Origin of the sequence: uncultured Bradyrhizobium sp. (assembly GCF_947648125.1) — a bacterium.
Lineage (GTDB): Bacteria > Pseudomonadota > Alphaproteobacteria > Rhizobiales > Xanthobacteraceae > Bradyrhizobium.
Window position 1 is genome coordinate 55,875 of sequence record NZ_CANSMR010000002.1, and the last position, 111,255, is coordinate 167,129.

Consider the following 111,255-nt stretch of genomic DNA (forward strand, 5'->3'; position numbering starts at 1 on the left):
GCCCGATCCGGCGGCCCTTGAGCTGGGCCGCGATCACCTTGGTGTCGTTGACGACGATCTGGTCGCCCGCCTCCAGCCAATGCGGCAGGTCGGCAATCGTGGCGTCGCGCAGCACGCCGTCCGGATGCACCACCAGCACCCGCGCGGAATCGCGCGGGCTCGCGGGGCGAAGCGCGATGCTCTCGGGCGGCAGTTCGAAATCGAAGAGATCGGTGCGCATGGTGGCGATAGTCATTGCCGGGCATAGCCGTTCGAAGAACGGCGTCGCTTCCGCTCGCCTATGCCCAGGCAATCCATCACTTGCGGAAGAGCGTTTAAAAAGATGGATGCCCGGGTCAAGCCCGGGCATGACGATCTTGATTTTACGCCGCGTCGGCCGCCATGCGCGCCTTGACGATCTTGTCCGGATCCTTCACCGGCTCGCCGCGCTTGATCTTGTCGACGTTCTCCATGCCCTCGGTGACCTTGCCCCAGACGGTGTACTGGCCATTGAGGAAGGAGGCGTCGTCGAAGCAGATGAAGAACTGGCTGTCGCCGGAATCCGGGCTCGCGGCGCGGGCCATCGAGGCGGTGCCGCGGACATGCGGCTCCTTGTTGAACTCGGCCTTCAGCTTCTTGCCGGAGCCGCCCATGCCGGTGCCCTGCGGGCAGCCGGTCTGCGCCATGAAGCCGTCGATCACGCGATGGAACACGATGCCGTCGTAGAAGCCTTCGCGCACCAGCTCCTTGATCCGCGCGACGTGACCGGGCGCAAGATCCGGGCGCATCTCGATCGTGACCGGGCCCTGCGTGGTTTCGAGGATCAGAGTATTTTCGGTAGCAGCCATGCTCGCTTCTCCTGGCTTCGGGGTGGATATTTCTTGTTCCTGAACGGGATCGCGAATGGGCGGCCCGCAACCGCGCCGCCCAGGCTCTCGGTAAATGGCATCGGCGTGCAGCGTTGCAACGCCTCCATCACGGCGACCCGGTACGCAATTCGGTCGTTGTCGGTCGCCTCCTGCGATTCATAGCTGATCCTGGGATGCCCGAGGATCGCGCCCTCACGGTTGAAGCTGACAATGACGGTAATGTCGATCGGAGCCGCCTTGTCCGCCGGCGGCGGCCGCCAGCAGCGATGGATCGCAAGAACAACGTCCTTGATCGTATTGAGTTGCTCCGGCTCGGCCGCCACCGATCCGGTCAACGCGAGCCACACCACGAGCGGCGCGGCGAACCAGGCAAGTGGTTTGCTGCGCGCCGCCATCGCCGATCACTTGATGTCGGATGCGACCTGCACCTTCACCATCTTGTCGGGATCGGTGACGGCGCCGCCGGGCGAGCCCGCGGGAGCCTTCTTCAGCTTGTCGACCACGTCCATGCCCGACACCACCTCGCCGACCACGGTGTACTGGCCATTGAGGCTCGATCCGTCGGCGAACATGATGAAGAACTGCGAATTGGCGCTGTCGACAGAGTCGCCGCGCCGGGCCATGCCGACGATGCCGCGCTTGAACGGAACCTGCGAGAATTCCTGCTTCAGGTTCGGATATTTCGAGCCGCCGGTGCCGTTGAAGTTCTGGCCGTCGCCGGTCTGCGCCATGAAGCCATCCATCACGCGATGGAACGGCACGCTGTTGTAGAAGCCCTCGCGCGCCAGCTGCTTGATGCGCTCGGCGTGCTGGGGCGCGATGTCGGTGCGCAGCTTGATGACGATGCGGCCCTTGGTGGTGTCGATCACGATCGCATTGGCCTTGTCGAGATTGGCAGGCAGCGGCTGCGCGACCGCAGGCACGACGCAGAGCAGCGCGGCAACGAATGCAAGAATGCGGATCATGGAAACTCCGGACCTCTGGATGTTCTGGGTGTGGCAGGCCGCCGGCATCAGCCGGCGAACTTGGCCTTCAGGCTAGCGGCGACTGATGACGGCACGAATGCAGAGAAGTCGCCGCCCATCTGGGCGATTTGGCGCACCAGTGTGGCGGTGATCGGGCGGACCGCGACCGACGCCGGAACGAACACGGTATGCACCTCGGGCGCCATGGCCTCGTTCATGCCGGCCAGCTGCATCTCGTAGTCGAGATCGGTGCCGTCGCGCAGGCCGCGAATCATGATGGTGGCACTGAGCTTGCGCGCCGCGGTCACCGTCAGATTGTCATAGGTGGTGCAATCGAAGGCGCAGCCCGCCTGCTGGGCGATCGGACCGCACACCTCGCGCAGCATGTCCAGCCGTTCCTCCGTCGAGAACAGCGGCTTTTTGCCGGCATGGATGGCGACGGCGACGACCAGGCGGTCGCACAGGCCGACGGCCTGCCGGACCACGTCCAGATGGCCGTTGGTGACGGGATCGAAGGAGCCGGGATAGAGCGCGATACGGGACATGGTCCCTCCTAACCCGCCCGGCTCTCCCCGGCAAGCCGCCCGGGTTCCACCCGCCGCGCGAAATAAATCTCTCCTCGTCCAATGAACGAGTCCTGGGATGCCAGCGTCTACGTGCGTGAATGTTTCGTCGGCCGTTGGCGGACGAAACAAAAACGGCCCGCGATGAAACCATTTTTCACCCTGGCGAAGACGGCAGGAAACGAGCGGCCGGTAGACATTGGACAACGAAACGACGGGCCCGGGGGGCCCGATCATATGGGGACCGTCATGATCAAGGCACTTTCCGCTATCACCGTTGCCGCGTTCATTGCCGCCGCGCTCACCGTGCTGCCGGGCTTTGCGCCGCAGGTCGAAGCCTCCACCCCGCAGCCACTGGCCAAGAGCGACCGTCTCGACATCCACCCGGTCGGCAAGGACTGCTCGCAGCAGGCCTGGCCGAATTTCGAGGCCTCCTGCCTGCGCAGCGCCGGCAACAAGACGGTGGTTCGCGAAGCCCGCCTCGTCACCGCCGACCGCACCCCGTAGGTGATTTGAGGACACTCGGCACTGGTCCAGATGCAGACGACCAATCCCGACAAGTTGCATGGGCGTCGCCAAAATATCGAAAACAACCCCATGCAAAGTAGCTGCCCATCGCAGCAACCCGAAGCGATCGCCTTGCCGCTCCGGCGCGATCAGAGCGGAAACCGGCCCGTCAGTTCGGTGTAAGCTCAGTCCGTCACACAAAACCCAATGGTAATTTGCGACGTCCCGTCGCAGACTATCGTCTAAAGCGCCCGCCCGGATGATCCGGAGGGCGCAAGCCATCAGGGGATTGCCGTGACCAGTACGCCCGCCATCGTTTCTTCTGGCCATCCTCCCAGCAGTCCGCTCCCGGTCGCGGTCACACTCGGTGCCCTGGGTGTGGTCTATGGCGACATCGGCACCAGCCCCCTCTACGCCCTGAAGGAAGCCGCCAAGGCCGCCGCCCATGGTGGGCCGCTGACGCAAAGTGCCGTGCTCGGCGTGGTCTCGCTGATCCTGTGGGCGCTGATCCTGATCATCTCGGTCAAATACGCGATGCTGATCCTGCGCGCGGACAACCGCGGCGAAGGCGGTATCGTCGCGCTGCTGGCGCTGCTCTCGGCGCGCAATGCGGCACCCGGCACCTGGCGCTCCCATCTGCTGGTGGTCGGCCTGATCGGCGCTGCCCTGCTCTATGGCGACGGCGCGATCACGCCGGCCATTTCCGTGCTGTCGGCGATCGAAGGCCTGAAGGTTGACGCGCCCTCGCTGGCGCCGGCGGTGGTGCCGCTCACCGTCGTGATCCTGATCGGGCTGTTCTTCATGCAGAAGCAGGGCACGGGCTTCATCGGCAAGATCTTCGGCCCGGTGATGCTGTTCTGGTTCGTCGTGCTCGCGGCGCTCGGCGTTCACGGCATCGTCAAGGCGCCCGGCGTGCTGGTTGCGCTGAGCCCGTTCTATGCGTTCGATTTCCTGATCCATCAGGATTTCCACGTCAGCTTTGCCATCCTCGGCGCCGCATTCCTCGCCGTCACCGGCGGCGAGGCGATGTACGCCGACATGGGGCATTTCGGCCGCTTTCCGATCCGGCTCGCCTGGTTCGCCGTCTGCCTGCCCGCGCTGGTGCTGAACTATTTCGGCCAGGCCGGTGAACTGATCAACGACCCGAATTCGATCGACAACCCGTTCTTCCAGCTCGCCCCCGACTGGGCGCATTACCCGCTCGTCCTGCTCGCAACCGTAGCGACCGTGATCGCCTCGCAGGCCATCATCTCCGGCGTGTTCTCGCTGACCCAGCAATCGATCCAACTCGGCTTCCTGCCGCGCATGCATATCCAACACACCACGAGCGACGCGATCGGGCAGATCTATGTGCCTCTGGTGAACTGGCTGCTCGCGGCCGGCACGCTCGGCGCGGTGCTGGCGTTCGGCACCTCCGACGCGCTCGCCGGCGCCTACGGCATCGCAGTGTCGCTGTTGATGGCGATCACCACACTGCTCGCCGCGCTGGTCGCGATCCAGTGGGGCTATTCGCCGATCATCGTGATCGCGGTGAACGGCTTCTTCTTCATCATCGACGCGATCTTCTTTGCGGCGAACACCGAGAAACTCTTTGAAGGCGGCTGGTTCCCGCTGCTGCTCGCGGCTGCCGTGGCGTTCCTGATGATGACCTGGCGCGGCGGCGTCAAGCTGGTCGAGAAGGCGCGCGGCAAGCTGCGCCAGCCCGAAGAGGATCTGATCGAGACCGCTGTCAACAAGTGCAGCGCCCGCCTGCCCGGCACCGCGGTGTTCCTGGCCTCGGCCCCCAACGGCGTGCCGCTCGCGCTGACCCAGTTCGTCAAGCACAATCACGTGCTGCATCAGCGCGTGCTATTGGTCACCGTGCAGATCGAGGAGCGGCCGCGAATTCCCGACGAGGAACGCGCCGACGTCAACGAGATCAGCCCGGGTATCACCCGGATCATCCTGCACTACGGTTTCATGCAGTACCCGACGATCTACGAAGGGCTGCAGCTCGCCTGCCGGCAGGGCAAGCTGCCCGGCATCGATCTCTCCGACGTGACCTACTATATCGGCCGTGAAACCATCATCCCGCGCGAGGACGTTCCGGGCATGTGGGTGTGGCGCGAATCGCTGTTCGCCTTCCTGCAGCGCAACGCCGAGCGCTCCGCAGCCTTCTTCGGCGTGCCGACCGGTCAGGTCGTGGAGTTCGGCACCGAGATCGAGATTTGATCGAGCGGCTCGCGTAGCCCGGATGCAGCGAAGCGCAATCCGGGACCGTTGATGCTGCATCGACGGACCCTCATTGACCCAAATCGGGCAAGGACATCCGAGGGGCTTAAGGTCTATTCGCCCGCGGCGGGGCGACGAACGCCGGATGCGGTCAGGCCGAGTTCTCCGAGCCGTCTGACTGCGTAGCCGAGACCGACAAGGCGCTCCCCGTGCGATTGGGGAATCTCCTGTTGCGCTTCGCCCTTGCCGACCTCGACGAGGGAGGCGAACTCGTCCGAACTGAGGGCTTGGGGATCATGCGTCATGAAGCGGCCTCGTCGGTCCAGACCTTGAACGAAATCAGCGTGTTTGGCCCAAACGTCTGGGTGATCGGAACGTCGGAGGCATCCCGTCCCTGTGCGATCAGAACCCGGCCGATCCTCGGCACGTTGTTGCGCGGATCGAACATATGCCAGCGGCCGCCGATATAGGCCTCGAACCAGCCGGCAAAATCACCAGCCGCCCAGGGCAGCGGGGTGCCGATGTCGCTGAGATAGCCGGTGCAATAGCGCGCCGGAATGTTCATGCAGCGGCAGAAGGCAATAGCGAGATGCGCGTAGTCGCGGCATACGCCCTTGCCTTCGTCGAAGGCCTCCCGCGCCGTCTTGGTGGCGCGGGCGTGCTCGTAGCCGAAAACGATGTGGCGATGGACGAAGTCACAAATGGCCTGGACCCGCGGCCAGCCCGGCGGCGTGCCCTCGAACAACTTCCATGCGATTTCCGAAAGCCGGTCGGTCTCGCAATAGCGGCTCCCCAGCAGATAGACCAGCGTGTCCGCCGGCAAGTCCTCGACCGCGTGCTGACCGGCCGAAGCAAACACCGGATCAGGCTCGCCGCTGTCGCGCACGACGCCATCGGCCGCCAGGCGCATCGGACCGGCCGGCGCGACGATACGGCTGCACCAATTGCCGAATCCATCGCGATACGGCGTGATCGACACCGCGGGGCTGGTGGTCAGGTGGTCGGGGACGATGATATCGGACGCGCGCGTGAAGTGCGTGCCCAGCACCATGATCATGGGCGTCGGCTGCGGGAACTCGTAGTGCATTTCGAATCCGACGCGAAGCTTCATTCGAAATACGTTCCTGTTTGTGCTGCCGACATGGCAACGATGCGGTCGAATACAAGGTGCGATCTGCCTCATCGGACAAATACCCGTATCGCGCGAGAAAGTGCTGGCTATTTGCTGCAATCGCGCGCAGGAACGACGACGCTTGCCGACTGGCGCGGCTTTCCAGCGCGAGGCGAACCCGACGAATGTTCCAGTCGGATGGTTGAAAGCCTCCTCCGTGCGTTCGAGACAGATTCGACGCACTCACCGAAAGAGCTTCATGCAAAATCTCTCGCCTCGTCACGTCAAGACTGAAGAGTCCGTGCGCCTCGGCGTGACGTCCGGTTGGTATTCCACAAAAGTCAGCGGAACATTCGTGACCGGCCCGCATGACACCGAAGCCGATTGCCTGCGCAAGATCGCCGAGATCAACCCTCCGCCGCCGAGGAAGAAGAAATAGCTCCTGTGCGACCAGATTGGGCGCACTCGCACGCGGGCCAACCAGGATGCATGTCGGCAAGATGGCCAAACAAACCCGCGTTCGCCTCCTGGAGGTTATCGTGAGTGCGCAGAAAGAGCCCACTCGCTGGAAATGGCATGTTTCCGAAGGCGGTCTGGAGCTCGTGCACGGCTACGCGACGTCACGCGAAACAGCGCAACGGAACGGCGATAGCGTTCTGTTCACAATGCGATCTGCCGCCCAGGCGCCCTGAGCGGGTCGCCCTTCGACGAACAGAGACGCACGTTCTCGAAGCTCGGCGAAGCGACGCATAGGCGCGGCCCTGCGCGCCCAGCAGGCATCAGTCAACCTGGCGTGGCGCCCCAACCTCGAGCCGCCTGCAACGAACCACGTTCGGGAACGACCCTACTCGCCGTTCCCGTTCGCGCCGTTCTCTTCCTCCGGAATGTGCTCGACCGAGACGACATGCTCGTCCTCGGCGGTGTCGAACACAATCACACCCTGGGTCGAGCGGCCGGCGACGCGGATGTCGGCCACCGGGCAGCGGATGAGCTGGCCCTTGTCGGTGACCAACATGATCTGGTCGGCGTCCTCGACCGGGAATGACGCCACCAGGTTGCCGTTGCGGTTGTTGACGCTCATCGCGACGATGCCTTTGCCGCCGCGGCCGGTGGTGCGGTACTCGTACGACGTGGTCCGCTTGCCGAAGCCATTGACGGAGACGGTGAGCACCACCTGTTCGGCCGCCGACAGTTCGGCATAGCGCTCCTGCGACAGCTGGATCGCGGTCGCCGTCTCCTCGCCCTCGGCATCCGCGGGCTCCTCGGCCGTCGCCTCGCCGGCCACCGCGCGGCGCATCTTCAGGTAGGCCGAGCGCTCGTCCGAGGTGGTCTCGACATGGCGCAGGATCGCCAGCGAGATCAGCTTGTCGGCCTCGGGGAGCGCAATGCCGCGCACGCCCATCGAGGTACGGCCGGTGAAGACGCGCACATCGGTGACCGGGAAGCGGATGCACTGCCCGCCGGCGGCGGTCAGCAGCACGTCGTCGCGCTCGGTGCAGATCTGCACGTCGACGATCGCCTCGCCTTCTCCGAGCTTCATGGCGATGATGCCGGAGCGGCGGACGTCGACGAAATCGGACAGCTTGTTGCGGCGAACGGTGCCGCCTGTCGTCGCGAACATCACGTCGAGATTGCCCCAAGAGGATTCATCCTCCGGCAGCGGCATGATCGTGGTGATGCGCTCGCCCTGCTCCAGCGGCAGGATGTTGATCAGCGCCTTGCCGCGCGCGTTTGGCGCGGCCATCGGCAGCCGCCAGACCTTCTCCTTGTAGACCTGGCCGCGCGACGAGAAGAACAGCACCGGCGTGTGGGTCGAGGCCACGAACAGCCGCGAGACGAAATCCTCGTCGCGGGTCTGCATACCGGCGCGGCCCTTGCCGCCGCGGCGCTGCGCCCGGTAGGTCGACAGCGGCACGCGCTTGACGTAGCCCGCATGCGACACGGTGACGACCATGTCCTCGCGCTGGATCAGGTCCTCGTCCTCGACCTCACCTTCCTGCTCGATGATCACGGTCTTGCGCGGGGTGGCAAACTGCTGCTTCACCTCGGCGAGCTCGGTCTTGACGATGTCCTGCACGCGCGCACGCGAGCGCAGGATGTCGAGATAATCGGCGATCTCGGCCGCGAGCTTGTCGAGCTCCTCGGATATTTCGTCCCGCCCCAGTGCGGTCAGGCGCTGCAGCCGGAGATCGAGGATGGCCCTGGCCTGCTCCATCGACAGCCGGAGCGTGCCGTCATCGTTGATGCGATGCCGGGGATCGTCGATCAGCGTGATCATCGCCTCGACGTCGCGTGCCGGCCAGTCGCGCGACATCAGCGCCTCGCGCGCGGTGTTCGGATCGGGCGAGGTTCGGATGACACGGATGATCTCGTCGATGTTGGCGACCGCGATCGCGAGGCCGACCAAAATGTGGGCGCGATCACGGGCCTTGCCGAGCAGGAACTTGGTCCGCCGGGTCACCACCTGCTCGCGGAACGCGACGAAGATGGTGAGCAGGTCCTTCAGATTCATCGTTTGCGGACGGCCGGAATCCAGCGCCAGCATGTTGGCCGGGAAATTCGTCTGCAGCGGCGTGAACCGGTAGAGCTGGTTCAGCACCACGTCAGGCACCGCTTCGCGCTTCAGCTCGATGACGACGCGATAGCCGTCCCGGTCGGACTCGTCGCGCAAGTCCCCGATGCCCTCGATCTTCTTCTCTTTGACGAGATCGGCGATGCGCTCGACCATCGTCGCCTTGTTCACCTGATAGGGAATCTCGGTGATGATGATCGCTTCGCGATCCTTCCTGATCGTATCGATCGCCACCTTGCCGCGCATCACGATCGAGCCGCGGCCGAGATGGTAGGCCGAGCGGATGCCCTGGCGGCCGAGGATAACGCCGCCGGTCGGGAAGTCCGGTCCGGGAATGATGTCGATCAATTCGTCGATCGTGAGCGCCGGATTATCGATCAGCGCCACGCAGGCGTCGACGACCTCGCCGAGATTATGCGGCGGGATGTTGGTCGCCATGCCGACGGCGATGCCGCCGGCGCCGTTGACCAGCAGGTTCGGGAACCGGGCCGGCAGAACCGACGGCTCTTTCTCGGAGTTGTCGTAGTTCGGCTGGAAATCGACGGTCTCCATGTCGATGTCGGCCAGAACGGCAAGCGCCGCCTTCGTCAGCCGTGCCTCGGTATATCGATAGGCTGCCGGCGGATCGCCGTCGACCGAACCGAAATTGCCCTGGCCGTCGATCAGCGGCACGCGCAGTGAGAAGTCCTGCGCCATGCGGACCATCGCGTCGTAAATCGACTGGTCGCCATGCGGATGATATTTACCGATCACGTCACCGACGACGCGCGCGGACTTGACGTATTTCTTGTCCGGCGTGTGTCCCTGCTCATGCATCGAATAGAGGATGCGCCGGTGCACCGGCTTGAGCCCGTCGCGCGCATCGGGCAGCGCACGCGACACGATCACGCTCATCGCATAATCGAGGTAGGACTTCTTCATCTCGTCGAGAATGGAAACGGGACGAATATCTGAGGGCACCGGCGGCTCGCCGGGCTTGTCGTCTTCGGGTTCGGACAAAGGGGAAATCCGGTCAGTTCTGCTGGGGAATCATATAGACCATCGGGGGCCTGATAACCACCCTTGCGCGGCTCCGGCAAGCCGTTTTTCCCTTCGTTTTTTCATGCACTTACCGGCCGCATTGCAGGCTTGCGACGCCCCCGCTTTGCCCGGCGGTTGCGAGGTCGCGAAGACCTGGTGGAACCGGCCTTCGCAACGCCCTGATCGACCGATTATTGGCCGAAAATCACCGCGTGCATGATCCGCCCGGGCATGAAGGTGAACAGCCCGGCAATGACCAGCGCTCCGAAGAAAATGCCGATCATCGTGAACTTGTGGCGGCTAACGTTGTGGCTCCGCGCGGCCGCCACGCCGAGCACCAGCATGACCAGCGAGAAGATCGACAGCAGGTGGATCGGGCTCCACGGGCCCACCAGCTGGATCTGATGGATCCAGAACGAGCTCCCGGCGACCACCAGCATCAGGATCACCCAGATCCAGCCCAGCGTCCGGTGCGGCAGCGTGCCCTTCGGCGCGGCGAGCTGGATGGAGCCGAGCACGAAGGCGGCCATCGCGGCAAAGGCGTGGAGTGGGATCGCAGGCGCGGCGTCGAGCAGTGGCGCGAGGCTCATGATGGCAGCCCTCGGGTGAAGCTCACGGCTGGGCATCGCTCGCCGCAAGGCCAATGTAAATACCATTCACATTGGCCTGTGTCAAAGTCTGAGGAACTTGCGCTGACCGGCTTCAGTTGAATAAGGCACTGCAGGTGTTTAGAGAGTTATCCTCATAATCCACATGAGGAACCTGCGGCGACAAATCACAACGCCGCTCCGCGAAATGATCTTCACGGAACGGCATCCAGGTGAACGGTGGGAAGCGCCACCCGCGGTCAGAACGGGATGTCGTCGTCCATGTCGCTGTTGCGGCTGCCGCCGCCGGCGGCGACCGCACGGCGCGGCGCCGAGCTGACCGGACCAGACGAGCCGAAATCGCTGCCGCCATCATCGGAGAAGCTGCCGCCTCCGCCGCCCCGCCCGTCGAGCATGGTGAGGTTGGAGTTGAAGCCCTGCAGCACGACCTCGGTCGAGTACTTCTCGACGCCGCTCTGGTCGGTCCATTTGCGGGTCTGCAACTGACCCTCGATGTACACCTTGGCGCCCTTCTTCAGATACTGCTCGGCGACCTTGCAGAGACCTTCGTTGAAGATCACGACACGGTGCCACTCAGTCTTTTCCTTGCGCTCGCCGGTGCCCTTGTCGCGCCAGGTTTCCGAGGTGGCGATGGAAAGGTTCGCAATCGGACGGCCGTCCTGGGTCCGCCGGATTTCCGGATCCTTGCCGAGGTTTCCAACCAGGATCACCTTGTTCACACTTCCCGCCATCGCATCATCTCCGCTCAAAAACCGGGCGCCCGGACATCGGTCGCCACTCTCAACCTTCGCCACTTACTTTGCAGGCGTCGTGGATGACCCTATACGCCGGCGCCGGCTCGCTGCCTTTGCCGTCGCGCGGTTTATCCACGGATATCGAGATATAGCATCGCCGCCAAGAGTGTTCCAGTTTTGTTCGCCACAACCAGCCGTAGAAGCGGTCGACGGCGATGGGGCGAATGCCGATTTCGATCGGCGCCATCAACCGGCCGCGACGCTCCGATAAAATGATAGCTAAATCAACACTTTGGTATGCCAACACTTCTTCCGCGTGTGTTGCATTTGGGAGACGGCGTTTCCGGTTGAATCAGCGTATAGCTACCAGCCATCAGACGGGCGCTCGCGTCTGAGATCGCGCTTCGGGACCTTTTGGAAGCCGGTCGGGGAGCTGGGGGTTTGATTATGAAGAAGTTTTTGCTCGGTACGGTTGCTCTGATTGCGTTTGCCGCACCAGCTGCGGCTGCCGATCTCGCGGCGCGCCCCTACACCAAGGCGCCGCCGATGATCGCCGCCGTCTATGACTGGAGCGGCTTCTACATCGGCGCCAACGGCGGCTGGGGCTCGAGCCACAATTGCTGGGACCAGGTCCCGGGCGGCATCTTCGTTGGATCGGATGGTTGCCATGATGCGACCGGCGGCGTTGCCGGTGGCGAGATCGGCTATCGCTGGCAGGCCGGCACCTGGGTGTTCGGCCTTGAAGCGCAGGGCGACTGGGCTGACCTGAAGGGCAGCAACAACAGCGCGATCTTCCCGGGCTTGTTCACCAACCAGAGCAAGATCGACGCGTTCGGCCTGTTCACCGGCCAGATCGGCTACGCCGTCAATAACGTGCTGCTGTACGCCAAGGGCGGTGCGGCGCTGACGGACAACCGTTTCAGCACCTACTTCACGCCGACCGGCGTGCTCGCCGGCCGCGCGAGCGACACCCGCTGGGGCGGCACCATCGGCGCCGGCATCGAAGTCGGCTTCGCGCCGAACTGGACCGCCGGTGTCGAATACGACCACCTGTTCATGCAGGACAAGACCTACAACCTCACCACCCCGACCGGCGCGCTGTTCAGCAACATCCGCGATCGCCAGGACGTCGACCTCGTGACCGTCCGCGTGAACTACAAGTGGGGCGGCCCGGTGGTTGCGCGCTACTGATCGCGCGACACGGATTTGATCCAGACGAAAGGCCGGCCTCGCGCCGGCCTTTTTGTTGGCGTGGCTCGGCAAGGTCGCGCCGATCCAGTACACGCCCGCGATCAACGATCGCTCGGAGTGGAAGGACACGTTCCACACCGTCAAGCTCGGCATCAATTACCACTTCAACGCGCCGAGCCCGGTCGTATCAGCGAAATACTGAGCTACCGGCGGTCGCTTCGCATCACAGACAAGAGCCGGCCTTGCGCCGGCTTTTTTCTTGCGCGCAAGCGCGCTTCGCCTGGGCCGTTTTCCGTGCATTGTGGTTTCACGGATACACAACTTCCAAGATTTCTATGTAGAAACACGCGAGCGTCACACGACACTGCTGTGACGTTCCCTTCAATGTTTGAAGGGACAACAAGAAAATGGGACTGGGACTTTGAAAATCAGGAATGTTTTGCTGGCATCGGCCGGCATGTTTGCCCTCAGCGCAATTGCACCGGCTATGGCCGCCGACATGGCGGCACGCGCGCCTTACGTGAAGGCTCCGCCGCCGGCCGCGATCTACAACTGGACCGGCTTCTACATCGGCGGCTTCGGTGGCTATGCCAGCGAGGACTCCGGCAACCCGAAGATGGAAGGCGGCTTCGGCGGCGGCACCATCGGCTACAATTGGCAGGCCGGCAACATCGTGTACGGCCTCGAGGCTGACGGCGCCTGGGCTGACGTCAATGCGTCCGCTACCGCTTTCGGCATCACCGCGACGAGCAAGATCGACTCGCTCGGCACCGCGCGCGGCCGCATCGGCTTCGCCGTCGACAAGGTGCTGTTCTACGGCACCGGCGGCTACGCCTGGGCCGACAACAAGCTCACCCTCAGCGCTGGCGGCGTGAGCGTCTCGCAGAGCAACTTCCACTCCGGCTGGACGGTCGGCGCCGGCATCGAGGCGTTCATCGCGCCGCAGTGGTCGATCAAGGGCGAGTACCTGTATCGCAGCCTCGGCGGCGAGACCTACTTCGGCATTCGGTCTGCCGACATCAACCTGCACACCGTGCAGTTCGGCGTGAACTATCACTTCGGCGGCCCGATCGTCGCCAAGTACTAAGCCAAGTCCTGAGATCGATCTGCGATCAGATCAAGCGAAAAGGCCGGCCTCGTGCCGGCCTTTTTTGCGTCCGGGAACCGGGCCCTGCTGACGGCTGCTGCCATCAGGCAAACTATCCGTTGATGGAGACGACTCAGCACTGGAAATTGTCGGCCGTTCTTCCTACGTTCCAGTCTTCTCACCCATCGGCGCAAGGTCCCGGCAGCACCGGCGATGCGCGCCCAAAAAGGCGCCCGATCATGCGCCCGGAAATGTCGCTATGGATGAAGTGCTCAAGGCGAAGCGCCAACAGAACGCCGGCTCCTCATCGCGCGCCATCACGATCCGCGGCGCGCGCGAACACAATCTGAAGAACATCGACGTCGAGATTCCGCGCGACAAGCTCGTGGTGTTCACCGGCCTGTCCGGCTCCGGCAAGTCGTCGCTCGCATTCGACACCATCTATGCCGAGGGCCAGCGCCGCTACGTCGAGTCGCTGTCGGCCTATGCGCGCCAGTTCCTGGAGATGATGCAGAAGCCGGATGTCGACCAGATCGACGGCCTGTCGCCGGCGATCTCGATCGAGCAGAAGACGACGTCGAAGAATCCGCGCTCCACCGTCGGCACCGTCACCGAGATCTACGACTACATGCGCCTGCTCTGGGCGCGCGTCGGCGTGCCCTATTCACCGGCCACGGGGCTGCCGATCGAGAGCCAGATCGTCTCGCAAATGGTCGACCGCGTGCTGGCGCTGCCGGAAGGCACCCGCCTCTATCTGCTGGCGCCGGTCGTGCGCGGCCGCAAGGGCGAGTACAAGAAGGAGCTCGCCGAGTACCTCAAGAAGGGCTTTCAGCGCGTCAAGATCGACGGCACCTTCTACGAGCTGTCGGAGGCGCCCGCGCTCGACAAGAAATTCCCGCACGACATCGACGTCGTGGTCGACCGCATCGTGGTGCGCCCCGACCTCGCCCAGCGCCTCGCGGAAAGTTTCGAGGCCGCGTTGAAGCTCGCCGAGGGCCTCGCCGTGATCGAATACGCCGATGCGCCCGCGGCGGCCGGGCAAGACGAGAAGAAAGAGGACAAGAAGAAGACCGCGAAGATCCACGACAAGAGCGGGCCCGAGCGCATCCTGTTCTCGGAGAAATTCGCCTGCCCGGTCTCCGGCTTCACCATCCCCGAGATCGAGCCGCGCCTGTTCTCGTTCAACAACCCCTATGGCGCGTGTCCGGCGTGCGGCGGCCTCGGCGTCGAGCAGCACATCGACGAGGACCTGGTCATCCCGGACAAGGAGCTGACCTTGCGCAAGGGCGCGATCGCGCCCTGGGCGAAGTCGTCCTCGCCCTATTACATCCAGACCCTGACCGCGCTGGGCAAGCACTACAAGTTCACGCTCGACACCAAGTGGAAGGACCTGACCAAGAAGGTGCAGGCCGCGCTGCTGCACGGCTCGGGCGACGACGAGATCAAGTTCTCCTATGAGGACGGCGTCCGCTCCTACGACACGAAGAAGCCGTTCGAGGGCGTCGTCACCAATATCAACCGCCGCTACCGCGAGACCGAGAGCGAATGGGCGCGCGAGGAGCTCGGCAAGTATTTCTCCGACGTGCCCTGCGCCGGCTGCAACGGCTATCGGCTGAAGCCGGAGGCACTATGCGTCAAGATCGGCGGCAAGCATATCGGCGAGATCTCCGAGCTCTCGGTGAAGCGCGCCGGCGAATGGTTCGAGACCGTGCCGGAAGCGCTGAACGCGCAGCAGAACGAGATCGCGACGCGCATCCTGAAGGAGATCCGTGAGCGCCTGACCTTCCTGCTCGACGTCGGCCTCAACTACCTGACGCTGTCGCGCTCCTCGGGGACGCTGTCCGGCGGCGAGAGCCAGCGCATCCGCCTCGCGTCGCAGATCGGCTCGGGACTGACCGGCGTGCTCTACGTGCTGGACGAGCCGTCGATCGGCCTGCACCAGCGCGACAATGCCCGCCTGCTCGACACGCTGAAGCGGCTCCGCGACCTCGGCAATACCGTGGTCGTGGTCGAGCATGACGAGGACGCCATTCGCCTCGCCGATTATGTGCTCGATATCGGGCCCGGCGCCGGCATGCATGGCGGCCACATCGTCGCCGAAGGCACGCCCGACCAGATCATGCGCAACCCGAAATCGCTGACCGGCAAGTATCTCACCGGCGAGCTCTCGGTCCCCGTGCCCGACCGGCGGCCGCCGAACCACCGGCGCACCATCAAGGTCATCAATGCCCGCGGCAACAATCTGAAGAACGTCTCGGCCGAGATTCCGCTCGGCCTGTTCACCTGCGTGACCGGCGTCTCCGGCGGCGGCAAGTCGACCTTGCTGATCGACACGCTCTACAAGTCGATTGCGCGCAAGCTGAACAACGCCAGCGAAGGCGCCGCCCCGCACGACCGCATCGAGGGCCTCGAGCACATCGACAAGATCATCGACATCGACCAGTCGCCGATCGGCCGCACGCCGCGTTCCAACCCCGCGACCTATACCGGCGCCTTCACACCGATCCGCGAATGGTTCGCAGGCCTGCCCGAGGCGAAGGCGCGCGGCTACGAGCCCGGGCGCTTCTCCTTCAACGTCAAGGGCGGCCGCTGCGAAGCCTGCCAGGGCGACGGCGTCATCAAGATCGAGATGCACTTCCTGCCCGACGTCTACGTCACGTGCGACACCTGCAAGGGCAAGCGCTACAACCGCGAGACGCTTGAGGTGCTGTTCAAGGGCAAAAGCATCGCCGACGTGCTCGACATGACGGTCGAGGAAGCCGCCGAGTTCTTCAAGGCGGTGCCGCGCGTACGCGAGACCTTCCAGACCCTGCATCGTGTGGGCCTCGACTACATCCATGTCGGCCAGCAGGCGACCACGCTGTCCGGCGGCGAAGCGCAGCGCGTCAAGCTGGCGAAGGAATTGTCAAAGCGCGCCACCGGCCGCACGCTCTACATCCTGGACGAGCCGACCACCGGCCTGCACTTCCACGACGTCGCCAAGCTGCTCGAGGTGCTGCACGAGTTGGTCGCCCAGGGCAACACGGTGGTGGTGATCGAGCACAATCTCGAGGTCATCAAGACCGCCGACTGGGTGATCGACCTCGGTCCCGAAGGCGGCGACGGCGGCGGCGAAATCGTCGCCTGGGGCCCGCCGGAGGACATCGTGAAAGCGCCGCGCAGCTACACCGGCAAGTTTTTGGCCCCGGTGCTGAAGAAGGCGAACAGCAAGCCGAGAAAGAGCTCAGCGAGCGAGGCGGCGGAGTAGCTCTCCGCCTGCCTCGTTATCAATCTTGTCTCCGACCGAAATCTGGCGCAAACTTTCAACCTGTAGTTTTTCTGTATCACATTTTGATTGTTCATCGGCCCATGGGGAGGGCAAGTCGAGATGGCCAGGTTCCGCCCGCTTCGCGATCAGGTTGTCATTCGCCGGATCAATGCCGAAGAGAAGACCGCCGGAGGCATCCTCATCCCTGATGCGGCCAAGGAGAAGCCGGCCCAGGGCGAGGTTATTGCAGTTGGACCGGGTGGCCGCGACGAGTTCGGCAAGCTGATCCCCGTCGATATCAAGGTCGGCGATTCAGTGCTGTTTGGAAAATGGTCAGGCACTGAACTCAAGATCGACGGTGAAGAACTCCTGATTATGAAGGAGTCCGACATCATGGGCGTGCTCGGGATGTCCGCGAGCTCGCTGCCAGGCGATCCGCTCATCAAGAAGCCCCGCGGCTTGAAGTAATGCTGTCGAGCCTTCCGAAGCTCGCCGACCGCAACTTCATCATCGGCTTCTTCGTACCTGCGCTGCTCGCAGCGCTCGTGGTGCTGTGGCTGTTTCGGGACAGCGACGGTGTTCAGCAGGTTTATGAAGCCGTCTGGAAAGAGAAGAAGTGGGAGGAAATCACGGTCTTTGCGCTGGGCGTGTGGGTGTTCTCGGTCGTGTTGATGCTCGTCAATCACTTCGTCTACCGGATGGTTGAGGGCTACACGGCTCCAATGGCATGGCTGGGAAACAGCCGCCTCAGCAAGCGAAGGGAAACGTTGTCGCAGGAGCGGCAAAAGCTGATTTCCGAGGTCGACGGCACGACCGTCGAACAGGTCAAGGACCGGCTCAACAAGCGCATTGACGCCATCGACCTGATTCTCGCCAATGACTTCCCTCCCCTGAATTTCCCCGTTCTCCCGACTCGCTTCGGAAATGCAATTCGCGCCTTCGAGGCGTATGCGCTCGTCGTCTATGGCGTTGACTCCATCCCGGCGTGGGGCCGGTTGGCCGCGCTTGCGCCGAAGCAACTCGCGTCGATGACCGCCGATGCGCGCGCCGAGGTCGACTTTTTCCTGAACACGTTCATCTTGAGCATGGTCTTGGCGTTGATCGCGCTCGGCCAGTTTCTGTGCAGCCTCTCGGACATCTATGCCGTCTGGCTTGCCCATTATTCCCGGCCACAATGGGCTCTTCTGTCATGCACGGCGCTTTGCGCAGTGACCAGCTGGCTCGCATACAATGGCGCAGTCTGGCGCGCCGTTGCCTGGGGTGAATGCGTCAAGACGACGTTCGATCTCGGCCTGCCCAAACTCGCGAACAGCCTTGGCTACAAGTTGCCCAAGGCCGGCAAGGAACGCCGCGAATTCTGGACTGCCTTCAGCCTGATGGCGCTCTATCAAGTGCCGATGGAGCCTTCTTCATTCCCGGCAGCATCAAAGGCGCCAGCCACCGGCTCGAGCGGAGGTAACGGAGACGGAGGCGCCGGCAAAGATAGCGACGGTGAGCAGGACGACGGCGATGCGGACTGACTGACCGGTCGATGGATCACGTGGCCCGGTCGGAAACATGCTGCGGATTAGTGAATCAAGTAGCCCGCATGTCGCGGAGCCTGACATCGAGCGCGCGTTCGCGCGACCCGTTGGCTGATACGGGCTACTAGCGCTCAGTTCCCGCGATACGTAGCAATCTGCCAGACGTTTGCCCAGGCATCCCGGACCGTCGCGCGCCTGTCGCCATAGGGCGTATCCGCCGGGGTTTCGATCGATCCAGCGCCAGCCGCAATCGCCCGCCGATAGGTCTCGTCCGCGCTCTCAACATAGACATAGAGAAAGGCCGGCATCGCCTCCCGTACGCCTCCGCCGTCGCTGATCAAGATGATCGAGTCTCCGATCCGGATTTCCGTTGGCGCGCCGGAGCGGACTTCGCCTTCTGCGCCGAAAACGTCTCGGAGGAATCCGGCCAAGCCGGTCAGGTCGCGCGTGACAATTCGCGGTACGACGGAAGGCCAGCCGGCGGGCTTGAATAGGGGCATGTGTGCCTGTCTCGGACTATGCAGGTAGCCCGGACGAGCGAAGCGATATCCGGGCCTTCTCGGAGCCGTCGACGTCTGTCCCGCATGTCGCTTCGCTCATGCGGGCTACAACGCCCCCTCACCTCCGCGTTACACCGCCCAATAATTCGGATGCGTGTACGCTTGCGAGCGGTCGCCCCAGTCGAATTCGTCGCCGTCGAATTCGGACGGCCCGGCGCGCAAATCCTCCAGCGTCACCTCGACCTCGAAGGCGTGGCGCGCGGGATCGAAGTGCAGCGCGGTCCATCTGACGGGATAGTGGTGATGGGTGCTGAGCACGCCGCCGGTCTTGATAATGGCGTAGGCCACCGTGCCGCTCACCTTGTCGAGCATCAGACGCTCAATCGATCCGAGCTTCGTACCGTCACGTCCGAACACGCAGACATGCTCGACGCGGTCGCTGGGCACCAAGGTATGATGCATGGCATCCTCCCTGTGTTTGCCTTGTTCGGAGGGGATTATAGCACCTGAGCGCGCCGGATGTGCAGACATCGTAGGGTGGGTTAGCCGAAGGCGTAACCCACCGTCTTCCACACCTGTACGGCGACAATGGTGGGTTACGCTTCGCTAACCCACCCTACGCACCGCTCCTACTCCGTCCGCCTCAGAAACGCCCCGAACGCCCGCGGGCCGTCGCCGACCTTGACCTCGCCGATCACCCTCAGCTCGGCGGCATCGATCACGCTCAGCGTGTTGCTCTCCCAGTTCGCGACCACGACCTGCTTGCCGTCGGCGGTCGCCTCGATCCCTTCCGGGTAATCGCCGACCGTGATCCGCTTCACCGGCTGCAATGTCGCGAGGTCGAACACGCTGACCTTGCCGTCATACTGGTCGGTGACGAAGCCGCGGCCCTGCGCCAGCGCCACCGCGTAGGGGCGCAGGCCGACATGGACGCGGCCGATCTCGCGGGCGGTTAAGATGTCGATCACCGAGACGTCGTTGGAGCCGACATTGGCGGTGTAGGCGCGCTTGCCCTCGGCATCGACAGTGACGCCGAACGGGCGCGTCCCGACCTTCACGATCGCTCGCCGCTCATGCGCGGAAATGTCTGTGATCGACACGCTGTCGTCATCGCGGTCGGCCGAGAGCAGCAGCCGCCCGTCCGGCGTCACGGCAAGCCCGGACGGCGATGCGCCGACCGCGATGCTGGCAACGACCCGCCGCTCTTTCGCATCGATCACCCGCACCGCGGCGGCGTACCAGTCGGCGACATAGACGGTTGCGGCGTCGGGCGCCACCGCGATGCCGAGCGGCCCGCCACCGACATCGACCCGGCCGACCACCTTTCGCGCCGACGCGTCGACCACCGTGACCGCCTTGGCATCCGGGCTCGTCACATAGGCGAAGCGGCCGTCATGGCTGACGGCAACACCCGCGGGCTTGCCGCCGATCGCGATGGTCGCGACCGGCTTCGAGGTCGCAAGATCGACGACCGTCAGATCGTCGCTGAGCTGGTTGGTGACGAAGGCCTCCTCGGCGCGCGCGGCAGCGATGCCGGCCAGCAGCGCAACGAAAACGACCGTCCGCAGGACGAAAACGCGATGCGTTGGAGTTGAAGCAATCTCGCCGCGACCTCGTTGCACCTCTCCCGCTTGCGAGGGAGGTCGGATCGCATCGATAGATGCGGTCCGGGTGGGGGCTCTCTCCAGGACGCGACTCGCGGAGGGAGCCCCCACCCTAACCCTCCCCCGCAAGCGGGAGAGGGAACGCAGTCCCGATGCAGCGGCTCAAACTTGATCTCATCATGCTCAGCTTCCGCTCTCGATCTTCTTCTTCAGCGCCGCCAGCCCGCCCCGGTACAGCTCGCTCACCGCCTTCACCGCGGCCTCGTCGTTCAGCTCCGGCGGCGGATCGTTGTTCGGAAAGCCGCGATAGAACGCGCCGGCCCATTCCAGCTTCGCTTTGCCGCCGGGCGCCGGCGACACCGACAGCGTCGAGGAGTAATTGGTGACCGGCAGCACCTTCACGTCGACGGCGGTGATCCGGTACGAATAGCTCATCATCTCGGGCTCGTATTTGTAGAGCTCCTCGTCGATGGTAATGCCGGGCGCCAATGTCAGCCGCCGCGTGGCGCCGATCTCGTTGCCCTTCTCGCCCTCGGTCTTGGCGACACCGGCAAGCCAGCTCATGTCCTGGAAATTACCGATCACCGCCCACACCTTGGCCTGCGGCGCATCGATCTCGATGGATTCGCGCACCTTCTGGCGGGTCGGCCCATGGGCCCAGGCGGCCCCCAATACGGCCAATGCCGCCGCCACGACGCCAGCCTTCGCGATCGTCAACCTCATCCCTGGTCTCTCCCGATGTCCGTCGGTCGTGCGCCGCCCGGCGCATGCCGCAGTTTATGGTTCGACATCTAGACTAGATCGGGGATCGACTTCTTGCACCAGAGCGAAGTCGCGGCCGCGGGCTTCTCCGGGAGACAAGCCTGCCGGGATCGGCCTCACTCCGAGATCGCTGCCTCGACGAACCCCTTCGGGTCGTCGCAGAACTCCCGCATCAGCCGGTAGTGATCGGTCTCCCTCAGGCTGACCGGCTCGAGCCCGTATTTGCTCAGCCGCAGCAGCGTCGCGTCGGGATAGGCCATCAGGACCGGCGAATGCGTGGCCATGATCACCTGGCAGTGGCCGGTGCCGTTCATCCGGTGCAGCAGCTTGAGGAATTCGATCTGCCGTGACGGAGATAGCGCGGATTCCGGCTCGTCGAATATGAAGATGCCCTGCCGCTGGCAGCGCTCCTCGAAGAAACGCAGAAAGCCCTCCCCGTGGGAATGCGACAGGAAGTCCGGCGGCAACGCGCCGACGTCCTGCGCTGCCTCGTCCAGATATCGTGCAACCGAGAAGAAGCTTTCGGCCCGGAAGAACCAGCCATTGGTGACCTTGGGCAACCAGCTCGCGCGCAGCGCTGACGCCAGCAAACCGCCCATTTGCTCCAGCGCACGACCATGGTCGACCGCGCGATAGCCCTTGCCGCCGCCGGCGTCGTCATAGCCCGCCATTACGGCGATGCCTTCCAGCAAGGTCGACTTGCCGGTGCCGTTCTCGCCGACGATGATGGTGATCGCCTTGTCGAAGCTGAGTTCGAATTCGTCGCGCAGCAGCGGCAGCACGAACGGATACGCATTGCGATTGGGAATGCGCTCCGGATCGAGCCAGACGCGCTTCAAGTACGGCGCGGGCATGTTGATCGGGCGGTGTCGTCCTCTGGCCATTCGTCCTGCTTCCGGTACTCCGCGGCGGCGCCAACCACGATCCCAGATCGAGGTGAACCCGTCAAGAACACAACGGGAACGCGCGGACTGGTCTGGCGCGTATGTCGGCGCACAATGCTAGGTTCAACGTCCCGCGCATGCGACGCGGAATCATCAATCCTTGTTGGGATCCCCGAAATGACAACCTCGCCTCCAGAAGGGTTCAAGCTCCTGCCGAGCCGCCCAGGGTTCATCGACCATAATGGCCCCTACTACTGGCGCGAGACCGGCGACGCTGCGCCTGAATGGGGGTTTCAGAGCGACGACCGGCACGGCAATCCCTACGGCTACATTCATGGCGGGGCGATCCTCGGCTTTCTCGATACCGCCCTCGGCAGTGCCGTGTTCATGGCAACGAAACGCAAATGCGCGACCGTTTCGCTGGACACCCGCTTCGTCGGCGGCGCCGCGCCGGGTCCATGGATCATTGGCCGCACGACCTTGAAGAAGGTGACGCGGACTTTCGCTTTCGTCGATGCGGAAGCCTTCGCCGACGACAAACTGCTGGTGACAGCCGCCGCCGTCTTCCGCGTCTTCGACGACTGAGCCGATGCCAAGTCGCACCTACATGCGCTTCCGCAAGGCGATCCTCACCGAGCAGCAAGTGGCCTGCATCTATGACGGCCGGCCGCGCGAGCTCTGCCCGCATATCATCGGCCACAACAAGGGCGGCGAAGAGGTCGTGCTGGCCTGGCAGTTCGCCGGCGAGAGTTCGGGCAAGCTGCCGCAATGGCGCTGCCTGCGGCTTGCCCAAGTCACCGCGATCAGCTTGCGCAAGGGCCCCTGGCACGAGGGCGGCTCCCACCGCACCGAGCAGACCTGCGTCAGCGCGATCGACCTCGACATCAACGTCCATGTCCGCAAGCGGCGGTGAGCGGCCCTTACCTCTGAGTTGCCCGACGGCGCAAGCCCTTTGTAAAAACATTTCGGTTCATCGTAATGTATCGCGATAGTGCGGGCGTTTGCCCTCACACGTCGTGCAACAATTTCGATGTCGTCCCGGGCAAGCGTAGCGCGACCCGGGACCCATAACCACCGATGGTCATCATTGCACAGCACCGGGCCGCAGCTCGCTTCAACAACCCGCCCCTGTGGTTATGGGTCCCTGCTTTCGCAGAGACGACAGCGGAGAACGCGGCGTTACCGACTCCAGCGAACACAGGGACGACGCGTTGATAGATCAGAGGACCCCCTACGGCCGCTCCGCCTCCTCCAGCACTTCCAGCACCAGTTCCATCGTCATCAGCACGGGATTGTCACCGCGCACCAGGCGTCCCTCGGCGATACCGCCGAGATAGTCGACCAGCGCGACGTCGAGGCTGGCGCGGACCCGACGATTGGCGTCGGGCGCGATTTGCCCCGCGGTCACCGCAAGCTCGGTCGCAAACGGCACCACGCTGTGGCCATCTCTGAAGACCGCGCCGATGGTCGAGCCGACCCCGCCATGCAGCCGCGCGCGCAAGATGCCATGCTGGCGGCAAAAGCCTTCCAGCGCGCAAGCGAAATCCTGGTTCGGCCGCAGCCGCAATGCGAAGGCATGGCTCGTGGTCTTCGCACCCGCCGGCGCGCTTTCGACCGGACCGAACAGCTTGAAATTGGTCTCGCTGTCGGGCTCGGCCACAAACGTCGCGCCGTCGATGCCGAACGCGCTGACCTCGAACGGCTCGGCGACGATGGTCTCATCCGGCAGCATGTGTCCGCCGTTGAAGCGGCCGTCGGCCTCGGTCCACAAGCCATGGCAATGGAAGAACGGCGCGCCGTCGCGTTCGCCGAAGGTCAGCGCCGCGAGCTTGAGCCGCGTCACGCCGTCGGGACGGAACGTGTCGCTGTAGAACGCGGCGTTGACGCCGTCCTTCGACAGCGCCGGCATCACATAGGCGAACGGCCCGAGCGCGCCACCGGTCGTGCTCAGCACGCCGCCGGAAAATCCTTCCGCCGCAAAGCCGCGGCGCACGGCTTCGAGCAAGGGTATGCCGGCCCCCAGCAGGAATGAAAAGGCGCGGCCGCGCGCGGCGACCCATTGGATGCGCTCGGGTATGGGAGCGCCAGGCTGGGCGATGCTGCGCATCGCCTCACGCGCCCGTCGATTTGGCAATCACCTCGAGCAGCCCGCGCGCCTCGAGCTCGTCGCGGATCAGCCGCTTCGGCACCTTGCCGTAGCCGGACTTCGGCAGCCCCTCCCAGAAGAAGAAGCGTTTTGGCATCTTGTAGCGCGGCACCTTTGGCGCGAGGTACGCCGCAAGCTCCGCCTCCCCGACCGCTTCGGTGCCCTCGCGCGCGACGCAGACGGCGATACCGACCTCGCCCCAGAACGGGTCGGGCACCCCGAGCACCGCGACTTCGCCGACCGCGGGATGCGTCAAGAGCTTCTCCTCGATCTCGCGCGGATAGATGTTGGAGCCGCCGGAGATGTACATGTCGGAGGCGCGGCCGGTGATGTAGACGAAACCCTCCTCGTCCATGTGGCCGAGGTCGCCGGTGCGAAACCAGCCGTCGCGGAAGGCCTTCGCATTGGCCTCGGGATTGTCGTAGTAGCCCGCGAACACGCCGGGGCCGATCACGCAGATCTCGCCGGTCTCGTGCGCCTTCAGCTCGCGTCCGTCCTCGCCCTGGATCGAGACCTGCATGCCGGTGCGCTCGAAGCCGCAGGTGCCGATCCGCGCATGCGGTCCGTCCTCGGGATCATGCAGGCCGGGCGGCAGCACGGTGATGTTACCGGTGACCTCACCGAGGCCGAAATACTGCACCAGCACGCCGCCGAGCTTGTTCAGCGCCGCCTTCTGGTCCTCGCGATACATGGGCGCACCGGCATAGATGATGTAGCGCAGCGAGGAATGGTCGTGCTGGTCGGCGGCGGGATGCTCGACCATCATCTTCAGGATGGTCGGCACCGTGAAGATGTTGCTGACGCGGTGCTTGGCGATCAGTCGGTACGCCTCGGCGATGTCGAACTTCTCCGACGGCAGCAGGATGGTCGGCACACCGCGCGCGGTCTGCACCAGCTGGTGCACGCCGGCGCCATGCGACAGCGGCGCCACCACCAGCGAGGCGTCGTCTTCGGTGGTGCCGGGCATCAGATCGGCGAGATGATTGGTGATCACGAAGGCCATCTGGCCGTGGGTCAGGACCGCGGCCTTGGAGCGGCCGGTGGTGCCGGAGGTGAAAAAGAACCAGCAAGGATCGTCGTACTCGACCGCCGTGTTCTCGACCGCGGCGCAGGCATGTTTGGCGATGACGTCGCCAACGGTCGCCTCGCCGAACGTGCCCTCCTCACCGATCCGCCAGATGAACTCCAGCGCGGGATTGACGGCCGCCTTGGCATGCTCGGGGAAGTCGGCGTGGCACAGAAACGCCTTGGCGCCGGAGGCCGCCGCCAGATAGGCGACCTCGTCCGGCATCAGGCGGAAATTGGTCGGTACCCAGACCGCGCCGAGCCGGAAGGCCGCGAACATCGACCAGAACATCTCGTCGCAGTTCTTGGAATGCACCAGGATGCGGTCGCCCTTGCCGATGCCGCGCGCAGCCAGCGCCGCCGCCAGCGCCGAGACGTTCTGGTCGATATGGCGCCAGGACCACGCCTTCTCGTTCCAGATGAAGCCAGGACGATCGCCATGCCGGCGGGCGTTCTGGGTCAGGATGTAGGCGAGGTTCATCACCCGGCGCGACACCCGCGCGATCCCGCCGCGCGGCGCGGTCCTCTCAGTCCCGCTCATTGCCGCTCCGCCGATACGCACAACAGACAGGGCAAGGTCAGGACGGTCATCGGGTGTTTCCTCGGTCAGAACCGGGCGTCTTCAAGCGCCGCAAGGGGTTGATGCCACCCGGTTTATCGCCAAGCAGCGCACCTCGGCAAGGCCCGCCGGGCCCGGCGCGATGATACCGCGCCGGCGGCTGCCAACCCGACAATGCCTGGCCCGACAATACTCGGCCCGAGACCGCTATTGCGGATACTTGGCCAGGTCCTGCTCGCTCAGGTTCCAGTCCTGCCAGAGCTGCAAGGCGCCGATCATGGCGACCAGCCCTCCGAACAGGATGTGCCAGAGCTGCAGCGCCTGGTCTTCCGAATAGCCGAAGATGTTTGGCGACGCGATCAGCCAGAGGCCGAGCGCGATGCTCGCCACCTCCTCCCAGCGATGCAGCGCGACATATTCGAGCTGGGCCAGGCCCAGCACCAGCATGCCGACCACGAAGCTGTTGAGCACCAGGTGGCTGCGCTCGACATCGACGACGTCGCTGACCTGCATCGGAAACCAGGGCGAAACCATGATCAGCACGCCGAGCAGCATGCCGAGCCAGTCCTCCCAGGGGCGGTGTGTGCCGAAGAAACGATTGTCCGACATGACGAACCTCCTTGCGACAAGGGGCATACGTCAGCGGCCGGCCTCACCACTCGGTACCCAAACGACCATTGGGCCGCATCCGGGGGCGTATGTCTGGACCAAGCCTAATCGAATTGCATCGGCCCGCAAGGCCCGATCGGCGTATGTGCGATGCGGCATCATCGCCGGCGGCGGCTTGCTGAGGATTTGGCAGCGTCAGCGCGGCGCCGAGCAATGCGGCGGTCAGGCCGGCCAAAATGCGCATCTCGTCAATCCACAAATGCCAATTTGCGGGTTGGTCCCGGCTTTGCACCGGTGAGTTCACGGGCTTAGATCAAGGTCTGTGAATCAACCGGGATCTTGCGATGGCTGCCGTCCGCGACAACAAGGCCGAAAGGCGTTTCGAACTCGACACCGAGGGCGGCACAGCCTTTGCGAATTACCGGCAGACGCCCTCGGCCGTCATCATCACCCATACCGAGACACCCCGCGCCCTCCGCGGCCGTGGCATCGCGTCGGAGCTGGTCAAGGGGGCGCTGGAGCTGATCCGCGCCGACGGCCACAAGGTGATCGCCGGCTGCGGCTTCGTGGTGGACTACCTCGACAAGCATCCGGAATTTGCGGACCTTGCCGGATAGCGCCCTGCCCGGCGTCAAACGATCTTGATCGACATGTCGGGCAGGCCCTCAAGCTTGCAGAGCAGCACGTCGCCCTTGACGACCGGGCCGACGTTCTCCGGCGTGCCGGAATAGATGATGTCGCCGGCTTTCAGCTCGAAGGCCTCGGAGAGCTTTGCGATCTGCTCGGCGACGCTCCAGATCATGTTTTTCAGATCCGAGCTCTGCCGCACCGTGCCGTTGACCGCGAGCGAGATCGCGCCTTGCGTGAAATGGCCGGTCTTATCCGCCGGATGGATCGGCCCGAGTACCGCGGCGTGGTCGAAGCTCTTGCCGATCTCCCACGGCTTCTTCTCCGCGGCCATCCCGTTCTGCAAATCGCGCCGCGTCATGTCGAGGCCGAGCGCGTAGCCATAGACGTGATCGAGCGCCTTGTCGGCGGGGATGTTGGCGCCGCCGGACTTCAACGCGGCAACCAGCTCGACCTCATGGTGATAGTTCTTGGTCAGCGACGGATAGGAATGATCGGCGACCGTGCCGATCGCGACATTCTGGATCGCATCGGTCGGCTTCTGGAAGAAGAACGGCGGCTCGCGCGTCGGATCGGAGCCGCGCTCGATCGCATGCGCGGCGTAGTTGCGGCCGATGCAGTAGATGCGGCGGACCTGAAACACCTCGGTGGCGCCGACGATCGGGATCGTCACGGCCGGGACCGGAAACATCGCCTTCGGCGCGGCCTCGGCGTGGGCCGGCGCAGATTGCGCAGCGGCGCCGGCCAGTGCGAGGGCGCCGGTCGCAAGCATCGTGCGGCGATCGAGATCAGTCGTCGGAGTCTTCATGGGAGTTTTCACGGGCGTTCTCCTTCTTGTCCGCCGATCTATAGATGCTCGCCGATCCATGAAAAAGGGCCCGCGCTGGCGCGGGCCCTGGCGGTGTGCGGGATGGTGGTCCCGTCAGTGCTTGATATCCGGGGGCAGCTTGCCGCCATTGGCCGCGAGCTTCGTCATCACCTGCTTGTGCAGCCAGATGTTCATGCTGGCGGAATCGTTGGTGTCGCCGGTGTAGCCAAGCTCCTTGGCGAGCTCCTTGCGCGCCGACAGGCTGGAGTCGATGTCGAGCGCCTTCATCAGGTCGACGATTGAGGTCCGCCACTCGAGATTCTCGCCCTTTGCGGCGACGGCCTTGTCGAGGATCGGGGCGACGTCAACGGACTGCGCCGGCGCTGCGCCGGCGGGCACCGCGGCAGGAGACGGCGATGCGCTACCGGATCCACCGGCGGGAGCTGCGCTCGTGGCCGTTCCGCCGGCGGGCGCGGCGCTGGCGCTGCTGCCGAAAATCGCGCCCATGATTTTTCCGAAAATGCTCATCGTTCGCTCCCAAGAGAGTTGAGATGTGAAGGCCACACGGCAATGCGCCGGCTGACCGAGGTCGCAGTTCAAGTGTATCGCCCCCTCAATACCTTGCCAATGCGACATTCACTCAAGCGTGAGTGCTTTTGGCGCGGTTTGGGAGTACCCTCACTAAACAGTTCGCGACACGGCCAGTTCCCTGCTTTGTCTTTCGCGTCTGGCTTGCTCGTGATCGCTTCGAGAGGCGGTACGTTTGTGCCCGCGCGCCGGGCGCAGAATGCGCCCGCCCAGAGGGAGACAACGACCATGGCCAGTCCATACCAAGGCAATGTCACATCGATGACGCAGAGCGGACAAGGCGCCGCATCTGCGCCGGTTATCCGCACCATCGGCCTGTCCGATTTGCATCAAGCGCTGCGTCTCGGCTGGGAAGACTTCAAGGCAGTACCAAGTCACGCCATCATCCTGTGTCTGATCTATCCCGTGCTCGGCATCGTGCTTGCGCGCACCGTGCACGGTTATTCAGTGCTGCCCCTGCTGTTTCCGCTGGCCGCGGGCTTTGCCCTGCTCGGCCCGTTCGCCGCGATCGGTCTCTACGAGATGAGCCGCCGCCGCGAGGACGGTGGTGAGGCATCCGCATGGGACGCCATGCAGGTATTCCGCTCGCCGTCATTCGGCGCGATGCTCGGGGTCGGAACGTTGCTGTTCGCACTGTTCGTGACCTGGATCGCGACCGCTCAGGCGATCTACACCGCAGTGTTCGGCTATCAGGTCGCGGCCGACATTCCCGATTTTGCCGAGCGCGTGCTGACCACCCCGCAAGGCTGGTGGTTGATCGTGGTCGGCTGCAGCGTCGGCTTTCTGTTCGCGCTCGTCGCGCTTTGCATCAGCGTGGTCGCCTTCCCGATGATGCTCGACCGCCAGGCGACCGCCGGCGAAGCCATGGTGACGTCGATGCGCGCCGTCGCACAAAACCCGGTGCCGATGGCGGCCTGGGGTCTGATCGTCGCGGTGTTGCTGGTGCTCGGCACGATCCCGTTCTTCCTCGGGCTTGCCGTCGTGATCCCCCTGCTCGGTCACGCCACCTGGCACCTCTATCGCGAGGTCATCGTCAAGGATCCGGACGCACGGCCGGTGATCCCCGAGCCGCGCGAACGCAAGCCCGCCGCCGACTTCCCGGCTAACCTGTTTCCGTGGCGGCGTAGCGATCGCGGATAAGCGCCAGTCACCCCGAACTCGTAAACCCCAAAGCAACCGCCGGCCGATTATATTCGGCCGGCGGTTTGTCGTTTCCGGATCGTCAAATGGGTGTGAAGTTGGCGTGGCATTTGCAGCGTTGCCTGAGATAAACGGCTCGATCACGAGCCTTGTTTTGGCCGCTGTTGCCGCGAACATACCCGCCGGGTTTCGCGACCAATCGATGACATCGCAGACTCCGGAGTGCAATTGCCTATGACCTCGCGCTTTTCCTTTCACACGCTCGCCGTCGGGGCGTGGCTCTTGACCTCGACCGCGTCTGCGCTCGCCGCCCAATGCGGCACGGGCACGTTCGAGTCCTGGCTCGACGACTTCAAGAAGGAGGCCGTGACGAAGGGCATTTCGCAGAACGCAATCCAGGCCGGGTTGAATGGCGTCACACAGGACAAGGCTATCCTGGCGCGCGACCATTCGCAGCAGGTGTTCAGCCAGACCTTCGAGCAGTTCTCGGGTCGCATGGTGCCGCCGCGGCTCAATCGTGGCTCCGACATGATGAAGCGCTACGGCTCGGTGCTGTCGCGAATCGAGGAGACATACGGCGTGCCCGGTGAAATCCTGGTCGCGATCTGGGGGCTGGAGACCGATTTCGGCGTCAACACCGGCAAATTTCCGACCATGCGCTCGCTGGCGACGCTGGCCTATGATTGCCGCCGCTCCGACATGTTCAAGGCCGAGTTGATGGATGCGTTGCGCATCGTCGAGCGTGGCGATCTCGCGCCGCAGGAGATGCGCGGCGCCTGGGCCGGCGAGATCGGCCAGACCCAATTCATGCCGTCGTCCTACATCAAGTTCGCGGTCGATTTCGACGGCAACGGCAAACGCGACCTCTTGCACAACGTGCCTGACGTGCTGGCGTCGACGGCGAACTTCCTGAAGAGCTACGGCTGGAAGAAGGGCAAAGGCTGGGAGCCCGGCAGCGAAAACTTCGCGGTCATCCAGCAATGGAACAAGAGCGAGGTGTACGCCAAGACGATCGGCTACTTCGCCACTCAACTCGCGAAGGCTCCGTAGCGCGGTGGAGTTGCGTAGCGGCGAGAAGCCCGCACGTCGGCTCTGCTTCGATCAGCGCTGCTCCTGCTCGGGCTGAATCAAAAAGGGCCGATTGCCCCAGGCAATCGGCCCTTATGCCATGATCAAAAGCTTACTTCGCCATGCTCTCTTCGGCGGCCTTGCTGAGGTGCGCGCCGCATGCGCCCCACTTGTTGTTCAGCATTGCGTCCTGCGCGAGCGAGACTTCCTTCTCCGCCGCGAATTTGACCTCATTGTCGGCCATAGCTTCGACGGCAGCTTCAGTCTTGCCGAAATTGGCACCGCTGCAGCCGACGCCCATATGATGAGGATGAGCGGCCTGCGCGGGAGCAGCGACAGCGTAAGCGACGGCAGCCATGCTGGCTGCGGCGATGAATGTTTTAATCATGGGATGATCCATCTCTTGTTCTTGGACAGATCCCTGCGTGATTGCGGAATCTGCAGCGCAATTATTCGCTGTTCCCAGCGCCGTTCAGAATGAACTTCGCGCGATACGAATGTGATCGGCGCTGCACGCGGATCGCGCATGCGTTGCATAGTGTTTCGATTACATGTCGGTAAGGAAGCGGCGCCGCATTAGCTTTGCTGCAGCGTTCACTTCAATCGAAATGCACTTCCGGTAATCCTCAGCACATTCCGCGCAGCACCACGGACGCGAGGGAAATCCGCACGACGCGTGAGGACCGAACTACCTCTCGCGTCAATGCGACTGATTGACGCTCCGCCGTTCAGAGGGCGCCTGCAACAAAAGATGAATTAATAATCATTTCAATGCCATCTTGTCGCATGCGAATCACGCATGGAACACATCGACGTGATCCGGTGAGCGAGGGTTGGAAAAACTTGATTGGACGGTCTTTAATTACCATATATCCAGCTCGATCCGGCTTACCAAAATTCCGACAACCAATTGATTTCAGAAATATTTTGGCAATATTCGGCGTGTCGACGGAATTTTCGTTTACGGACCTGCTCGGCGAGCGCGAAACGGTTAATCGAAACTTACCGCCGCCATGCGTTTTGTGCTTAGCTGCATCGCACCATTGGAACTACCGCGCCGCACCATATCATCTATATTCACTTCAACGATGAGGCTTTTGAAAAGCTGAATCTGAATTACTAGGAGACTACCATGTTGCTCTCGCTCATCCGCATGATCCAGGCTTTCCGGGATTATCAGCGCAATGTCAGCGAACTGTCCCAGCTCAGCGATCGCGAACTGGCCGATATCGGCCTCGACCGCTCGGACATTCCGCGCGTTGCCGCCGGTACCTACAACGGCTAATCGGCCGCAAGCCATCTGATGAACGGATAACGCCCGCTTCCACAGCGGGCGTTCTCGTTTTCAGAGCCCATCCCGTTCCGACGGCATCGGAACGGGATGGGCTCTGGTCCTAGGTTTGACGCGTTTTCTTCACGCGAACCGGTACCCACTTCGCTTGAAAACGCTCTGCTGCAGTTTCAGATGCATATGATCTCGAAACGCGCTAACGCTGCGCGATGACACCGCATCAATCCTCTTCCCAACCCGTGCACATCGTGGGCGCGGGGCTCGCCGGCTCGGAAGCCGCCTGGCAGGTTGCCAATTCCGGCGTCCGTGCCGTCCTGCATGAAATGCGTCCGCACCGGATGACCGAGGCGCATCGGACCGAGGGCTGCGCCGAACTGGTCTGCTCGAATTCCTTCCGCTCCGACGATGCCGCCAACAACGCGGTCGGGCTGCTGCACGCCGAGATGCGGCGGCTGGGCTCGCTCATCATGCGCTCCGCCGATGCCAACCAGGTGCCCGCCGGCGGCGCGCTCGCGGTCGACCGCGATGGCTTCTCCGCCGCCGTCACCAAAGCCCTGAACGAACATCCGCTGATCGAGATCAGCCGCGAGGAAGTCGCGGGCCTGCCGCCGGCCGACTGGAGCAACGTGATCGTTGCTACCGGTCCCCTCACCTCGGCGCCGCTCGCCGACGCCATCAGGCAGCTCACCGACGAGAATGCGCTGGCCTTCTTCGATGCGATCGCGCCGATCGTGCACAAGGATTCCATCGACATGTCGGTGGCCTGGTTTCAGTCGCGCTACGACAAGGTCGGTCCTGGCGGCACCGGCGCCGATTACATCAACTGCCCGATGACCAAGGAGCAATATGACGCCTTCGTCGCGGCGCTGCTCGACGGCGAGAAGGTCGACTTCAAGGACTGGGAGACCAACACGCCCTATTTCGACGGCTGCCTGCCGGTCGAGGTGATGGCCGAACGCGGCCACGAGACGCTGCGCCACGGGCCGATGAAGCCGGTCGGGTTGACCAATCCGCACAATCCGACCGTCAAGGCCTATGCGATCGTCCAGCTGCGGCAGGACAACAAGCTCGGCACGCTCTACAACATCGTCGGTTTCCAGACCAAGCTGAAGCACGGCGCGCAGCAGCGCGTGTTCCGCACCATCCCGGGCCTCGAGAATGCGGAGTTCGCCCGCCTCGGCGGCCTGCATCGCAACACCTTCCTGAATTCGCCGAAGCTGCTCGATAGCCAGTTGCGCCTGCGCGCGCAGCCGCGGCTGCGTTTCGCCGGCCAGATGACGGGCTGCGAGGGTTACGTCGAATCGGCCAGCGTCGGCCTGATTGCCGGCCTCTGCGCCGCCGCCGACATGCGCGGCACCGCGCTGACGCCACCGCCCGCCACCACCGCGCTCGGCGCGCTGCTCGGCCATATCACCGGTGGCCATATCGAGACGATCGACGCCGGGACGCGTTCGTTCCAGCCGATGAACATCAATTTCGGTCTGTTCCCGCCGCTGGCCAGCGCTCCGACCAAGAAGCCGGACGGCTCGCGGCTGCGCGGCAACGAGAAGACGGTCGCCAAGAAGCAGGCGATCAGCGCGCGGGCACTCACCGACCTCGACCACTGGATCGCAGAACACCTGCGCGTTGCGGCAGCGGCCTGATCGTCATGAGCTTGCCGAAAGACGACGACGCCACCCTGTCGGCGCGATGGAGCCAGGGCGTGCTGCTCAAGCGCGACGTGTTCTCGACCGTCGAGCGCGGCCGTTTCCGCGGCGATGACGGCGAGGTCGACGGCGTGCTGCGCCGGCTCGATCAGGTGCCCGTCTGGTCGTTCGCCGTGGCGCTGCATCTGTTCTCGCGCGAACGCCGCGCGCTGACCCTGGCGCGCGATCTCGACGTCGGCCCGAAGTTGCTGTGGGCAGGCAGGCGCGCGCTGGTGCGCGGCTTCATCGACGGCGCGGCACTGCATCTGGCGAAGCCGCATGGCGACGTCGCCTATTTCCGCTCCGCCAAGGCCGCGTTGCGCAAGCTGCATCGCGCCGGCATCTGCCATAACGACCTCGCCAAGGAGCAGAACTGGCTGGTCGGCCGCGACGGCCGCGCCTACCTCACCGACTTCCAGCTTGCGGCCTGCTTCAAGACCCGGAGCCGGCTGTTCCGCATCGCAGCCTATGAGGATCTGCGGCATCTGTTGAAGCACAAGCGCAGCTACGCGCCGGAGGCACTGACGCCGAAGGAGCGCAAGGTGCTCGCGAAGAAGTCCGCGGTCGCCAGCGTCTGGCTCAAGACCGGCAAGAAGGTCTATCAGGCGATCACGCGCGGCATCTTCAATTTCACCGACCGCGAGGGCGGCGGTCGGCGGCTGGTCAACGACGCACCGGTGCTGGTCGATCTGATCCGCAGGAATCCGGACGTACGCGACACCGCGATCGTCGCCTTTGCCGACCGGCGCGTCGGAGTCGGCCTCTACGCCTTTGTCGAGGCCGACCAGTCCGCGCTGGAAAAGACGCTGCGCAACGAGCTTGCCACAGCCAAAGGCGTCAAGCCGCCCGAACACATCCAGATCGTGCACGCATTGCCGCGCGATGCGGCCGGCAAGCCGCGCACCGAAATCCTGCAACTCGTCGCCATGAACCAGATCGACCTGATCGAGCCGATGATGCGCAGCGACGCCGATCGCGAGTTCCTCAGGGACATCCTCGAGCAACGGAAGAATCTGCGCGACCGCTTCAATTTTGAAGTTGCCGAGATGGATCGACCGGCGGGCCAGGCGCGATGAGAACGGATTTGAACGACGTCGCGCGTTGGGTTCTTGCTTGAGCGCGATCTACGCGTCGACGCTGCGCACTTCCAAGCGCGCAGCTCTCGACAAACGCAGCGCGACGCGCCAATCTTACGAGGGGGTATCGCGCTCAAGGGACTAGCTTATGCCACTGACCCGTGGCCGTATCGGGGGATATGATGCCGAGCGGATGGCGTTCGGATTCACCATGATGCACGGCGACCAGGAAGTTGAATGCCAGATCAGCGACGCTGCAATGGACGAATTGGCCGGCACGCGTGGAACGGCGAGCATCGCTCGCCAAGCTCAGTTCGTTGCACTGCGCGACGCAGTCGAGCGGATCGCATCCGACATCTTTGACAGCGGACCGTTCGTCAAAGGCGCGACGATCCGCATCTTCACCAAGCACATCTCGAAAGAATAGGGCTAGCGACCGAACTCTTCCGTGCGCGCAGCTCGCCACAACGTCCAGAGCGTGCGCAGGCGTGACACCGGCTTCGGCAGGAACGGATCGTAGTCGGCCCGCCTTACCCGGTTCAGTTCGCGCCTGATGTGAGCGAGCGGCAGGAAGATCGGCCTCACGCCGGACGGCACATCCGCAAGCAGCCCGAATGCGGTCTTGAGATGGCCCTGCGCCTCGTCCGCCAGCTGATCGATCGCAGCGCGGATGTTCGGCGTCGGCTTGCCGGCAAACACCTCCTCCTTGCTGCTGCCGTGCCGCTGCAGCAGCTGCAGTGGCAGAAGAAGTTGCTGCCGCGACGCGTCGCGGCCCAGCGCCGCGATGACCTGCGCCATGCCCTGGGCGAGGCCCGCATGACGGGCCAGGTGATCGATCGCCTCCGATGGCCGCGCCACCACGCGTGTGGCTTGCGCGAACAGCGCCGATGCCGTGGCGTCGAGGTAGCCCTCGAGCGCGGCCAGCGATGGCATCGGGTCGTTGTAGAGATCGAACTGATGCTCCTCGACCAGCTGCGAGAATGGCGAAACCGGCAGGCGGTGATTGCGGATGGCATACAGCAGCTCGGCTGCGACCGGATTGCCCTCGACGCCGCCGTGTCCCACCCCGGCCAGCATGTCGGTCCACCATTGCAGCCGCATCTCGCCGGGCAGCGGCTGGCTGACCTGCTCGTGCACGCGCGAGACCTCGATGTTGAAGGCGTAGATCGCGAGCAGCGCCCGGCGCTCCGGACCCGGCATGAACAAGGTCGACGCGTAGCGCACGAAGTCATGGCTCCGCACCAGATCGGCGCAGAACGCCGCGCCGTCCTTCGGCGCCCCCGTCGCGCTCATGGCACCGCGATCAGCGCCGCCGCGACGCGACGCCGCTCGCCCAGCATGATGTTGTAGGTGCGGATCGCAGGGCCCGTCTGCATCGGGTCGAGCACCACCCGCACCGCGCGCAGGGCCTCGCGCAGGCCCCTTGGCGGCACCCAGACCTCGGTGCCGGTGCCGACGATCAGCGTGTCGATCGCATTGGCGGCCGCGAATACCTTTTGCAGCGCGTATTCGTCGATCTCCTGCGGCCGGGTCACCGACCAGGCCCAGATCGAGTCGGGCAGGCACAACAGCGAGCCGCGGTGCGACATATCGGCAAACGCGAAGCCGCCCTTACCGTAGGCCTCGATCGGCGCCGACCTCGGAAGATGGGGAGCGTCCGAGGAATTGCTCATGACCGGCTACTTCTTGGCTGCCGCGTTCGGCTTCTTCTCCGATTCATCGTCGGCGGCGTCGCGCCTCGTGGTGCCGACGCCGAGATAGATCAGGATCGGTGCCGCAATGAAGATCGAGGTGTAGGTGCCGACCAGCACCACGCCGAACATCATCACGGCGGTGAAGCTGTGAATTGCCTGGCCGCCGAACAGCAGCAGCGCGAGCAGCGCCAGGGTCACGGTGACGTGGGTGATGATCGAGCGCGACAGTGTCGAGTTGATCGATTCGTTCAGCAGCTGCGGCATCGGCATCTTCTTGTAGCGCCGCAGCATCTCGCGGATACGGTCATAGATGACGACGGTATCGTTGAGCGAATAGCCGAGAATCGTCAGCAGCGCCGCGATGCTGGTGAGATCGAAATCGACCTGGGTGATCGACATGAAGCCGATCGTCAGCACGATGTCGTGGACGTTGGCGATCATGGCGCCGAGCGCGAACTGCCACTCGAACCGGAACCAGAGATAGATCAGGATGCCGACGATCGCGAGCATCAGGCCGAGCATGCCGTAGGCGAGCAATTCGCCGGAGACGCGCGGTCCCACCACTTCGACGCGGCGGTAGTCGACGGAATCGCCGAGCGCGCCGCGAACCTTCGTCACCGCATCTTGCTGGGCCTGGTCGCCGCCGGGCTGCTCCGCGACGCGGATCAGGACTTCAGCCGGACCTCCGAACTGCTGCAACTGCACCTCGCCGAGGCCAAGGCCGTTCAGGGTCGTGCGCATCGCGGCAATGTCGGCGGTGCCGGACTTGGCCCGTACCTCCAGCAGTGTACCGCCCTTGAAGTCGATGCCGAAATTCAGGCCGTGGGTGAAGAACAGCGTGATCGCAACGATCGAGAGCAGCGCCGAGACCGGAAAGCTGATGCGGCGAAAGCGCGTGAAGTCGAAATGCGTGTCGTCGGGCACGATGCGCAGCGACGGCATCAGCCCGAGCGCCGCGACCACGGTCAGCACGGCAATCAGGATGCCAAGGCCAATGAGAACGGTATGAGTCACAATAGGCCTCTCAGATCGGCACGGTTTGCGGCCGCTTCCACCGCACCCATGCCGCGACGATCAGGCGCGTCAGGGTAAAGGCGGTGAACACCGTGGTGATGATGCCGATGCCGAGCGTCACGGCAAAGCCGCGAACCGGTCCGGTGCCGATGTAGAACAGCACGGCGGCGGCGATGAAGGTGGTGATGTTGGAATCGAGGATGGTCGCCAGCGCCCTCTTGAAGCCGGCGTCGATCGCCGAGATAGCGTTGCGGCCGCCGCGCAATTCCTCGCGGATGCGCTCGTAGATCAGCACGTTGGAGTCGACTGCGATGCCGACCGTCAGCACGATGCCGGCGATGCCGGGCAAGGTCAGCGTGGCGTTGAGCAGCGACAGTAGCCCGAAGATCATGGCGACGTTGATGGCCACCGCGATGTTGGCGAACACCCCGAACAGCCGGTACGTGATCAACATGAACACGATGACCAGGATCGAGCCGACATAGGCCGCAAGCTCGCCCTTTTCGATCGAGTCCTGGCCGAGGCCGGGACCGACAGTGCGCTCCTCGACCACCGTCAGCGGCGCCGGCAGCGCGCCGGCGCGCATGAGGATCGCCAGATCGTTGGCCGACTGCACGGTGAAGCTGCCGGAGATCTGGCCCTGTCCGCCGGTGATCGGTTCGCGAATCACGGGTGCCGAGATCACCTTGTTGTCGAGCACGATCGCAAACGGCTGGCCGACATTATCGGCGGTCGCCTGAGCGAATTTGCGCGCGCCCGAGGTATTGAACTTGAAGCTGACGATCGCCTCGCCGGTACGCTGGTCAAAGCCGGGTTGGGCATCGGAGAGTTCGCTTCCGGAAACCAGGACCTGCTTCTTCACAATGTACGGAACCGGTGGCGGCGACGCGCTCACGAGCCGCTCCGAGTCAGCCGGCACCGTGGCCTGATCGGGCGACGCCGTGGTGTCGACCATGCGGAATTCCATCTTCGCGGTCTTGCCGAGCAGCTCCTTCAGATGGGTCGGGTCCTGCAGGCCGGGCACCTGCACCAGGATGCGGTCGGTACCCTGACGCTGGATCAAGGGCTCAACGGTGCCGAGCTCGTTGACACGGCGCTCGACGATCTGGATCGACTGCTCGATGGTCTTGCGCATCCGCTCGATCATCGCGGGCTGCGACACGCTCAGGCGGATCAAGCCGCCCCCCGCGTCCGTCACATCGACATCGCGCTGGCCGCCGGAGCCGAGCAAGCCGCCGATCGGCTGCGCGATCTCGCGAAGTTTCGCCAACGCCGCCGGAACATCGGTCTCCTTCGCGATCCGGGCCTCGACGGCATCGTTGCGGATCGTGACGCCTCCGGTAAAGCCGATCCGGGCGTCACGCAGCGCCTTTCTTGTGTCGTCGCGAACCTGCTCGAGCTTCTCCTTCTTCACATAGTTGGCGTCGACCTCGAGCAGCAGATACGAGCCGCCCTGCAAATCGAGGCCGAGGACGAGGCGCCGCTGCGCCCAGGCCGGCCAGGTCTTGACCTGCGCCTCGGGGAAGAAATTGGGCACGGCGCACAGGCAGACCACCAGCGCTGTCAGGATAATCGCCAGCGCTCGCCACCGCGTGAAATACAACATCGAATTGACCTGTCAGATTCGGCAAAAGGCTCCGCGGCGATCAGCTCGCGGACGCCTCGTCCTTGGCGTCGCCCTTTGCCGGCTCACCCTTGGTCCGCACGCCCGAAATCATCTGGCGCATCTGGCGCACACGAACCCCGTCCGAAATCTCGAACTCAATCTGGTCGTCGTCGACCACCTTGGTCACCTTGCCGACGAGGCCGCCCGAGGTCACCACGGTGTCGCCGCGGCGGATGTTCTTCACGAGATCCGCATGATCGCGCACCTTCCGCTGCTGCGGGCGCAGAATCAGGAAGTACATGATGACGAAGATCAGCGCGAATGGCAGCAGCGACATCAACATGCTGTTGGTATCAGTGCCAGCTCCAGCCTGAGCAAACGCAGGAGTAATCAGCATTCAGACGATCCTCGGATAAGACGGGAAAGGACCGGCAGCGCCCTCGGGTTCGGGGCGGTATGGCGGTCCGGACAAATTCGCGCGGACTATAGCGGCCGCGGTCCCAATTGCAACGTTACCGGACCTTCATTTAGGGCGCTTGCGGGACCGCCGCCAGCCCGATAAGGCTGCGCCGTCAGGAACTGGACAAATGCCGAAAAAAGCCAAGAAAACTACCAGTAAAACAGCCCGCAAAACCGCCCCTCAAGTTGCCGCCAAGCGTACCGCAAACGCCGCGACAAAACGCCCGGTAATGCCGCTCGACGGCGCCACCGCCGAGCGGATCGCAAATGCCCTGGAGACCATTGCGAGCCGCCTTGCGGCCGCCTCCCCGGCCTCCGATCCGGCCGAGTCGTTCGGCGCCGCCGACGCCTTTGTCTGGCATCCGGACGGGCGCCTCGCCCCGGTGCCGCGCGTCAGCCGGGTCGAGATCGGCCTGCTCAAGGGCGTCGACCGGATGCGCGATATCCTGATGGAGAATACCGAACGCTTCGCCAACGGGCTGCCCGCCAACAACGCGCTGCTGTGGGGCGCCCGCGGCATGGGCAAGTCGTCGCTGGTCAAGGCGACGCATGCCAGCCTCAATGTCGATCGTAAGCCGGCCGACCGGCTCAAGCTGATCGAGATCCACCGCGAGGACATCGAGAGCCTGCCCGGCCTGATGGAGCTTCTGCGCAGCTCTTCCTTCCGCTTCATCGTGTTCTGCGACGACCTCTCCTTCGACGGCAACGACGCCTCCTACAAATCGCTCAAGGCGGTGCTGGAAGGCGGTATCGAGGGACGACCCGAGAACGTCATCCTCTATGCGACCTCGAACCGGCGCCATCTCCTGGCGCGCGAGATGATCGAGAACGAGCGCTCGACCGCAATCAATCCGGGCGAAGCGGTCGAAGAGAAAGTGTCACTGTCGGATCGCTTTGGTCTCTGGCTCGGCTTCCACCGCTGCAGCCAGGACGAGTACCTTGCGATGGTGAAGGGCTATTGCGACCATTACGGCATCAAGATCGCCGAGAACGAGCTCGAGCGCGAGGCGCTCGAATGGTCGACCACCCGCGGCTCGCGCTCCGGCCGCGTCGCCTGGCAGTACACGCAGGAACTCGCTGGCCGGCTCGGCGTGCGGCTGAGCGGGGCATAGCGCGAGCCGGACCTCCGGCAAGTGGGAGGCCTTCTGAATTCGGTGCGGCATGGGTACACTCGACGCATGCCGGCCGAACCCAGCACGACAGCGAGACGATGTGGCGAGTGCACCGCTTGCTGCGATGGCTGGCTGAAAATCCGGATTCGTGGCCACGACGTCCATCCGGGGCAGCCGTGCCCGTTCAGCAGCGCGGGCAAATGCACGATCTACGACGAGCGTCCGGTCGATCCCTGCCGGAATTTCGTCTGCGGCTGGCTTACGCCGACAAGCCCGCTGCCCGACTGGATGCGACCGGATAGATCCGATGTCATCTTTCTTCCGGCAAGCTTTGTCTGGCGCACCATTCCAGTCGACGTTGCGGTTGCCATCGGCGCTCATCCGAAAGCCAAGGCGCGCGCGTGGCTGGAAGCCTTCAGCCGCGACGCGCGCCGTCCCCTGCTGCTGCAATCGGATGGGGACTGGCACGCGTTTGGACCGCCGCAATTCCTGAGCGACATGGTCGAACGTCTCGCAGACGGGCGAGACCCCTGGCAGCCGGTCTAGGCCTCGCGCCAAGCGGGAGTTCGCCTCGAAGCGCGCAGAATTTGGCATCCATTATTCCAAAACGGACCTCAATTTTTGCAATGCAATAATTTACGTCAATAGTACTGTCTCATTTTGACGATTGAATTTCTGATCAGGCATTCAACCACATGTATGTAAGTCAAATTTTATTCCAGAATCCAAGATGCGACAAATTGATGCAGTGCAATAGTATCATAGTACCATTTAAGTCACATCGCGTGTTTATCTCCCTTGCCGTCCCCGCATCCATGTATCTGGTGTGTGGTATACATTAACGTTCCTCCACTTTGTGACCCTCAGCACACCGCTGAGGTGATCTGACAAAGGGGGGATTGGATGAAGAAGGGACTTCTCGCCGGAACCGCACTCGCGGCGATCGGCCTGGCGCTCACACAACAGCCGGTGCAGGCAGCAACGCTCGACGACGTGATGGCGCGTCTGGATGCGCTCGAACGCAACAATGCGAAGCTCGCGAAGGAGAATGCACAGCTCCGGGATCGCGTGAATCACATCTCAAGCCGCAGCGCCGCGCCCCCTGCGGCAGCCTCAACGCCAAAGGGCAACCCGGTGCAGCATGCCGGCGTCGCCCCCTCCCCGGCCCCGGCTCCGGAGCACGCCGTCGTCAGCATCGGAGGCGCGCCGCTCTACAGCAAGGCGCCGGGTGGCAACGCGTTCGTCGACAACACCACCGTCACGCTCTACGGCCACGTGGATTTGTCCGGCGATGTCTTCAACGCCGGCGTGTTCGATCAGGGCACCAAGTTCGGCATTGCGAGCAACCTCACTTATTTCGGCGTTCGCGCGCGGCACAATCTCGAGCCCTACGGCTTTGCCGGATGGGCCGCGGTGGCCCAGTTCGAATCCCTTGTCGAGGTCGCGGCGGTGCCGACCGAGCGCGCTGCGTTCGGTACGCGCGACAGCTACATCGGAATGGAATCGCCATGGGGTAGCATCAAGGCCGGCAAGTCCGACACACCGTACAAGAAGGCGACCGCGAAGTTCGATCCGTTCTCGGCGACGCTCGGCGACTACAACTCGATCATGGGCAATACCGGCGGCGACCTGCGGGCGGAGTTCGATTGGCGCGCAGGGCATGCGCTCTGGTACGAATCGCCGATCTGGAACGGCTTCCAGACCACGCTGATGGTCTCGCCCGGACAGAACACGGCAAAGGACAACAGCGATTTCGCGCTCGGCGACTTCAACTGCCCCGCCACGTCCTCGCGTGGCAGCGGCAGCGGCTTCCCGCTGACGTCGGCTCCTGAAGGCTGTACCGACGGATCGTACGGCAACCTGTACAGCGCATCGCTGACCTACAATCAGGGACCGTTCACGGCGGTCGCCGCCTACGAACTGCATGAGGGTACCAACCGCACCGGTGACGAGGCCGTCACGCCATTGAGCACTGGCGGCGTGTTGATCGTTCCGCCGGGAGCCGTCGGCGTTGCCAACGAATGGGCCGCAAAGATCGGCGCCGGGTATCGCCTCGACGACGGCATCGGCAAGCTGCAGCTCTACGGCATCTACGAGGTGATGCGGCGCGAGAACACCGTGGCCGCCTTCAACGAGCGGTCGCGCGACGGCTACTTCCTCAGCGCCACGCAGAGCGTCGGCGCCTGGGACGTCAGCGCGTCATGGGCTCATGCCAATGCATCGCCGGGCTCGCCGGGGACCGGGGTATTCAACAACTACACCGTCACTCCGGCACCGGGATCGGCCGACTTTGCGCTCAACTCGGTCGACAGCAGCGCCGATCAGTATGCGGCTGGCGTCAAGTATCACTTCAGCCCGTTCGCGACCTGGTACCTCGTCGGCAGCTACCTGCGGAACGGCCCCGGCGCGCACTACTGCCTCGGCGCAAGCGGCCACGGCTACGCCATCTGCGGACGCGATGCCAACAACAACGTGGTCGCCGGCAACAAGGCCTCGGCGGTCACGACCGGCATGACGTTCGACTTCTAAAAGCGTTTTCGAGCGAAGTGGGCACCGGTTCGAGCGAAGAAAACACGTCAAAATAAGAAGCTAGAGCTTCGGTTCTGATGCAATCAGAACCGAAATGCTCTAGCGCAAAACAAAACGGGGGAGGCTTATGCCTCCCCCGTTGTCTTTGTTGTGAGACTTGGAAGTCCCGGCGCGTAACTTACGCGCCGTTGAGGAACTGGAGCGGATCGACCGGAGACGATCCCTTGCGAATTTCGAAGTGGAGCTGCGGCGAGCCGGCCTCACCCGACTGCCCCGACTTGGCGATCACCTGGCCGCGCTTGATGGTGTCGCCGCGCTTCACCAGGATTTCGCTCGCGTGGGCGTAGGCGGTGACATAGCCGTTGGAATGCCGAACCAGCACGAGATTGCCGTAGCCCTTCAGCTCATTGCCCGAATAGGCGACGACGCCGTCTTCGGCCGCCTTGACAGGCGTGCCTTCGGGCACCGCGACGTTGATGCCGTCGTTGACCTTGCCGTTGGTCTTCGAGCCGTAGGCGGTGATGACCTTGCCGCGCACTGGCCAGCGGAACGTCGGCAACGCGCCAGTGGCTTCGCTCGACTTGGTGGCAACCGGCGCTTCCGCGGCGGCGACCGGCTGTTCGACAGTCGCGGTCGGCTGAACCAGCCGCGCGCTCTGCTGCGGCAGCGCCGTGGCGACGACCTTCGGAGCCGCCATGGCCGGTGCCGGGGCAACCGCAACGGGTGCGGCAGCAACGCCTTGCGCAACCGGCGCAGGCGCCGCCATCGCGGTCTTGGCGCCAGGCACCACCAGCTTCATGCCGAGGCTGAGCCGGGCCGACTGATCGAGATTGTTGGCGCGGGCAAGCTCAGCCACGGGAATGTGGTGCTGGCGCGCGATGCTGTGCAGCGTGTCGCCGCGATTGACATAGTGGACACCGGCAGGCGCGACTGCGACGGCAGGCGCGACTGCGACGGCAACGGGCCGCGTGGCAGGTGCTGCCATCGCCGGCGCTGCTGCGGCGGCCATCGGGCGCGGAATGACCAGCTGCTGACCGGGCGACAGCGCGCGGGGTCCCTTGTCGCCATTGGCGCGCAGGATCTCGGCGGTCGAGACGTTGTAGCGGCGCGCCAGCACTTCGAGCGTATCGCTGGTGCCGACAATGATGGTGGTGCCGCTATGTCCGGCATGCGCTGCGGCGACCGAATGCGGAACGGTGCCGGTGGCTTCGATCTGCGGCTGCGCAGGCGGCGTGTAGGACGAAAGCCCGCGCCCGCCTCCGGAGACGCCAGCGTTGGCGACCGGGTAGGACTGCGGCGCTGCAACCGGCGGCGGCAACGGCTGTGACTGATACTGTGAATATTGCGGTTGCGTTCGTGGCCGCGCGTATTGCGGCAGCTCGCGCGGCGGCGGCGCCTGCACGGTGCCGGTCGGCTGCGGATCAAACGCAAACGGATTTTGCGAGTAGGAGTTTTGCGAGAAGCGCGACGACATATCGGCGCTGCAACCGGCAAAAGCCATGGACATCAGCGTCAGCACCGCAACCTGCGGTACGCGACGCGAGCGAAGCAACTCAACAACCCCGGACATGGTTACTCACTCGTACGCAACAAAAGACTGTTTTGAGTAAACACGTCGCGAGTAAATAACCGCTTAACCCTGCGAATAAGGCGTTGGTGCCAAGCAGCAAATCGCCGAGTTCACAGTTCGCGCGCGATTCCCGGCAGCGCCGGCACAAAGCGGACATCGACCAATTCCTTGCGGTCGAAGCCGCTCTCCGTCCGCACCACGCGGACCAAGGTCTGGGTCCCCTGATGCGGCCCGACCGGGGCGATCAGGATGCCGCCCGGCTCGAGCCGCTCCAGCAGCTTCTCCGGGATCTGCTCCATCGCCGCGGTGACGATGATGCGGTCGAAATCGCCGGCCCCCGCCGGGACGTCGAAGCCGTCGCCGAGCAGCACCTCGATGTTGTAATAGCCCAGCTTTTCGAGGCGCTTGCGGGCGCCGTCGGCCAGCGTCCGGTAGCGCTCGATGGTCAGAACCTGCTTGCACAGCCGGGACAGGACGGCGGCCTGGTAGCCCGAGCCGGTGCCGATCTCGAGCACGCGGTGGTCCTTCTGCAGCTGCAGCTGCTCGGTCATGTAGGCCACGACAAAAGGCTGGCTGATGGTCTGCCCGCAGGCGATTCCAAGCGCGCTGTCGCGGTAGGCCTCGTTGCGATCGCGGGGATCGACGAACACCTCGCGCGGCACCTCCTCCATGGTGCGCAGCACCGCCTGATCGCTGACCCCTCGCCGCCGCAGGGTGAGCTGAAACATCATCTTCTCGGTCGGATCGGGCTTCACGGCCATGTTCATCAGCGTCTCTGGGCAGCAGCGCGGAATCTTCCTTAAGCTTGATGCCATTGAAATCCGAAATACCGCGTTAAGGAAAAATTTCCCGTTACCTTTTGTTCCCGGCCAGGAACCAGCAGTCCGATTTCGTGCTGGCGCCAACACCGGCAGCTTCCCATATAATTGCCAGTGATGCGCGGTTAACGCCCAGGCGCGGGGAGTTCTGGTTGTACGGTTTAGAACCCGTCGGAGCCTGGACGAATCCTGCGCAACAAGTCAGTCAGAGCGCCCCGGCGAAACAGCGTCGCGCGCTGGAAACCGACTAATTCCCAAACGTTTGCATTGCGCCTTGTAGTGTTATTTGCGAGCCTATTTCAGGGACGGGCAAGGATTCCATCATGACAGCGACACGGCCGGCGGGCTGTTCAGTTTTCCTCGTGGAGGACGAGGTCATGATCCGGATGATGGTCGCCGATATGCTGGAAGAGCTCGGCCATAGCGTCGCGGCCGAAGCCGGCGAGATCGGCGAAGCGGTCAAGCTTGCGCAATCGACCGAATTCGACCTCGCGATCCTGGACGTCAACGTCAATGGCAAGGTGATCACCCCGGTCGCCGAGCTGATCAACGCCCGCAACCGCCCCTTCATCTTCGCGACCGGCTATGGCTCGTCCGGCCTGCCCCCGGAGTATCGCGATCGTCCGGCACTGCAAAAGCCCTTCCAGCTGGAAACGCTGGCACAGGTGATCTCCAGCGCGATGCGGAGCGCGCCGGTTTAAGCCTCACCCGCATTCGTAGCCCGGATGCAGCGAAGCGAAATCCAGGACCGCTCTCTATGCGTTAGAGATTCCCCGGACTTCGCTGCGCTGCATCCGGGCTACAAATTCCCTGCTCTCACTTCAACGTCGCGGTCAGCGCTTCCGAAAACGCCTCATCGGTGCGGTCGAGCCGCAGCGGCGTCACCGAGACGTAGCGCGCGGCAAGTGCGGCGAGATCGGTGCCTTCGGCCGGCGCATCCATCATCGCCGCGCGCTCGAAGCCGATCCAGAAATACGGATTGCCGCGTCCGTCGTGACGGCGATCGATCTTCAGGAAACCCTGATTGCGCTTGCCCTGTCGCGTGATCCGGATGCCCTTGACGTCATCGGGCATGCAGGACGGGAAGTTGACATTGATGACGGTGTTGCGGGGAACGCCTGCGCCGATCACCTTGCGGATGATGTCGGGTCCGAATTTCAGCGCGGTCTCCCACAGCGGCGCGTTGCGCGTCTCGATCGAGAACTCCTGCGACAGTGCAAAGGACGGAAAGCCCAGGATGGTGCCTTCCAGCGCGCCAGCGATGGTGCCGGAATAGACCACGTCCTCGGCGACGTTGCGGCCCTTGTTGACGCCGCTCAGCACGAGATCGGGCAGCTTGTCTCCGAGGATGTGGCGCGCGCCCATGATGACGCAATCGGTCGGCGTGCCGCGCACCGCGAAGTGACGCGGGCTGACTTCGCGCAGACGCAGCGGATCGTTGAGCGACAGCGAATGCGAGACGCCGGACTGGTCGAGCTCGGGGGCGACGATCCAGACGTCATCGGACAACGAGCGTGCGATCTGCTCGACGACCTGTAGGCCGGGGGCGTGGATGCCATCATCATTGGTGCAGAGAATTCGCATCCGTCAAAGTGCCTCTTGTTCCGATTCGACGCGGGTTTCTTGAGTTGCGGTTTCTTGAGTTGATTGCCGTCTTAACCGGCTAGGGCCGCGGAGGCAAACCCGACGAAGGCCCGTGCCATCGCGCCGACGTCACGCGCCAGGGATGCACAAACCTGCCACTGCCGGCGATCTTGCGGTCGAACACCGGCCAGGCCGGTCGGGCTGGCCGCCGAATAACCGTAACTACCGGCGACAGCACGGGCGCTTCGAGTTTCTTGACCGGCGCGGCCTGTCGCACTTCGGACGTGAGGGCCTCGGACTTGAGGGGCTCAGTCTTCGCAACTTCAGCTATGGCAGGTCCAATCTTGGGCGGTTCAACCCTCCGAGCTTCAGATTTGGGCGGTTCGGCGGCGACCGGTGCAGTCAGGCGAAGCTCCGGCTTGGAAGGTTTAGGAAGCTCCGATTTGAGGAGCTCGGCCCCGGTGGGTTCGATCTTGCCAGGTGCAGACGTCAGAGGCTCTGGCGTGAGCGGCCCAGGCTTGGCAGCTTCAGCGCTCGGGGCTTCGACCTTCCGAGACTCCGGCTTGAGCAGCTCGGGAGTGACCGAAGTCGCCTGAACAAGCTCGGGGCTCGGAGCCTTCGGAAGCTCCGATTTGGGGAGCCCGTATCTGACGGGTTCAACCTTGCGAGGCTCAAGCTTCGGCGTTTCGAGTTTGGGCAGTTCAGGTTTGGGCGGCGGCGCGGGCGCCTCTTCGGCCGGCTTTGCGACGGGCGCGACCGCAACCGATTTCGATTTCAGCCTCGCCAGCAGCTCCTCGATCGAGGGCACCGATTCCGCGTCAAGCGGAGCCCGCGGCGCGACCGGCGGCCTAGCCCGGACCGGAGGCGGCGGCGGCGCGACGGCTGCGGGCGGGGGCAGATCGGCCGGCGCCAGGTGGCCGAACTTGCCGCGCGCGATCTCCAGCGCCTTGTCGAAATCGGGCCTGTCGATCCAGGCCTTCGTTTGCACCTCGGTGACGCGGGCTTGCCACAGGCGCGCGGCCTCGATGTCGTAATAGCCCATCTGCTTCTGATTGATCAGCTGCAGACCGTGGCCCGTGACGGCCCATTGTCGACCAAGCCAGTGGATGTCCCGGTGGAGCGGCATCGCACTGGCCCTCGCCTCACATGCCGTGCTCGATGACCTTGAGCCCGCCCATATAGGGCTGCAGCACATCGGGCACCGCGATCGAGCCGTCCTGCTGCTGGTAGGTCTCCATCACAGCGATCAGGGCGCGCCCGACCGCGGTGCCGGAGCCGTTCAGCGTATGCACGAAGCGCGGTTTGCCGTCGGGGCCGCGATAGCGCGCGTCCATGCGACGCGCCTGGAAATCACCGCACACCGAGCAGCTCGAAATCTCGCGATAGGCACCGCCATCGCCCTGCCCCGGCATCCACACCTCGATGTCGTAGGTCTTCTGCGCCGAGAAGCCCATGTCGCCGGCGCACAGCGTCATCACGCGATAATGCAGGTCGAGCTTCTGCAGAACCTGCTCGGCGCAGGACAGCATGCGCTCGAGCTCGTCCTTGCTGGCTTCGGGTGTCGTGATCGACACCAGCTCGACCTTCGTGAACTGGTGCTGGCGGATCATGCCGCGCGTATCGCGTCCCGCAGCTCCTGCTTCGGCGCGGAAGCACGGCGTCAGCGCGGTGAGCCGCATCGGCAGCTCTTTTTCGTCGAGGATGGATTCGCGCGCGAGGTTGGTCAGCGAGACTTCCGCGGTCGGGATCAGGCCGAGGCGCTCGCTGCGCAGATCGGCATTCGGTGTCGAGAGCAATTCGCCCTTGATCGCCCAGAACTGGTCGTCCTCGAATTTCGGCAACTGGCCGGTGCCGAACATCACGGCGTCGCGCACCAGCAGCGGCGGATTGATCTCGGTATAGCCATGCTCGCCGGTGTGCAAATCGAGCATGAACTGCCCGATCGCACGCTCGAGCCGTGCCAGCCCCTTCTTCAGCACGACGAAGCGCGCGCCGGACAGTTTCGCCGCCGCTTCGAAATCCATATAGCCGAGCGCGGTGCCGAGATCGTCGTGCAGCTTCGGCGCAAAGCCGTAGTCACGCTTCTTGCCGAACACATGGTGCTGGACGTTGCCATGCTCGTCGGTGCCGTCGGGCACCTCATCGAGCGGCAAGTTCGGAATTGACGACAGCTCCTTCGTCAGCTCGTCGTCAAATGACTTCGCCGCAGCCTCGAGCTCTGGCATCGTGGTCTTGAGCTCGGCGACTTCGGCCATCAGCTTGGCCGCGCGCGCCTCGTCCTTCGCCTTCTTGGCATCGCCGATCTCCTTCGAGGCTGCATTGCGCCGCGCCTGGGCCTGCTCGGACGCCAGGATCGCCGCACGCCGCTTCTCGTCGATCGCCAGCAGCGACGGCGACAGAGCCCCAAGTCCGCGGCGTTTCAGGCCGGCGTCGAAGGCTGTCGGGTTGTCGCGGATCGCTTTGATGTCGTGCATGGCGGGGAGTCCTAACGTCGCTCTTCAAGATAACGTTGCATGTCAACGTTTTGCGGCGTGCCTCAACTAGCACAAGTGTCATCGCCCGCGAAGGCGGGCGATCCAGTATTCCAGAGACGTCAGTGCGTCGCCGAGAAAGCCGCGACGTACTGGATACCCCGCTTTCGCGGGATATGACGCCCGGATATGTGACGAAATCACCCTACTCGGCCGGATTGGTGGCCGACGGCGCGTTCGAGGTCGTGGCCTTCTTCTCCACGATCCCGACCGCGATGATGGCCCCCTCATAGAGCAGGAGCAGCGGGATCGCGAGCGAGGCCTGACTCAGCACATCGGGCGGCGTCAGCACGGCGGCGATGATGAAAGCGATCACGATGAAGTAGCGCCGCTTCTCTTTCAGCATCTTCGAGGTGACGATGCCGATACGGCCGAGCAGCGTCAGGATCACCGGCAGCTGGAACGCGATGCCGAAGGCAAAGATCAGCGACATCATCAGCGAGAGATACTCGCCGACCTTGGGCAGCAACTGGATCTGTGCCGTCTCCGTGCCGGCCGACTGCTGCATGCCGAGCGAAAAGCGGGTCAGCATCGGGAAGACCACGAAATAGACCATCATCGCGCCGAGCACGAAGAACACCGGCGTCGCAATCAGATAAGGCAGGAACGCGTTGCGCTCATGCTTGTAAAGGCCGGGCGCCACGAACTTGTAGATCTGCGTCGCAACGATCGGAAACGAGATGAAGCCGGCGCCGAACAATGCGAGCTTGAGCTGCGTCAGAAAATATTCGAGCAGCGCGGTATAGATGAATTTGGAATTTTCCGGCCCTGCCACCCAGATGAAGGGCCAGACCAGGACATTGAATATCTGCTTGGCGAAGAAGAAGCAGATGATGAAGGCCACGCCGAAGCCGAGCAGCGCCTTGATCAGCCGCGAGCGCAGCTCGATCAAATGATCCATCAAGGGGGCCTTGCTGGCCTCGATATCTTCGGCGCTCATGACGCCCTCGCGTCCTTGAGCACGTCAGGCTGTGCCGGCGTCTCGTCCTGCGCAGGTGCCGGCTCGGGCTTCACCTCGCTGGTGATCGCGAGCGGCTCGCCGACGGCAGCGTGCGTCTCGGCCGCGGCGAAGGTTTCCGGTGTCGGCTCCACCGGCGTTGTCGGAGTGACCGGTGCGTCGCTTGAGGTCACCGGCGCGTCGATTGCAGACGCAACCTGCGCATCGACCGGCTTGTCGATCTGCAACGCGTCGCTGACATCCTTCTGCAGCGAGGTCATGATGTTGCCGCTGGTGATGCCGGTTGCGGCTTCCCTGACCTCGTCAAAACTCTTCTTGAGATCGGCCATTTCGGCCTCGCGCATGGCTTCCTGGAACTGGCCCTGGAATTCGGAGGCCATCTTGCGGGCCTTGCCCATCCATTGCCCGACCATGCGCAGCACGCCCGGCAGCTCTTTCGGGCCGATGGCGATCAGCGCGACGACCGCGATGACGACCAGTTCACTCCACCCGATGTCGAACATGAATTCTTCCGCCTAAGCGCGCCGCCATCGGCCCCATCGGTCCTGACAGGATCTGGGGCTGCCGGCGCCTTTTCTCAATCGGCGTCCATAGCGCGTCTCTGCGACGGCGTCACCGTTTCGCGCAAGGAAAAACGTCGAAATATGCGTCAGTACAAGCGCGTTAGACGGCCTTGCTGCCGACGTCCTGGCGCGCGGCCGACGGAGCCGCATTGTGATCGATCGCCTTGGTGGACTCCGGCTTGTCCGCGACCTTGTCGTCGTCCTGCATGCCCTTCTTGAAGGCCTTGATGCCTTGGGCGACGTCACCCATCAGGTCCGAAATCTTGCCGCGTCCGAACAGCAGCAGGACCACTGCGATCACGACGATCCAGTGCCAAATGCTCAGCGAACCCATCCTGCAACCCTCCAGAAATGGCCGGCGGACCGGCCTGAACTTTGCCGGAAGTTAGGCCCGCGGGGTGTCAAAAACAAGGACCTCGGCCGCGGCAAATCGCTGTCGCGGCTACGTAATATTGCTAGGCTTAACCGGGAATATTCCGGGCTATTCGCCCTTCTCCTCGGCGCCGTCGTCATCGCCCGCGTGGTCGATGTGCGCTTCCGGCTCATCAGCGTCGGGTTCGGTTGCGTCAGGTTCGGCCGCGTCCACCTCGGCGGCAACTTCCGCTTCGAGTTCGGTTTCGGCCTCGGCTGTCGTTTCGACCTCGGCAGTCCCAACTTCGGGAGTCTCAACGTCGGCAACCGCTTCGCCCTCGGTCGTCGGTTCCTCGGCTTCCGGCTCGACGGCCGGCGCGAGCAGCAGTTCCAGCGTATCGCCGGGCTCGAGCGGCTCCTCGTCCTCGCGCAGCGTCGCATCATCCGATGGCGAGGGAACGGAAAAGCCGGTCGGCAGGCGCGAGTCGAGCAGACCGGTGCCCTTCAGTTCCTCCAGCCCCGGCAGGTCGCCGAGCGCTTCCAGGCTGAACTGCGACAGGAAGGCGTCGGTGGTTCCGAAGGTCAACGGACGGCCCGGCGTCTTGCGGCGGCCGCGCGGACGAATCCAGCCGGTCTCCAGCAACACGTCGATCGTTCCCTTCGACGTGACGACGCCGCGAATCTCTTCGATCTCGGCACGGGTCACCGGCTGGTGATAGGCGACGATCGACAGCACCTCGATCGCTGCACGCGACAGCTTCCGGGTCTCGGTGCTCTCGCGCGTCATCAGCCACGACAGATCGCCTGCCGTGCGGAACGTCCACTTATTGGCGACCCGAACCAGGTTGACGCCGCGCGGCGCATATTCCGCCTGCAACTGGGCGAGCGCCGCCTTGATATCGACGCCGTCGGGCATCCGCTTTGCCAGCGTTGCCTGATCGATCGGCTCGGCCGATGCAAACAACAGGGCTTCAAGGAGCCGCAATTCCTCAGGACGCGCTACCGGATGATCCATAGGAGAAACCTCCTCCTCGGGCTCGTCTCTGCGCACTTCCGCCAAGCTTGCCATGGGCTTGCTCTCCTTCTTCCACTTACTCAACCGACAGGTCCGGCGCAGCCATTGCGGCCTGCGCTTGACGCTTTCGGAAATAGATCGGCGCGAACGCCTGCTTCTGGTTGATTTCCATCTCGCCCTCGCGAACCAGTTCGAGGGCCGCAGCGAAGCTCGATGCGAACACCGTCGCCCTCTGCTTGGGATCGGCGACGTAGTTCATCAGGTACTCGTCGAGGCAGCTCCAATCCTCCGCAAGGCCGACCAGCCGCTCCAGCGAGGCGCGCGCTTCGGCGAGCGACCACACCGTCCGCTTGGCCAGATGCACCGAGGTGAGCACGCGTGACGCGCGCTGCGTGGCATAGGCCGACAGCAGGTCGTACAGGGTCGCGGTGAACTTCGGATGCTTGATCTCGGCGATCGATTCCGGATTGCCGCGCGGGAAGATATCGCGCTGGAACTGCGGCCGGTTCATCAGCCGGTTGGCCGCCTCGCGGATTGCTTCCAGACGGCGCAGCCGGTTGGCGAGTGCGGTCGCCATTTCCTCGGCGCTCGGCCCCTCGGCGCTCGGCGGTTCGGGCAGCAAGAGCCGCGACTTCAGGAACGCAAGCCACGCGGCCATCACCAGATAATCAGCCGCGAGCTCGAGACGGATTTTGCGCGCGGCCTCGATGAACGACAGATATTGGTCGGCGAGCGCAAGGATCGAGATCTTCGACAGGTCGACCTTCTGCTGCCGCGCCAGCGTCAACAGCAGGTCGAGCGGGCCCTCATAGCCCTCGACGTCGACCACCAGCGCCGGTTCGCCCTCGGCGAGGTCGGCCGGCCGCCCGGTCTCGAACGATAGAATTTCAGCGGTCATGCCGTCCCTACCCGATCCAACAACGCATCCAATTCAGCCCGTGCCGCCTGCCGGTCGAACGGCTGAGGCTGCTTCCGCGCGGCGAGCGTCGCCTTGGCCCGCTCAAGCGCCTTGCCGGCCAGTTCCGGCGTCTCCCGCGCGACCTCGCGCATTTCGTCGATGTTGCCGTTGCAGTGCAGAACCATGTCGCAACCGGCGCTGACGATGGCGCGGGTCCGCTCGGCGATTGATCCGGCCAGAGCATTCATCGACACGTCATCACTCATCAACAAACCCTGAAACCCGATCAGGCCGCGAATCACCTGTTCGATGATTGTCGCAGAAGTCGTCGCCGGATGGGCGGGGTCCAGCGCGCTAAACACAACATGTGCAGTCATCGCCATCGGCAGGCCCGCCAGCGGCCGGAACGCGGCAAAATCGGTCCGTTCCAGCTCGGCTCTCGCGGTATCGACCGTCGGAAGGCGGAAATGGCTGTCCGCGGTGGCGCGACCATGGCCGGGAATATGCTTGAGAACCGGCAGCACGCCGCCTTGTTCCAGCCCGTCCGTGACCGCACGGGCGATCGCCGCGACCTTGTCCGGTTCGGTTCCATAGGCCCGGTTGCCGATCACCGCATCTGCGCCGGCCACCGGAACGTCGGCCAATGGAAGGCAATCGACGGTAATTCCAAGATCGATCAGGTCGGCCGCAATCAGCCGTGAACTGAGCCGGGCCGCCGCCAGGCCGAGCTTCGGGTCGATGTCGTAGAGCAAGCTGAAGCTCGCGCCGGGTGGATAGACCGGCCAATGCGGCGGTCCGAGCCGCTGCACCCGCCCGCCCTCCTGGTCGATCAGGACCGGCGCATCGGCCGTGCCGGCCGCCGACCTGAGTTCCTCAACAAGAGCCAGCACTTGAGCAGGACTCTCGATGTTGCGCTTGAACAGGATGAAGCCCCATGGCCGCTCCGCGCGAATGAATTCGCGTTCAGCGTCGTTGAGGATCAGCCCGGATACGCCCGTGATGAATGCGCGGTTCGCCATTCGGCCGATTAGGCCGTATGCAGCTCACTGGTCAAGGAAACGGCCTTTAATTTCTTTGGATGAGGCACTGCGGCCCACCGGCCGACATCAGGCTCCGGCACACTTGGTTCGCCTCTTCCGACGACGCGAACGGGCCGGCAAAGGCGCGGTAATAGACGCCCTTCTCACCGAGATCGACGCGTTTCACCACCAAAGGCTGCGAACCGAGCACGCTGCGATACTTGCCCTGCAGCGTCCGATAGGACGACTGCGCGTCCGCCTCGTTCTTCTGCGACGACACCTGGACCAGATATCCACCGCCGCCAACCGAGGCCGTGGTGGTCGACGCCACCCGGGTCGGAGGCGCGGCCGGGGCCGCTTCAGCCTGACCGGGAGCCAGCGACATTGGCGCGTTCACGCTCGCATTGGCGGCCGACGGGTTGCCGCGCGACACCGGAGGCTTCGCAGCGGCGGCAGGCTTGGCCGCCGGCGCGGCGGCCGCGGCCGGCGCGCCATCGGGCGAATCGCCCTTGACCGCGAGCGTGCGGATCTTGCGCGGCTCGTTGTTCGGCAGCGTCCCGTTCGCACTGATCGGCGCCGGCGCGGGCTGCGCCGTCTGCACACTGGCCACCGGCGGCGGATTCGCATTGGCGTTCAGCGCAGGAAACACGACGCGCGGTCCGGCGGTCTTCGAATTGACGTCGACCGGGGTCTCTTCACGCGACACGATCTTCTCGGTGCCGTCGCCCGTCGCCATACGGTCCGGCGTTTTGGCCGGCGCATCGGCCTGGGCCGGGATCACCTTGGTCGGCGTGTTGTCGGCCTTGATGATCGGTGGCTCGCCCGTGCGGGGCGAGCCGACATAGGTCCGGTAGGCGTACGCGCCACCGACGCCGAACACGCCAAGCGCCAGCACTGCGGCGACCGTCATCAGGCCGCTGCTCCGCCGGCGCGGTTCGGGCTCTTCTTCGTCGGCCTCGTAGGCGTAGGGATCATCCGGATAGGATGGATCGCGCTGCAGATCCTGTTCGCCGGCTTCCAGCTGACCGTAGAGCGCATCGTCGTAGCGCGACGGATCATGGTCCTGATCGCCGCTCTGATAGGGCGGCTCGTCGTCAAAGGCCTCGGGCTGTCGGGGGGGCTCGACCGGCCGATAGGTTGCAACCGGTGCGGGCGCCGGCGGCTGTGCTTGCTGGGCCGCATAGCGGTGCAGCGGATGCACCGGCTTCGGCTGGTAGTCCTGTTCGGGCTCTTCGTACTCGGTGTGCTGCACGGGCGGCGGAACGACAGTCTCCTGCCGCGCGCGCTGCATCCAGGGCGGCGGGCCGGCGGGCGGCGCATCCTCGTCCCCGGCCTGCGGATCATAGTGTTGCGGCCGCGCATTGGCGCGTGACTGCAGCGGACGCGGCGGCGGCTTGTTCGCGGAGCCGAATGGATCCGTCTGTCCGATCAGCCGGGCCAGTTCGGCGAGCGGATCGCTCTCGGCCTTGGGTGCCGCGTCGGTGGAAAAAAGTCGGTCCTGATATCGATCAGCCATCGTGATGATGCATCCCCTTCGGGACAGCGCCAAGATCGCCGGCACAGCCGGTCCGAACGAGTTGGCCCCTGCCAGATGCCCTCACAAATCCCCACTCGTGAAGGCCTAATGCCCCTGCCTACCGCATCTCGGTCGGAGCGTGGACGCCTAGAACAGCTAAGCCCGATGCCAGAACCGAGACGACGCCCTGAACCATTGCCAGTCGCGCCCTCGTGATCTCTGCATCATTATTGATAATGAAGCGTAAATAGGGCAAATCGCGCCCCTTGGTCCACAGCGCATGAAATTCACTGGCCAAATCATATAGATAAAAAGCGATTCGGTGCGGCTCGTGTGCCACCGCAGCAGCCTCGATCATCCGAGGATAAAGCGCAAGCCGCTTGAGCAGGTCGAACTCGGCCGGATCGGTCAGCCGCTCGACCGCAGCGTTCCGCAGATAAACCAGCCGGGCCTCGTCGGTCTCGGGGAGATCGGGAACCGCCTCCTCCCGCGCATTGCGGAAGATCGAATGGCCGCGGGCGTGACCATACTGGACGTAGAAGACGGCGTTGTCCTTCGACTGCTCGATCACCTTGGCGAGGTCGAAGTCGAGTACCGCGTCGTTCTTGCGGAACAGCATCATGAACCGGACCGCGTCCGAGCCGACCTCGTCGACCACTTCGCGCAGCGTGACGAATTCGCCGGAGCGTTTCGACATCTTCACCGGCTCGCCATCACGCAACAACTTCACGAGCTGCACGATCTTGACGTCGAGCGAGGCTTTGCCCGCGGTCACCGCCTTCACCGCCGCCTGCATCCGCTTGATGTAGCCGCCGTGATCGGCGCCGAACACGTCGATCAGATTGGTGAAGCCGCGCTCGAACTTGTTGCGGTGGTTGGCGATGTCCGACGCGAAATAAGTGTACGAGCCATCCGACTTGATCAGCGGACGATCGACGTCGTCGCCATAGGCTGTGGCGCGGAACAGCGACTGCTCGCGGTCCTCATAATCCTCGACCGGCTTGCCTTTCGGCGGCGGCAGGCGGCCCTCATAAATATCGCCCTTGGCACGCAGGAAATCGATGGTCTCGGCGACCTTGTTGTTGCCTGATGTGATCAGCGAGCGCTCGGAGAAGAACACATCGTGATGGATGTTGAGCGCGGCGAGATCGCCCTTGATCATCTCCATCATCATGGCGATCGCCTTGTCGCGCACGATCGGCAGCCACGCGGCTTCGCTCATGTCGAGCAGCTTCTCGCCGTAGTCCTTGGCGAGCGCCTCACCGACCGGCACGAGGTAATCGCCAGGATAAAGCCCTTCCGGGATCGCGCCGATGTCCTGACCCAGCGCCTCGCGATAGCGCAGGAATGCCGAGCGCGCGAGCACGTCGACCTGGGCGCCAGCGTCGTTGATGTAGTATTCGCGGCAGACGTCGAAGCCCGCGAATTGCAGCAGGCTGCACAACGCATCGCCGAACACGGCGCCGCGGCAATGGCCGACATGCATCGGGCCGGTCGGATTGGCCGAGACATATTCGACATTGACCTTCTCGGCCTTGCCGATGTCGCTGCGCCCATAGGCCGAGCCGGCCGCCAGCACGGCGCGCAACGCATCCGCCCAGACCTGCGGCTTCAAGGTCAGGTTGATGAAGCCGGGCCCGGCGACATCGACGGACGCCACCAGCGCGTCGGCGCGCAGCCGCTCGGCGATCTTGTCGGCGAGCTCGCGCGGCTTGGCCTTGGCGTCCTTGGCGAGCACCATCGCGGCATTGGTCGCCATGTCGCCATGGCTGGCATCGCGCGGCGGCTCGACCACGACGCGGGACAGATCGATGCCCGCGGGCCAGTTGTCCTCGGCAGCGACGGCGGCACAGATCGCGTGCACGCGCGCCAGCATGTCGGCAAAAAGGTGTGGTGGTGCAGTGGTGTCGGCCATGGCAGGGCGCTAACGCAAATCCGGGGTCGAGTCAAAAAGCCTTTGATGCTCGATCAGGGCGAAACGGTCGGTCATCCCGGCAATGAAATTGCCGATCCGCCTGTTCCGCGCGCTCCCGGTCTCCTGCACGCTCCCCTCGATCCATTCCGCCGGCAGGTCGCCTGGCGATTGCCGGTAACGCTCATAGAGATTGCGCACCACCTGCTCAGCCTCCCGCATGACAAGCATCACCCGCCGGTGGCGATACATCCGCCGGAACAGGAACGCCTTGATCGCCGCCTCCTGCTCGGCCACCTCAGGCGGAAACGCGATCAGCGGCGCATTGTGGTGGCGCACATCCTGGGCCGATTGCGGCTGCGCAACCGCAAGCCGCCGCGTCGCCTCGTTGAACACCGCATTGATGAAATGTGAGATCAGCTCACGCACCAGTTCGGCGCCGCGCCGGACCTCGTCGAGCCCGGGATAATGGCGATCGATCTCTGCGATGATCTCTGATGTCAGCGGCATCTCCTTGAGGTCGTCGACCGCAAACAGACCCGCACGCAGGCCGTCGTCGATATCGTGCGCGTCATAGGCGATGTCGTCGGCGAAGGCCGCGATCTGCGCCTCGAGCGAGGCGTAGCTCCAGAGCTCGAGATCGTAGGTCTTGTTGTAATCGGCGATCCCGATCGGAATGCCGCTATCGAGGTAGCGACCGCTTGGTGCGCCGTTGCGTTCGGTCAGCGGGCCGTTGTGCTTAACGATACCCTCAAGCGATTCCCAGGTCAGATTCAGCCCGCCGAACTCAGGATAGCGATGCTCCAGCGAGGTGACGACCCGCAGTGCCTGCGCATTGTGGTCGAAGCCGCCGTCATCCTTCAGGCAGTCGTCGAGCGCCCGCTCCCCGGCATGCCCGAACGGTGGATGGCCGAGGTCGTGCGCCAGCGCCAGCGTCTCGGTCAGATCCTCGTCGACCCCGAGCTGGCGCGCCAGCGCGCGGGCGATCTGCGCGACCTCCAGCGAGTGGGTCAGCCTGGTGCGGTAGTGATCGCCCTCATGGAAGACGAAGACCTGGGTCTTGTGCTTGAGGCGGCGGAACGCGGTGGAGTGGATCACCCGGTCACAGTCCCGCCGGAACGGGCTGCGGGTCCGGCTCGGCGGCTCCACGACAAGCCGGCCGCGGCTGCGGTCGGGGTCGCAGGCATAAGGCGCGCGAGGGGCAGCCATTCCGACCGACACGGTATTTTAGTCCTTATCCATTTGATTCCATGGTCCGACGCACTTAACTATGACTGAGGCGGCTGACCAAATGAATTGGGCATGACGCCGGGCATGATCCGATCAGATCACGCCCAGATTGGGTTTCGGAGACCGACCATGACTGCTGCCATCACCGTCAGCGAACGGGCTGCCCGCCGGATCGGGCAGATCCTCAGCAAGGAAGGCGACGGCGCCAAACTGCGCATTTCGGTCGAGGGCGGCGGCTGCTCCGGTTTCCAGTACAAGTTCGACGTCGAGCGCACCCAGGCCGATGACGACCTCGTGATCGAGCGCGACAGCGCCGTGGTGCTGATCGATCCCGCCTCGGTCCCGTTCCTCGCGGGCTCGGAGGTCGACTTCGTCGACGACCTGATCGGCGCCTCGTTCCGCGTCGTCAATCCGAACGCCACCGCCTCCTGCGGCTGCGGCACCAGCTTCTCGATCTAGCGCGCCTGATGCGACGTCCCTACGCCGGCCGGTAACCGGATCGCGGAAGGACATCGTGCTATTCCGCCGCGACCACCTGCGGCCGCTCGACATCGCCGCCCGCCTCCGCCTGCGGATCGAGCTTGCGGCGCAGCCTGCGGTCGATGCGGTCAAGATAGATGTAGATCACAGGCGTGATGAACAGCGTCAGCAATTGCGACACGCAGAGGCCGCCGACCACCGCAACGCCGAGCGGCTGACGCAGTTCGGCGCCGGCGCCCGCGCCGAGCGCAATCGGCAGCGTGCCGAAGATCGCCGCGAACGTCGTCATCATGATCGGGCGGAAGCGCAGCAGCGCGGCCTCGCGGATCGCGTGCTCGGCGCTGAGGCCGACGCGGCGGCGCTCCAGCGCGAAGTCGACCATCATGATCGCGTTCTTCTTGACGATGCCGACCAGCATCACGATGCCGATCATCGCAATCACCGACAGCTCCATCCCGAACAGCATCAGCGTCAGGATCGCGCCGATGCCGGCCGACGGCAGGCCGGAGATGATCGTGATCGGATGGATGAAGCTCTCATAGAGAATGCCGAGGATCACGAAGGCCGCGAACACGGCGGCGAGGATCAGGACACCCTGCCCGCGCAGCGAATCCTGGAACACCTGCGCGGTGCCGGAGAAGCCGGTCGCAATCGTCGGCGGCAAATTCGCGTTCTGCTCGAGCTCGGTGATCTTGTCGACCGCGTAGCCGAGTGAATTGCCGGGCGCGAGATTGAACGAGATCGTCACCGCCGGCTGCTGGCCCTGGTGGTTGATCTGCAGCGGCCCGACCGTCGGCACCAATCGCGCCACCGCATCCAGCGGAATGGTCTGGCCGTTCGCGGTCTTCATGTAGAGCTTCGAGAGATCGGACGGGTCGACGCGGAACTGCGGCTGCACCTCCAGAATGATCTGGTAGTCGTTCGACGGCATGTAGATGGTGCCGACCTGCCGCGAACCATAGGCGTTGTAGAGCTGGTTACGGACCTGGTCGACGGTGACGCCGTAGACCGCCGCCTTCTCGCGGTCGATGTCGACCGTCATCTGCGGGTTCTTGATATAGAGGTCGGTGGTGACGTCGAGCAGGCCCGGGATCTTCTCGATCTTGTCGCGCATCTCCGGCGCCAGCCGGTACAGCGACTCGGTGTCGCCGCTCTGCATCACATATTGATACTGGCTTTTCGAGATGCGGCCGCCGATGTTGAGGTTCTGGACGCTCTGGAAGAACGCCTGCATGCCCGGGATCTCGCGCGCCTTCTGGCGCAGCCGCCCGATCACGACGGCGGCGTTGTCGCGGGTCTTCTGCGGCTTCAGCGCGATGAACAGGCGGCCGTAATTGGTGGTCGGGTTGGGACCGCCGGAGCCGACGGTCGAATTGATGTAGTCGACCGCCGGATCGGTCCGCATCACCTCGACCAGCGCCTGCTGGCGCACCTTCATCGCCTCGAACGAGGTGTCGGTCGCCGCCTCGGTCACGCCGATCAGGAAGCCGGTGTCCTCCTGCGGGAAAAAGCCCTTCGGCACGATCATGTAGAGATAGATGGTGCCGCCGAGCGTTGCCAGCGTCACCACCAGCATGAGGGCCTTCTTGGCCAGCACCCAGTCCAGCGCCCACTCATAGGCACCCAGCCAGGCCTCAAACATCGCCTCGAACGCGCGCAGCACGATGTTCGGCCGCTTGGCCGCATCATGCGCGCGCAGCACACGGGCGCACAGCATCGGCGTCAGGGTGAGCGACACGAAGCCGGACACGATGATCGCGACCGAGATCGTGACCGCGAATTCGCGGAACACGCGGCCGACGATGCCCCCCATCAGCAGCACCGGGATGAACACCGCGATCAGCGAGAAGGTGATCGAGATGATGGTGAAGCCGATCTCGCGGGCGCCCTTCAGGGCCGCCTCGAACGGCTTCATGCCGTGCTCGATGTGGCGGACGATGTTCTCCAGCATGACGATGGCGTCGTCGACCACGAAGCCGACCGAGAGCGTCAGCGCCAGCAGCGTCATGTTGTTGATCGAGTAATCCAGCGCGTACATCGCAGCGCAGGTGCCGAACAGCGAGATCGGCACCGCGAGCGCCGGAATGAAGGTCGCCGACGCGGAGCGCAGGAACAGGAAGATCACGAGGATCACGAGCGCAATCGCGATCAGAAGGGTCTCCTCGACGTCGCTGACCGCCTGCCGGATCGAGACCGAGCGGTCCATCATGACCTGCATGGTCACCGAGGGCGGGATCGCGGCGCGCAGCGACGGCAGTTTTGCGAGGACGGCATCGACCACCGCGACGGTGTTCGCGTCGGGCTGTTTCTGGATCGCAAGCACGATCGCCCGCTCGTCATTCATCCAGGTCGCGATCTTGTCGTTCTCGACACTGTCATAGACCTTGGCGATCTCGTCGAGGCGAACCGGCGAGCCGTTGCGCCAGGCGACGTAGATCTGGCGGTAGTCGGCTGCCTTGTCCATCTGGCCGGAGGCCTGCAGCGCGACGTCCTGCTTGGGGCCGTTCAGCGTGCCGACCGGGGTCGAGGAATTGGCGCGCGACACTGCGGCGCGGATATCCTCCATCGAGACGCTGCGGGCGGCCGCGGCCTCCGGATCGGCCTGGACACGGATCGCGAATTTCTGCGCGCCGTAGATCAAGACCTGGGCGACGCCGGGCAGCTGCGACAGCGCCTGCCCGATCGTGATGTCGCCATATTCGTTGACCGCCGACAGCGGCAGCGTCGCCGACCCCAGCGAGACGAACAGCACCGGAAAATCGGCCGGGTTCACCTTCCGAAAGCTCGGCGGGATCGTCATCTCGATCGGCAGCCGGCGCTGCGCGATGGTCAATGCCGTCTGCACGTCGAGCGCAGCAGCATCGATGTTGCGGTTGAGGTCGAACTGGATGGTGATGACGCTCGTACCCTGCGAGGAGTTCGAGTTCATCGATGAGATGCCGGCAATGGTCGAGAGCTGGCGCTCGATGATGCCGGCGACCGAGGCGGCCATGGTGTCGGCGCTGGCGCCCGGCAGCGTGGCGGTGACCGCGATGGTCGGGAAATCCACCTTGGGCAGCGCCGAGACCGGCAGCAGGCGGAAGCCGAACACGCCGAATGCGATGATCGACGCCGTGATCAGCGTCGTCATGACCGGGCGGCGGATGCAGAGCTCGGAGAGCGTCATCGGTCAGGCTCCGGCCTTGCGCGCCCGCAGCTCGACCCGCGATCCCTCCGACAGCAGCAGCTGGCCGTCGACGACGATGCTTTCATCGCCCGCCAATCCGTCCAAGATTACCGAGCTGCCCTGGAAGGTGCGATCGACCTTGACCGGCCGGACCTTGGCGACGCCGTCCTGGACGACAAAGACGAAATTGCCGTTCTGGCTGCGCTGGACTGCGACCGTCGGCACCACGACCGCGTCTTCGCTGCGGATGATGAGCTTGGTCTGCACGATGGTGCCGGGCCACAGCGTTTCGTTCGCATTGTTCATGATGCCGCGCACCGTGACCATGCCGGTGGTCGCATCGACGGCGTTCTCGACCATCGCGACCTTGCCGCTCTCGGAGCGTTGATGGCCGGGAATGGTCGCGATCACCTTGGGATCGTCCTTCCCCATGGCGTCGCGCAGATCGACCAGCGCACGCTGCGGAATGGCGAAGGTGACATAGACCGGCGCCATCTGGTTGATGACCGCGAGCGGCTGGGTGTCGGCGGGGCGGACGAAGTTCCCGACCTTGACGTTGGCGGCGCTGATCCGGCCCGCGAACGGCGCGCGGATGACGGTGTAGCTTTTCTGGACGCGGAGGTTCTCCAGCGCGAACTGGTCGGCCTTGATGGTGCCGATCAGGACGTCGGACTGGGTCTTGGCGTTGTCGAGATTGACTTGCGTGGTCGCGCCCTTGCCGACCAGCTCGGTATAGCGGCGGAGGTCGCGCTGCGCGCCCTCGAGCTGGGCCTGGTCGCGAGCCAGGACGCCCTCGGCCTGCTCAATCTGGGCGTCGATCTGCCGCGCGTCGAGCATGAACAGCAGGTCGCCCTCATTGACCTTGGCGCCGTCCTCGAAATGCACCGAGACGATGGTGGTCTCCAGCCGCGACTTCAGCGCCACGCTGGAGATCGGCGTGACCTGTCCGATGGCGTCGACATCGACCGGGACTGATCTGCGTTCGGCCTTGGCGAGGTCCACCGAAACCACGCGCGGCCGCGCCGTCCCCTGCGCGGTGGCGGCACCGCCCCCCATCCATGAAGCGCGGGTCATGTAAGCCGCCCCGGCCGCAATGCCGAGAACAGCGACAGTCAGAACCAAATTCCGTTTTTTCATAAGTCTTGCACGTGCGCCGCCCGCCTGCCTCGGAGGCCGGGACGCGTCGCAACTCCCCCATCGGCAATTGTTACGCCTTGTTTCTGAGGAGGGTTAGCACAGGCGGACCGCCCATGGTATGCCACCCAAGTAGAATCCTGCGGCTTCAATCCGGGCATTTGCATGCGCATCGCTACGTGGAACGTCAATTCGGTCCGACAACGGATCGAACTTCTGGTCGCCTGGCTGAAGGAGTGTTCTCCCGACATCGTCTGCCTGCAGGAGATCAAATGCGTCGACGACGCGTTTCCGCGGCTCGAGGTCGAGGCGCTCGGATATAATGTCGTCACCCACGGCCAGAAGACTTTCAACGGCGTCGCGCTGCTCTCCAAGCTGCCGTTCGACGAGACCAAGTCGGGCCTTGCCGGCGACGACGAGGACGCCCACGCCCGCTTCCTCGAAGGCGTCGTCACGCTGAAACAGGGCGTGGTGCGGGTCGCGTGCCTTTATCTGCCCAACGGCAACCCCGCGAACACCGACAAATATCCGTACAAGCTCAAATGGATGTCGCGGCTTCTTGAGTACACGCGGGAACGGCTTAAGGCCGAGGAGCCGCTGATCCTGGCCGGCGACTTCAACGTCATTCCGGCGGCCCGCGACGTCTACAATCCGGCCGCCTGGGCCGATGATGCCCTGTTCCGCCCGGCGACCCGCGAAGCCTTCCAGTCGCTGCTCGGCCTCGGCCTGACCGACGCGCTGCGGGCGGTCAATGACGAGCCCGGCCAGTACACCTTCTGGGATTACCAGGCCGGCGCCTGGCAGAAGAACTGGGGCCTGCGGATCGACCATCTCCTGATGTCGCCGCAGGCGAGCGACCGGCTGATCGATGTCGGGATCGACAGCTATGTCCGCGCCTGGGAAAAGCCGTCCGACCATGTCCCGGTCTGGGCCGATCTCGATTTCGAGACCGCCTGAGCCTGCCAGCCAAGCGACTGCCGACCGCAGCGGATATCAGTCCCGGCGGCCTCTAATCCCGGCGGCCTTGCACCCAGTGCTCGAGCATCTGCAGCGCCATCGCGCGGTCGTCTTCGGACGCCTTGGCGATCGCCCGGTTGTAGCTTTCCTTGATCCAGGCCTCTTCCGGCGTGGCGCTGTCGCGCGCCAGGGTCAGCCACATCAGGCCGCGGGCCCGCTGCGGCGGCAACCGGTCGCCGTTGAACAGCATCTGGCCAAGCAGCGCCTGCGCCTGATGCTGGCCCTTCTGGGCGGCGAGCCCGAGCCAGCGCGCGCCATAGCGGAAATCGTCCCGCGAGGCGTCCGGCGTCTTCAGATACAGCCGGGCCAGGTCGTACTGGGCGTCGGCATTGCCGAAATAGGACGCAGCATAGGAGAACATCTCCCGCGCCCGTTCGGTGTCCGCCTTGACCTTGGAATTGGGAATGCCGCTCAGATAGTAGCGGCCGAGCGCCACGAAGGCGTTGGCCACGATCGAGGCCTGCGGCGCCGAGGGCGAATCCTCGGCATGCGCATTGGCGATCCGGCTGAAATACTCGAAGGCGCGCATGTCGTCCTGGATGACGCCGTCGCCCTCGGCGTACATCTTGCCGAGCTTCCACTGCGCCACGGGGTGACCGCCCTCGGCCTGGTACTGCAGCGTGCTGAAGGAAGAGGTCGGCGCGGTCGCCGCAGGGGCAACCGGCGTCGTGGCCCGCTTCAGCGCAGCGGCTGAGCCGGGCTGCGGAGCGACCACCGGAAGCACGGTATCCTGGGGGCTGACCGGGGCGCCGTCGAATCCGAATCCGGGGCCCGCCACCGGAATGGCCCCTAACGCAAACGCAAATATCGCACGCTTAAACGTCCGCATAACACTGTTTCTCGTACGCGCCACCCGGATGGGTGACTGCGCCATCCACCGCCGGCCCCACTTGCTCGGCGTACTTCCACAGCGCACCAGATGTGTGGTTAGTCGCCCGAGGGACCCATTTGGTCTTACGGTTTGCGAGCTCGGCGTCGCTCAATTTTACGTCAAGTGTGCCGGCGACCGCATCGATCTCGATGATGTCGCCGTCCTGCAATAACCCGATCGGCCCGCCGACGGCCGCTTCGGGTCCAATATGTCCGATGCAGAAGCCACGGGTGGCGCCGGAGAACCGGCCATCGGTGATCAGGGCAATCTTGCCGCCCATCCCCTGCCCGGTCAGCGCCGCCGTGGTCGCCAGCATCTCCCGCATCCCGGGACCGCCCTTCGGCCCCTCGTAGCGGATCACAATAACCTCGCCTTCCTTGTAGGTGCGCTTCTGCACCGCCTCGAAGGCGTCTTCCTCGCGGTCGAAGCACCGGGCCGGACCGGTAAACCTCAGGTTGGACATTCCCGCGACCTTCACGATCGCACCCTCCGGAGCGAGATTACCCTTCAGCCCGACAACGCCACCTGTCACGGTGATCGGATTGTCGGCGGACCGCACCACGTCCTGGTGCGGATTCCATTTCACGCTTTTGAGGTTTTCGGCGATCGTTCGGCCAGTGACGGTCAGGCAATTCCCGTTCAGGTGGCCATTATCGAGCAGCGTTTTCATCAGCAGCGGAATGCCGCCAACTTCAAACATGTCTTTGGCAACATAACGGCCGCCCGGCTTCAAATCCGCGACGTAAGGAGTCTTTTTGAAGATTTCGGCAACGTCGAACAGATTGAACTTGATGCCGCACTCATGGGCGATCGCCGGCAAGTGCAGCGCAGCATTGGTTGAACCACCTGAGGCTGCAACCACGGCCGCAGCATTTTCAAGGGCTTCCCGGGTGACGATGTCGCGGGGGCGGATGTTTTTCTCGATCAGCTCCATCACCTTCTCGCCAGCGGCAGCGCAGAAGGCGTCGCGGATCTCGTAAGGCGCCGGGGCCCCGGCCGAATACGGGAGCGCGAGGCCAATCGCCTCGGAAACGGTCGCCATGGTGTTGGCGGTGAACTGGGCGCCGCAGGCACCGGCCGAGGGGCACGCCACCCGCTCGATCTCGTCGAGGTCCTCGTCCGACATGGCGCCGACCGAGTGCTTGCCGACCGCCTCGAACATGTCCTGCACGGTCACCGGCTGCCCGCGGAAGTTACCGGGCAGGATCGAGCCGCCATAGATGAAGATCGACGGCACGTTGAGACGGACCATCGCCATCATCATGCCCGGCAGCGACTTGTCGCAGCCGGCCAGCCCGACCAGCGCATCGTAGGAATGGCCGCGGACGGTGAGCTCGACCGAATCGGCGATGCATTCGCGCGACGGCAGCGACGAGCGCATGCCGTCATGGCCCATTGCGATGCCGTCGGTGACGGTGATGGTGCAGAACTCGCGCGGCGTGCCGCCGGCCGAAGCCACGCCCTTCTTCACCGCCTGCGCCTGGCGCATCAGCGAAATGTTGCAGGGAGCAGCTTCATTCCAACATGAAGCAACGCCGACAAAGGGTTGATGAATCTGGGTTGTCGTCAGCCCCATCGCGTAGAGATAGGAACGATGCGGCGCGCGCTGGGGCCCCTCCGTCACGTGACGGCTCGGCAGCCTGCCCTTGATGTTCGTCTTGACGTCCATCGCGACCCTGTTCCCGGCGCTCTTTCCTCCAACAACGCCGGAACCGATCAAAAGTCCCGTTGTCGCGAGCGCTGGCTATTCAGCTAGGTGAATATCCTTTCATGTCAGGGTGTGGCCAAAAAGCGGCGCGACTACGGACCGGCTGTGTTTAGGGTTAAATGTCCAGTAACTGTTGCGATGACGCAACAATCGTGGCTCCCGGGCAACCATGTATTATCGGTCCTTATGGGAACCTGACACGTATCTGACCGAATAGCCGTGGAGTTGCCGCCCCGCGACGAAACTCGCCCGAGTTGTGCATTGCATTGCCACCCTCATTTGAACAGAGGGCGCAGGGAAAGCCGGGTGCCAATCGCACCCATGGGCCCCGAGCAAAAGGTAGAAAGCTCGGGGGTAGGACCACAGGTGTAACCGGAGCAATCCGGCTTTCCCTGCGCGATGGGTTACGGCTTACTTCGTGCTCTCCCCGGCGAGACTGGGCTTGTTTGTCACCGCCTTCGCAACACGCGTTGCATCTTGCGCGAGGACACCTGCCGCTAGGGCGTCAGGACCACACGACTTCACCGTGCGCTTCAGGCGCACTCGTCAGTTGCGCAATCCGCGTCCACCGCATCTCGACCCACGTCCGTGACGACCGCAAAGCGCCCCTCGATCGGGTGAGACGGACGAACCATACACTGAGTTGCATTTCTGATAAGGCGAAATATTTTTGGGCGGGGCCTTGCGCCGTCGGGCAACTCAGATGTATGGGGCCGCGCCTTCATCCAACCGTCATTCCCGGGTGCGCAATTGCACTCTTGGGGGCTCGCGAAGCGAGAGCCGGAATCCATTCCACCACCATTAATGTGGCACAATGGATTCCGGGCTCGTGCTTCGCACGCCCCGGAATGACGATGGCTACTCAGCCGCCAACTTCGACGGCGCCGGAAGCGCCCAGCACTCGACACGATTCCGGCCGTGCTCCTTGGCCTGGTAGAGCGCGGCATCGGCGGCCTTCATCAGCGCCTCTATCCCCGGCATGCTGGTGAGGGCCTCGGCAACGCCGATGCTCACCGTCAATCGCACCTGGCGATCATCGGCCCGCAACGCCAACCCTTCCGCCCTCCTGCGAATGCGCTCGGCGACGGTCCGGGCGCGCGACAATGTCGTCTCCGGCAGCAGAACCGCGAACTCCTCGCCTCCGACGCGGCCGACGACGTCGGACTTGCGCTTGCCGCGCGTGCAAATCTCGGCGACGGCCTTGATGGCCTCGTCACCGGCCGCATGACCGAAGCGGTCATTGATGCTCTTGAAGTAGTCGATATCGACCATCAGAACGGAGACGGAGCGATAGTAGCGCTTGAACCGGCTCCACTCTGCATCCAGCGTCGTCAGGAAGTGCCTGCGGTTGAACAGTCCGGTGAGCGCATCGGTGGTCGCGAGCACCTCGAGCTGTCGCGCGTTACCGACAAGATCGGTGACGTCGACAAAGGTCAGCATCCGGCCGCCGTTCGCCATCGTCGAGCAATGGATTCTGATGTTGCGGCCATCCGGCGTCTGGACGTCGCGCTTGTGATCGCCCGCCTTGATCTCCGCGATCCGCTTCGCCGGAAAGGCTCTGATCTGCTCCGGGGTCGAGCCGGTCGGGACTGCCCGACGATTGCGCGTGATAAGCGTGATGTATGCCGGATGCTGCGCCACCTCCTCCTCGCTCACCTCCCAGAATTCCCGCATTCTCCGATTGAGGAAAATCGCATTGAGATCGCGATCAAGCAGGACGACGCCGTCCTCCACGTTCTCGAGCGCGCCGGTCAGCACCTTCAACTTGTCCGATGCGCGCACGATGTCGGTCACCGGCGTGTAGCTCACCATCCGGCCGCCGTCGGGCAGCGGCGTGCACTGGCAACGAACCACATCGCCATTGCTGCGCCTGAGATCGATCGGATTTGCGTCGCCGACGCTCACGAGGCGGACGCGTTCGGCAACGTAGGCTTGGAGCTGCTCAGCCGGCAGCTCATAGGCCATGGTCTTGCAGCCGTGATGCATCAGATCGGTGAAGCTGGGGTTGCGGTCGGCCACCGCGTCCGGAAGCTGCCACATGTTCCGGAACGCGCGGTTGATGAACAGGGCTTTCAGCTCCGCGTCCAGAAGCAGGATGCCGACCGGGATCTGATCGAGCGCTGAGCGCAGCGCCAGCATGTGCCCGCGCAGAATTTCGCCGCTGCGCCGCTCCGGAATCGTGGCGGGCGCAGGAGCGGCAGACACGGCAGCAGCAGGCGCGGGAGCCGCAGCGCTCGCCTGCTGCGCCTCAAACACCAGGCCGAGCTGGCGGTCCGATTGCCACAGCCGCTTGCATGGCCTCACCTGATTGGTGCCGACGATCAGCAGTTGGACCTGGTCGGGAATGCCGACGACACTCTCGAGTTCCACGGTCGCTCCGGTATCGGTGAGCTGCCGGACTGTGCAATCGAAGGCCGACCGACCGAAATTGAAGACGATCTTTCCGGCCAAAAACGTTCGGCCGCGGGAAGCTGACACCTGTCCGGACATGGCGAGACGCACCTGGAGCAATTGCGAGCCCCGTCACATCAACATGTTTGAGTCACCAAGCCATGAACGCTTTCGGGGGGTTTTGACCCAGCCGATGAGCGCTGCAAAACGGGTTCCAGCTTGCGGTTCCTGGAACCCGTGCGGCGGGGAACTACGCCCCGCTGAGGCGCTTTCGTTTCGCGTTCAGTGCGGAGGCGACGCGGCTGACCGGCGGACGGCCGAGCAAACCGGCGACCTCGTTCGTCGCGGCCAGCAGCTTCTCCATGTCGACACCGGTTTTCACGCCCATGCCCTCGAGCATGTAGACGACATCCTCGGTCGCGACGTTGCCGGTGGCGCCGGGCGCATAGGGGCAGCCGCCGAGGCCGCCAGCGGCGGAATCGATCACGCGCACGCCCTCCTCCATGCCGGCATAGAGATTGGCGAGCGCCTGGCCATAGGTGTCGTGGAAGTGCATCGCGAGGTTGGCGACCGGTAGCTCGGCGCCAACCGCGCGCAGCATCTCCTTGGCCTTGAGCGGCGTGCCGACGCCGATAGTGTCGCCGAGCGAGATTTCGTAGCAGCCGAGATCCCAAAGGGTCATCGCGAGATCGGCAACGGCCTTCGGCTTGATCTCGCCGTCGAACGGACAGCCGAGCACGCAGGAGACATAGCCGCGCACCTTGACGCCATCGGCCTTGGCGCGCGCCAGCACCGGCTTGAAGCGCTCGATCGATTCCGCGATCGAGCAATTGATGTTGGCGCGCGAGAACCCTTCGGAGGCCGCGGCGAACACCGAGACGACCTGGGCGCCGGCCGCGCGCGCGGCGTCATAGCCCTTCTCGTTCGGCACCAGCACGTGGAATTCGGCGCCCTTGACCCTGTCCTTGATTTGGCTGACGCCGCGCAGCACCTGGTCGGAGCTTGCCATCTGCGGGATCGCCTTGGGCGACACGAAGGCACCGACCTCGACGGTGTTAAGCCCGGCCGCCACCAGCGCCTCGACGAAGGCGATACGCGCCTCGACGCTGACCGGCGTCTTCTCGTTCTGCAGGCCGTCGCGCGGCCCCATCTCGACGATATGGATCTGATCGCTCATGGCGCGGCCGTAGGCTCCACTTCGGCAAGCTCGACGCCCTCGCCGACGATGTCGCCGACCTTGCATTTGAGCTTCTTCAGCACGCCGGCATAGGGCGCGCGCAGGGTCTGCTCCATCTTCATCACTTCGAGCGTGAGGATCGGCGCGCCCTTCTCCAGCGTCGCGCCCTCCTCGGCCAGCAGCGCGACCACGGTACCCGGCAAAGGCGCCACGATCTTGTCCTCGCCGACCTGCTCCTCGCTCTCGCCGCCGAACGGATCGACCCAGTGCAGGTCGAAACGGCCGTTGCGGGTGCGCAAGTAGAGCTCGTGGCCCTCGATGACCGAGGCGACGCGCGACTTGAGGCCGTCGAGCGTCAGGTCGAAGCCATCAACGCCGGGTGACGAGATAGCAAAGGCGAGCTCGCGCCCGCCGATCGAGAGCGTCGACGGTCCGTTGCCATAGTGCAGCGTGATGGTGTGGGCGGGCTCATGGCCTTGCCGCAACGAGAACACCCGCTGGCGGCGGCCGACCGGCATCCAGCCGAAGGCCTGCCAGGGCGAGTTCGCCTCGCGGCGCGCCGCTTTCTGCTCGTCGTTGACGATCGCAGCCACCGCCGCGCACAGCTCGAACTCGCCGGCCGCGCCGGTGCCTGAAGTCAGGTTCTTCAGCTCGCGCTCGATGAAGCCGGTATCGATCGCATTGGCCCTGGTGTCCGGATGCGTCACCAGCGCCGACAGGAACGGGATGTTGGTGACGATGCCGCGGATATCGGTCTCCTGCAGTCCGCGATTGAGCTTCTCGATCGCGCCTTGGCGCGTCGGCGCCCAGGCGATCACCTTGGCAAGCATCGCGTCGTAGTACGGCGAGACGTTATCGCCGCTGCGATAACCGCTATCGATGCGCAGGCCGTCGCCTTCCGGCGGCGTCCGCCAGGTCTTGATGCGGCCGACCGAAGGCATGAAGTTCTTCTGCGGATTTTCGGCGTAGACGCGGGCCTCGATGGCGTGTCCGTTCAGCCTGATCTCGTCCTGCTTCAGCGGCAGCGCTTCGCCGAACGCGACGCGCAGCTGCCACTCGACGAGATCGACGCCGGTGACCAGCTCGGTGACGGGATGCTCGACCTGCAGGCGCGTGTTCATCTCGATGAAGAACACATCCTTGCCGTCGGAGACGAACTCGATCGTGCCCGCGCCGACATAATTGACCGCGCCGGCCGCCTTGCGGGCGGCCTCGCAGACCGTCTCGCGCTGCGCTGCGTTCAGCGTCGGCGACGGCGCCTCCTCGATCACCTTCTGGTGCCGGCGCTGCAGCGTACATTCGCGCTCCCACAACGAGAGCAGATTGCCGTGGCTGTCGCCGATGATCTGCACCTCGATATGGCGCGGGTTCTGCACGTACTTCTCGATCAGCATGCGGTCGTCGCCGAACGCCGCTTTGGCCTCGCGCTTCGCGCTGGTGATCGCGGCCGACAGCTCGCCCGCAGAATTGACCACGCGCATGCCGCGACCGCCGCCGCCGGCCGACGCCTTGACCAGCACCGGGAAGCCGATCCGGTTGGCGGCCTCCGCCAGGATCGTCTCGTCTTGCGCCTCGCCGTGATAGCCGGGCACCAGCGGCACGCCGGCCCTCTCCATCAGCGCTTTCGATCCGGATTTCGAGCCCATCGCGGTCATCATCGCCGCGGTCGGGCCGACGAACACCAGGCCGGCATCGAGACAGGCCTGCGCGAACTCGGCATTTTCAGACAGGAAACCGTAGCCGGGATGCACCGCCTCGGCGCCGGTCTGCTTGGCGGCCGCGATCACGCGCTCGATGTTGAGATAGCTATCGCGCGCTCGTGCGGGCCCGAGCAGCACCGCCTCGTCGGCGAGCGCGACATGCATCGCGTCGCGGTCGGCCTCGGAATAGACCGCAACAGTGCGCAGCCCCATCGCGCGCGCCGAGCGGATGACGCGGCAGGCGATCTCGCCGCGGTTGGCGATCAGAAGCGTGCGGAAACGCCGGTAGAGTTTTGTGCGGTCCATGGTCAGATCCTGGGTCACATCCGGAACAGGCCGAACTTCGTCGGCTCGATCGGCGCATTGGCCGCAGCCGACAGGCCGAGCCCGAGCACCAAGCGGGTGTCGGCGGGATCGATCACGCCGTCGTCCCAGAGCCGCGCTGTGGCGTAATAGGGATTGCCCTGCTTCTCGTATTGCGCGCGGATCGGCTCGCGGAATTTGTCCTCCTCTTCCGCCGACCAGCTCTCGCCCTTGGCCTCGATGCCGTCGCGCCGCACCTGGCTCAGCACCATCGAGGCCTGCTCGCCGCCCATCACCGAGATGCGGGCGTTCGGCCACAGCCAGAGGAAGCGCGGGCTGTAGGCGCGGCCGCACATGCCGTAATTGCCGGCGCCGTAGGAGCCGCCGATCACGACGGTGAATTTCGGCACGCCGGCGGTCGCAACCGCGGTCACCAGCTTGGCGCCGTCGCGCGCGATGCCGCCGGCCTCGTACTTCTTGCCGACCATGAAGCCGGTGATGTTCTGCAGGAACACCAGGGGAATGCCGCGCTGGCAGCACAGCTCAATGAAATGCGCGCCCTTCAGCGAGCTCTCGCTGAACAGGATGCCGTTGTTGGCGATGATGCCGACCGGATAGCCCCAGATATGGGCGAAGCCGCAGATCAGCGTGGTGCCGTAAAGCTTCTTGAATTCGTCGAATTCGGATCCGTCGACGATCCGCGCGATGATGTCGTGCACGTCGAACGGCTTGCGGCCGTCGGCGGAGACCACGCCGTAGATCTCCTCGGCGGGAAACAGCGGCTCCTGCGGCGCGCGCATGTTGAGCGGTGCCTTAGCCGGCTGCTTCAGCGTGCCGACGATGCGCCGCGCGATCCCGATCGCATGCGCATCGTTCTGCGCGTAGTGATCGGTCACGCCCGACTGCCGGGAGTGGACGTCGGCGCCGCCGAGCTCTTCGGCGGTGACGACCTCGCCGGTCGCAGCCTTCACCAGCGGCGGTCCGCCGAGGAAGATCGTGCCTTGATTTCGCACGATGATGCTCTCGTCGGACATCGCCGGCACATAGGCGCCGCCCGCCGTGCAGGAGCCCATCACGATCGCGATCTGCGGGATGCCTTGCGACGACATCTGCGCCTGATTGTAGAAGATGCGGCCGAAATGCCGCTCGTCGGGAAAGATCTCGTCCTGCAGCGGCAGGAAGGCGCCGCCGGAATCCACCATGTAGACGCAGGGCAGATTGTTCTGCCGCGCGATGTCCTGGGCGCGCAGGTGCTTCTTCACCGTCAGCGGGTAGTAGGTGCCGCCCTTGATGGTGGCATCATTGGCGACGATGATGCATTCGCGCCCCGAGATGCGTCCGACGCCGGTGATGACGCTCGCCGAATGCACGTCGCCGCCGTAGAGCCCGTTGGCGGCGAGTGGCGATAATTCGAGGAACGCGGTGCCGGGATCGACCAGCAGATCGACGCGATCGCGCGCCAGCATCTTGCCGCGCGAAGTGTGCCGCTTGCGCGAGGTCTCGCCGCCGCCGCCGGCGACCTGCTTGAGCTTGTCGCGAAGCTCCGCGACCAGGCTGCGCATCACATCGGCATTGCGGGCGAATTCAGAGGAAGTGGGATCGATCGTCGAATGAAGCGGCATCGGTGTTGCACGTTTCGTTTGGAGGAGCCGACAGGATTTAGGGAAGGAAAACGGGCCGCCGCGCCAGAGGTGCGACGGCGGCGCGCAGCTCAGGCCGTCTTCGCGAACAGCTCGCGGCCGATCAGCATGCGGCGGATCTCGCTGGTGCCGGCGCCGATCTCGTAGAGTTTTGCATCGCGCAGCAGCCGCCCGGTCGGATAGTCGTTGATGTAGCCGTTGCCGCCCAAGAGCTGGATCGCATCCAGCGCGCATTGGGTGGCCTTCTCGGCGGCGTAGAGGATGGCGCCGGCGGCGTCCTCGCGCGTGGTCTCGCCGCGGTCGCAGGCCTTCGCCACCGCGTAAACATAGGCGCGCGAGGCGTTCATCGTGGTGTACATGTCGGCGATCTTGCCCTGCACCAGCTGGAACGAGCCGATCGGCTCGCCGAACTGCTTGCGCTCGTGGACGTAAGGCAGCACGACGTCCATGCAGGCCTGCATGATACCGATCGGCCCCGCCGCCAGCACCGCACGCTCATAGTCGAGGCCGCTCATCAGCACGTTGACGCCGCGGCCGACCTCGGAGAGCACGTTCTCCTCCGGCACCTCGCAATCCTCGAACACCAGCTCGCAGGTGTCGGAGCCGCGCATGCCGAGCTTGTCGAGCTTCTGCGCGGTGGAGAATCCCTTCATGCCCTTTTCGATGATGAAGGCGGTGATGCCGCGCGGGCCGGCATTGGCATCGGTCCTGGCATAGACCACCAGCGTCTCGGCGTGGGGACCGTTTGTGATCCACATCTTGTTGCCGTTGAGCACGAAGCGGTCGCCCTTCTTCTCGGCGCGGGTCTTCATCGAGACCACGTCGGAGCCGGCGGAGGGCTCCGACATCGCCAGCGATCCGACATGCTCGCCGGAGATCAGCTTGGGCAGATATTTGCGCTTCTGCGCCTCGTTGCCGTTGCGGCGGATCTGATTGACGCAGAGGTTGGAATGCGCGCCGTAAGCCAACCCGACCGAAGCCGAAGCGCGCGAGATCTCCTCGACCGCGATGCAGTGCTCGAGATAGCCGAGGCCCGACCCGCCATACTCCTCCTCGACGGTGATGCCGTGCAGGCCGAGTGCGCCGATCTTGGGCCAGAGGTCGCGCGGAAAGGTGTTGGAGCGATCGATCTCGGCGGCGCGCGGCGCGATCTCGTTGGTCGAGAAATCGTGCACCGTCTCGCGGATCGCATCTGCGGTCTCGCCAAGGTCGAAATTGAAGATTGCCGCCCGGTTCGAGGCCATGATCCCTCCCATGAGATTCATCTTGCAATTAAACGATCATACGTTTTTTTCTTGGCTTCGCAAGCGACTGTGCTATTGTTCGCGCATGAAATCCGCAGTTCGTTGAATTCACTGGGATTTCATGCAATATACATACGGTCGTTTGCTTGTTTCCGGCACTCCCTTGCAAGCCAACATCCTTCCGAGGCCCTGATGGCACGCACGATCGGCTCACATGGCCCCACGACGCTGGAGGCGATCCGCAAGGCCGGCGTGCGCCTGATCTTCGAACGCGGCTACGAGGCGATGAGCCTGCGCCAGCTCGCCGCCGAAGTCGGCATCCAGGCGGGCTCACTTTACAACCATATCTCAACCAAGCAGGACCTGCTGTTCGATCTGGTGCAGGAGCATATCAACGATTTGCTGCGCGAGCTCGATCTCGCACTGGAGGGCAAGGCCGATCCGGTCGAGAAGCTGCGCGCCTTCGTCGCCTTCCACGTCAGCTATCACATGACCCGCAAGCGCGAGGTCTTCATCGCCAATTCCGAACTGCGCAGCCTCGAGGCCAAGAACTACGACGTCGTGGTGGCGTTGCGCGGCGCCTACGAGCAGCGGCTGGCGCAGATCCTCACCGACGGGGTCTCGGAGGGTGTGTTCGAGGTCGTCGATATCCAGGTCGCGACCTTCGCCATCATCGCGCTGCTGACGGGACTTTGCACCTGGTACCGCCCCGGCGGCCGCCTGACCCGCGACGCCATCATCGCGGCGCATGAAAAGCTGGTGCTGTCGGGCGTCACACCGCAAGCCGCGCTCGGTCAGGTCCAGAGCGGCAGCAAGCGCCCGCGGACCGCGGTAGCGGGCTCGTGACTGTGACAGAGCGCCCACAACTCGATGACATCGACCTGCGGATCCTGTCCGAACTGCAGCGGGACGGCCGGATCAGGATCAACGAGCTCGCCGAGCGCGTCGGCATCACCGCCCCGCCCTGCCTGCGCCGGGTCCGCGCCTTGCGCAGCCGCGGCGTGGTGCAGGCGATCCGCGCCACGCTCGACGAGCGGCTATTGGGCTATGAGGTGACGACCTTCGTCCTGATCCAGCTCGACAGCCAGAACCTGGTTGCGATCGAGGCGTTCGAGGCCGCGGTGGCGACCGTGCCGCGCTTCCTGCAATGCTGGCGGATCTCGGGCGATGCCGATTTCATGCTGAGATGCGTCGCGCCCAGCGTCGACGACATGCGTCAGCAGCTGCTGCAATTCGCCGGCCTGCCCAACGTGCGTAAAATTCGAAGTTTTCCGGTGCTCGGCGTCTCCAAGGACGCCCCGCTGCCGATCCCGGGCGCCCTCGCCGCGCCGAGCCCTGCGAGCTGACCCGGAGCCCCTTCCGCCAGACTCGTCATGCCCGGCCTCGTGCCGGGCATCCACGTCTTTTCTTCATTCAGGCAGCAAAGACGTGGATGGCCGGGACAAGCCCGGCCATGACGGAATTGAACTCGTTTTGAAGCGGTACGCCCTCAATGGGTCCACGGCTCCCAGCGGCGGAACGCGAAATTGTCGGCATAGGCGATCTGGCGATGCGCCGAATCCTTCGGCTCGATCACCTGGTAGGCGATGCCTTTGCGCTCGCAATAGGCGACCGCCTCCTCCTTGGTCTCGAAGTGCAGCGTGAGCTGCTGCTTCATGTCGGTGGACGAGGTCCAGCCCATCAACGGCTCCACGGTGCGCGGCTGTTCCGGCTCGTAATCCAGCTGCCACGCTTTGGTCTTGGCACGTCCCGATTGCATCGCGTTTTTGGCGGGCTTAAAAATGCGTGCGGTCATGGATGGTCGGCCTCGTGGGATGTGCGGTATGGAAGCGATTTGAAGGAAGCCGCCGGGATAGTATAGAGACACCGTTCAACCATCTGATCGGTGATTCCTCGATCTCGGAGGGAGCCTTCGCCGGACCGGTATAGTCATTCTACCGCGCTGTGACAATCTGGCCCCGGGAGGCTTCCGTTTGGAGTCCCTTGGACCTGCGGCGCGGCCTTCTCGACAGCATCATCTCGAGGAAGCGGCGCCCCATGGAAATCCACGCTCACCTGCCCGAAAAAGGACGTGACCTCCGGCTCGACCTGTTCCGCGGGATCGCGAACTGGGCGATCTATCTCGATCACATCCCCGACAACATCGTGAACTGGATCACGACGCGGAATTACGGCTTCAGCGATGCCGCGGACCTGTTCGTCTTCATCTCCGGCTACACCGCATCCTTCGTCTATGCGCGCATGATGCTGGAGCGCGGCTTCATCGTCGGCGCCACGAGGCTGACCAAGCGGGTCTGGCAGCTCTATGTCGCCCACATCATCCTGTTCGTGATCTACATCGCCTCGATCAGCTACCTGGCGCTACGCTTCGGCGATTCCGAGATCATCAACGAGTTCAACGTCGCCGGCCTTGTCGACAACGCCACCGAGACGCTGCGCCAGGGCCTGTTCCTGAAGTTCAAGCCGGTCAATCTCGACGTGCTGCCGCTCTACATCGTGCTGATGGGGCTGTTTCCGCCGGTGCTGTGGTTCATGCTGCGGCAGCCGAACTGGACCATGCTGGCCTCGCTCGCGCTGTGGCTGGTGTCGCGGCACATGGGCTGGAACCTGCCCGCTTACCCGGCCGGGACCTGGTACTTCAATCCGTTCGCCTGGCAGGTGCTGTTCGTGTTCGGCTCGTGGTGCGCGATGGGCGGCGCGCGCGCGAACATGCACATCATCAATTCGCGCTACACGCTGTGGTTCTGCGTCGCCTATCTGATCTTCGCCCTGATCATGACGATGGCCGGCCGCTTCCCGGACTTCGGCGCGATGTTCCCGGACTGGCTCTATTCGGCCTTCAACCCGAACGACAAGACCAACCTCGCGCCCTATCGCTTCCTGCACTTCGTTGTGATCACGGTGCTGGTGATCCGCTTCGTCCCGAAGGACTGGTCGGCGCTGGAGTGGAAGGTGTTCGATCCCCTGATCGTCTGCGGCCAGCAGTCGCTCGCGGTGTTCTGCGTCGGCGTGTTTCTGTCCTTTGTCGGACATTTCGAGCTCTCGATGAGCTCGGGCTCGCTGTTCGCGCAGATCTTCGTCAGCATCTCCGGCATCGCGATCATGACGATCGTGGCCTATTACATCTCGTGGTCGAAGCGGCAGGACAAGCCGATCAAGCCGCCGGCACCGAAACCCGCGGCACCGGCAAAGGCAACGTGACAAAGCGCATCATTTGCCCGGCCGCCGCCCTTTGCCACCCGGCTGGCCGCTTCGCCACCTGCCCTGCGAAGTGAACCCATCCCAGGTGGTGGTCCAGCGATACTCGGCCGCCGGCGCCTTCGCGATGCTATCGGAGCTGCGCGCTCCCTCCAGGGCAAACGTGGCGCCCTGCGGGTCAAGGCAGCGAACGATCCAACTGCCGTTCGGCAGCTCCAGCGGCCCCTCATAGACCCGTCCGCCACCGGCCCTGACTCGCACGATGGCTGCGTCGACGTCGTCGACGTTGAAATAGTAAAGCCAGAACGCGATCGGTTCGAGCGGACGCTTGTTGAAGATTCCACCGATGATCTGCCCACCGGCAGAGAACAGTTGGTAGGACTCGGCGCCGGCGACGTCGCTGTCGACCTGTCGCCAGCCGAAAACCTCGCTGTAGAAACCAAAGGCCTTCCGCCAATCGGCAGCCAGCAGTTCATGCCAGCCGACCCGCCCAGGGGCATCGAGGCCTTCAACCGCGGGTCGAGCGATCCTTGATCCGCTCAGCAATCCGAACGTCGCCCGCTGCGGATCGGCGACGATCGAGATACGGCCGATATTGGTGCCGGTCGGCGGCACGTAGACGGCACCACCACGTTCTCGCATTCGGCGAACGGCAAGATCCATGTCGTCAACACCGACATAGCCAATCCATCGCGGGGTCGCGCCCTGGCGTATGCCCTCTTCCGGCAACTCCATCAGACCGCTTCGGGTAAGCTCACCCGACATGAACAATTTGTAAGAAATCCCGGGTGTAGACGCATCCTTCGTCACCCAGCCGAGGACGCTGCCGTAAAAGGCACTCGCGCCTCCCACGTCCGTGGTCAGCAGCTCATACCAAGCGAAGCTCGCACCATCATCAGCCATGCCGATCCCTCGCTTCGGCGTCGGGACAACCGCAGTGCAGCATGCAAATTCCCACATCGTCAGTGATCACGGCTGAGCGACAGGGTCGGCCAATAATCGCGTTCATCAAGATGAACCTAGGAACGAAGATGAACGACAGCACTTGATGCACGCTAGCGCCTCGCGAGACTGTGCGCGCAGCGCGTCTTGCATGCAGCTGCGACAATTTGTACAACTGCGCGAGAGTTGAATTCGACAACACGTCTAGAATGGAGGATGCGAGCATGCCGAAGCAAGCCCCCAAGACCAAGCGTGTGACCAGCAAGCGTATGACCAAGGCCGCTGTGCCCGCTTTGGGTGCAGCCGGATTGACTTTCTCGCTGGTAGGGGGTGCATCCGCATCCGCCGTTCCGGCAGCAGACGCGCCGCAGACTCAGAAGTACGGACCGACGCAAGCCATCACACTCGGCGAAGAAGAAATCGCCGACGTCAGCTTGGCGACGTTCCACCTGTTCGACAAGGAAGACATCGGAGCCGGCGTCCAGGTGGCGTGGCGCGGATGCGGCGGCTGCCGAGGTTGCCGTGGCTGCCGTGGCTGCCGCTGCGGTGGCTGCCGCGCCTGTCGCTGCGGTGGCTGCGCTGGTTGCGGTGGCGGCTGCTGTCTGTCGTGGGGCGCCTGCCGCATCTGCTAGTCGAAACAGCATCGCGTTGACACACATCGATCGTCATGGCCGGGTCCGACACACGTCGACCCGGCCAAATTTGTATTGTCTCCGTATCGTTGCGCGGCTCGCTGCGGGCGATGGCGCGGAGGTGTCGGGGCCGGCGCCTCGCCCGCTTCAATGATCGACCCACAAGCTGCACAGGAACGATTCTTTGCCAGGCAAATCCACCCAGCGCGCCAACAACGACGTTCTGCAGTTCGCACCGAATTTCACGGCCTACGTGCTGCCTCCGGATGTTGTCTGCCTCTATTCCGAAGATCGAAAGTTCTTTCTCCATGGCGAGCTCTATTGCACGCTGGCGTCGGCAATCGGTGCAAATGGATGCAGCCTCGCCAAGCTCACGGACAAGCTCGGGCGAAAGTTTCCATCCGACAAGATCAATGAAGCCATCAAGCGACTGCTCGACCGCCGCTATGTGATCGCGAAATCGCCTGGTCCCGGCACCGCCGCGGCGGGGCTTTGGGCGAGCCTGGGCCTTCCCAACGCGATAGCCGAACAAAACCTTCACAACTGCCGCATTCGACTTGAGACGATCGACGTCAAGGGCGCGGCCGAATTGAGCAAGGCACTGCAGGAGCTGGGTGTCCGCGTCGTCAAGACATCGCCCGACCTTACGGTTACGTTGGTGAACGACTATCTCGATCGGCGGCTCGCCGAACGCAACCTGCAGCGCGTGTCCGACGGATCAGCCTGGTTGCTGGTGCAGCCCTCCGGGGTATTTCCCCTGGTCGGCCCCATGTTCAGCCCGGGCGAGACCGCGTGCTGGACCTGCCTGTACGACCGGATGATCCGCAACCGCGAGGTCAAGGGCTTCCTCGATCGCGGCGGAGCGCGGGCGATCGCGGTGTCTCCGCTCGCACAGCACACCGTTGGACAGAGCGCCATCCATTTTGCGGCGGTTGAAGTCGCCAAGGCGATCGCAAGCGGCTTCCGCACCGATCTGCGCAATCACATCGTCAGTCTCGACTTGCTGGGCTCGACCATTGCTAAGCACTACGTGGCAGCCCGCCCGCAATGCCCAACCTGCGGCAGCAAGAAACTGCAAAACCCGCGGCGGTCACCACAGCCGGTCGAATTGGGACCCGGCGCCAAGCTGGTCATGACCAGCGGCGGCTATCGCACCGTTTCGTCCCGCACCACGGTGGCGCGGTACAAGAAGCACGTCAGCCCCCTCACCGGTGTGGTGACGCGGCTGGAGCGGATCGAAGTCGATCTGCCGATGAACACCAATTTCTATGCCCAACATAACTTCTCCGCGCCGGCGCAGAACGTGGATCAGCTCCGCGCCGGGCTGAGCGGCGGCAGTTTCGGCAAGGGCAGCACGGCCGAGCAAGGCGAAGCCAGCGCGCTGATGGAAGCAATCGAGCGATATTCGGGGATTTTCCAGGGTGATGAGATCCGGGCCCGAAAGCGCTTCGCCGACTTCCCCCCCGGCGACGCAATCCGTCCCAACGACATCCTGCTCTTCAGCGACGCGCAGTACCGCGGCAGCGCCGTGCCGGATCCCCACGACTCACACCACACCCAGCCCGCCCCCGAGCCGCTTGATCCGTCCGCGAAAATCGAATGGTCACCCGTCTGGTCGTTGCGCGACAAGCGGTTCAGGCAGATTCCGACCAGCCTGCTGTACTTCTTCTATCAGGGTCCGGCCGCCTTCGCCGCTGATTCCAACGGCTGCGCTGCCGGCAATACCCGCGAGGAAGCCATCGTGCAGGGCTTCCTCGAATTGATGGAGCGCGACGCCTATGCGATCTGGTGGTACAACCGGTCGCAACGCGCCGCGGTCGATCTGAACCAGTTCGACGATTCCTACGTCCGCGATCTGAAGACCCAACTCGAGGAAACGGGCCGGCGGCTCTGGGTGCTCGATATCACCAGCGATCTCGCCGTCCCGACCTATGTCGCGATCGTGCACTGGATGCAGAACGGTCAGGAAAATATCGAGTTCGGCTCGGGCGCTCACTTCGATCCGCGCATCGCGTTGCTGCGGTCGTTGACCGAGTTGAATCAGTTCCTCTCCATCGGTCTGATGGGTGGTGGCAGCGGCGAGAAGCCGAGCCTCGATGGCGTCAATCCGTTGCGGCTCGACGAATATCCGTTCCTGATTCCAAGTGCCAATCCCGTCATCCTGCCGGCCGCCGCGACAGACGTGCCGCTCGACAACACCCGTGCACAGGTGGATGCCTGCGTTGATATCGCGGCCCGCGCGGGTCTCGACTTCCTGGTTCTCGACCAGACGCGACCGGACGTCGAGGTTCCGGTGGTCCGGGTCATCGTTCCCGGGATGCGCCATTTCTATCGCCGCTTGGCGCCCGGGCGGCTCTATGATGTGCCCGTCAAGCTCGGATTGCGCGATCGGCCATCGCTGGAAAGCGAGTTGACGCCGTTTCTCCCGCACACTTGAGGTGATACCGGCGTGCGCGCGCCCAGGAAAATGAGCGAGAAAAAGAAATCACCACGCACCACGCCGCCGGCTGTCTTCGTTCGGCTCAACCCGCTCGTCGCGCTCGAAGCGCGACCTGACGGGAGCATAGCGGCTCATGTCGAAGGCTATTCGGAGCCACTGGGAACGTTCGGCGCAGCCGCAGCGGAACGCGCCCTCGAACTGCGGGTGGGCCTGCCGCTTCCGCGCTCTGAAGGCGATGCGGTCGAGCGAGAGGTCGAGCGCCTGATCAGGCAATTGGCACACCGCGGCCTGCTGGAATATCGCCTGGCGCGTCCGGGCGACGCCAATGATCTCGTCACGATCGAGCCGCAGACCCCTGATTACTGGCCGCGAACGCCAAAGCTCGACGATGCGGCAACAGTCGTGCTGTCACGCTTCGCCTATCTTCGGCGGCGCGGCACCGAGATGATTCTGGAATCGCCGCGGGCCGGCGCACTGTTGAGGATCCATGATGCGCGGATTGCGGCTCTACTGACCATCCTTGCCAGTCCTCAGAGGATCAGCCGCATCCGACGTCTGGACGGCTATCCGGGCCCTGGATTGCTTGCGCTGCTGCTGGACTGCCAAATCCTGATCGAGATCGACGCGGCAAACCGCGATACGCTGCGAAAGGCGGAAGGCGATGACGGCCTCGTGCTCTGGGATTTTCACGACTTGCTGTTCCATGCCCGCAGCACGGAAGGCCGACAGGCTAGTCCGCTGGGTGGCCTCTATCCGCACAGCGGCCTGATTGCGCCGCTCCCCGCGATCCGACCTGCCTGGCCCGGCAAGAGCATCAAGCTGCCGGAATCCGACCGCATCACCTCGTCGCTGGAACAACTGCTGCATGACCGGCATTCGACGCGCGATTTCGACGATCGGAAGCCTATCAATTTGGCTGAACTTTCGACGTTCCTGAACAGAGTCGCGCGGGTCCGGGCGAAATGGAGCGGGCAGCTGGAGTTTGCCGACGATGGTCCCGATATCGAATACACCAGCAGGCCGTATCCGGCAGCGGGCAGCGCCTACGAGCTTGAGCTCTATCTGGCCGTCGCGAATTGCGACGGCCTGACGCCAGGTTTCTATCACTACGACGCCGATGCGCATGTGTTGGCAGCCATCGACGTCCGCCCACAACACTTCGAGGCTATGTTGCAAAGCGCGGAATTTGCCATGGACGCGCCGTCTCCACCGCAGATCCTGATCACGATCGCCGCGCGATTTGGCCGGATCTCCTGGAAGTACAGCGCCATCGCTTATGCGCTCATCCTGAAGGATGTCGGCGTCCTGACCCAGACGCTGTACCTGGTGGCGACGGATTTAGGCCTCGGCGGCTGTGCGATCGGCACCGCCAATATCGATCTGTTCGCGAAGATGACCGGGCTCGACATTCATGTCGAGGGGCCTGTCGGCCAGTTCGGGCTGGGGCGCGGCAAGGAACCGCCCCCTGCCGAATAGTCCTCGATCCGCTGCAACAGGCTTGCCTGGATCACTTTGATCAGCCGCCGCGGCTGCCGTCCTGCGTGGTCGAGGAGACGATAGTGGCGACGTCGCCGAACGTCGTCATGACAGGCGTGACGACCTTGTGCATTTTAGTCTTCGACACCAGCGTGTCGTGCAGCACGAGGTTGTCGATGCCGGTGGTGAGGAAGCAGCTCACCGCATCCTGCGGCGTCTCGATGATCGGCTCGCCCTTGACGTTGAACGAGGTGTTGATCAGCACCGGCACACCGGTCAGCGCTTCGAACTCCTTCAGCAGGCGATAGAGCACCGGGTTGGTCTCTTCCCGCACGCTCTGCACCCGCGCCGAGCCGTCGACATGCACGATCGCCGGGATCTTGTCGCGCCATTCGGGGCGTACCGGCTTTGCGATCAGCATGTAGGGCGAGTCCTCCTCGCCCTCGAAGACCTCCTTCATGCGCTCGGCCAGCACGATCGGCGCGAACGGCCGGAATGCCTGGCGGTGCTTGACGCGGCTGTTGAGGATGTCCTTCATCTCGGCCTTGCGCGGATCGGCGATCAGGCTGCGGTTGCCGAGCGCGCGCGGACCGAATTCAGAGGGCCCCTGAAACCAGCCGATCACGCGCTGGTCGGCGAGCAGTTTTGCGGTGTCGCGGCAGATGTTGTCGCTGCGCTTCGCGTCGACCTGGATGCGCACCAGGAAGCTTTGCAGCGCGGCCGCGACCTCGGCGTCGCTGTAGCGCCGGCCGACATAGGCATGGTCCATCACGAACGAGCGGCGCTGCTTGAGGATCTCGAGCCAGCCGTAATAGGCGCAGCCGATGGCGATGCCGTCGTCGCCGGCCGCGGGCTGGATCCAGACATTCTCAAAGCCGGCCTCACGCGCGATGCGCCCGTTCGCCACGCAGTTCAGCGCGACGCCGCCGGCGATGCAGAGGTTCTTCGCACCGGTGGTCTCGCGCAGCCAGCGCGCCCGCGCCAGCAGCACGTTCTCGGTGTCGTCCTGCACCCGCCAGGCGATGTCCTCCCAGTGCCGCATCGTCGGGCTCTTGTCCCAGCTGCCACTGTCGAGCACGAAGGGCTGCTGGTTGTCGGCGCCCCAGAACGGCACGTTCAGCCTGCCGTCCTTCATCTCGAGCAGATGGCCGACCTGCTCGTGGCGGCCATAGGGCGCCAGCCCCATCAGCTCGCCGCACTTGTTCCAGTCGCCGAACACATAGGTCGAGACCCTACTGTACAGCGCGCCGAGTCCCGGCATGTTGTAGAACTCGTCCGACAACAGACCGCGCGCCGGCTCCATAAAGACCTTCTTCAGGCATTCGAGCCTGGCGTCGTCGAACCTGTAGTAACTCTCGGACTCGCGGGCGAGCGGCGACGCTCCATCCTGCGGATAGGTTTCCATCGCGTCGGCCTGATAGTTGCCGACGCCGTCGACGATCATCACGACGCCGTCCCGGAACGGCGACACCGCGAATGCACTATAGGCGTGCGCGAGGTGATGCGAGATCGACACCACCTTGTCGGACTTCGCGCGAAACAGCGGATGCTTGATCGCCTCATTGCGTTCGGCGATCGGCAGGAAGCCCGGCATGTCCTGGTGGAGCATCCGCTCCTCCATCTCGGGCACCGGCAGGATGTAGCTGTTGCGCACCACGAGATCGACGTCGTCGAGCGTGATGCCCTCGGCGGACAGGCAGTAGTCGATGACTTCCTTGTAGAAGCCGGAGGCGTGCTTCTCGCGGGTGATGCGCTCCTTGGAGATCGCATAGGCGATCGCACCGTCACGCAGCAGGCAGGCGCTCACGTCATGGTCGTAGACGTTGAGACCAAGGACGTAGGTGTGTTGTTTCGGCATGGGCACTCTTCGGGGAGGATTCTGAAATGCTCAGAGAACATGATCGTGTCGACTTCAAGTTCTCGACGGCATTTTCCGCGGCTCGCAAATCTCTGCTTCTGCGATGCACAAATCAAATCGGCGCAATGCAAGATGAACAGAATGAACGGCGGATGAACGACAAGATGAGTGTAGCAACCACATCATCCTTTGCGGGCGGGAACGTAACTTGACCTTACCTGTTGGTCTCAATAGAGTCGTTAAAGCTCGCAAGAACCTTAGTGAAAATATTGTCTTAGCATGCTCGAACCGGATGCCGGTGTCGCGCGTCCAAGCGAGACAGCCAGCATCAGTTCAGATGTTTGGAAGTGACTGGAGATCTTCGGAATGACTAAACGCTACAATATCCTGACTCGTTGCCTCGCAGCAGTCGCTTTGTTGTTCGTCTATGTCGCAAGCACCTCCGCCATCCTGGTCGGCGCCACCACGTCGTCTGCGCAGGCGCAATGGCGCGGACGTGGCTATGGGTATCGCGGCGGCTGGGGTCGCGGCCGCGGATGGGGTTATGGTCGCGGATATGGTTATGGCCGCGGCTATGGCTACTACGGCGGTTATGTCGGCCCCCGTTGCTGGTGGACCCCGCGTGGTGTTCGCGTTTGCCGGTGGTAACAACCACCCGGCCGACACAAGCGATATCGAAGACATCAATCAGGTGCGTCGATCCCGGCGCACCTGATTTTCTTTTGGGGCAAGGCTGACCTGCCGCGCGCAAGAAAGAGCCCCGGAAGACGCCGGGGCTCCAGTCACGGGAGAGAACGCTTCAGAAATCGGGACGCGAGGACGAGCCGCCAGCCCGATCACCCAATGCATCTACGACGTGTATCAGAGCAGATTCGACCGCCTCAGGCTGTAGCCATACCGCAACAACCAACCGGAATGATCGGCCTGTCCACCGGTTCCCGAAACCGGCCAAAAACTCCAGAGCGGCCAGAGCATTTTCGGTTTGGCGCGTTTCCTTCACGCGAACCGGTGTCCACTTCGCTCGAAAACGCTCTAGCCATCGAGGATCGCGACCGCCCTCGTCCACCCCGCCGACGCGCGCTCGATCTTCACCGGGAAGCACGACACCATGAACCCGGTCGACGGCAGCTGCTCGAGATTGTGCAGCTTCTCGATGTGGCAGTAGCCGATGTGGCGTCCGGCCTTGTGGCCTTCCCAGATCAGGCTGGCGTCCCTGGTCTCAGCATATCTCTTCGCGGTGAAGACGAACGGCGCATCCCAGCTCCAGCCGTCGATGCCGGTCAGCCGCACGCCGCGCTCGAGCAGATACATCGTCGCCTCATAGCCCATGCCGCACCCCGAATTGACGTAGTCGGCCTGGCCGTATTTCGCGCCGGCACTGGTGTTGACGACGACGATCTCGAGCGGCGACAGCGTGTGGCCGATCCGCTTCAGCTCGGCTTCGACATCGCCAGCGGTCGCGACGTAGCCGTCTGGCAGATGGCGGAAGTCGAGCTTCACGCCAGGCTGAAAGCACCATTCCAGCGGCACCTCGTCGATGGTCCAGGAGCGTTCGCCGCGGTTCATGGTCGGATGGAAATGCCAGGGCGCATCGAGATGCGTGCCGTTGTGTGTGGAGAGCGAGACCTGCTCGACGGCCCAGCCCTGCCCGTCAGGCAGATCCGCTGCCTTCAGCCCATCAAAGAACTGCAGCATGCGCGGCAGCCCTTGCTGATGGTCGATATACTGAATGGTCGGGTGATTGCCCGGCGGATCGGCCGGAACGTCGTTCTGCAGGGGAACGGAGATATCGATCAGTTTGCGCGCCATGGTGCCTCCTCGCGGATTGGTCTTGTCAGGCCGAGCCAACCTGCCAGTCCGCGCGCACCATCGGCAAGCCACATCCGCTCGAGATCAGGGCACGGTCTGCCCCCGTTGCGACAGCGGCAAGGCGCAGCGGCGTTGAACCTATTTCCCGCGCGGACGACCCATGGGCACTGGGGATTTCAGGGCCCAGTATTCGGCGACGCCGTCTGGACGATCCATATTCCGTCCAGGCGGCGTTGTTGCGTCAGGCAAGACAATTTCGGCCGAAGCGTGGTTACCCGTGCCAGAACGCTGTTCACGCACAGAGAGCCGCAGAAACAATCCGTGTGCTCATGTCGGGCGGATTGCTGGTGGTGTTGCCACGGCGATACAGAGATACCCTTACAACGATGCTAACCAACCTGCATCTGAATCAAGACGGGGTTGCGTCGTGTCGGGATTTGATCACTGGAACGGTGCAAATAGAGCTTACTCGTCCGCCGAAGTGCCACATCTGCGCGATGAGCAGCAGCAGTTCGACCGCTATCACAAATTCGACGACGCCATCTCGCGACCGTCGCAGAGTGGCCCAAGAACCGTGATCCTGGATCGCTACAACCCGCCGGCTCGTTGATCTGGTCAGCGCCTGGGCGGCTGAAGTTGCGAGGAGCGGAGCGCGGGGCTTCGGTCCCGCGCTTGCTCTTTCGGGATGCCAACAGACCGCGATATCGCAAGCAGATCAACAAAGCTCGCATCGTTTTGACCGACCCGGATTGCTTCTAATCCAGTCGGCATTCGGCTTCGTCGGTCGCAGCCGCTCAACAAGATCGGCGAGTTCGGTGGCCGGATCGGTAAGTTCGACGGACTTGTCCGAAACGCCGCCCTCTTCCTTCCTTCGATGCTCTTCCCAGACGCAAAATCTGGGAAGTAAAAGCCTCGAAAAGCCTATCAAGTCTTTGATTTAAATGGTCGGGGCAGCTGGATTCGAACCAACGACCTGCAGTACCCAAAACTGCCGCGCTACCAGGCTGCGCTATACCCCGACATTTCCGAGAAGCCCCGTGGATACACGCTTCAGCCAGCGCCAGCAAGGCGCCGGTGCGCGACTTCCGGCTCGAAGATCGGCAACGGTTTCCCGTCCGGAAACCGCAAGGGAACAGAGAGCTAGTGGCCGCCGAACAGCGGGTGGCCGACCCGGTCGCCGGGCTGGATGCCGTATTTCTGCGCGGTGCCGGCAATCACCTCGAGGACGCCCCTGGCGAGCCCCCGCGACGGAATGATCTTGGTCGACATCGGCTCGGTGTTTTCGGCGATCCGCAGGATGCGCCCGTCGGCGCGGATGAAGATCATGTCGAGCGAGATGTAGGTGTTCTTCATCCACATCGACACTTCCTGCTCCGGCGTGAAGTCGAACAGCATGCCTTTGCCGTCGGCGAGCTCCTTCCGGTACATCAGGCCGGTCTCCTTCTCCTGCTCGGTGGTCGCCATTTCGACGGAGAAGACGTGCACGCCTGACTTGGTGACGATCTCGAGCGGCTGGACGCTGGCAGCCTGCGCGGCCGGGGCCAGCAGCCCGCCGAACACCATGATGAGGGAGGCCAACAGCCACGGCCGGAGCCGCCCAACCATGCAATCGAAATTCATCGACAAATACTCACACCGGGGAAGATTTTCCGGCGGACCCTAACCCGATGATTGCGGCAAATGCCAGAGCACTGACGGCTCGCCGGCGGCTCACGTTTCCGTCAGGGAGTTCAGTTCGGGGCTCAGTGCGACGACAGCGCCGACGGACCGGTCTCCGGGTGGATCTCGGCGGCCATCATGCCCTTGGAGCCGGGCCCGAACCGCACCAGCACGTACTGGCCGGGGCGCAGCTCGGTCATGCCGAAGCGGCGTAACGTCTCCATGTGCACGAAGATGTCGGGCGTGCCCTCCCCGCAAGTCACGAAGCCGAAGCCGCGCAGCCGGTTGAACCACTTGACCTGTGCGCGCTCGAGCCCGCTGGTCGCGGTCACGGTGACATGGGTTCGCGGCGGCAGCATCTGCGCCGGATGGATCGCGGTCGACTCATCCATCGAGACGATGCGGAATGCCTGGTAGCCCTTCGCGCGCTGCACGCACTCGACGACGAGCCGCGCGCCCTCATAGGCGGTCTGGTGGCCGTCGCGCCGCAGCACCGTCACGTGGAGCAGAATGTCGGGCCAGCCATTGTCGGGGACGATGAAGCCGTATCCCTTCGAGGCGTCGAACCATTTGATGACGCCGGAGACTTCGACGAGGTTCGCCGCGGTGTCGCCGAGACCGGAGAAGGCATCCAGCGCCGGATCGCGCGGCGCGCTGCCGTACTCGCCTTGTGCAATCCTGCTTTGCCCAACTCCGCCTATCGGCGGTCCGCCGAGCTTCTTGGACTCAAATCCGTCCGACCCCATGACCCCGGACCCCACACATCAAATGCAGAGCGCCGACGTTGCGGCGCACCCTGTACACGCTGCTTTCCATGACCAACTCATTTGGACGCTGCGCGAATCTCTCAACCAAAAGATAACACTCCCGCTTGCCGGGCATAGCTAAAAAACGATTCTTGCGGGAACTATGAACAGGCTTGCACAGCCGCGAATCAATCAGGCGTCAATTGCCTACGAAAGGACCAAGCGTGTCGCCGATGTCATGCCGGATCACCAGATCGGCGATGTCGTCCTGATCGGTCGGCTCGTTGTTGATGATCACGAGCCGCGCGCCGCTCTCCTTCGCCATCATCGGAAAGCCCGCAGCGGGCCACACCACCAGCGATGACCCGATCGCCAGGAACAGGTCGCTGTGCCTTGCGAGTTCCGCTGCGCGACGCATCGCATCTTCGGGCATCGACTGCCCGAACGAGATCGTCGCGGTCTTCACCGGATCGCCGCACTCCGCGCAGTCCGGCGCACCGCCGGTCTTGTCGAACTGCGACTTCACCCACGAGAGGTCGTAGTCCTTGCCGCAACCGATGCAGCGGGCGTAGGTGGTGTTGCCGTGCAGCTCGATGACATCGTCGGCCTTGAAGCCCGACGCCTGATGCAGATTGTCGATGTTTTGGGTGATGATGCCGGGAACCTTGCCGGCCCGGTAAAGCGACGCGAGCGCTCGATGCCCACGCCCCGGCTTGGCGGCCGCGAATGTCGGTTCCATCGCGAAGCGCCGGCGCCATGACTCGTCGCGCGCCTCCTGACTGACTACGAACTCGTCGAATGGAATCGGCCGGTTGCGCGTCCACAGCCCGCCAGGCGAGCGAAAGTCGGGAATGCCGCACTCGGTGGAGATACCCGCCCCGGTGAAGGGCACGATCGACGATGCCTCGGCAATCATGTTGCCGAGCCGCTCGACGCCGCTGCGCAGATCTTTTGCAATCACTGGGAATGATCCGGTTGGCCGGCCGCGACTATAGCATGGTCGGAGCGATTGCGAGCTCAACCATCACGCGCGCGATCGGCGGTGAGGCCGCGGCGATCGGGTTGCGTCGGCGACCTGCTCCGCCGGCGCGTCAGCTTCGTCGCTCTTCGGCTGCCTCTTCGGCTGCCTTGGCTTCATCACAATCCTGCAAAGCCTGCTCCGCATTGACGCCCAATTCACTGATGCCAATGCGCGGCGGGGATAGGACCACGACGAAGAGGATGGGCAATGGCCGATCAGAAAGACAGTGCCGCGCGCGAGCGCGAAGAGATCGTCGCACGCGTTGCCAGCTTCCGGGCGACGCAGCAGAAGTTCGAGCGCGATCGCCAGGAATATTACGACAACACGCTCGGCAATGTCTGGAGTGGATTGCAGCGCAAGAGCGCTTGATGTCCCGCCGACCGCGTGCGCTCGCCGGACGGACGATGCGAACACACGCACGCGCGATCACATCATGACACGCAGTTGAGAAGCCCGGAGCGATGTGCTCCGGGCTCGTCGCCGTTACCAGTAATGGCGGTAGTAGTGGTGCCGATAATACGGGCCGCGATAGTAGGCGTAGGGTCCAGGACCGTAGTAGCCGTAGCGCGGGCCATAGTAGCCCGGATAGTAGCCGGGCCCGTAGTAGTATGGGCCATACGCGCCGTACGCCGCCCCGGCGGCGCCCGCGGCGAGTGCGCCGGCTGCCAGACCGAATGCGAGGCCGGGGCCGAGACCACGCGCCTGCGCCGGCGCGCTGACCATCGTCGCGCCTACCGTCGCAATTGTCGCCAAAACTGCCAATGTCCTTTTCATGGGGAACCTCCTCACGTGGTTATGTCGACCAACGCGGGCGCCATGGGATGGTTGCAGCAAACGCCTGTTCGGGTTCCGCAGCCATGCGATAGCGCAAAGCTACCATCGGTTAGCGCTGGAACAAAAACACAACCTCAATGATTAGCTTTGACGTAAGCGAGGTTGGCATCGATGCCGGCGTGGATGGAACTGCTCTTGAATGTGATGGGCTTTGCCGGCTTTATCGGCATCGCGATGTATCACAAGCATCCGAGCGGGAAGCTGCCGGACTGAGCGCCGGGACGCGGCTCGGCTTGTCGATTCCAGTTTGATTTCCTCTAGTTTGATTTCCTCTAGTTTGATTTCCGCGCCTCTCCCGCCGTGCGGACCAGCCGGTCCGCCTTCACGAGCACCTTGCCGCTCTCCGGCTGCGGCCGAAGCCAGAAGCTGATCGCGACAAAGGCGGAACAGAGCAGCAAGCCCACCACCATCACGCGCCGGTGGGTCGGTCTGTCAGCGCTATGGAACGATGGCGTCATGGCTGTCACCTGCAGCCATCTCAACTGCAATCGCAGGTCGTGACAACGCAATGCTGCCCTTAACCTAACCTGGTAGGGTTAGCGGTGGCCCGGTAAGGGGTCGTCGGGCAGCCTCATTGGCCGCGCGACATCATCCACAACGATATCCAGCGCTTGTCCGCAGCAAATCCACAACCCCGACAGGCCGATTTGCCAAGCAGAATGTGAAGCTTGCTGCGCACTCGTCCACAGCCTCGCCGCAATCAGGCGTCGGCCAGCCTTTTCAGGGTTGCCTGGAAGCTCAGGCTGCGGGTTCCGACCAGCACGGTCCCGAACACTTCGGCATGGTCACCGCTGAAGGTGCCGGAGAAGCCGCTCGTCACCTCCTGGCCGGCGAACAGCGGCCGCGCGAACGGATCGGAAAACGGGGAATGCTGGTTGGTCCTGAGATGCCCCTTCCACGTGCCCTCGCCCGCCGTATAGGCCCCGATCGACCAGAAATACGGCCCGCCGCCGATCAGCAGCCCATCGCGCAGGATCAGGACACCGCTGTCGCGGCCCCGCACGCCGTCCATCATATGGATATGGATCGAATAGAGCCCGTTCCTCATCGATCGCGCCGTCAGGTCCCGCAGGCCCGCAGTATGCCGCCAAGCAGGGCGGCAGGCGAGCGGGCCGATACCGCCCGGCCGTCGATTCGAACCGCAAGCGCGGGTTCAGGTGCTTACAAATCATTAAGAAAGCCCTGACAGGGTTCGACAGCCGGAGGGAGAGAGCCATGCTCGTTTACCCCGTACCTGTCGAAGTGACGCAAGCCAGAGTGCAGCTCGTCGTCGATCAAACGGCGAAGGAGCAGCCGCGCATCATCAGCGCGGACGTGCTCGACGTCTTCGCCGCCAAGAACAAGGCCGATCGCGATGCCGTCGAGACCCTTCTCGACATCAAGGTGTGAGACCGCAACCGGCTTTGAGGCGCTTGCATTGCACACGTGGCGGCGCGCGCCGACGCATGTCGCGCGTGCCCCCGGGACCACCGCCCCCGGCAGCCGTTGGGCGACGCCGCAAATCCCCCTCGCCGGGCTTTTCCTTTGAACCTTTTGCGCAGTGCCAAGACATAAGTGCGCTGGGGATTTCAGGGCCCAGCGTTTGGCGCAGCGCTGTGGGACGAGCATATTCCGTCTACGCGGCGCTGTTGCATTTTATAAATTCAACCTTAAGTTTGGTCCCCAACAGTTGACGGCTCACGCCCTGAGAGATCCCCAGTCCGTCAACTGGGAAAGCCCCGCATCCAGCCTGCGGGGCTTTCTATTTCTGGGATGCTGGAACCTGCCGCCGCGAGCACCGCTCGATGTGCGCTTGACGGCACGATCACCCCAAGGCCGGTCGGCATCAGACCTCGCGCGCCCACGCGCGGGGTTTTGCTTTTTTAGAGGAGGTCCAACCTCGCGCGTCCTTGATTGGCCGTGATGGGCATTCGATGAGATAGAGGGCCGTGCCTCCAAGGCTCGACCACGAAAGCCCCGTCCCAGAATTTTCCTGGGCGGGGCTTTCTCGTATCGCGCGCTGCATGAGCGTGTCGCCGATCGCTCGGAGCGAAGGCTCGCGAAAGCTTGAGAACGCAACCGCTCCGAACGGTCGGCAAAAGTCGTGCGAGCCCCTGCCCCGCGGCGCGTTTTGCTGCTATTTCTTGGCGCGTCTCGCCCGAGCCCAAACAAAATCTCTGAATTCCCAGGAGGACAAGAAAATGCGCTATCTGCACACCATGCTGCGCGTCCGCAATCTCGATGTCGCGATGAAATTCTATCAAGACGCGCTGGGGCTGAAGGAAGTGCGCCGCATTGACAATGACAAAGGCCGCTTCACGTTGGTGTTTCTCTGCGCGGAGGAGGACCTCCATCTGCTCAAGTCGCTGCCGCAAACCCGCGGCGCGCCGCTGGTCGAATTGACCTACAATTGGGACGAGGAGAAATACGGCGAGGACCGCCATTTCGGCCATCTCGCCTACGAGGTCGACGACATCTACGCGACCTGCGAGAAGCTGATGAAGATGGGCGTCACCATCAATCGTCCGCCGCGCGACGGCAACATGGCGTTCGTGCGCTCGCCCGACCTGCACTCGATCGAGATCCTGCAAAAGGGCGATCCGAAGGCGCCGGCCGAACCATGGGCCTCGATGCCGAACACCGGGCACTGGTAACGCCGCGCCCACGCGCATGTTCCTAATCCGCGTTTCTCCATCCGTGAAACGCGGAGCGATCGCGAGGAACGTGACGCTTTGGTTGACGTTGCCTCCTTACACGAGGAATGCGAGGAGGCGACGAGATGGGAAAAGGAATTTTGCTTTGGCTGTTGGGTGTGCCGATCCCGGTGATCGTCGTGCTGTGGTTGCTGTTCGGTCACTGACCGCGATTTGACTGGTATCGACGAGGCTCTGCCGCATCGCGGCGGAGCCTCTTTTTTGCGCTCGGTACAATTCAGCCCACGCATTTCGACGACGGTTCAGCTAAGAACGCGCGCAAAGCACAACAGCGGAAAGAAACGCGTGATGGACAGCAAGCCGCAACTGACGATCTGGGGCCGACCAAATTCGGTCAATGTGCAGAAAGTGCTCTGGTGTCTCGCCGAACTCGACATCCCCTATCAGCGCATCGATGCCGGCATGCAGTTCGGCAAGAACGATCAGCCTGATTATCTCGCGATGAATCCGAACGGCCGCGTCCCGACGCTGGTCGACGGCGACTATGTGCTGTGGGAATCCAATTCGGTGATGCGCTATTTGTGCATGGCCTATGGTCAGGGCACGCCGATCTATCCGCAATCCCCGAAGGCGCGCGCCGCTGTCGACCGCTGGCTCGACTGGACGCTGTCGACGCTGCAACCGGTCGAGCGCCCTTTGTTCTGGGGGCTGGTGCGCACGGCGCCGGAAAAGCGCGACATGGTCCAGATCCAGAAGGACGCCGATGCCGCGGGCGTGGTGTGGCGCGTCGTCGAGGCGCAGCTTGCAAGTCGCCGCTACGTCGAGGGCGATCAGTTCACGATCGCTGACATCGCGCTCGGCGCCTTTGCGCGGCGCTGGTTCGGCGTCGAGGGCGTGACGAAGCCGAAGCTGCCCCATCTCGAACGGTGGTTCGGCGAGATCGCGCAGCGGCCGGCCTTCGTCCGCATCGTCGCGCCGCCGATGTCGTGAGCGGCAAGCCGCTCAGCGTCCGCTGGACACCCCCGCGCCGACACTGACGGCGCCGCCGAGCTTCACGCAGGTGTCGGAGCCCTCGACCTTGACGAAGCCCGGTCCGAACGACGCGCAGGGATTGCTCCGCGTCACGGATTTCGATGGCAGGTTTCTGCCGGCATCGGGCGGCGTCTGGAAATTGCGGCGATCGCCGACTTGCGCGAACGCAGCGGCGGGAAGCAGGACGGCGATGACGGCGAAGCAGGTCTTGCGCATCCGGCCTTTTATCGCGCGCGGCCGGATCAGGCTAGTTCACGAATCTGACGCCGAACGTCTTGCCCTCGCGCCACACCACTTCGCAGGCGCGCCCGGTGCGGGCGTCGCGCGAAAACGCCAGTCGCAGCTTGGCCGGCAGCGTATTGTTGTCCTGCACGGTGATTTTTGCGCCCGACGAGGAGATATCCTCGACCACGCAAGGCCGCGCGGCGAATCCGCCGTCGAGCGTGATCCAGCCGGATTGACGCAGCGATTTGCGCGTTTCGCGCTTCTTGGATCCTAAAGCCATCACATCATCCCCGGCTCAGCCGTATCGCCGCGGGCTTTACAAAAGGTTGCGAAAAACCAGCGAATTACATTGATTGTGCCGTTGTTCACAGTGAGCCGAACCGCATGGCAAGGCGGTCGCCTGTGCGACAATTCGTTGAGTCTGCTGGATTTCCGGTTTGGCGCCGATGGCGCTCCCTAGCGAACCAGGGCGAATCTAACGAAATCAATACGATAGCGGAAACTTTGGGTGAAAACCCCGGCATTGACTTGCAAGACGTTCCACCGGCTACGCCCAAACCGCCGATGATCGCGATCATGGCGGAAGATGTAATCGAGCTGCCTGCGTTCCTGCCGAGGAAGGTTTGCCCGTGACCGGCAATCCCCTCCCCGCCACCAACCGCCATCCCGCCGATCGTCTCGCCGATATCCGCGCGCAGATCGCCGCACTGAAGACCGCCGAGGCCGAGCTGCGCCAAGGCTTCATCACCGGCACCTTGCCGCTGATCGGCGACGACTACGTGGTGACGGTCCAGACCCACACCAGCGAGAAGATCGACAGCAAGGCGATGCGCACGAATGTTCCGGAGCGCGTGTGGCGGCCGTACGTGGTCGAGAGCGCAGCACCCTACGTGACGGTCAAGCGCAAGGTCTCGCAGATTCGAGACGGATGACTATCTCTGAAAAGTAGAAAGCCTCTCCGGCGGCGAAACCGGAAGGGCTTGGTGTTCAACGATCTGCCACGATCAACACACCGGAGATTCCGACCGATGAGTCACGATGTAGATGGGCGCGCTGGCGCTGAGTGTCAACATCAACAGAGGCCGAGCCCGGCGAAAAAGCGCCCGCTCGTGACCTGGCTGTAGGTGGCACCGATGAGCGCCACCGGCCCCACCATCGACGACATCAACGCCGCCTTCGCCGACGCTGTTCGCGAAGATGCTGAGCGCTGCGACATAAAATCCACCTCCTCCGACTTCCCTGTGATCCAGGCGCGTGGCCGGCTCGCCATTGCCCGCAAGGCCTTCGAGCATAGGGGCTGGACCAAGCTGCCGTTGACCACGCGCGGCATGCGTATCCTCCTCTGCTGCGCTGACCATGCGTGGCTCGCCAATCCAACCAATCCAAGGCAGGGCGTCCGGAACTGGCTGAAGCGCCACACGCGCCTCTCACCCATTAAAATCGACTTCCTCGTCGAGATTGTCGAGAAGCGCGGCAAGCGCTGGACCAATGATCAATTCGCCACGACGCTGGAGATCACCGTCCTTGACCGCATGTCCATCAGCGGAGATTTCCGGTTTGTGGGCGCGTCAGACGACGACGACGGCATAGCGCGAGCCGCTATCAATCGCGCCAAGGATGCTGCGCGGAAGCGCGCCAGCCGGGCTGCGAATAGCACCGGCCGCAAGCCGGGCAGACCCGCGACGCTGAACCTGTCACCGGAAGAGAAGAAGGCGCGTTCCAATGCGCAGGCCGCTAAGCGTATGCGGAACATGCGAGCGTTACGCAAAACCCCGTCCGAGTTCTTAGAGTCTATTAAGAAATCGGACGCAATTAAGCGTAACATCTCGCGTCCGATCGTGGTGCAGGCCATCGAGACCATCAGCACCATCAACCTCGACGGCATCGCCTTCGAGACGTTCGGCATCGTCGCACTCCAGCTGAAGCACGGAAACCGCACTATTCGCGAGTGGCGAGCACCGTAAGAGTCTCAGTGGATGGACGGCCGCGTCCCTGAACTGCGTGATGTCCCACAATGTCCCGCCGGAACCCCGTAAATTACAGTGATTCCGACGCAACGGGACATAATGGGACATGGCAGAACGGCCCAAATGTCCCGAAAATGTCCCAGAGATGTCCCTTTGGACTGTCAGCTGACTCAATATCTGAAAATCGTGTGCAGCTCAGCGGTGACGGCCGATCACGTGGCCGGCCGCCTGCGCGACGCGCTCGCCAACGGCGTGAACCCATTCAGGGCGGCAATGGTGAACCTTCACGCCTCCGCAGCAGACTTAATCGGCGGAACCCTGCGGAGACCTCACGCCGGGATGGAGGTGCAACATGCGGAAGCCTCGACCTGTTGCGATGATAACGTCTGTGGCTGTGCTGGGATTGATCGCGAGCAATCCGGCACAGGCTGATCGATTCGACGTTTGCATGAGTAATTGTACGAAGAGTCAGAACCCCGCTCACGCGGACAGCTGTGATCGTGCTTATGGTGCCTTCGCCATCGATGGTGTTAATCTGGACCTCTACTGGCCTTGTGAAGACCAGCTCCGGGACACTTGCCAACGCACCTGTGCACGTTATCTCGACGATCTCGGGCAGCCAAAGCGCGGCGGCAGTTACGGCAACCCTCGGCATTGGCAGCGGGAGGTGCTGCCGTCTGATTGGTACAAACCTGGGTGGGGGCCAGGCCGCTAACCCCGACCCCGCTTTCGGGGCGGCCCGCCTGCCGATTTGTCCTTACCCTTGCCACGGGTTTTTTGCCACCACGCACATCCGACCCGCGGTTATTTTTCGACCACCATCGAAGTGTGACCGTCCCCTCGTCTGCTCGACGGTCGACCGGCGCGCCGGGCGTCCGAAGTCTAGAGCAAGGCGCCAAACCACAACACGAGCGCGAACAGCACCACCAGGGCGGCGGTAATGATCACTTCGCTCGTGGGGATCTTCATCGACCCAGCCTTCGCGTAAGGGACGGTGCAGCATATCACGGATAGCGCGAGCGCGGGATCAGGGCGGCTGAATTGCAGGGCCATACGGAAAACCCCTTTGAATTTGCCGATTGCCGACGCCGTGTTTTCAATGGCTTCCGCGATCTTTATTTCCGTATAGGTAGGCGTATGGTTGGAGCCATCCAACGGAGGGTTTCACCATGCGGCGCGTCGGCATCTATCTCCGGGTTTCCACCAACGGCCAGACCACCGAGAACCAGCGTCGTGAGCTGGAGGCCGTCGCCGAGCGCTCCGGCTGGCAGATCGTCCAGGTTTACGAGGATGCCGGGATCAGCGGCGCCAAGGGCCGCGACAAGCGCTCGGCGTTTGACCGCATGCTGAGGGATGCCACCGCGCGCAAGATCGACATGATAGCGGCGTGGTCCGTCGACCGCCTCGGCCGCAGTCTGCAAAACCTTGTTGGCTTCCTCGGCGAGCTACAGGCCGTTGGTTGTCACCTGTACCTGCATCAGCAAGCACTCGACACGACCACGCCATCCGGCCGCGCCATGTTCCAGATGTGCGGCGTGTTCGCCGAATTCGAGCGCGCCATGATCGTTGAGCGCGTCAATGCCGGGCTTGCAAGGGCCAAGGCGCAGGGCAAGACGCTGGGCCGGAAGCCGGTGAAGCCCGCCGTTGAGCAGCGCATCCGCGCCCTGCGCGCCGAGGGTATGGGTATCCTCAAGATCGGCAAGACGCTCGGCGTCGGCACCAGTGTCGTACAGCGCGTCGTCGGGGCCGCCTGACCACATCCTCACCGTCGACCCCTTCTGCTCCCGTCAAACACGAACAACGAGGTGCTCATGACAGAAAGGCCGCATGTATCCGATGCCGTAAGGGAGTTACTCGACAGCTTCGCGCACCAGTCGGTCGAGATCGTTGCCACCATCAAGTCAGATGAGTTGCCGCCCATACTTCGCGACATGAAGCGCCGCTACAGAAGCCGGATTTGTCAGAACAAGGGCGAGTGGGAAATTCGTATAAGAGGCAGCGATGCAGCAAAAATCCTGACTCTGCTCAGTGTCCTTCCCGGTGCCTTCGTCTTCGACGGAGAGAAATACCCGCTCCCCTGAACGGCCACCGCCATCTCGCGCATGATCGCCGCCTGACGATCTCGATCGCACCAACCGCTCAACAAGGAGCGCGGCGAATGAAAAGACTGGCTTTCATTTTGATGCTTGTATTTTCGGCGGGCCCGGCAGGAGCGCGCGGCTGCTCGTCCATGTGTCACTTCTTCGATGCGTGGGCCCTGACTCAGCTCTGTCCGAACCTGATCTTCAACAATGACGGGCGCAGCACCGACAAGGGCTTCGGCGACATGCGAAGCCTCAAGCAAGCAGCCCTCAAGCTGGACATGAAGGCGATCTCCGAAGCGAGGGATATCTGCCATCCGGCCTGTTTCAAGCTTAAGGGCGACGAGCAAGAGGGTACGCCGTGCCAGTACCTACAGACGCGTGCCGTCACGCCTGACGAATAGTCCGTATCGGGCGCTGCACTCTCGACATCCGCTGACCAACAGTCCACCAAAAAGGCGGACAGTGTGTACGCGCCGCCCCGCCAGCCCGCGCGCCGGCCCCGTCCATCGCCTGGCCCGCTCGTCACCCGATCAGGACTGCGGCGCGGCGTCGTGATCCCCACCTTGATCACCAACGTGGCGCCTGATGGCGTTACGATCGGTGGCAATGAACATTGCGGCAACCGCCATCGAGACGACGGCAGCGGCGGCAAGCGCGAGATCGATCATTGACGGCCCTCCGGGGAGTCCAGCCCTTGTCGCAATATTGGCGACGGTCATCCCCGTTCAGGCAGTGTCTTTCGTCACTCAGGACGCGCGCCAGCCTGGCCCATGCGTTGGTGCGATGTCTGCCCCCGACCGGACGACAAGCCGCTGTAGAGGTCTCTGGGTGGTTATCCGATCAGTAGCCACGCGATGCTGGCAAGAAGCGCGATGAACGACACCGCCACAGCGCTGGCTAGGGCAATCTCCACACCGTCGATCCGATCAGAATACAGCCGCATAGAAATCACCCTCCCAACGATAAGGGACCGACTGCTGTAACGGACCGGAAATGTCCTAGTTCCTCGCAGCGGGCCGTCCATCGCGCCGCGTGATCCCGGCCGGGCTCGGCACCGGCCGAACGGATGGCCTCTCACCGGCCACGGCTGGCCGTTCTGGATGCCATGCGGAACCTACCGGAGGGAACCTCCGGATTTACCAATCTGGTAAAAATTCAAGTTCCGTCAATGGCTTATTGATTTTTATGCGACCCGGTATATTTTAGAACGTATCGCGAACGACTCTTCGCAATCGCCCTCCACCAACGCCGGCCAACATGGGCGTGCCGCACAGTGAGAACCTGTGCGGCGCTCAGTGAGGCCGTGCGCCCGCACAGCTGAGGCAATCATGCCCGCACCGCTTGGATCACGCCTTCAACCGCCCATTGGGATCAGGGCGCATGAGCGAGCCGGCCGTAAGCGCGACCGCGCCACAACGTCCGCGCTACGCCGTGCCGTGGCTGGCGATGCCGGCGCCGTCCTAGCCGTCAAGCAACTGAAGCGCTGGTTGAAGCACGTCGATACGACGCTCGATCTCGCCGCGCTCGAAAGCGTCATGAGGCTCGCCCTACATCGACCTCGGCATGTCGACGCCGTCCTGGTCGCTCGGCTGGAGCAACTGGTCGGCCGCATCGATCTCCACATCGAGGCCGCGCGGCTACGGATCAAGCCAGACGATTTGGCCGAGGCACGCATGTTGGCCCGCACGATTGCGGCGCAACTGACCGGGAGTCCCGCATGACGGATACTGCGACGAAACCGGCGAAGAGTCGCGGCTGGAAACGTCATCACGAGCTGAGGGCCGCCGACCGCGCAGCAAAGACCGCCATTGAACAGGGTTTGCTCGACGGATTGGGCCGCGCGCCGACCATGGCAGACCGGCTTGCCGTCGAGCAAATTGCCAGCCTGACAATCCTGGCTCGCACGCTGGAGCGTCGCGGCAAGATCGTCGCCGCCGGCAAGGTGCGCGATCAGATTGTCCGCGCTCAACGGACCAACGGCATGAAGCCGGAACCGCCAGCACCGCAAAAGGTCGACCCGCTCGCCGCGATCGAGGCGCACATCGCGCGTCGCCGGGAGAGCGTCTGATGCGCAAACTTACTACCATGCGCGAGGCGCTCGCCGATCCGGATGTGCTGGGCCACGCGCTCCCGGGCGACAGCTGGCTGAACTGGCGCATCCTACTGATTGCCGCCGTGGGCGAGCCGCTGACCGATACCGAGCGCATGATCTGGCGCGAGCTGACCGGCCGCGACCACGAGCCGGATTGCATGGTCGATATATGGCTGGTCATCGCCGGTCGGCGATCTGGCAAATCGCGCGCCATGGCCGTGCTCGGCGTTTATCTTTCGACCCTGGTCGACTGGACCGACACACTGAGCGTCGGCGAACGCGGGCTTGCGCTGCTCGTCAGCCCGTCGCAGCGCCAGGCGCAAAACGTCTTGAGTTACGCCAAAGGCATCATTGAGGCTAGTTCGCTCTTGTCCGGAACGATCGAGGGCGAGACTCAATCGTCTCTGACGCTGGCCCGTGGTGTTGATCTCGAGGTTCAGTCCGCTGACTGGCGCCGTGCTCGCGGCTCGACATGTGTCCTGGTCGGACTCGATGAGGCCGCGTTCCTGTACAGCGGCGAGGACTCCGCCAACTCTGACCGCGAGATCGTCGTCGCGCTGAAACCGGCCTTGGCTACGACCGGCGGCATCATGATGATAACGTCGTCTCCGTCTGCGATGGAAGGCATCGTTTACGACCTACACAAGCGTCATGCCGGCCCACAGGGCGATTCCCGCATGCTGGTCGTGCAGGCGCCGACCAGCACCCTAAATTCGAAACTTCCGCGGGACGTGATCGACCGCGCCTTTGCCGACGACCCGGCTGCAGCCGAGAGCGAGTATGGCGGCGCATTCCGCCAAAAGGTCGCAGCCTTCCTGCCCCGCGCCGTGGTCGAGGCCGCCGTGGATAAGGGTATCGGTGGTCGCTGCGTCCGGATCGGACATCGCTACGCCGCCCATGTCGATCCTGCCGGTGGCACCGGCCGCGACTCCATGACGTTGGCGATTGCCCATAAGCTGGTCGATCCGGCCGGCCGTGAGATCGTGATCGTCGATGCGCTCGCCGAGATTACGCCACCTTTCGACCCCGACGAAGCGGTGGCGATGTTCTGTCAGATTCTCCTCGGGCAATGGGGCATTCGGGAAATCACCGTCGACCACTACGGCGCGGCATGGGTGCCGTCCGCGTTTGCCCGCTTTGGTGTTACCGCGACACCCAGTCCGGTCACCACGTCAGAAACCTACGTCGAGGCTTTGCCACTCTTCACCAGCCGCCGAATCCGGTTGATCGACCATCAGCGCAGCATCGACCAGCTATGCGGTCTGCGTCGCAAGGTCGGCTCGGCCGGTCGCGATGCCGTCGACCACGCCTCGAATGGCCATGACGATCTTGCGGCGGCAATCTGTGCCGTTGCGCGGAAGCTGTCGGCACCAGAAGGCGGGTGCCACGGCTGGGTTGCCTTCGCCGAGCGCGAGCTGCGCCGCCTGGGCATCGATCCTAACCGAGGCGCGCTCACCGATTACGACACCATCCGAGTTGTCCGACATCACGGCGAGCCCGAGTTTGGCTTCAACTTTCCAAAACCATGAGGGACCACCATGACCGACCTGTTTACATCCGAGCAACTGCGCGCCGCGCGCATCGCCAAGATGAGCGATGCCGAGATCGAGGCCGCTCTACTGAACATGCCGGCCTCGCCGACCGAGGATGAGGACGTGCTGGAGCGCGCCGGTTTGCGGCGCTGTCAGCTGGAACGGCGCAACACGGCCGCCCTGCAGGCGACGCAGGTGCCGCCGGCATCACCCGCAACGATTGAGGTCGTGATCCCGCCGGAGCTAGGCGCGACCTCGATTCAGTCCGTCGACCGCCGTCGCTTCTTTCATCCGCGGCCGCGCGCCGATGGCAGCTGGGTGGTCGACATGCCGGTGCCGACATTCCTCTCAATCGCTCGCGCCACCAAGTCCAACACCGACGGCGCCTCTCCTGGTCGTTGGTTTGAGGTAAATCCTGCATTGGTGGAACAGTTGCTTGATAAGCGCGAAGTGCCGCCGATCGTGATCGAGGAGCCGCTGCAGCCGGCGCCGTTGTCGTGGTGACCGGCCATGATCACCACAGGCAAGATCACCTTTTGGCAAATTGAAAAATCCTTCGGATTCATCATGCCGGATGATGGGGGCGCCAGCGTCTTTGCGCATATCAGTGCATTTGAGCCGGACGTGCAGCCTTACAAAGGCGATCGCGTGCGATTCGAGCGCGGGATTGATCCACGGAACGGACGCGAGAAGGCGATAGCGGTTGTGATCACCGAGCAAAGGGGCGAACGGTCATGAACCTTCAGCAACTCGCCGGCGCCCTGAACCCGCGCACCGAGCAGCTGCGCGTTTATCAGGATGGCGAGGTCGTGCTGATCGCTGGCACGCTCGGCTACGTCGACCGCGCTATGACTGTTCACCTTCGTCTTGCCGACCGCGAGACGCTGCGCGCTCTGCGGCTACGCCACCTCATTGCCGGCGATCCGCCTCGACTGCAGCGCGAGCCCGAACAGGAAGAGATCGGCATGTTGCGCAAACTGATGGGGTTGTCGGCATGACTAGAAATGTACCGAGTATTCGCGATCGCGACCGATGCCAGAAATGCGGCGCTGTCGTTAATGGCGCGATGACAAATGCACATGCGGCGAAAAAACTCACATGGGTCCCAGTCGACAAATACGGAACAGCAGAGGAATGGAAAACCATGAGCAAGACAGTCCAAATGTTGGCGCCTGGCGATGGCACCTATCGCGGCAGCGATGGTCGCGAATACACCGCTGAACGCTTCGGACAACGCGCAACTATTCATGCCGATGATGTCGCTAAGATGGAAGAATTCGGCTGGCAGCGCGCCGACGCCAACAAGGCCATGTATCCAGCCTTGGAAAAGGCCGCGCTCGGCATGGCGTTCTCGCATGCCAGCGGCGGCGGCAACATGCCGAACATCCCCGCACGCGACGACATGCGCAAGCGCGACTTCTTGAGTCCGGCCGCCTCCGCCGGATACACCACTGGCACCGGTCACCCGGTTGCCAGCAATCGCCGTCACGAACTTGGCGAAGTCGAAATTGACGGGGGTCGGCATCGTGTTCGCGTTGCTCACGATCGCGAACGCGGCGAACTGCACGTCCACGGCGCCACCTTCGACACCACCAAGATCGACCGCACCCTGATGCGTTCATTCGAGGCGACCGCCGCCGCGCTGAATCAGATGCAAGGACAGGCAGAGGACGCCCCCTTGCGCGAGGCTCTCGGCGCGATCCTCGATCGCATTCTTCGCCGCCGTAAGTTTTGGGCCGACGCCGTGACCCGGCACCTGCGGCACGAGCATTACTCTGTCTAGAGGGAGATCACTATGACCATCCGCTTGCTCAACACAAACAATGTGCCGGCCACCGGCATCAATCCGCCCGGCAATCCGATGAATGCCAAATCGTATGGAATCGCACCCGGCGGATTCCTCGACGTCGTCGGCGTCGATGAGGCCGCCACCTTGCTCGGCCAGCGCAACGGGCTCGCCGGCTTCTTCCAAGTCGGCACGTCCGGCCCGGCGACGTCGCGGCCGGTCAACGTGACACCCGGCGCAATCCATATCGACACCACGCTGAGCAAGGTCGTCACTTTCGATGGATCGAGCTGGCGTGATCCAGTCACCGGAGCAGTCGTTTAATCCTAGGAGATAAACCGATGTCCACCCCAACCGTAGTGATGCAGCCACCGACCGGAACGTTTCCAACCCTGGTCCATCTGCCTGACGGCACCGTCGGCAAGATGCTTCCAGCTGACCCCAACAATCCGGCGGCGAGTAATCGGTTCGAAATTCCAGCGAGGTTCATTGGCGTGCTGATCGCCGCCGGCTGGACCACCGTGGTCTGAAGGAAGGAACGCCAAAATGAAAGAACTTGTTGAACTGCAGCCGAGCGCGGCCCTGATCGAGCGCGAGAAAAAGAAATATCCCGACATACCATACACGTGCTCGTGGAGCATCACGCCGTCCCACGGTCTGCATTCGATAACAGGGCTCCTTGACCGCAATATGAGGATCATTGTGGAGCGCGCCAAAGCCGACCGATATCAGGACTGGGACACGGTCAGGATTATCATGCAGCCGGAGACGCCAGAAGAGATGGAAGCTGCGGGTTACTCGGCCAGTGCGATTGAATGCAGCGCCAAATGGGATGCCGCATTCGCCACATTCGAGGCCGCCGCCGAGAAAATCAGGAACGGCACATGACCTTCCATCTCATCTGTGTTCACCCTTTTGGAAAATACACCAAAGGCCAGCGCATCACGGACCCGGCTGAGGTCGCCGTGTTGCTGACCGATCGGGAGCATCATTTCGTGCGCGTCGCACCATGACGAGACCGCGCGGTTCCTTACCCCGCGCGTCACTTGGGGCGGCTGGAGCGGTTGTCCCCGACCGCTCGCCGCCTCCTCCTTCTTCTTCGGGCTCCGCCTCGGCGGCGTCCGGCTCGCGATTGCACCGGCGGATGTACCCGGACCATCGCGAGCAAACCAATACCGCAACAGCTCCTTTGACGGCCAGCGCGCGGGCCGAACAACGGCCATCGCGCGCGCTAATTCAGACGTAGGGAAAAGGAGTAGCGACCGTGGACGCATATCGGATTGGCATCAGCATTGTCCTGGCCAATGGCGTGTCGCCGGTGCTGCACACCGTGATGACGGACTTGATGGGTCTGCGCACCAGAATCGGCGACGTGGAGCGTAGTCTCGCAACTTGGAAAGCGCCGCTGCTCGGATTCGCTGCAATCCTTGGCGGCGCCGCGGTGCTCGGCACGATCGATAAATTGATCGACAAGAGCAAAGACTTCCAAGACCAGCTGATCAAACTCCAGCGCCTCGGTGGCGGCATGGCCGAGGCCGTCAAGAGCGGTGCGATCACCGCACAGGCCTTCGATATCTCTCGGCGGGTTCCGATGAGGGTCGAGGATTTGATGAAGATCCCGGGCATGACCTACTCGATCATGGGCGAAGAGGAAGCAAGAAAGACCTGGGAGCCGTTGGCGAGATTTGCTTGGGTCCTGCAGTCTGATCGTCATTACAACGGCGACACCAACAAGGACTTGCAGGCGCTCATCCGCGCCGGCGAGTTGTCAGGCAGGATCACCGACCCAGTCACCAAGCAGATTGATGCCGTGAAGCTGGAGAAGTTCCTCGACCTTGCTGCTCGTGTCACCGCTGCGACCCATGGCATGGTCAATGCCCAGTCGATGCTCGGCATGGCCCAGCAAGGTGGCGTCGCATTGCGCGGCCTCAACGATCAGGGCTTCTACACGATGGCCATCATGGCTCAGGCGATGGGCGGTCATCGCGCCGGCACCGCCTATCTGTCGCTGTGGCAGCAGATGGCCGGCGGCACCATGATGAAGCGCACCGCCGAAGGTCTGCAGGAGATGGGCCTGCTTCAGCCCGGCGAATGGTCGACCGAGGGCGGTCATGTCTCGATCTCGAAAGATGCATCAAAGCGGCTGACAAACCTGATCGGCAAGGACCCTCTCGAGCTCGCCGCCAACATTCAGAAGCAGTTGGCCGAGCGCGGCGTCACCAACCCACTCGAGCAAATGGACGCGATCATGCGGCTCACGGGCCGTCAGACCACGCAGCGTTTCACTGCGGAAGAAGTCGCCAACTTCAGCCAGATGATGGCCGAGCGCGGCCGCTTGATGCAGGGTCTCGGCGCGGAAGGATCATTCGGCCTCATCACCGACAAGAGCGTCACCGCAAACATGCAGGCTCTATCGAATGCCTGGAGCAACCTCCTCACCGCGGTGGCCGGACCAAACTCCGATAAGGTGGTCACGGTATTGCAGGCGCTGACTGCAACCTTGAACAGCATGCAGGCTGCGGTGACAAGCGAGACGACGAAGGCGGTCGAGAGCGTCATCGGCACCATCGCCGCTGATATTGCCAAGGTCGACGAGTTCATCATGAAAGGCCTTGGCTGGATATCCGGCATCACGCCGGTGTTCCGCGCGCTCGGCGATTTGCCCTGGCAGAAAATCGCCGACGGCGCCGCCAGCGTCAGCGCGGCGATCGGCAATCTCGCCGGTGTGTCGTGGGAACGGATCGTCGCGATCTTCGACGGCATCCGAAACGCGATCGCGTCATTCATCGATCGCCTCGGCGGCATTCTCGGCAGGTTTGGCAACCACGGACAGCCCGGTGTCGATATCGAAGGTGCCCCAAAGAGTCCGACTCGCTTTGAGGGCGGCTCGGACATGCAGCGCGGCAGATTCATCCCGGCGCAGTTCAATCCCGGCACCAAGCAGCTGGTGCCGATCGTCCTGCATAGTTCGCTCAATATGGATGGCGAAAAGTTGACACAGATGATCATCGACAAGATCGACGATATGACGACTTCCTCAACCGGCGCCGCCGCAGCGGATGGAATGAGCCGCTACGCTGGCGGGGATCACCATTGGGATGACACCTGACATGTTGACAGAAAATGAAAACAAGGTCGTCAAGACCATGCTCGCCGTGATGACGGAAAAGCTCGGCGGTACGCCACGAAGGCCGCCACCAACCGAAATTGCGCACTGCTTCGCGCTGGCGTGTGAACGCTGCGACTTCATTGCAACCGAGGAGTCGGCCAACCGAATACTGCAGGCAGTTGCGGCCCAGCTGGTCGACCTAACGGCCACAGTCGACCGTTTGAAGGCTCGGCGCAGAGGAGAGGTGCACGCGAAGAAACCGGCCGAAAAGCTGGCCGCTGGAGAGAGCGTGCCGTGAGACCTTCAAGGCGTCTGCTTCCAAATGGCGGCCATGAGGTACACCGGACCTTGCAGGCCCCGGATACCCGGCCCTCTATTCGAGACGATACTTCCTGCCGTTCGTGTTTGGGTCGGTGTTGTCGCTCGAGGAGAACATCAGAATGGGCGTCGTATCGCCTGCGTTGATATAGACTTTGTACAGTCCATTTCCCTTTTCGATGATGTCCGGAAGATTGCTATCCGATGCGCCAAGGGGTTTGTCGTCCTCGTAGAGGCGAGCTTCACTCATGCGAGCAATCGGGTATTTGACGACCTTCAGATAGGCATACCCAAAGTATGGGATGAAAGGCCCGCGAAGGTTTCTGTCGATTTGGGAAGGGGGAATGAAGTAAAGGAATACGCTTGATGCAAAGGCGAAGATAGTCGAGCCGATCACTATCCGCGTCTCAAACGAAAGCTTACGCAGCATCTGTGTGCGATTTTTCTCTCTTTTCGATGATGCGCTGGCCGCCATTAAATAGCTTGTAGGCATCTTCTTGGCCTACATCTCGACCATCTCGAAATCCGATCCGGTATGCGAAGATGGCGCATATGGGTAGTGAAAGGACAAGAATACCACCAACGATCATCTGCGCTAGCATTTTTAACGCCAGGGTTATAGCTACCTGAGTTCTTTAGCAGATTCTGGGGGCAAAGCACACAGGATCTCCTGATATTGCACACCCTCGATCAGCGCCAGGATAGTCCAAGCATACTGAGGGGTTGGGACTTTCCCCGCACACCACCTCCAAACCTGCACTCGGTGGACGCCGCACAAATCGGCAAAATCCATCGGGGTAAGATGCAGTTTCATCATTGCGGATTTCAGGTGAAGGCTCGATTTGCCTTTCTGAGACGAGTTCAAGCGAAGAGGCCTTTCCCGGCTTGGGTCATTCTCACAAACGTACCGTTTTCGTGGTACTCGAGCCAGTCCTGATCCTTTGCGTATTGTAGTCCAGCCGAGCCGCTGGCTGATTGTCCAGCCGCAAATTTGAGCGCACCGGCGGCGACGGCTCGCTGGCCGGCATGCCTTCCACGGCGCACATCATGATGACGATGTAGGCGCACCGAATTTCACCAGATTGATGCATTCTGGTTTTCGGAATTGACGTTTTTCCATTTTGGCGCAAGGCTCCCGTTTGGGAGACCAATCCATGAAGTCAAGCGCGTCGGTTTTCGCAGAACCGCCGCGACACATGATCAGGTGCCGGCGCACGCGCCGACGCCAACGATTTGGCACGTTCTCAAAAATGATTGGATCTCACCATGAGAAAAACTACCCACCGCACCAGCAACACCGACGACGCCGCTCTATTCGCCCTGCTCGGCCAGCATGCTGCGGCACGTCTTGGCTGTCACAGGGCTGCACGTCGCGCCGACCGTTGCCGGGACCTCGGCGATCTCGACGGGATGCACACCCACGGCGCGGAGGCGGACGCCTTGGTGCGACAGATCGTCGAGCTAGAGCCGCGCATCGCCGCCGCCAAGGCCCACACGTCCGAGGGCTACGACGCCAAACGCAAAATCATTGAGAAGATCGATTCCGATGATCCCGAATTCCCGATCTATATTTACCTGTTGGGCGCCGACGCCGAGCGTGCAGGCATTGCCGTTCTGCCAAGCTTCCTGACCAAGCGCCTGACTGCCGAGGCGCTGCGCACATACACCGAGCACGCCGCCGCCTAAGCCGCCAGCACCACCATCAACCCGACACACAGAGGCCGCCTTCGGGCGGCCTGTTCGTTGCGGGTATGAGGAACCTCACATCACGTTGATGCAGCCATTTTGGCAGTGTCGCGGCGCTTGCGGGTGCCAGCTTGGCGCGGGAGCATTCTCATGGAGTCGCGCCTGACGCTTATGGAGATCATCAACAATGGAAGAAGTCAGATTGAACGTGCGCATCTCGAAAGGGCTGCGCGACCAGTTGGAATTTGAGGCCGCGCGCAATTACCGGTCTCTCAATGGGCAGATCGCCTACTCGCTGCGCAAGTCAGTCCGCCGCGATATCGCTCTGCGCGGGCCAGATGCTCACAAGACGAGCGACTGAAGTGCC

The 111,255-nt window shown here is 63.6% G+C and carries 121 protein-coding genes and 1 tRNA gene (2 of these 122 running past the window's edge); 56 read left to right on the forward strand and 66 right to left on the reverse strand.

Annotated elements, in window-relative coordinates; all coding sequences use genetic code 11:
- From queA to coaD, 5 genes are all read right to left on the reverse strand, one after another.
- On the reverse strand, positions 1–220 hold the start of the coding sequence (queA, locus tag Q0030_RS03815) for a tRNA preQ1(34) S-adenosylmethionine ribosyltransferase-isomerase QueA (RefSeq protein WP_298364549.1). The gene continues 857 nt to the left of window position 1, outside the view; the window shows 220 of its 1,077 coding nt (coding positions 1–220); it begins with the start codon at positions 218–220; the stop codon falls past the left edge of the window.
- A gap of 142 nt (positions 221–362) precedes the next feature.
- Entirely contained in the window at positions 363–827 is a 465-nt protein-coding gene (locus Q0030_RS03820) for a peptidylprolyl isomerase (protein WP_298363280.1), read from the reverse strand.
- Complete coding sequence (locus tag Q0030_RS03825; RefSeq protein WP_298363281.1) at positions 803–1,243, reverse strand: hypothetical protein; 441 nt, start codon at positions 1,241–1,243, stop codon at positions 803–805. Before Q0030_RS03825 ends, Q0030_RS03820 begins: the two co-directional genes overlap by 25 nt.
- Positions 1,244–1,249: 6 nt before the next feature.
- Positions 1,250–1,813, reverse strand: coding sequence for a peptidylprolyl isomerase (locus Q0030_RS03830; RefSeq protein WP_298363283.1), 564 nt, complete (start codon positions 1,811–1,813; stop codon positions 1,250–1,252).
- Between the two features lie 47 nt (positions 1,814–1,860).
- On the reverse strand, positions 1,861–2,358 hold the full coding sequence (gene coaD / locus Q0030_RS03835; protein ID WP_298363288.1) for a pantetheine-phosphate adenylyltransferase: 498 nt from the start codon (positions 2,356–2,358) through the stop codon (positions 1,861–1,863).
- Positions 2,359–2,625: 267 nt separating this feature from the next.
- Between coaD and Q0030_RS03840 the strand changes: the two genes are divergently transcribed.
- Both Q0030_RS03840 and Q0030_RS03845 read left to right on the forward strand, forming a co-directional pair.
- Entirely contained in the window at positions 2,626–2,883 is a 258-nt protein-coding gene (locus Q0030_RS03840; RefSeq protein ID WP_279705865.1) for a hypothetical protein, read from the forward strand.
- Between the two features lie 312 nt (positions 2,884–3,195).
- A complete protein-coding gene (locus Q0030_RS03845) occupies positions 3,196–5,094 on the forward strand; it encodes a KUP/HAK/KT family potassium transporter (RefSeq protein WP_298364552.1) in 1,899 nt (632 codons plus the stop codon).
- Positions 5,095–5,207: 113 nt separating this feature from the next.
- Here the strand turns inward: Q0030_RS03845 and Q0030_RS03850 are convergent, their stop codons facing one another.
- Positions 5,208–5,399: a hypothetical protein gene (locus Q0030_RS03850; RefSeq protein ID WP_298363291.1), complete on the reverse strand. Its 192-nt coding sequence runs from the start codon at positions 5,397–5,399 to the stop codon at positions 5,208–5,210.
- A complete protein-coding gene (locus Q0030_RS03855) occupies positions 5,396–6,205 on the reverse strand; it encodes a transglutaminase family protein (RefSeq protein WP_298364555.1) in 810 nt (269 codons plus the stop codon). Before Q0030_RS03855 ends, Q0030_RS03850 begins: the two co-directional genes overlap by 4 nt.
- Positions 6,206–6,464: 259 nt before the next feature.
- Here Q0030_RS03855 and Q0030_RS03860 point away from each other — a divergent pair, with 259 nt between their 5' ends.
- Positions 6,465–6,644, forward strand: a complete 180-nt coding sequence (locus tag Q0030_RS03860) for a hypothetical protein (protein ID WP_092114072.1) — start codon at positions 6,465–6,467, stop codon at positions 6,642–6,644.
- 405 nt (positions 6,645–7,049) lie between these two features.
- On the opposite strand, the gene gyrA is transcribed toward Q0030_RS03860, so the two are convergent.
- The 4 genes from gyrA to Q0030_RS03880 all read right to left on the reverse strand — a co-directional run bounded on the left by gyrA (position 7,050) and on the right by Q0030_RS03880 (position 11,443).
- On the reverse strand, positions 7,050–9,776 hold the full coding sequence (gyrA, locus tag Q0030_RS03865) for a DNA gyrase subunit A (protein ID WP_298363293.1): 2,727 nt from the start codon (positions 9,774–9,776) through the stop codon (positions 7,050–7,052).
- 212 nt (positions 9,777–9,988) lie between these two features.
- Entirely contained in the window at positions 9,989–10,387 is a 399-nt protein-coding gene (locus Q0030_RS03870) for a DUF2306 domain-containing protein (RefSeq protein WP_298363294.1), read from the reverse strand.
- Between the two features lie 257 nt (positions 10,388–10,644).
- On the reverse strand, positions 10,645–11,136 hold the full coding sequence (locus tag Q0030_RS03875; protein WP_021081257.1) for a single-stranded DNA-binding protein: 492 nt from the start codon (positions 11,134–11,136) through the stop codon (positions 10,645–10,647).
- Positions 11,137–11,185: 49 nt separating this feature from the next.
- A complete protein-coding gene (locus tag Q0030_RS03880) occupies positions 11,186–11,443 on the reverse strand; it encodes a hypothetical protein (RefSeq protein ID WP_298363295.1) in 258 nt (85 codons plus the stop codon).
- A gap of 143 nt (positions 11,444–11,586) precedes the next feature.
- Between Q0030_RS03880 and Q0030_RS03885 the strand changes: the two genes are divergently transcribed.
- The 6 genes from Q0030_RS03885 to Q0030_RS03910 all read left to right on the forward strand — a co-directional run bounded on the left by Q0030_RS03885 (position 11,587) and on the right by Q0030_RS03910 (position 18,184).
- Positions 11,587–12,330, forward strand: coding sequence for an outer membrane beta-barrel protein (locus Q0030_RS03885; protein WP_298363296.1), 744 nt, complete (start codon positions 11,587–11,589; stop codon positions 12,328–12,330).
- Between the two features lie 55 nt (positions 12,331–12,385).
- Positions 12,386–12,532, forward strand: coding sequence for a hypothetical protein (locus Q0030_RS03890; protein WP_298363298.1), 147 nt, complete (start codon positions 12,386–12,388; stop codon positions 12,530–12,532).
- Positions 12,533–12,757: 225 nt separating this feature from the next.
- Positions 12,758–13,417, forward strand: a complete 660-nt coding sequence (locus Q0030_RS03895) for an outer membrane beta-barrel protein (RefSeq protein ID WP_298364557.1) — start codon at positions 12,758–12,760, stop codon at positions 13,415–13,417.
- 259 nt (positions 13,418–13,676) lie between these two features.
- Complete coding sequence (gene uvrA / locus Q0030_RS03900; RefSeq protein ID WP_298363299.1) at positions 13,677–16,664, forward strand: excinuclease ABC subunit UvrA; 2,988 nt, start codon at positions 13,677–13,679, stop codon at positions 16,662–16,664.
- A 120-nt stretch (positions 16,665–16,784) separates the two neighbouring features.
- The gene (locus tag Q0030_RS03905) at positions 16,785–17,132 is read left to right on the forward strand and encodes a co-chaperone GroES (RefSeq protein ID WP_298364559.1); all 348 of its coding nucleotides are present in this window, start codon (positions 16,785–16,787) and stop codon (positions 17,130–17,132) included.
- Positions 17,132–18,184: a hypothetical protein gene (locus Q0030_RS03910; RefSeq protein ID WP_298363300.1), complete on the forward strand. Its 1,053-nt coding sequence runs from the start codon at positions 17,132–17,134 to the stop codon at positions 18,182–18,184. Before Q0030_RS03905 ends, Q0030_RS03910 begins: the two co-directional genes overlap by 1 nt.
- Positions 18,185–18,318: 134 nt before the next feature.
- On the opposite strand, the gene Q0030_RS03915 is transcribed toward Q0030_RS03910, so the two are convergent.
- The 5 genes from Q0030_RS03915 to Q0030_RS03935 form a co-directional block, all read right to left on the reverse strand.
- Positions 18,319–18,687: a hypothetical protein gene (locus Q0030_RS03915; protein ID WP_298363301.1), complete on the reverse strand. Its 369-nt coding sequence runs from the start codon at positions 18,685–18,687 to the stop codon at positions 18,319–18,321.
- 129 nt (positions 18,688–18,816) lie between these two features.
- Positions 18,817–19,149, reverse strand: coding sequence for a PRC-barrel domain-containing protein (locus Q0030_RS03920; protein WP_298363302.1), 333 nt, complete (start codon positions 19,147–19,149; stop codon positions 18,817–18,819).
- Positions 19,150–19,316: 167 nt separating this feature from the next.
- Positions 19,317–20,255: a cytochrome D1 domain-containing protein gene (locus Q0030_RS03925; RefSeq protein ID WP_298364560.1), complete on the reverse strand. Its 939-nt coding sequence runs from the start codon at positions 20,253–20,255 to the stop codon at positions 19,317–19,319.
- Between the two features lie 219 nt (positions 20,256–20,474).
- Positions 20,475–21,014: an SRPBCC family protein gene (locus Q0030_RS03930; protein WP_298363303.1), complete on the reverse strand. Its 540-nt coding sequence runs from the start codon at positions 21,012–21,014 to the stop codon at positions 20,475–20,477.
- A 155-nt stretch (positions 21,015–21,169) separates the two neighbouring features.
- The gene (locus Q0030_RS03935; RefSeq protein WP_298363304.1) at positions 21,170–21,937 is read right to left on the reverse strand and encodes an AAA family ATPase; all 768 of its coding nucleotides are present in this window, start codon (positions 21,935–21,937) and stop codon (positions 21,170–21,172) included.
- Between the two features lie 177 nt (positions 21,938–22,114).
- On the opposite strand from Q0030_RS03935, the gene Q0030_RS03940 reads away from it, so the two are divergent.
- Both Q0030_RS03940 and Q0030_RS03945 read left to right on the forward strand, forming a co-directional pair.
- Entirely contained in the window at positions 22,115–22,522 is a 408-nt protein-coding gene (locus tag Q0030_RS03940; RefSeq protein WP_097672159.1) for a PaaI family thioesterase, read from the forward strand.
- Between the two features lie 4 nt (positions 22,523–22,526).
- On the forward strand, positions 22,527–22,850 hold the full coding sequence (locus Q0030_RS03945; RefSeq protein ID WP_298363306.1) for a hypothetical protein: 324 nt from the start codon (positions 22,527–22,529) through the stop codon (positions 22,848–22,850).
- A 318-nt stretch (positions 22,851–23,168) separates the two neighbouring features.
- Here Q0030_RS03945 and Q0030_RS03950 read toward each other — a convergent pair whose 3' ends face one another.
- From Q0030_RS03950 to Q0030_RS03960, 3 genes are all read right to left on the reverse strand, one after another.
- Complete coding sequence (locus Q0030_RS03950) at positions 23,169–24,044, reverse strand: DUF296 domain-containing protein (protein ID WP_298363307.1); 876 nt, start codon at positions 24,042–24,044, stop codon at positions 23,169–23,171.
- Between the two features lie 4 nt (positions 24,045–24,048).
- Entirely contained in the window at positions 24,049–25,689 is a 1,641-nt protein-coding gene (locus Q0030_RS03955; protein ID WP_298363308.1) for an acyl-CoA synthetase, read from the reverse strand.
- Positions 25,690–25,914: 225 nt separating this feature from the next.
- Positions 25,915–26,316, reverse strand: a complete 402-nt coding sequence (locus Q0030_RS03960; protein WP_298363309.1) for an SPW repeat protein — start codon at positions 26,314–26,316, stop codon at positions 25,915–25,917.
- A gap of 344 nt (positions 26,317–26,660) precedes the next feature.
- Here Q0030_RS03960 and Q0030_RS03965 point away from each other — a divergent pair, with 344 nt between their 5' ends.
- Complete coding sequence (locus tag Q0030_RS03965) at positions 26,661–26,933, forward strand: GNAT family N-acetyltransferase (RefSeq protein ID WP_298363310.1); 273 nt, start codon at positions 26,661–26,663, stop codon at positions 26,931–26,933.
- Positions 26,934–26,947: 14 nt separating this feature from the next.
- On the opposite strand, the gene Q0030_RS03970 is transcribed toward Q0030_RS03965, so the two are convergent.
- A complete protein-coding gene (locus Q0030_RS03970) occupies positions 26,948–27,751 on the reverse strand; it encodes a fumarylacetoacetate hydrolase family protein (protein ID WP_298363311.1) in 804 nt (267 codons plus the stop codon).
- A 114-nt stretch (positions 27,752–27,865) separates the two neighbouring features.
- Entirely contained in the window at positions 27,866–28,279 is a 414-nt protein-coding gene (locus tag Q0030_RS03975; protein WP_298363313.1) for a DUF3597 domain-containing protein, read from the reverse strand.
- Positions 28,280–28,567: 288 nt separating this feature from the next.
- On the opposite strand from Q0030_RS03975, the gene Q0030_RS03980 reads away from it, so the two are divergent.
- Complete coding sequence (locus tag Q0030_RS03980; RefSeq protein ID WP_298363314.1) at positions 28,568–29,479, forward strand: DUF2189 domain-containing protein; 912 nt, start codon at positions 28,568–28,570, stop codon at positions 29,477–29,479.
- Positions 29,480–29,713: 234 nt separating this feature from the next.
- Positions 29,714–30,529, forward strand: coding sequence for a lytic murein transglycosylase (locus tag Q0030_RS03985; protein WP_298363315.1), 816 nt, complete (start codon positions 29,714–29,716; stop codon positions 30,527–30,529).
- A 130-nt stretch (positions 30,530–30,659) separates the two neighbouring features.
- Here the strand turns inward: Q0030_RS03985 and Q0030_RS03990 are convergent, their stop codons facing one another.
- Entirely contained in the window at positions 30,660–30,947 is a 288-nt protein-coding gene (locus tag Q0030_RS03990) for a hypothetical protein (RefSeq protein WP_298363316.1), read from the reverse strand.
- A 732-nt stretch (positions 30,948–31,679) separates the two neighbouring features.
- On the opposite strand from Q0030_RS03990, the gene Q0030_RS03995 reads away from it, so the two are divergent.
- The 4 genes from Q0030_RS03995 to Q0030_RS04010 all read left to right on the forward strand — a co-directional run bounded on the left by Q0030_RS03995 (position 31,680) and on the right by Q0030_RS04010 (position 35,026).
- Entirely contained in the window at positions 31,680–31,832 is a 153-nt protein-coding gene (locus Q0030_RS03995; RefSeq protein WP_016846063.1) for a DUF1127 domain-containing protein, read from the forward strand.
- Between the two features lie 215 nt (positions 31,833–32,047).
- A complete protein-coding gene (gene trmFO, locus Q0030_RS04000) occupies positions 32,048–33,481 on the forward strand; it encodes a methylenetetrahydrofolate--tRNA-(uracil(54)-C(5))-methyltransferase (FADH(2)-oxidizing) TrmFO (RefSeq protein WP_298363318.1) in 1,434 nt (477 codons plus the stop codon).
- A gap of 5 nt (positions 33,482–33,486) precedes the next feature.
- Entirely contained in the window at positions 33,487–34,599 is a 1,113-nt protein-coding gene (locus tag Q0030_RS04005) for a serine/threonine protein kinase (RefSeq protein ID WP_298363320.1), read from the forward strand.
- 148 nt (positions 34,600–34,747) lie between these two features.
- Positions 34,748–35,026 (forward strand): DUF1488 family protein, encoded by a 279-nt coding sequence (locus Q0030_RS04010; RefSeq protein WP_298363321.1) that lies wholly within the window; start codon positions 34,748–34,750, stop codon positions 35,024–35,026.
- Between the two features lie 2 nt (positions 35,027–35,028).
- Here the strand turns inward: Q0030_RS04010 and Q0030_RS04015 are convergent, their stop codons facing one another.
- From Q0030_RS04015 to yajC, 5 genes are read right to left on the reverse strand one after another with little or no spacing between them, the layout of a single operon-like run.
- Positions 35,029–35,892, reverse strand: a complete 864-nt coding sequence (locus Q0030_RS04015) for a phytoene/squalene synthase family protein (protein WP_298363322.1) — start codon at positions 35,890–35,892, stop codon at positions 35,029–35,031.
- Positions 35,889–36,272, reverse strand: coding sequence for an MTH938/NDUFAF3 family protein (locus tag Q0030_RS04020; protein ID WP_298363323.1), 384 nt, complete (start codon positions 36,270–36,272; stop codon positions 35,889–35,891). Before Q0030_RS04020 ends, Q0030_RS04015 begins: the two co-directional genes overlap by 4 nt.
- A gap of 6 nt (positions 36,273–36,278) precedes the next feature.
- The gene (gene secF, locus Q0030_RS04025; protein WP_298363324.1) at positions 36,279–37,307 is read right to left on the reverse strand and encodes a protein translocase subunit SecF; all 1,029 of its coding nucleotides are present in this window, start codon (positions 37,305–37,307) and stop codon (positions 36,279–36,281) included.
- A 10-nt stretch (positions 37,308–37,317) separates the two neighbouring features.
- Positions 37,318–38,913, reverse strand: coding sequence for a protein translocase subunit SecD (gene secD, locus Q0030_RS04030; RefSeq protein WP_298363325.1), 1,596 nt, complete (start codon positions 38,911–38,913; stop codon positions 37,318–37,320).
- Positions 38,914–38,953: 40 nt separating this feature from the next.
- Positions 38,954–39,310, reverse strand: a complete 357-nt coding sequence (gene yajC, locus Q0030_RS04035; RefSeq protein ID WP_050400518.1) for a preprotein translocase subunit YajC — start codon at positions 39,308–39,310, stop codon at positions 38,954–38,956.
- Between the two features lie 292 nt (positions 39,311–39,602).
- On the opposite strand from yajC, the gene Q0030_RS04040 reads away from it, so the two are divergent.
- From Q0030_RS04040 to Q0030_RS04050, 3 genes are all read left to right on the forward strand, one after another.
- Positions 39,603–40,484 carry an ATP-binding protein gene (locus Q0030_RS04040; protein WP_298363326.1) on the forward strand — a complete coding sequence of 294 codons (882 nt, stop codon included), beginning with the start codon at positions 39,603–39,605 and terminating at the stop codon, positions 40,482–40,484.
- A gap of 66 nt (positions 40,485–40,550) precedes the next feature.
- Positions 40,551–41,030, forward strand: coding sequence for a hypothetical protein (locus Q0030_RS04045; protein WP_298363328.1), 480 nt, complete (start codon positions 40,551–40,553; stop codon positions 41,028–41,030).
- 357 nt (positions 41,031–41,387) lie between these two features.
- The gene (locus Q0030_RS04050) at positions 41,388–43,013 is read left to right on the forward strand and encodes a porin (protein WP_298363329.1); all 1,626 of its coding nucleotides are present in this window, start codon (positions 41,388–41,390) and stop codon (positions 43,011–43,013) included.
- 178 nt (positions 43,014–43,191) lie between these two features.
- Here the strand turns inward: Q0030_RS04050 and Q0030_RS04055 are convergent, their stop codons facing one another.
- The gene (locus Q0030_RS04055; RefSeq protein ID WP_298363330.1) at positions 43,192–44,583 is read right to left on the reverse strand and encodes a LysM peptidoglycan-binding domain-containing M23 family metallopeptidase; all 1,392 of its coding nucleotides are present in this window, start codon (positions 44,581–44,583) and stop codon (positions 43,192–43,194) included.
- Between the two features lie 110 nt (positions 44,584–44,693).
- The gene (locus Q0030_RS04060; RefSeq protein ID WP_298363332.1) at positions 44,694–45,350 is read right to left on the reverse strand and encodes a protein-L-isoaspartate(D-aspartate) O-methyltransferase; all 657 of its coding nucleotides are present in this window, start codon (positions 45,348–45,350) and stop codon (positions 44,694–44,696) included.
- Positions 45,351–45,724: 374 nt separating this feature from the next.
- On the opposite strand from Q0030_RS04060, the gene Q0030_RS04065 reads away from it, so the two are divergent.
- The gene (locus tag Q0030_RS04065; protein WP_083991871.1) at positions 45,725–46,102 is read left to right on the forward strand and encodes a response regulator; all 378 of its coding nucleotides are present in this window, start codon (positions 45,725–45,727) and stop codon (positions 46,100–46,102) included.
- A gap of 115 nt (positions 46,103–46,217) precedes the next feature.
- On the opposite strand, the gene surE is transcribed toward Q0030_RS04065, so the two are convergent.
- The 12 genes from surE to Q0030_RS04125 form a co-directional block, all read right to left on the reverse strand.
- Entirely contained in the window at positions 46,218–46,985 is a 768-nt protein-coding gene (gene surE, locus Q0030_RS04070; protein WP_092113995.1) for a 5'/3'-nucleotidase SurE, read from the reverse strand.
- Between the two features lie 79 nt (positions 46,986–47,064).
- On the reverse strand, positions 47,065–48,111 hold the full coding sequence (locus Q0030_RS04075) for a hypothetical protein (RefSeq protein WP_298363337.1): 1,047 nt from the start codon (positions 48,109–48,111) through the stop codon (positions 47,065–47,067).
- Positions 48,112–48,127: 16 nt separating this feature from the next.
- Positions 48,128–49,459, reverse strand: coding sequence for a serine--tRNA ligase (serS, locus tag Q0030_RS04080; protein WP_298363341.1), 1,332 nt, complete (start codon positions 49,457–49,459; stop codon positions 48,128–48,130).
- A gap of 202 nt (positions 49,460–49,661) precedes the next feature.
- Positions 49,662–50,456, reverse strand: a complete 795-nt coding sequence (gene tatC, locus Q0030_RS04085) for a twin-arginine translocase subunit TatC (RefSeq protein ID WP_298363342.1) — start codon at positions 50,454–50,456, stop codon at positions 49,662–49,664.
- On the reverse strand, positions 50,453–50,977 hold the full coding sequence (gene tatB, locus Q0030_RS04090; RefSeq protein ID WP_298363346.1) for a Sec-independent protein translocase protein TatB: 525 nt from the start codon (positions 50,975–50,977) through the stop codon (positions 50,453–50,455). The genes tatC and tatB overlap by 4 nt, the downstream gene beginning before the upstream one ends.
- A gap of 160 nt (positions 50,978–51,137) precedes the next feature.
- Positions 51,138–51,371: a twin-arginine translocase TatA/TatE family subunit gene (locus tag Q0030_RS04095; protein WP_050400528.1), complete on the reverse strand. Its 234-nt coding sequence runs from the start codon at positions 51,369–51,371 to the stop codon at positions 51,138–51,140.
- 147 nt (positions 51,372–51,518) lie between these two features.
- A complete protein-coding gene (gene scpB, locus Q0030_RS04100) occupies positions 51,519–52,457 on the reverse strand; it encodes an SMC-Scp complex subunit ScpB (protein ID WP_298363349.1) in 939 nt (312 codons plus the stop codon).
- Positions 52,458–52,479: 22 nt separating this feature from the next.
- Positions 52,480–53,301, reverse strand: coding sequence for a ScpA family protein (locus Q0030_RS04105; protein WP_244065650.1), 822 nt, complete (start codon positions 53,299–53,301; stop codon positions 52,480–52,482).
- Complete coding sequence (gene nagZ, locus Q0030_RS04110; protein WP_298363353.1) at positions 53,298–54,320, reverse strand: beta-N-acetylhexosaminidase; 1,023 nt, start codon at positions 54,318–54,320, stop codon at positions 53,298–53,300. The genes Q0030_RS04105 and nagZ overlap by 4 nt, the downstream gene beginning before the upstream one ends.
- 46 nt (positions 54,321–54,366) lie before the next feature.
- A complete protein-coding gene (locus Q0030_RS04115) occupies positions 54,367–55,836 on the reverse strand; it encodes an SPOR domain-containing protein (protein ID WP_298363354.1) in 1,470 nt (489 codons plus the stop codon).
- A gap of 118 nt (positions 55,837–55,954) precedes the next feature.
- Entirely contained in the window at positions 55,955–57,751 is a 1,797-nt protein-coding gene (gene argS / locus Q0030_RS04120; RefSeq protein WP_298363355.1) for an arginine--tRNA ligase, read from the reverse strand.
- A gap of 9 nt (positions 57,752–57,760) precedes the next feature.
- Positions 57,761–58,969, reverse strand: coding sequence for a deoxyguanosinetriphosphate triphosphohydrolase (locus Q0030_RS04125; RefSeq protein ID WP_298363357.1), 1,209 nt, complete (start codon positions 58,967–58,969; stop codon positions 57,761–57,763).
- Positions 58,970–59,107: 138 nt separating this feature from the next.
- On the opposite strand from Q0030_RS04125, the gene erpA reads away from it, so the two are divergent.
- A complete protein-coding gene (gene erpA, locus Q0030_RS04130; RefSeq protein WP_021081206.1) occupies positions 59,108–59,437 on the forward strand; it encodes an iron-sulfur cluster insertion protein ErpA in 330 nt (109 codons plus the stop codon).
- Between the two features lie 58 nt (positions 59,438–59,495).
- Here erpA and Q0030_RS04135 read toward each other — a convergent pair whose 3' ends face one another.
- Together Q0030_RS04135 and Q0030_RS04140 are read right to left on the reverse strand one after the other, a co-directional pair.
- The gene (locus Q0030_RS04135; protein WP_298363360.1) at positions 59,496–62,624 is read right to left on the reverse strand and encodes an efflux RND transporter permease subunit; all 3,129 of its coding nucleotides are present in this window, start codon (positions 62,622–62,624) and stop codon (positions 59,496–59,498) included.
- Between the two features lie 3 nt (positions 62,625–62,627).
- Positions 62,628–63,761 (reverse strand): efflux RND transporter periplasmic adaptor subunit, encoded by a 1,134-nt coding sequence (locus Q0030_RS04140; protein ID WP_298363362.1) that lies wholly within the window; start codon positions 63,759–63,761, stop codon positions 62,628–62,630.
- A gap of 162 nt (positions 63,762–63,923) precedes the next feature.
- On the opposite strand from Q0030_RS04140, the gene xth reads away from it, so the two are divergent.
- A complete protein-coding gene (xth, locus tag Q0030_RS04145; RefSeq protein WP_176531192.1) occupies positions 63,924–64,715 on the forward strand; it encodes an exodeoxyribonuclease III in 792 nt (263 codons plus the stop codon).
- Positions 64,716–64,767: 52 nt separating this feature from the next.
- Here xth and Q0030_RS04150 read toward each other — a convergent pair whose 3' ends face one another.
- The 7 genes from Q0030_RS04150 to Q0030_RS04180 all read right to left on the reverse strand — a co-directional run bounded on the left by Q0030_RS04150 (position 64,768) and on the right by Q0030_RS04180 (position 75,809).
- Positions 64,768–65,604, reverse strand: a complete 837-nt coding sequence (locus tag Q0030_RS04150; RefSeq protein WP_298363365.1) for a tetratricopeptide repeat protein — start codon at positions 65,602–65,604, stop codon at positions 64,768–64,770.
- On the reverse strand, positions 65,591–67,315 hold the full coding sequence (gene ilvD / locus Q0030_RS04155) for a dihydroxy-acid dehydratase (protein WP_298363366.1): 1,725 nt from the start codon (positions 67,313–67,315) through the stop codon (positions 65,591–65,593). The genes Q0030_RS04150 and ilvD overlap by 14 nt, the downstream gene beginning before the upstream one ends.
- An 897-nt stretch (positions 67,316–68,212) precedes the next feature.
- The gene (locus Q0030_RS04160) at positions 68,213–69,724 is read right to left on the reverse strand and encodes a sensor domain-containing diguanylate cyclase (protein ID WP_298363368.1); all 1,512 of its coding nucleotides are present in this window, start codon (positions 69,722–69,724) and stop codon (positions 68,213–68,215) included.
- Between the two features lie 271 nt (positions 69,725–69,995).
- Positions 69,996–70,922 carry a hydroxymethylglutaryl-CoA lyase gene (locus Q0030_RS04165; RefSeq protein ID WP_298363370.1) on the reverse strand — a complete coding sequence of 309 codons (927 nt, stop codon included), beginning with the start codon at positions 70,920–70,922 and terminating at the stop codon, positions 69,996–69,998.
- Complete coding sequence (locus tag Q0030_RS04170) at positions 70,919–72,928, reverse strand: acetyl/propionyl/methylcrotonyl-CoA carboxylase subunit alpha (protein WP_298363371.1); 2,010 nt, start codon at positions 72,926–72,928, stop codon at positions 70,919–70,921. Before Q0030_RS04170 ends, Q0030_RS04165 begins: the two co-directional genes overlap by 4 nt.
- A gap of 14 nt (positions 72,929–72,942) precedes the next feature.
- Positions 72,943–74,547 carry a carboxyl transferase domain-containing protein gene (locus Q0030_RS04175; protein WP_298363373.1) on the reverse strand — a complete coding sequence of 535 codons (1,605 nt, stop codon included), beginning with the start codon at positions 74,545–74,547 and terminating at the stop codon, positions 72,943–72,945.
- An 89-nt stretch (positions 74,548–74,636) separates the two neighbouring features.
- Complete coding sequence (locus tag Q0030_RS04180) at positions 74,637–75,809, reverse strand: isovaleryl-CoA dehydrogenase (RefSeq protein ID WP_298363374.1); 1,173 nt, start codon at positions 75,807–75,809, stop codon at positions 74,637–74,639.
- Between the two features lie 192 nt (positions 75,810–76,001).
- On the opposite strand from Q0030_RS04180, the gene Q0030_RS04185 reads away from it, so the two are divergent.
- Together Q0030_RS04185 and Q0030_RS04190 are read left to right on the forward strand one after the other, a co-directional pair.
- Positions 76,002–76,655, forward strand: coding sequence for a TetR/AcrR family transcriptional regulator (locus Q0030_RS04185; RefSeq protein WP_298363375.1), 654 nt, complete (start codon positions 76,002–76,004; stop codon positions 76,653–76,655).
- Positions 76,656–76,657: 2 nt separating this feature from the next.
- Entirely contained in the window at positions 76,658–77,155 is a 498-nt protein-coding gene (locus Q0030_RS04190; protein ID WP_298364561.1) for an Lrp/AsnC family transcriptional regulator, read from the forward strand.
- Between the two features lie 143 nt (positions 77,156–77,298).
- Here Q0030_RS04190 and Q0030_RS04195 read toward each other — a convergent pair whose 3' ends face one another.
- A complete protein-coding gene (locus Q0030_RS04195) occupies positions 77,299–77,604 on the reverse strand; it encodes an ETC complex I subunit (protein ID WP_225711971.1) in 306 nt (101 codons plus the stop codon).
- 242 nt (positions 77,605–77,846) lie between these two features.
- On the opposite strand from Q0030_RS04195, the gene Q0030_RS04200 reads away from it, so the two are divergent.
- Positions 77,847–79,010, forward strand: coding sequence for an OpgC domain-containing protein (locus Q0030_RS04200; RefSeq protein WP_298363377.1), 1,164 nt, complete (start codon positions 77,847–77,849; stop codon positions 79,008–79,010).
- Positions 79,011–79,019: 9 nt separating this feature from the next.
- Here Q0030_RS04200 and Q0030_RS04205 read toward each other — a convergent pair whose 3' ends face one another.
- Positions 79,020–79,910: a VOC family protein gene (locus tag Q0030_RS04205; RefSeq protein ID WP_298363379.1), complete on the reverse strand. Its 891-nt coding sequence runs from the start codon at positions 79,908–79,910 to the stop codon at positions 79,020–79,022.
- A gap of 263 nt (positions 79,911–80,173) precedes the next feature.
- Here Q0030_RS04205 and Q0030_RS04210 point away from each other — a divergent pair, with 263 nt between their 5' ends.
- The 3 genes from Q0030_RS04210 to Q0030_RS04220 all read left to right on the forward strand — a co-directional run bounded on the left by Q0030_RS04210 (position 80,174) and on the right by Q0030_RS04220 (position 84,497).
- Positions 80,174–80,581: a hypothetical protein gene (locus Q0030_RS04210; protein WP_298363380.1), complete on the forward strand. Its 408-nt coding sequence runs from the start codon at positions 80,174–80,176 to the stop codon at positions 80,579–80,581.
- A 184-nt stretch (positions 80,582–80,765) separates the two neighbouring features.
- The gene (locus Q0030_RS04215; protein WP_298363381.1) at positions 80,766–83,018 is read left to right on the forward strand and encodes a TOMM precursor leader peptide-binding protein; all 2,253 of its coding nucleotides are present in this window, start codon (positions 80,766–80,768) and stop codon (positions 83,016–83,018) included.
- A 30-nt stretch (positions 83,019–83,048) separates the two neighbouring features.
- Positions 83,049–84,497, forward strand: a complete 1,449-nt coding sequence (locus Q0030_RS04220) for a SagB family peptide dehydrogenase (protein WP_298363382.1) — start codon at positions 83,049–83,051, stop codon at positions 84,495–84,497.
- Positions 84,498–84,537: 40 nt separating this feature from the next.
- Here Q0030_RS04220 and Q0030_RS04225 read toward each other — a convergent pair whose 3' ends face one another.
- The gene (locus Q0030_RS04225) at positions 84,538–86,355 is read right to left on the reverse strand and encodes a carbamoyltransferase C-terminal domain-containing protein (protein WP_298363384.1); all 1,818 of its coding nucleotides are present in this window, start codon (positions 86,353–86,355) and stop codon (positions 84,538–84,540) included.
- Positions 86,356–86,721: 366 nt separating this feature from the next.
- On the opposite strand from Q0030_RS04225, the gene Q0030_RS04230 reads away from it, so the two are divergent.
- A complete protein-coding gene (locus Q0030_RS04230; RefSeq protein ID WP_212317329.1) occupies positions 86,722–87,003 on the forward strand; it encodes a hypothetical protein in 282 nt (93 codons plus the stop codon).
- 384 nt (positions 87,004–87,387) lie between these two features.
- Here Q0030_RS04230 and Q0030_RS04235 read toward each other — a convergent pair whose 3' ends face one another.
- From Q0030_RS04235 to Q0030_RS04255, 5 genes are all read right to left on the reverse strand, one after another.
- Entirely contained in the window at positions 87,388–88,164 is a 777-nt protein-coding gene (locus Q0030_RS04235; RefSeq protein WP_298363386.1) for a cyclase family protein, read from the reverse strand.
- A 942-nt stretch (positions 88,165–89,106) separates the two neighbouring features.
- Positions 89,107–89,183 (reverse strand) — tRNA-Pro (locus Q0030_RS04240).
- A gap of 121 nt (positions 89,184–89,304) precedes the next feature.
- A complete protein-coding gene (locus Q0030_RS04245) occupies positions 89,305–89,727 on the reverse strand; it encodes a DUF192 domain-containing protein (RefSeq protein WP_298364563.1) in 423 nt (140 codons plus the stop codon).
- A gap of 179 nt (positions 89,728–89,906) precedes the next feature.
- Positions 89,907–90,569 carry a cold-shock protein gene (locus Q0030_RS04250; RefSeq protein WP_298363387.1) on the reverse strand — a complete coding sequence of 221 codons (663 nt, stop codon included), beginning with the start codon at positions 90,567–90,569 and terminating at the stop codon, positions 89,907–89,909.
- A gap of 199 nt (positions 90,570–90,768) precedes the next feature.
- Positions 90,769–91,530 (reverse strand): Sir2 family NAD-dependent protein deacetylase, encoded by a 762-nt coding sequence (locus Q0030_RS04255; protein ID WP_298363388.1) that lies wholly within the window; start codon positions 91,528–91,530, stop codon positions 90,769–90,771.
- A gap of 267 nt (positions 91,531–91,797) precedes the next feature.
- Between Q0030_RS04255 and Q0030_RS04260 the strand changes: the two genes are divergently transcribed.
- Positions 91,798–91,959 (forward strand): hypothetical protein, encoded by a 162-nt coding sequence (locus Q0030_RS04260; protein WP_171947559.1) that lies wholly within the window; start codon positions 91,798–91,800, stop codon positions 91,957–91,959.
- Between the two features lie 114 nt (positions 91,960–92,073).
- On the opposite strand, the gene Q0030_RS04265 is transcribed toward Q0030_RS04260, so the two are convergent.
- The 3 genes from Q0030_RS04265 to Q0030_RS04275 all read right to left on the reverse strand — a co-directional run bounded on the left by Q0030_RS04265 (position 92,074) and on the right by Q0030_RS04275 (position 93,472).
- The gene (locus tag Q0030_RS04265; RefSeq protein ID WP_298363390.1) at positions 92,074–92,364 is read right to left on the reverse strand and encodes a hypothetical protein; all 291 of its coding nucleotides are present in this window, start codon (positions 92,362–92,364) and stop codon (positions 92,074–92,076) included.
- A gap of 332 nt (positions 92,365–92,696) precedes the next feature.
- Positions 92,697–92,882 carry a hypothetical protein gene (locus tag Q0030_RS04270; protein ID WP_298363392.1) on the reverse strand — a complete coding sequence of 62 codons (186 nt, stop codon included), beginning with the start codon at positions 92,880–92,882 and terminating at the stop codon, positions 92,697–92,699.
- 242 nt (positions 92,883–93,124) lie between these two features.
- Entirely contained in the window at positions 93,125–93,472 is a 348-nt protein-coding gene (locus Q0030_RS04275; RefSeq protein WP_298363394.1) for a GrlR family regulatory protein, read from the reverse strand.
- 167 nt (positions 93,473–93,639) lie between these two features.
- Here Q0030_RS04275 and Q0030_RS04280 point away from each other — a divergent pair, with 167 nt between their 5' ends.
- The 3 genes from Q0030_RS04280 (at position 93,640) to Q0030_RS04290 (ending at position 96,047) form a co-directional block, all read left to right on the forward strand.
- Positions 93,640–93,813 carry a hypothetical protein gene (locus Q0030_RS04280; RefSeq protein ID WP_298363396.1) on the forward strand — a complete coding sequence of 58 codons (174 nt, stop codon included), beginning with the start codon at positions 93,640–93,642 and terminating at the stop codon, positions 93,811–93,813.
- A gap of 791 nt (positions 93,814–94,604) precedes the next feature.
- Positions 94,605–95,057, forward strand: coding sequence for a VOC family protein (locus tag Q0030_RS04285; protein ID WP_050420326.1), 453 nt, complete (start codon positions 94,605–94,607; stop codon positions 95,055–95,057).
- 348 nt (positions 95,058–95,405) lie between these two features.
- Positions 95,406–96,047, forward strand: a complete 642-nt coding sequence (locus Q0030_RS04290; protein WP_298363398.1) for a glutathione S-transferase family protein — start codon at positions 95,406–95,408, stop codon at positions 96,045–96,047.
- A gap of 12 nt (positions 96,048–96,059) precedes the next feature.
- Here the strand turns inward: Q0030_RS04290 and Q0030_RS04295 are convergent, their stop codons facing one another.
- Positions 96,060–96,305, reverse strand: a complete 246-nt coding sequence (locus Q0030_RS04295; protein ID WP_298363400.1) for a hypothetical protein — start codon at positions 96,303–96,305, stop codon at positions 96,060–96,062.
- 31 nt (positions 96,306–96,336) lie between these two features.
- Positions 96,337–96,594, reverse strand: coding sequence for a PilZ domain-containing protein (locus tag Q0030_RS04300; RefSeq protein WP_298363401.1), 258 nt, complete (start codon positions 96,592–96,594; stop codon positions 96,337–96,339).
- Positions 96,595–96,943: 349 nt separating this feature from the next.
- On the opposite strand from Q0030_RS04300, the gene Q0030_RS04305 reads away from it, so the two are divergent.
- Together Q0030_RS04305 and Q0030_RS04310 are read left to right on the forward strand one after the other, a co-directional pair.
- Positions 96,944–97,246, forward strand: coding sequence for a hypothetical protein (locus Q0030_RS04305; protein WP_298363403.1), 303 nt, complete (start codon positions 96,944–96,946; stop codon positions 97,244–97,246).
- 201 nt (positions 97,247–97,447) lie between these two features.
- On the forward strand, positions 97,448–98,278 hold the full coding sequence (locus Q0030_RS04310) for a hypothetical protein (RefSeq protein ID WP_298363404.1): 831 nt from the start codon (positions 97,448–97,450) through the stop codon (positions 98,276–98,278).
- A gap of 885 nt (positions 98,279–99,163) precedes the next feature.
- Here the strand turns inward: Q0030_RS04310 and Q0030_RS04315 are convergent.
- Positions 99,164–99,436, reverse strand: coding sequence for a hypothetical protein (locus tag Q0030_RS04315; protein ID WP_298363406.1), 273 nt, complete (start codon positions 99,434–99,436; stop codon positions 99,164–99,166).
- 14 nt (positions 99,437–99,450) lie between these two features.
- On the opposite strand from Q0030_RS04315, the gene Q0030_RS04320 reads away from it, so the two are divergent.
- From Q0030_RS04320 to Q0030_RS04330, 3 genes are all read left to right on the forward strand, one after another.
- Positions 99,451–100,035 carry a recombinase family protein gene (locus Q0030_RS04320; protein ID WP_298363411.1) on the forward strand — a complete coding sequence of 195 codons (585 nt, stop codon included), beginning with the start codon at positions 99,451–99,453 and terminating at the stop codon, positions 100,033–100,035.
- 57 nt (positions 100,036–100,092) lie between these two features.
- The gene (locus Q0030_RS04325) at positions 100,093–100,362 is read left to right on the forward strand and encodes a hypothetical protein (protein ID WP_298363412.1); all 270 of its coding nucleotides are present in this window, start codon (positions 100,093–100,095) and stop codon (positions 100,360–100,362) included.
- Positions 100,363–100,439: 77 nt separating this feature from the next.
- On the forward strand, positions 100,440–100,766 hold the full coding sequence (locus tag Q0030_RS04330; protein WP_298363415.1) for a hypothetical protein: 327 nt from the start codon (positions 100,440–100,442) through the stop codon (positions 100,764–100,766).
- 129 nt (positions 100,767–100,895) lie between these two features.
- On the opposite strand, the gene Q0030_RS04335 is transcribed toward Q0030_RS04330, so the two are convergent.
- Positions 100,896–101,033 (reverse strand): hypothetical protein, encoded by a 138-nt coding sequence (locus tag Q0030_RS04335; protein ID WP_298363417.1) that lies wholly within the window; start codon positions 101,031–101,033, stop codon positions 100,896–100,898.
- 768 nt (positions 101,034–101,801) lie between these two features.
- Here Q0030_RS04335 and Q0030_RS04340 point away from each other — a divergent pair.
- The 13 genes from Q0030_RS04340 (at position 101,802) to Q0030_RS04400 (ending at position 109,182) form a co-directional block, all read left to right on the forward strand.
- Positions 101,802–102,086, forward strand: coding sequence for a hypothetical protein (locus Q0030_RS04340; protein ID WP_298363419.1), 285 nt, complete (start codon positions 101,802–101,804; stop codon positions 102,084–102,086).
- Positions 102,083–102,433 (forward strand): hypothetical protein, encoded by a 351-nt coding sequence (locus Q0030_RS04345; protein ID WP_298363421.1) that lies wholly within the window; start codon positions 102,083–102,085, stop codon positions 102,431–102,433. The genes Q0030_RS04340 and Q0030_RS04345 overlap by 4 nt, the downstream gene beginning before the upstream one ends.
- Positions 102,433–103,986 carry a hypothetical protein gene (locus Q0030_RS04350; RefSeq protein WP_298363423.1) on the forward strand — a complete coding sequence of 518 codons (1,554 nt, stop codon included), beginning with the start codon at positions 102,433–102,435 and terminating at the stop codon, positions 103,984–103,986. Before Q0030_RS04345 ends, Q0030_RS04350 begins: the two co-directional genes overlap by 1 nt.
- Before the next feature lie 9 nt (positions 103,987–103,995).
- Entirely contained in the window at positions 103,996–104,493 is a 498-nt protein-coding gene (locus Q0030_RS04355) for a hypothetical protein (protein WP_298363424.1), read from the forward strand.
- Between the two features lie 6 nt (positions 104,494–104,499).
- On the forward strand, positions 104,500–104,727 hold the full coding sequence (locus Q0030_RS04360; protein ID WP_298363425.1) for a cold shock domain-containing protein: 228 nt from the start codon (positions 104,500–104,502) through the stop codon (positions 104,725–104,727).
- Positions 104,724–104,987: a hypothetical protein gene (locus Q0030_RS04365; protein WP_298363426.1), complete on the forward strand. Its 264-nt coding sequence runs from the start codon at positions 104,724–104,726 to the stop codon at positions 104,985–104,987. Before Q0030_RS04360 ends, Q0030_RS04365 begins: the two co-directional genes overlap by 4 nt.
- Positions 104,988–105,133: 146 nt before the next feature.
- On the forward strand, positions 105,134–105,772 hold the full coding sequence (locus Q0030_RS04370; protein ID WP_298363427.1) for a hypothetical protein: 639 nt from the start codon (positions 105,134–105,136) through the stop codon (positions 105,770–105,772).
- A 12-nt stretch (positions 105,773–105,784) separates the two neighbouring features.
- Positions 105,785–106,099: a hypothetical protein gene (locus Q0030_RS04375; RefSeq protein WP_298363428.1), complete on the forward strand. Its 315-nt coding sequence runs from the start codon at positions 105,785–105,787 to the stop codon at positions 106,097–106,099.
- Between the two features lie 17 nt (positions 106,100–106,116).
- A complete protein-coding gene (locus Q0030_RS04380) occupies positions 106,117–106,305 on the forward strand; it encodes a hypothetical protein (protein WP_298363431.1) in 189 nt (62 codons plus the stop codon).
- Positions 106,306–106,321: 16 nt separating this feature from the next.
- A complete protein-coding gene (locus tag Q0030_RS04385) occupies positions 106,322–106,663 on the forward strand; it encodes a hypothetical protein (protein WP_298363432.1) in 342 nt (113 codons plus the stop codon).
- Positions 106,660–106,788, forward strand: a complete 129-nt coding sequence (locus Q0030_RS04390; RefSeq protein WP_298363433.1) for a hypothetical protein — start codon at positions 106,660–106,662, stop codon at positions 106,786–106,788. The genes Q0030_RS04385 and Q0030_RS04390 overlap by 4 nt, the downstream gene beginning before the upstream one ends.
- A gap of 251 nt (positions 106,789–107,039) precedes the next feature.
- Complete coding sequence (locus Q0030_RS04395) at positions 107,040–108,884, forward strand: hypothetical protein (protein ID WP_298363435.1); 1,845 nt, start codon at positions 107,040–107,042, stop codon at positions 108,882–108,884.
- A 1-nt stretch (position 108,885) separates the two neighbouring features.
- Positions 108,886–109,182: a hypothetical protein gene (locus Q0030_RS04400; RefSeq protein WP_298363437.1), complete on the forward strand. Its 297-nt coding sequence runs from the start codon at positions 108,886–108,888 to the stop codon at positions 109,180–109,182.
- Positions 109,183–109,257: 75 nt separating this feature from the next.
- On the opposite strand, the gene Q0030_RS04405 is transcribed toward Q0030_RS04400, so the two are convergent.
- A complete protein-coding gene (locus tag Q0030_RS04405) occupies positions 109,258–109,695 on the reverse strand; it encodes a hypothetical protein (protein WP_298363438.1) in 438 nt (145 codons plus the stop codon).
- Between the two features lie 773 nt (positions 109,696–110,468).
- On the opposite strand from Q0030_RS04405, the gene Q0030_RS04410 reads away from it, so the two are divergent.
- From Q0030_RS04410 to Q0030_RS04420, 3 genes are all read left to right on the forward strand, one after another.
- Positions 110,469–110,888 (forward strand): hypothetical protein, encoded by a 420-nt coding sequence (locus Q0030_RS04410; RefSeq protein ID WP_298363439.1) that lies wholly within the window; start codon positions 110,469–110,471, stop codon positions 110,886–110,888.
- A 187-nt stretch (positions 110,889–111,075) separates the two neighbouring features.
- Positions 111,076–111,249, forward strand: coding sequence for an Arc family DNA-binding protein (locus tag Q0030_RS04415; RefSeq protein ID WP_298363440.1), 174 nt, complete (start codon positions 111,076–111,078; stop codon positions 111,247–111,249).
- Between the two features lies 1 nt (position 111,250).
- On the forward strand, positions 111,251–111,255 hold the 5' portion of the coding sequence (locus tag Q0030_RS04420; protein WP_298363441.1) for a hypothetical protein. 244 nt of this gene lie beyond the right edge of the window; only the first 5 of its 249 coding nucleotides appear in the window; the start codon lies at positions 111,251–111,253; its stop codon lies off the right edge, out of view.

Bases quoted from the DNA above. Each gene is read 5' to 3' on its own strand.
- uvrA (WP_298363299.1), top strand. From the start codon at position 13,677: ATGGATGAAGTGCTCAAGGCGAAGCGCCAACAGAACGCCGGCTCCTCA.
- Q0030_RS04015 (WP_298363322.1), bottom strand. From the start codon at position 35,892: ATGAGCGCGACGGGGGCGCCGAAGGACGGCGCGGCGTTCTGCGCCGAT.
- Q0030_RS04195 (WP_225711971.1), bottom strand. From the start codon at position 77,604: ATGACCGCACGCATTTTTAAGCCCGCCAAAAACGCGATGCAATCGGGA.
- Q0030_RS03940 (WP_097672159.1), top strand. From the start codon at position 22,115: ATGACAACCTCGCCTCCAGAAGGGTTCAAGCTCCTGCCGAGCCGCCCA.
- Q0030_RS04270 (WP_298363392.1), bottom strand. From the start codon at position 92,882: ATGACGCCATCGTTCCATAGCGCTGACAGACCGACCCACCGGCGCGTG.
- Q0030_RS04150 (WP_298363365.1), bottom strand. From the start codon at position 65,604: ATGCGGACGTTTAAGCGTGCGATATTTGCGTTTGCGTTAGGGGCCATT.
- Q0030_RS03920 (WP_298363302.1), bottom strand. From the start codon at position 19,149: ATGCATCATACCTTGGTGCCCAGCGACCGCGTCGAGCATGTCTGCGTG.
- Q0030_RS03960 (WP_298363309.1), bottom strand. From the start codon at position 26,316: ATGTCGGACAATCGTTTCTTCGGCACACACCGCCCCTGGGAGGACTGG.
- Q0030_RS04230 (WP_212317329.1), top strand. From the start codon at position 86,722: ATGACTAAACGCTACAATATCCTGACTCGTTGCCTCGCAGCAGTCGCT.
- tatC (WP_298363342.1), bottom strand. From the start codon at position 50,456: ATGAGCGCCGAAGATATCGAGGCCAGCAAGGCCCCCTTGATGGATCAT.
- ilvD (WP_298363366.1), bottom strand. From the start codon at position 67,315: ATGGACGTCAAGACGAACATCAAGGGCAGGCTGCCGAGCCGTCACGTG.
- Q0030_RS03870 (WP_298363294.1), bottom strand. From the start codon at position 10,387: ATGAGCCTCGCGCCACTGCTCGACGCCGCGCCTGCGATCCCACTCCAC.
- Q0030_RS03825 (WP_298363281.1), bottom strand. From the start codon at position 1,243: ATGGCGGCGCGCAGCAAACCACTTGCCTGGTTCGCCGCGCCGCTCGTG.
- Q0030_RS04260 (WP_171947559.1), top strand. From the start codon at position 91,798: ATGGCCGATCAGAAAGACAGTGCCGCGCGCGAGCGCGAAGAGATCGTC.
- Q0030_RS04220 (WP_298363382.1), top strand. From the start codon at position 83,049: ATGAGCGAGAAAAAGAAATCACCACGCACCACGCCGCCGGCTGTCTTC.
- Q0030_RS04265 (WP_298363390.1), bottom strand. From the start codon at position 92,364: ATGAAAAGGACATTGGCAGTTTTGGCGACAATTGCGACGGTAGGCGCG.
- serS (WP_298363341.1), bottom strand. From the start codon at position 49,459: ATGCACGACATCAAAGCGATCCGCGACAACCCGACAGCCTTCGACGCC.
- Q0030_RS04410 (WP_298363439.1), top strand. From the start codon at position 110,469: ATGAGAAAAACTACCCACCGCACCAGCAACACCGACGACGCCGCTCTA.
- erpA (WP_021081206.1), top strand. From the start codon at position 59,108: ATGACTGCTGCCATCACCGTCAGCGAACGGGCTGCCCGCCGGATCGGG.
- Q0030_RS04385 (WP_298363432.1), top strand. From the start codon at position 106,322: ATGAAAGAACTTGTTGAACTGCAGCCGAGCGCGGCCCTGATCGAGCGC.
- scpB (WP_298363349.1), bottom strand. From the start codon at position 52,457: ATGGCAAGCTTGGCGGAAGTGCGCAGAGACGAGCCCGAGGAGGAGGTT.
- Q0030_RS04390 (WP_298363433.1), top strand. From the start codon at position 106,660: ATGACCTTCCATCTCATCTGTGTTCACCCTTTTGGAAAATACACCAAA.
- Q0030_RS04055 (WP_298363330.1), bottom strand. From the start codon at position 44,583: ATGTCCGGGGTTGTTGAGTTGCTTCGCTCGCGTCGCGTACCGCAGGTT.
- Q0030_RS03965 (WP_298363310.1), top strand. From the start codon at position 26,661: ATGGCTGCCGTCCGCGACAACAAGGCCGAAAGGCGTTTCGAACTCGAC.
- Q0030_RS04330 (WP_298363415.1), top strand. From the start codon at position 100,440: ATGAAAAGACTGGCTTTCATTTTGATGCTTGTATTTTCGGCGGGCCCG.
- argS (WP_298363355.1), bottom strand. From the start codon at position 57,751: ATGGCCGACACCACTGCACCACCACACCTTTTTGCCGACATGCTGGCG.
- Q0030_RS04245 (WP_298364563.1), bottom strand. From the start codon at position 89,727: ATGGTGTTCGGCGGGCTGCTGGCCCCGGCCGCGCAGGCTGCCAGCGTC.
- Q0030_RS04370 (WP_298363427.1), top strand. From the start codon at position 105,134: ATGAGCAAGACAGTCCAAATGTTGGCGCCTGGCGATGGCACCTATCGC.
- Q0030_RS04350 (WP_298363423.1), top strand. From the start codon at position 102,433: ATGCGCAAACTTACTACCATGCGCGAGGCGCTCGCCGATCCGGATGTG.
- Q0030_RS03980 (WP_298363314.1), top strand. From the start codon at position 28,568: ATGGCCAGTCCATACCAAGGCAATGTCACATCGATGACGCAGAGCGGA.
- Q0030_RS04045 (WP_298363328.1), top strand. From the start codon at position 40,551: ATGCCGGCCGAACCCAGCACGACAGCGAGACGATGTGGCGAGTGCACC.
- Q0030_RS04355 (WP_298363424.1), top strand. From the start codon at position 103,996: ATGACCGACCTGTTTACATCCGAGCAACTGCGCGCCGCGCGCATCGCC.
- Q0030_RS04375 (WP_298363428.1), top strand. From the start codon at position 105,785: ATGACCATCCGCTTGCTCAACACAAACAATGTGCCGGCCACCGGCATC.
- Q0030_RS03850 (WP_298363291.1), bottom strand. From the start codon at position 5,399: ATGACGCATGATCCCCAAGCCCTCAGTTCGGACGAGTTCGCCTCCCTC.
- trmFO (WP_298363318.1), top strand. From the start codon at position 32,048: ATGACACCGCATCAATCCTCTTCCCAACCCGTGCACATCGTGGGCGCG.
- Q0030_RS03985 (WP_298363315.1), top strand. From the start codon at position 29,714: ATGACCTCGCGCTTTTCCTTTCACACGCTCGCCGTCGGGGCGTGGCTC.
- Q0030_RS04040 (WP_298363326.1), top strand. From the start codon at position 39,603: ATGCCGCTCGACGGCGCCACCGCCGAGCGGATCGCAAATGCCCTGGAG.
- Q0030_RS04235 (WP_298363386.1), bottom strand. From the start codon at position 88,164: ATGGCGCGCAAACTGATCGATATCTCCGTTCCCCTGCAGAACGACGTT.
- Q0030_RS04210 (WP_298363380.1), top strand. From the start codon at position 80,174: ATGCCGAAGCAAGCCCCCAAGACCAAGCGTGTGACCAGCAAGCGTATG.
- Q0030_RS04320 (WP_298363411.1), top strand. From the start codon at position 99,451: ATGCGGCGCGTCGGCATCTATCTCCGGGTTTCCACCAACGGCCAGACC.
- Q0030_RS04295 (WP_298363400.1), bottom strand. From the start codon at position 96,305: ATGCGCAAGACCTGCTTCGCCGTCATCGCCGTCCTGCTTCCCGCCGCT.
- yajC (WP_050400518.1), bottom strand. From the start codon at position 39,310: ATGCTGATTACTCCTGCGTTTGCTCAGGCTGGAGCTGGCACTGATACC.
- Q0030_RS03885 (WP_298363296.1), top strand. From the start codon at position 11,587: ATGAAGAAGTTTTTGCTCGGTACGGTTGCTCTGATTGCGTTTGCCGCA.
- Q0030_RS04325 (WP_298363412.1), top strand. From the start codon at position 100,093: ATGACAGAAAGGCCGCATGTATCCGATGCCGTAAGGGAGTTACTCGAC.
- Q0030_RS03930 (WP_298363303.1), bottom strand. From the start codon at position 21,014: ATGAGGTTGACGATCGCGAAGGCTGGCGTCGTGGCGGCGGCATTGGCC.
- Q0030_RS04115 (WP_298363354.1), bottom strand. From the start codon at position 55,836: ATGGCTGATCGATATCAGGACCGACTTTTTTCCACCGACGCGGCACCC.
- Q0030_RS04360 (WP_298363425.1), top strand. From the start codon at position 104,500: ATGATCACCACAGGCAAGATCACCTTTTGGCAAATTGAAAAATCCTTC.
- Q0030_RS03855 (WP_298364555.1), bottom strand. From the start codon at position 6,205: ATGAAGCTTCGCGTCGGATTCGAAATGCACTACGAGTTCCCGCAGCCG.
- Q0030_RS03955 (WP_298363308.1), bottom strand. From the start codon at position 25,689: ATGAGCGGGACTGAGAGGACCGCGCCGCGCGGCGGGATCGCGCGGGTG.
- Q0030_RS03840 (WP_279705865.1), top strand. From the start codon at position 2,626: ATGATCAAGGCACTTTCCGCTATCACCGTTGCCGCGTTCATTGCCGCC.
- Q0030_RS03905 (WP_298364559.1), top strand. From the start codon at position 16,785: ATGGCCAGGTTCCGCCCGCTTCGCGATCAGGTTGTCATTCGCCGGATC.
- Q0030_RS04140 (WP_298363362.1), bottom strand. From the start codon at position 63,761: ATGAAAAAACGGAATTTGGTTCTGACTGTCGCTGTTCTCGGCATTGCG.
- Q0030_RS04185 (WP_298363375.1), top strand. From the start codon at position 76,002: ATGGCACGCACGATCGGCTCACATGGCCCCACGACGCTGGAGGCGATC.
- Q0030_RS03910 (WP_298363300.1), top strand. From the start codon at position 17,132: ATGCTGTCGAGCCTTCCGAAGCTCGCCGACCGCAACTTCATCATCGGC.
- xth (WP_176531192.1), top strand. From the start codon at position 63,924: ATGCGCATCGCTACGTGGAACGTCAATTCGGTCCGACAACGGATCGAA.
- Q0030_RS04180 (WP_298363374.1), bottom strand. From the start codon at position 75,809: ATGGCCTCGAACCGGGCGGCAATCTTCAATTTCGACCTTGGCGAGACC.
- Q0030_RS03875 (WP_021081257.1), bottom strand. From the start codon at position 11,136: ATGGCGGGAAGTGTGAACAAGGTGATCCTGGTTGGAAACCTCGGCAAG.
- Q0030_RS03820 (WP_298363280.1), bottom strand. From the start codon at position 827: ATGGCTGCTACCGAAAATACTCTGATCCTCGAAACCACGCAGGGCCCG.
- Q0030_RS04280 (WP_298363396.1), top strand. From the start codon at position 93,640: ATGCTCGTTTACCCCGTACCTGTCGAAGTGACGCAAGCCAGAGTGCAG.
- Q0030_RS04300 (WP_298363401.1), bottom strand. From the start codon at position 96,594: ATGGCTTTAGGATCCAAGAAGCGCGAAACGCGCAAATCGCTGCGTCAA.
- Q0030_RS04405 (WP_298363438.1), bottom strand. From the start codon at position 109,695: ATGCCTACAAGCTATTTAATGGCGGCCAGCGCATCATCGAAAAGAGAG.
- Q0030_RS04135 (WP_298363360.1), bottom strand. From the start codon at position 62,624: ATGACGCTCTCCGAGCTCTGCATCCGCCGCCCGGTCATGACGACGCTG.
- Q0030_RS03860 (WP_092114072.1), top strand. From the start codon at position 6,465: ATGCAAAATCTCTCGCCTCGTCACGTCAAGACTGAAGAGTCCGTGCGC.
- Q0030_RS04225 (WP_298363384.1), bottom strand. From the start codon at position 86,355: ATGCCGAAACAACACACCTACGTCCTTGGTCTCAACGTCTACGACCAT.
- Q0030_RS04310 (WP_298363404.1), top strand. From the start codon at position 97,448: ATGAGCGCCACCGGCCCCACCATCGACGACATCAACGCCGCCTTCGCC.
- Q0030_RS03915 (WP_298363301.1), bottom strand. From the start codon at position 18,687: ATGCCCCTATTCAAGCCCGCCGGCTGGCCTTCCGTCGTACCGCGAATT.
- Q0030_RS04275 (WP_298363394.1), bottom strand. From the start codon at position 93,472: ATGAGGAACGGGCTCTATTCGATCCATATCCATATGATGGACGGCGTG.
- Q0030_RS04380 (WP_298363431.1), top strand. From the start codon at position 106,117: ATGTCCACCCCAACCGTAGTGATGCAGCCACCGACCGGAACGTTTCCA.
- Q0030_RS04095 (WP_050400528.1), bottom strand. From the start codon at position 51,371: ATGGGTTCGCTGAGCATTTGGCACTGGATCGTCGTGATCGCAGTGGTC.
- Q0030_RS03830 (WP_298363283.1), bottom strand. From the start codon at position 1,813: ATGATCCGCATTCTTGCATTCGTTGCCGCGCTGCTCTGCGTCGTGCCT.
- Q0030_RS04285 (WP_050420326.1), top strand. From the start codon at position 94,605: ATGCGCTATCTGCACACCATGCTGCGCGTCCGCAATCTCGATGTCGCG.
- Q0030_RS04400 (WP_298363437.1), top strand. From the start codon at position 108,886: ATGTTGACAGAAAATGAAAACAAGGTCGTCAAGACCATGCTCGCCGTG.
- Q0030_RS04365 (WP_298363426.1), top strand. From the start codon at position 104,724: ATGAACCTTCAGCAACTCGCCGGCGCCCTGAACCCGCGCACCGAGCAG.
- Q0030_RS03945 (WP_298363306.1), top strand. From the start codon at position 22,527: ATGCCAAGTCGCACCTACATGCGCTTCCGCAAGGCGATCCTCACCGAG.
- Q0030_RS03990 (WP_298363316.1), bottom strand. From the start codon at position 30,947: ATGGATCATCCCATGATTAAAACATTCATCGCCGCAGCCAGCATGGCT.
- surE (WP_092113995.1), bottom strand. From the start codon at position 46,985: ATGCGAATTCTCTGCACCAATGATGATGGCATCCACGCCCCCGGCCTA.
- Q0030_RS04105 (WP_244065650.1), bottom strand. From the start codon at position 53,301: ATGACCGCTGAAATTCTATCGTTCGAGACCGGGCGGCCGGCCGACCTC.
- coaD (WP_298363288.1), bottom strand. From the start codon at position 2,358: ATGTCCCGTATCGCGCTCTATCCCGGCTCCTTCGATCCCGTCACCAAC.
- Q0030_RS04065 (WP_083991871.1), top strand. From the start codon at position 45,725: ATGACAGCGACACGGCCGGCGGGCTGTTCAGTTTTCCTCGTGGAGGAC.
- Q0030_RS03970 (WP_298363311.1), bottom strand. From the start codon at position 27,751: ATGAAGACTCCGACGACTGATCTCGATCGCCGCACGATGCTTGCGACC.
- Q0030_RS04005 (WP_298363320.1), top strand. From the start codon at position 33,487: ATGAGCTTGCCGAAAGACGACGACGCCACCCTGTCGGCGCGATGGAGC.
- Q0030_RS03995 (WP_016846063.1), top strand. From the start codon at position 31,680: ATGTTGCTCTCGCTCATCCGCATGATCCAGGCTTTCCGGGATTATCAG.
- Q0030_RS04050 (WP_298363329.1), top strand. From the start codon at position 41,388: ATGAAGAAGGGACTTCTCGCCGGAACCGCACTCGCGGCGATCGGCCTG.
- nagZ (WP_298363353.1), bottom strand. From the start codon at position 54,320: ATGGCGAACCGCGCATTCATCACGGGCGTATCCGGGCTGATCCTCAAC.
- Q0030_RS04415 (WP_298363440.1), top strand. From the start codon at position 111,076: ATGGAAGAAGTCAGATTGAACGTGCGCATCTCGAAAGGGCTGCGCGAC.
- Q0030_RS04335 (WP_298363417.1), bottom strand. From the start codon at position 101,033: ATGATCGATCTCGCGCTTGCCGCCGCTGCCGTCGTCTCGATGGCGGTT.
- Q0030_RS04075 (WP_298363337.1), bottom strand. From the start codon at position 48,111: ATGCCGCTCCACCGGGACATCCACTGGCTTGGTCGACAATGGGCCGTC.
- Q0030_RS04175 (WP_298363373.1), bottom strand. From the start codon at position 74,547: ATGCCGCTTCATTCGACGATCGATCCCACTTCCTCTGAATTCGCCCGC.
- Q0030_RS04060 (WP_298363332.1), bottom strand. From the start codon at position 45,350: ATGAACATGGCCGTGAAGCCCGATCCGACCGAGAAGATGATGTTTCAG.
- Q0030_RS03975 (WP_298363313.1), bottom strand. From the start codon at position 28,279: ATGAGCATTTTCGGAAAAATCATGGGCGCGATTTTCGGCAGCAGCGCC.
- Q0030_RS04250 (WP_298363387.1), bottom strand. From the start codon at position 90,569: ATGGGGTCGGACGGATTTGAGTCCAAGAAGCTCGGCGGACCGCCGATA.
- Q0030_RS03935 (WP_298363304.1), bottom strand. From the start codon at position 21,937: ATGGCCAGAGGACGACACCGCCCGATCAACATGCCCGCGCCGTACTTG.
- Q0030_RS04020 (WP_298363323.1), bottom strand. From the start codon at position 36,272: ATGAGCAATTCCTCGGACGCTCCCCATCTTCCGAGGTCGGCGCCGATC.
- Q0030_RS04165 (WP_298363370.1), bottom strand. From the start codon at position 70,922: ATGAGCGATCAGATCCATATCGTCGAGATGGGGCCGCGCGACGGCCTG.
- Q0030_RS04345 (WP_298363421.1), top strand. From the start codon at position 102,083: ATGACGGATACTGCGACGAAACCGGCGAAGAGTCGCGGCTGGAAACGT.
- secD (WP_298363325.1), bottom strand. From the start codon at position 38,913: ATGTTGTATTTCACGCGGTGGCGAGCGCTGGCGATTATCCTGACAGCG.
- Q0030_RS04205 (WP_298363379.1), bottom strand. From the start codon at position 79,910: ATGGCTGATGATGGTGCGAGCTTCGCTTGGTATGAGCTGCTGACCACG.
- Q0030_RS04170 (WP_298363371.1), bottom strand. From the start codon at position 72,928: ATGGACCGCACAAAACTCTACCGGCGTTTCCGCACGCTTCTGATCGCC.
- Q0030_RS04010 (WP_298363321.1), top strand. From the start codon at position 34,748: ATGCCACTGACCCGTGGCCGTATCGGGGGATATGATGCCGAGCGGATG.
- Q0030_RS04290 (WP_298363398.1), top strand. From the start codon at position 95,406: ATGGACAGCAAGCCGCAACTGACGATCTGGGGCCGACCAAATTCGGTC.
- Q0030_RS04200 (WP_298363377.1), top strand. From the start codon at position 77,847: ATGGAAATCCACGCTCACCTGCCCGAAAAAGGACGTGACCTCCGGCTC.
- Q0030_RS03950 (WP_298363307.1), bottom strand. From the start codon at position 24,044: ATGCGCAGCATCGCCCAGCCTGGCGCTCCCATACCCGAGCGCATCCAA.
- tatB (WP_298363346.1), bottom strand. From the start codon at position 50,977: ATGTTCGACATCGGGTGGAGTGAACTGGTCGTCATCGCGGTCGTCGCG.